General features: G+C 59.5%; 94 protein-coding genes (1 of these 94 only partly in view). 44 read left to right on the plus strand and 50 right to left on the minus strand.

Annotated elements, in window-relative coordinates:
• From BM174_RS14430 to hmgA, 6 genes are all read right to left on the minus strand, one after another.
• Positions 1–1,411: the 5' portion of an ABC transporter substrate-binding protein gene (locus tag BM174_RS14430; protein WP_093924555.1), read on the minus strand. It extends 263 nt beyond the left edge of the window; only the first 1,411 of its 1,674 coding nucleotides appear in the window; the start codon lies at positions 1,409–1,411; its stop codon lies off the left edge, out of view.
• A 372-nt stretch (positions 1,412–1,783) separates the two neighbouring features.
• Entirely contained in the window at positions 1,784–1,978 is a 195-nt protein-coding gene (locus BM174_RS14435) for a DUF2783 domain-containing protein (protein WP_093924556.1), read from the minus strand.
• Positions 1,979–1,981: 3 nt separating this feature from the next.
• Entirely contained in the window at positions 1,982–3,580 is a 1,599-nt protein-coding gene (locus tag BM174_RS14440) for an FAD-dependent oxidoreductase (protein WP_093924557.1), read from the minus strand.
• Positions 3,581–3,673: 93 nt separating this feature from the next.
• Positions 3,674–4,624, minus strand: coding sequence for an MBL fold metallo-hydrolase (locus tag BM174_RS14445; protein ID WP_093924558.1), 951 nt, complete (start codon positions 4,622–4,624; stop codon positions 3,674–3,676).
• Positions 4,625–4,692: 68 nt separating this feature from the next.
• Positions 4,693–5,946, minus strand: a complete 1,254-nt coding sequence (gene fahA / locus BM174_RS14450; protein ID WP_093924559.1) for a fumarylacetoacetase — start codon at positions 5,944–5,946, stop codon at positions 4,693–4,695.
• Between the two features lie 62 nt (positions 5,947–6,008).
• Positions 6,009–7,370, minus strand: a complete 1,362-nt coding sequence (gene hmgA / locus BM174_RS14455; protein WP_093924647.1) for a homogentisate 1,2-dioxygenase — start codon at positions 7,368–7,370, stop codon at positions 6,009–6,011.
• A gap of 69 nt (positions 7,371–7,439) precedes the next feature.
• Between hmgA and BM174_RS14460 the strand changes: the two genes are divergently transcribed.
• Both BM174_RS14460 and BM174_RS14465 read left to right on the plus strand, forming a co-directional pair.
• On the plus strand, positions 7,440–7,889 hold the full coding sequence (locus BM174_RS14460) for a MarR family winged helix-turn-helix transcriptional regulator (protein ID WP_093924560.1): 450 nt from the start codon (positions 7,440–7,442) through the stop codon (positions 7,887–7,889).
• Positions 7,890–7,916: 27 nt separating this feature from the next.
• A complete protein-coding gene (locus BM174_RS14465) occupies positions 7,917–8,795 on the plus strand; it encodes a DMT family transporter (RefSeq protein WP_093924561.1) in 879 nt (292 codons plus the stop codon).
• Here the strand turns inward: BM174_RS14465 and BM174_RS14470 are convergent.
• The 14 genes from BM174_RS14470 to BM174_RS14530 form a co-directional block, all read right to left on the minus strand.
• Entirely contained in the window at positions 8,792–9,601 is an 810-nt protein-coding gene (locus BM174_RS14470; protein ID WP_093924562.1) for a division plane positioning ATPase MipZ, read from the minus strand. The genes BM174_RS14465 and BM174_RS14470 overlap by 4 nt on opposite strands.
• A gap of 262 nt (positions 9,602–9,863) precedes the next feature.
• A complete protein-coding gene (gene rpmE, locus BM174_RS14475) occupies positions 9,864–10,085 on the minus strand; it encodes a 50S ribosomal protein L31 (RefSeq protein WP_093924563.1) in 222 nt (73 codons plus the stop codon).
• Positions 10,086–10,090: 5 nt separating this feature from the next.
• Complete coding sequence (gene rplS / locus BM174_RS14480; RefSeq protein WP_093924564.1) at positions 10,091–10,483, minus strand: 50S ribosomal protein L19; 393 nt, start codon at positions 10,481–10,483, stop codon at positions 10,091–10,093.
• 296 nt (positions 10,484–10,779) lie between these two features.
• Positions 10,780–10,941: a DUF1328 family protein gene (locus tag BM174_RS14485; protein ID WP_093924565.1), complete on the minus strand. Its 162-nt coding sequence runs from the start codon at positions 10,939–10,941 to the stop codon at positions 10,780–10,782.
• 123 nt (positions 10,942–11,064) lie between these two features.
• On the minus strand, positions 11,065–11,853 hold the full coding sequence (gene trmD, locus BM174_RS14490) for a tRNA (guanosine(37)-N1)-methyltransferase TrmD (protein WP_093924566.1): 789 nt from the start codon (positions 11,851–11,853) through the stop codon (positions 11,065–11,067).
• Positions 11,850–12,638, minus strand: a complete 789-nt coding sequence (locus tag BM174_RS14495; protein ID WP_093924567.1) for a hypothetical protein — start codon at positions 12,636–12,638, stop codon at positions 11,850–11,852. The genes trmD and BM174_RS14495 overlap by 4 nt, the downstream gene beginning before the upstream one ends.
• Positions 12,638–13,186, minus strand: coding sequence for a ribosome maturation factor RimM (gene rimM, locus BM174_RS14500; protein WP_093924568.1), 549 nt, complete (start codon positions 13,184–13,186; stop codon positions 12,638–12,640). Before rimM ends, BM174_RS14495 begins: the two co-directional genes overlap by 1 nt.
• Positions 13,183–13,332 carry a hypothetical protein gene (locus tag BM174_RS21110; RefSeq protein ID WP_177209494.1) on the minus strand — a complete coding sequence of 50 codons (150 nt, stop codon included), beginning with the start codon at positions 13,330–13,332 and terminating at the stop codon, positions 13,183–13,185. Before BM174_RS21110 ends, rimM begins: the two co-directional genes overlap by 4 nt.
• Positions 13,332–13,961, minus strand: coding sequence for a 5,6-dimethylbenzimidazole synthase (gene bluB, locus BM174_RS14505; RefSeq protein ID WP_093924569.1), 630 nt, complete (start codon positions 13,959–13,961; stop codon positions 13,332–13,334). Before bluB ends, BM174_RS21110 begins: the two co-directional genes overlap by 1 nt.
• Before the next feature lie 18 nt (positions 13,962–13,979).
• The gene (gene rpsP / locus BM174_RS14510; RefSeq protein ID WP_093924570.1) at positions 13,980–14,384 is read right to left on the minus strand and encodes a 30S ribosomal protein S16; all 405 of its coding nucleotides are present in this window, start codon (positions 14,382–14,384) and stop codon (positions 13,980–13,982) included.
• A gap of 43 nt (positions 14,385–14,427) precedes the next feature.
• Positions 14,428–14,724, minus strand: a complete 297-nt coding sequence (locus tag BM174_RS14515) for a chorismate mutase (RefSeq protein ID WP_093924571.1) — start codon at positions 14,722–14,724, stop codon at positions 14,428–14,430.
• 37 nt (positions 14,725–14,761) lie between these two features.
• Positions 14,762–16,246 (minus strand): signal recognition particle protein, encoded by a 1,485-nt coding sequence (ffh, locus tag BM174_RS14520; protein WP_093924572.1) that lies wholly within the window; start codon positions 16,244–16,246, stop codon positions 14,762–14,764.
• A gap of 258 nt (positions 16,247–16,504) precedes the next feature.
• Positions 16,505–18,289, minus strand: coding sequence for an SLC13 family permease (locus BM174_RS14525; protein WP_093924573.1), 1,785 nt, complete (start codon positions 18,287–18,289; stop codon positions 16,505–16,507).
• A 113-nt stretch (positions 18,290–18,402) separates the two neighbouring features.
• Positions 18,403–18,981 carry an FMN-dependent NADH-azoreductase gene (locus BM174_RS14530; protein ID WP_093924574.1) on the minus strand — a complete coding sequence of 193 codons (579 nt, stop codon included), beginning with the start codon at positions 18,979–18,981 and terminating at the stop codon, positions 18,403–18,405.
• Between the two features lie 121 nt (positions 18,982–19,102).
• On the opposite strand from BM174_RS14530, the gene BM174_RS14535 reads away from it, so the two are divergent.
• Positions 19,103–19,981 (plus strand): LysR family transcriptional regulator, encoded by an 879-nt coding sequence (locus tag BM174_RS14535; protein WP_093924575.1) that lies wholly within the window; start codon positions 19,103–19,105, stop codon positions 19,979–19,981.
• Entirely contained in the window at positions 19,978–20,874 is an 897-nt protein-coding gene (locus tag BM174_RS14540) for a DMT family transporter (protein WP_093924576.1), read from the plus strand. Before BM174_RS14535 ends, BM174_RS14540 begins: the two co-directional genes overlap by 4 nt.
• A 319-nt stretch (positions 20,875–21,193) precedes the next feature.
• Here the strand turns inward: BM174_RS14540 and BM174_RS14545 are convergent, their stop codons facing one another.
• Positions 21,194–21,538 (minus strand): ArsR/SmtB family transcription factor, encoded by a 345-nt coding sequence (locus BM174_RS14545; protein ID WP_093924577.1) that lies wholly within the window; start codon positions 21,536–21,538, stop codon positions 21,194–21,196.
• 220 nt (positions 21,539–21,758) lie between these two features.
• Here BM174_RS14545 and BM174_RS14550 point away from each other — a divergent pair, with 220 nt between their 5' ends.
• From BM174_RS14550 to BM174_RS14570, 5 genes are all read left to right on the plus strand, one after another.
• The gene (locus tag BM174_RS14550) at positions 21,759–22,109 is read left to right on the plus strand and encodes an AtpZ/AtpI family protein (RefSeq protein ID WP_093924578.1); all 351 of its coding nucleotides are present in this window, start codon (positions 21,759–21,761) and stop codon (positions 22,107–22,109) included.
• Position 22,110: 1 nt separating this feature from the next.
• On the plus strand, positions 22,111–22,869 hold the full coding sequence (locus tag BM174_RS14555) for a F0F1 ATP synthase subunit A (RefSeq protein WP_093924579.1): 759 nt from the start codon (positions 22,111–22,113) through the stop codon (positions 22,867–22,869).
• Positions 22,870–22,928: 59 nt separating this feature from the next.
• A complete protein-coding gene (locus BM174_RS14560; RefSeq protein WP_007816449.1) occupies positions 22,929–23,153 on the plus strand; it encodes a F0F1 ATP synthase subunit C in 225 nt (74 codons plus the stop codon).
• 85 nt (positions 23,154–23,238) lie between these two features.
• On the plus strand, positions 23,239–23,796 hold the full coding sequence (locus BM174_RS14565) for a F0F1 ATP synthase subunit B' (protein WP_093924580.1): 558 nt from the start codon (positions 23,239–23,241) through the stop codon (positions 23,794–23,796).
• Between the two features lie 3 nt (positions 23,797–23,799).
• Positions 23,800–24,360, plus strand: a complete 561-nt coding sequence (locus tag BM174_RS14570) for a F0F1 ATP synthase subunit B (protein WP_093924581.1) — start codon at positions 23,800–23,802, stop codon at positions 24,358–24,360.
• Between the two features lie 140 nt (positions 24,361–24,500).
• Here the strand turns inward: BM174_RS14570 and BM174_RS14575 are convergent, their stop codons facing one another.
• Both BM174_RS14575 and BM174_RS14580 read right to left on the minus strand, forming a co-directional pair.
• Positions 24,501–25,055, minus strand: coding sequence for a hypothetical protein (locus BM174_RS14575; RefSeq protein ID WP_093924648.1), 555 nt, complete (start codon positions 25,053–25,055; stop codon positions 24,501–24,503).
• Positions 25,056–25,210: 155 nt separating this feature from the next.
• Positions 25,211–25,978 carry a FadR/GntR family transcriptional regulator gene (locus BM174_RS14580; protein ID WP_093924582.1) on the minus strand — a complete coding sequence of 256 codons (768 nt, stop codon included), beginning with the start codon at positions 25,976–25,978 and terminating at the stop codon, positions 25,211–25,213.
• Between the two features lie 121 nt (positions 25,979–26,099).
• Between BM174_RS14580 and BM174_RS14585 the strand changes: the two genes are divergently transcribed.
• Positions 26,100–26,393 carry a hypothetical protein gene (locus BM174_RS14585; RefSeq protein ID WP_093924583.1) on the plus strand — a complete coding sequence of 98 codons (294 nt, stop codon included), beginning with the start codon at positions 26,100–26,102 and terminating at the stop codon, positions 26,391–26,393.
• A 195-nt stretch (positions 26,394–26,588) separates the two neighbouring features.
• Positions 26,589–30,044, plus strand: a complete 3,456-nt coding sequence (gene smc / locus BM174_RS14590; protein ID WP_093924584.1) for a chromosome segregation protein SMC — start codon at positions 26,589–26,591, stop codon at positions 30,042–30,044.
• 134 nt (positions 30,045–30,178) lie between these two features.
• Here smc and BM174_RS14595 read toward each other — a convergent pair whose 3' ends face one another.
• The 4 genes from BM174_RS14595 to cobD are packed head-to-tail and all read right to left on the minus strand — an operon-like array spanning position 30,179 to position 33,644.
• A complete protein-coding gene (locus tag BM174_RS14595) occupies positions 30,179–30,589 on the minus strand; it encodes a rhodanese-like domain-containing protein (RefSeq protein WP_093924585.1) in 411 nt (136 codons plus the stop codon).
• 14 nt (positions 30,590–30,603) lie between these two features.
• On the minus strand, positions 30,604–31,776 hold the full coding sequence (locus tag BM174_RS14600; RefSeq protein ID WP_093924586.1) for a lytic murein transglycosylase: 1,173 nt from the start codon (positions 31,774–31,776) through the stop codon (positions 30,604–30,606).
• A 15-nt stretch (positions 31,777–31,791) separates the two neighbouring features.
• On the minus strand, positions 31,792–32,703 hold the full coding sequence (gene cbiB, locus BM174_RS14605; protein ID WP_093924587.1) for an adenosylcobinamide-phosphate synthase CbiB: 912 nt from the start codon (positions 32,701–32,703) through the stop codon (positions 31,792–31,794).
• On the minus strand, positions 32,700–33,644 hold the full coding sequence (gene cobD / locus BM174_RS14610; protein WP_093924588.1) for a threonine-phosphate decarboxylase CobD: 945 nt from the start codon (positions 33,642–33,644) through the stop codon (positions 32,700–32,702). Before cobD ends, cbiB begins: the two co-directional genes overlap by 4 nt.
• Positions 33,645–33,861: 217 nt before the next feature.
• On the opposite strand from cobD, the gene BM174_RS14615 reads away from it, so the two are divergent.
• Positions 33,862–34,224, plus strand: coding sequence for a response regulator (locus BM174_RS14615; RefSeq protein ID WP_093924589.1), 363 nt, complete (start codon positions 33,862–33,864; stop codon positions 34,222–34,224).
• Between the two features lie 15 nt (positions 34,225–34,239).
• Here the strand turns inward: BM174_RS14615 and BM174_RS14620 are convergent, their stop codons facing one another.
• Positions 34,240–35,214, minus strand: coding sequence for a glutathione S-transferase family protein (locus BM174_RS14620; protein WP_093924590.1), 975 nt, complete (start codon positions 35,212–35,214; stop codon positions 34,240–34,242).
• A gap of 174 nt (positions 35,215–35,388) precedes the next feature.
• Between BM174_RS14620 and BM174_RS14625 the strand changes: the two genes are divergently transcribed.
• A complete protein-coding gene (locus tag BM174_RS14625) occupies positions 35,389–35,754 on the plus strand; it encodes a hypothetical protein (RefSeq protein ID WP_093924591.1) in 366 nt (121 codons plus the stop codon).
• Between the two features lie 121 nt (positions 35,755–35,875).
• Here BM174_RS14625 and BM174_RS14630 read toward each other — a convergent pair whose 3' ends face one another.
• Positions 35,876–37,045 (minus strand): MalY/PatB family protein, encoded by a 1,170-nt coding sequence (locus BM174_RS14630; protein WP_093924592.1) that lies wholly within the window; start codon positions 37,043–37,045, stop codon positions 35,876–35,878.
• Between the two features lie 96 nt (positions 37,046–37,141).
• On the opposite strand from BM174_RS14630, the gene def (BM174_RS14635) reads away from it, so the two are divergent.
• Genes def (BM174_RS14635) through BM174_RS14655 form a run of 5 tightly spaced genes read left to right on the plus strand, consistent with a single transcriptional unit; the run spans position 37,142 to position 39,840 of the window.
• Positions 37,142–37,660, plus strand: coding sequence for a peptide deformylase (gene def / locus BM174_RS14635; protein WP_093924593.1), 519 nt, complete (start codon positions 37,142–37,144; stop codon positions 37,658–37,660).
• Positions 37,657–38,154, plus strand: coding sequence for a peptide deformylase (def, locus tag BM174_RS14640; protein WP_093924594.1), 498 nt, complete (start codon positions 37,657–37,659; stop codon positions 38,152–38,154). Before def (BM174_RS14635) ends, def (BM174_RS14640) begins: the two co-directional genes overlap by 4 nt.
• Complete coding sequence (gene def / locus BM174_RS14645; protein WP_093924595.1) at positions 38,151–38,642, plus strand: peptide deformylase; 492 nt, start codon at positions 38,151–38,153, stop codon at positions 38,640–38,642. The genes def (BM174_RS14640) and def (BM174_RS14645) overlap by 4 nt, the downstream gene beginning before the upstream one ends.
• Positions 38,643–38,684: 42 nt before the next feature.
• Positions 38,685–39,599, plus strand: a complete 915-nt coding sequence (gene fmt, locus BM174_RS14650) for a methionyl-tRNA formyltransferase (RefSeq protein WP_093924596.1) — start codon at positions 38,685–38,687, stop codon at positions 39,597–39,599.
• Between the two features lie 4 nt (positions 39,600–39,603).
• On the plus strand, positions 39,604–39,840 hold the full coding sequence (locus BM174_RS14655; protein WP_093924597.1) for a hypothetical protein: 237 nt from the start codon (positions 39,604–39,606) through the stop codon (positions 39,838–39,840).
• Between the two features lie 65 nt (positions 39,841–39,905).
• On the opposite strand, the gene BM174_RS14660 is transcribed toward BM174_RS14655, so the two are convergent.
• From BM174_RS14660 to BM174_RS14690, 7 genes are all read right to left on the minus strand, one after another.
• On the minus strand, positions 39,906–40,526 hold the full coding sequence (locus BM174_RS14660; RefSeq protein WP_093924598.1) for a trimeric intracellular cation channel family protein: 621 nt from the start codon (positions 40,524–40,526) through the stop codon (positions 39,906–39,908).
• Positions 40,523–40,975, minus strand: a complete 453-nt coding sequence (rnhA, locus tag BM174_RS14665) for a ribonuclease HI (RefSeq protein WP_093924599.1) — start codon at positions 40,973–40,975, stop codon at positions 40,523–40,525. Before rnhA ends, BM174_RS14660 begins: the two co-directional genes overlap by 4 nt.
• Positions 40,968–41,561: a class I SAM-dependent DNA methyltransferase gene (locus tag BM174_RS14670; protein ID WP_093924600.1), complete on the minus strand. Its 594-nt coding sequence runs from the start codon at positions 41,559–41,561 to the stop codon at positions 40,968–40,970. Before BM174_RS14670 ends, rnhA begins: the two co-directional genes overlap by 8 nt.
• Entirely contained in the window at positions 41,558–42,001 is a 444-nt protein-coding gene (locus tag BM174_RS14675) for a DUF3429 domain-containing protein (protein ID WP_342742068.1), read from the minus strand. The genes BM174_RS14670 and BM174_RS14675 overlap by 4 nt, the downstream gene beginning before the upstream one ends.
• 151 nt (positions 42,002–42,152) lie before the next feature.
• Positions 42,153–43,103 carry a 4-hydroxy-3-methylbut-2-enyl diphosphate reductase gene (gene ispH, locus BM174_RS14680; protein WP_093924601.1) on the minus strand — a complete coding sequence of 317 codons (951 nt, stop codon included), beginning with the start codon at positions 43,101–43,103 and terminating at the stop codon, positions 42,153–42,155.
• An 80-nt stretch (positions 43,104–43,183) separates the two neighbouring features.
• Complete coding sequence (locus BM174_RS14685) at positions 43,184–43,930, minus strand: helix-turn-helix transcriptional regulator (RefSeq protein ID WP_093924602.1); 747 nt, start codon at positions 43,928–43,930, stop codon at positions 43,184–43,186.
• Between the two features lie 163 nt (positions 43,931–44,093).
• Positions 44,094–44,651, minus strand: a complete 558-nt coding sequence (locus BM174_RS14690; protein WP_093924603.1) for a LabA-like NYN domain-containing protein — start codon at positions 44,649–44,651, stop codon at positions 44,094–44,096.
• A gap of 128 nt (positions 44,652–44,779) precedes the next feature.
• Here BM174_RS14690 and folK point away from each other — a divergent pair, with 128 nt between their 5' ends.
• The 11 genes from folK to recO all read left to right on the plus strand — a co-directional run bounded on the left by folK (position 44,780) and on the right by recO (position 53,686).
• Positions 44,780–45,394, plus strand: coding sequence for a 2-amino-4-hydroxy-6-hydroxymethyldihydropteridine diphosphokinase (folK, locus tag BM174_RS14695; protein WP_093924604.1), 615 nt, complete (start codon positions 44,780–44,782; stop codon positions 45,392–45,394).
• Between the two features lie 201 nt (positions 45,395–45,595).
• The gene (rpoZ, locus tag BM174_RS14700; RefSeq protein WP_093924605.1) at positions 45,596–45,949 is read left to right on the plus strand and encodes a DNA-directed RNA polymerase subunit omega; all 354 of its coding nucleotides are present in this window, start codon (positions 45,596–45,598) and stop codon (positions 45,947–45,949) included.
• Positions 45,950–45,989: 40 nt separating this feature from the next.
• Complete coding sequence (locus BM174_RS14705; protein ID WP_093924606.1) at positions 45,990–48,128, plus strand: RelA/SpoT family protein; 2,139 nt, start codon at positions 45,990–45,992, stop codon at positions 48,126–48,128.
• A 60-nt stretch (positions 48,129–48,188) separates the two neighbouring features.
• The gene (locus tag BM174_RS14710) at positions 48,189–48,845 is read left to right on the plus strand and encodes a DUF2062 domain-containing protein (RefSeq protein WP_093924607.1); all 657 of its coding nucleotides are present in this window, start codon (positions 48,189–48,191) and stop codon (positions 48,843–48,845) included.
• A gap of 36 nt (positions 48,846–48,881) precedes the next feature.
• Positions 48,882–49,631, plus strand: coding sequence for a pyridoxine 5'-phosphate synthase (locus BM174_RS14715; protein WP_093924650.1), 750 nt, complete (start codon positions 48,882–48,884; stop codon positions 49,629–49,631).
• Entirely contained in the window at positions 49,628–50,038 is a 411-nt protein-coding gene (gene acpS, locus BM174_RS14720) for a holo-ACP synthase (RefSeq protein ID WP_093924608.1), read from the plus strand. Before BM174_RS14715 ends, acpS begins: the two co-directional genes overlap by 4 nt.
• A 123-nt stretch (positions 50,039–50,161) precedes the next feature.
• The gene (lepB, locus tag BM174_RS14725; protein ID WP_093924609.1) at positions 50,162–50,998 is read left to right on the plus strand and encodes a signal peptidase I; all 837 of its coding nucleotides are present in this window, start codon (positions 50,162–50,164) and stop codon (positions 50,996–50,998) included.
• Positions 50,995–51,681: a ribonuclease III gene (gene rnc, locus BM174_RS14730; RefSeq protein WP_093924610.1), complete on the plus strand. Its 687-nt coding sequence runs from the start codon at positions 50,995–50,997 to the stop codon at positions 51,679–51,681. Before lepB ends, rnc begins: the two co-directional genes overlap by 4 nt.
• Complete coding sequence (gene era, locus BM174_RS14735) at positions 51,678–52,586, plus strand: GTPase Era (RefSeq protein WP_093924611.1); 909 nt, start codon at positions 51,678–51,680, stop codon at positions 52,584–52,586. The genes rnc and era overlap by 4 nt, the downstream gene beginning before the upstream one ends.
• Before the next feature lie 45 nt (positions 52,587–52,631).
• A complete protein-coding gene (locus BM174_RS14740; RefSeq protein ID WP_093924612.1) occupies positions 52,632–52,961 on the plus strand; it encodes a DUF1491 family protein in 330 nt (109 codons plus the stop codon).
• Positions 52,958–53,686 carry a DNA repair protein RecO gene (gene recO / locus BM174_RS14745; RefSeq protein ID WP_093924613.1) on the plus strand — a complete coding sequence of 243 codons (729 nt, stop codon included), beginning with the start codon at positions 52,958–52,960 and terminating at the stop codon, positions 53,684–53,686. Before BM174_RS14740 ends, recO begins: the two co-directional genes overlap by 4 nt.
• Here the strand turns inward: recO and BM174_RS14750 are convergent.
• Both BM174_RS14750 and BM174_RS14755 read right to left on the minus strand, forming a co-directional pair.
• Positions 53,670–54,065, minus strand: a complete 396-nt coding sequence (locus BM174_RS14750) for an META domain-containing protein (protein ID WP_093924614.1) — start codon at positions 54,063–54,065, stop codon at positions 53,670–53,672. The genes recO and BM174_RS14750 overlap by 17 nt on opposite strands.
• A gap of 16 nt (positions 54,066–54,081) precedes the next feature.
• A complete protein-coding gene (locus BM174_RS14755) occupies positions 54,082–54,654 on the minus strand; it encodes a TetR/AcrR family transcriptional regulator (RefSeq protein WP_245766383.1) in 573 nt (190 codons plus the stop codon).
• Between the two features lie 71 nt (positions 54,655–54,725).
• On the opposite strand from BM174_RS14755, the gene BM174_RS14760 reads away from it, so the two are divergent.
• Positions 54,726–55,949: an MFS transporter gene (locus BM174_RS14760; protein ID WP_093924615.1), complete on the plus strand. Its 1,224-nt coding sequence runs from the start codon at positions 54,726–54,728 to the stop codon at positions 55,947–55,949.
• Here BM174_RS14760 and BM174_RS14765 read toward each other — a convergent pair.
• Positions 55,924–57,609 (minus strand): acyl-CoA dehydrogenase family protein, encoded by a 1,686-nt coding sequence (locus tag BM174_RS14765; RefSeq protein ID WP_093924652.1) that lies wholly within the window; start codon positions 57,607–57,609, stop codon positions 55,924–55,926. The genes BM174_RS14760 and BM174_RS14765 overlap by 26 nt on opposite strands.
• A 142-nt stretch (positions 57,610–57,751) precedes the next feature.
• On the opposite strand from BM174_RS14765, the gene BM174_RS14770 reads away from it, so the two are divergent.
• A complete protein-coding gene (locus tag BM174_RS14770; protein WP_093924616.1) occupies positions 57,752–58,516 on the plus strand; it encodes a sulfite exporter TauE/SafE family protein in 765 nt (254 codons plus the stop codon).
• A gap of 42 nt (positions 58,517–58,558) precedes the next feature.
• Here BM174_RS14770 and BM174_RS14775 read toward each other — a convergent pair whose 3' ends face one another.
• A complete protein-coding gene (locus tag BM174_RS14775) occupies positions 58,559–58,918 on the minus strand; it encodes a helix-turn-helix domain-containing protein (protein WP_093924617.1) in 360 nt (119 codons plus the stop codon).
• A gap of 153 nt (positions 58,919–59,071) precedes the next feature.
• Here BM174_RS14775 and BM174_RS14780 point away from each other — a divergent pair, with 153 nt between their 5' ends.
• Together BM174_RS14780 and BM174_RS14785 are read left to right on the plus strand one after the other, a co-directional pair.
• A complete protein-coding gene (locus BM174_RS14780) occupies positions 59,072–60,022 on the plus strand; it encodes a helix-turn-helix domain-containing protein (protein WP_245766384.1) in 951 nt (316 codons plus the stop codon).
• 38 nt (positions 60,023–60,060) lie between these two features.
• Positions 60,061–60,777 carry a hypothetical protein gene (locus tag BM174_RS14785; RefSeq protein ID WP_093924618.1) on the plus strand — a complete coding sequence of 239 codons (717 nt, stop codon included), beginning with the start codon at positions 60,061–60,063 and terminating at the stop codon, positions 60,775–60,777.
• A gap of 78 nt (positions 60,778–60,855) precedes the next feature.
• On the opposite strand, the gene BM174_RS14790 is transcribed toward BM174_RS14785, so the two are convergent.
• Entirely contained in the window at positions 60,856–62,454 is a 1,599-nt protein-coding gene (locus BM174_RS14790) for a phosphoenolpyruvate carboxykinase (protein ID WP_093924619.1), read from the minus strand.
• Positions 62,455–62,830: 376 nt separating this feature from the next.
• Between BM174_RS14790 and BM174_RS14795 the strand changes: the two genes are divergently transcribed.
• Genes BM174_RS14795 through BM174_RS14825 form a run of 7 tightly spaced genes read left to right on the plus strand, consistent with a single transcriptional unit; the run spans position 62,831 to position 68,246 of the window.
• A complete protein-coding gene (locus BM174_RS14795; RefSeq protein ID WP_093924620.1) occupies positions 62,831–63,532 on the plus strand; it encodes a response regulator transcription factor in 702 nt (233 codons plus the stop codon).
• A 9-nt stretch (positions 63,533–63,541) separates the two neighbouring features.
• On the plus strand, positions 63,542–65,272 hold the full coding sequence (locus BM174_RS14800) for a sensor histidine kinase (protein WP_177209495.1): 1,731 nt from the start codon (positions 63,542–63,544) through the stop codon (positions 65,270–65,272).
• Between the two features lie 3 nt (positions 65,273–65,275).
• A complete protein-coding gene (locus tag BM174_RS14805) occupies positions 65,276–65,731 on the plus strand; it encodes an HPr kinase/phosphorylase (protein WP_093924621.1) in 456 nt (151 codons plus the stop codon).
• Entirely contained in the window at positions 65,728–66,645 is a 918-nt protein-coding gene (gene rapZ / locus BM174_RS14810; protein WP_093924622.1) for an RNase adapter RapZ, read from the plus strand. The genes BM174_RS14805 and rapZ overlap by 4 nt, the downstream gene beginning before the upstream one ends.
• A complete protein-coding gene (locus tag BM174_RS14815; protein ID WP_093924623.1) occupies positions 66,642–67,034 on the plus strand; it encodes a PTS sugar transporter subunit IIA in 393 nt (130 codons plus the stop codon). The genes rapZ and BM174_RS14815 overlap by 4 nt, the downstream gene beginning before the upstream one ends.
• Before the next feature lie 13 nt (positions 67,035–67,047).
• Positions 67,048–67,317: an HPr family phosphocarrier protein gene (locus BM174_RS14820; protein WP_093924624.1), complete on the plus strand. Its 270-nt coding sequence runs from the start codon at positions 67,048–67,050 to the stop codon at positions 67,315–67,317.
• Positions 67,318–67,355: 38 nt separating this feature from the next.
• The gene (locus BM174_RS14825) at positions 67,356–68,246 is read left to right on the plus strand and encodes a lysophospholipid acyltransferase family protein (protein WP_425442372.1); all 891 of its coding nucleotides are present in this window, start codon (positions 67,356–67,358) and stop codon (positions 68,244–68,246) included.
• Between the two features lie 342 nt (positions 68,247–68,588).
• Here BM174_RS14825 and BM174_RS14830 read toward each other — a convergent pair whose 3' ends face one another.
• Together BM174_RS14830 and BM174_RS14835 are read right to left on the minus strand one after the other, a co-directional pair.
• Entirely contained in the window at positions 68,589–69,584 is a 996-nt protein-coding gene (locus BM174_RS14830) for a DUF2793 domain-containing protein (RefSeq protein ID WP_093924625.1), read from the minus strand.
• Positions 69,585–70,004: 420 nt separating this feature from the next.
• A complete protein-coding gene (locus BM174_RS14835; RefSeq protein ID WP_093924626.1) occupies positions 70,005–70,880 on the minus strand; it encodes a 3-hydroxybutyryl-CoA dehydrogenase in 876 nt (291 codons plus the stop codon).
• 160 nt (positions 70,881–71,040) lie between these two features.
• Here BM174_RS14835 and BM174_RS14840 point away from each other — a divergent pair, with 160 nt between their 5' ends.
• Positions 71,041–71,874, plus strand: coding sequence for a DUF6473 family protein (locus tag BM174_RS14840; RefSeq protein WP_093924627.1), 834 nt, complete (start codon positions 71,041–71,043; stop codon positions 71,872–71,874).
• Positions 71,875–72,030: 156 nt separating this feature from the next.
• On the opposite strand, the gene BM174_RS14845 is transcribed toward BM174_RS14840, so the two are convergent.
• From BM174_RS14845 to BM174_RS14870, 6 genes are all read right to left on the minus strand, one after another.
• On the minus strand, positions 72,031–72,957 hold the full coding sequence (locus BM174_RS14845) for an electron transfer flavoprotein subunit alpha/FixB family protein (protein ID WP_093924628.1): 927 nt from the start codon (positions 72,955–72,957) through the stop codon (positions 72,031–72,033).
• Positions 72,957–73,715: an electron transfer flavoprotein subunit beta/FixA family protein gene (locus tag BM174_RS14850; protein WP_093924629.1), complete on the minus strand. Its 759-nt coding sequence runs from the start codon at positions 73,713–73,715 to the stop codon at positions 72,957–72,959. The genes BM174_RS14845 and BM174_RS14850 overlap by 1 nt, the downstream gene beginning before the upstream one ends.
• A gap of 171 nt (positions 73,716–73,886) precedes the next feature.
• Positions 73,887–74,459 carry a cob(I)yrinic acid a,c-diamide adenosyltransferase gene (locus tag BM174_RS14855; RefSeq protein ID WP_093924630.1) on the minus strand — a complete coding sequence of 191 codons (573 nt, stop codon included), beginning with the start codon at positions 74,457–74,459 and terminating at the stop codon, positions 73,887–73,889.
• Positions 74,459–74,665 (minus strand): twin transmembrane helix small protein, encoded by a 207-nt coding sequence (locus BM174_RS14860; protein WP_093924631.1) that lies wholly within the window; start codon positions 74,663–74,665, stop codon positions 74,459–74,461. The genes BM174_RS14855 and BM174_RS14860 overlap by 1 nt, the downstream gene beginning before the upstream one ends.
• Positions 74,666–74,722: 57 nt before the next feature.
• Positions 74,723–75,550, minus strand: coding sequence for an SDR family NAD(P)-dependent oxidoreductase (locus BM174_RS14865; RefSeq protein WP_093924632.1), 828 nt, complete (start codon positions 75,548–75,550; stop codon positions 74,723–74,725).
• Between the two features lie 140 nt (positions 75,551–75,690).
• Positions 75,691–76,311 (minus strand): SH3 domain-containing protein, encoded by a 621-nt coding sequence (locus BM174_RS14870; protein WP_093924633.1) that lies wholly within the window; start codon positions 76,309–76,311, stop codon positions 75,691–75,693.
• Positions 76,312–76,526: 215 nt separating this feature from the next.
• On the opposite strand from BM174_RS14870, the gene parC reads away from it, so the two are divergent.
• Complete coding sequence (gene parC / locus BM174_RS14875; RefSeq protein WP_093924634.1) at positions 76,527–78,830, plus strand: DNA topoisomerase IV subunit A; 2,304 nt, start codon at positions 76,527–76,529, stop codon at positions 78,828–78,830.
• On the opposite strand, the gene BM174_RS14880 is transcribed toward parC, so the two are convergent.
• Complete coding sequence (locus tag BM174_RS14880; RefSeq protein WP_093924635.1) at positions 78,823–80,211, minus strand: cytochrome P450; 1,389 nt, start codon at positions 80,209–80,211, stop codon at positions 78,823–78,825. The two genes, parC and BM174_RS14880, sit on opposite strands and share 8 nt — an antisense overlap.
• A gap of 123 nt (positions 80,212–80,334) precedes the next feature.
• On the opposite strand from BM174_RS14880, the gene BM174_RS14885 reads away from it, so the two are divergent.
• Positions 80,335–80,925 carry a hypothetical protein gene (locus tag BM174_RS14885; protein ID WP_245766385.1) on the plus strand — a complete coding sequence of 197 codons (591 nt, stop codon included), beginning with the start codon at positions 80,335–80,337 and terminating at the stop codon, positions 80,923–80,925.
• A gap of 120 nt (positions 80,926–81,045) precedes the next feature.
• Positions 81,046–81,570: GTP-binding protein (locus BM174_RS14890; RefSeq protein WP_143092462.1), on the plus strand; the 525-nt coding region annotated here is incomplete at its 3' end.

Genomic DNA, 81,570 nt, shown 5'->3' on the forward strand with positions numbered 1-81,570 from the left:
CCAGCGCCCAAATTTGGACGCCCAAGGGGCGGTGGTTCCAGTTGGTCGAGGAGAACGGGTATTTCGTCCAGTCGTTCCAGAAGGTCGAACCCGGCAGGATCGTCCGCTTCACCTTGATGCCCGCATCGCGCAACTGGGCCGCAACTGCATCGGTGGTGTTTTTGCGGTAGTCATCGTCGATCGAGATCAGCTCATGCTCGAAATCAGCCATGCCGGCTTCGTCCATCAGCGCCTTGGCGCCTGCGGGGTCGAATTTGGCAGCAGAGGTTTCGACATACTCAGGGTGCATCGGGCCAAGATGGTCGTTATTGGCGACGATACCGTTGCTGTTATAGCCCAGCTCCAACACGATAGCATTGTCCACGGCCATTGAAAGGGCCTGACGGACGCGCTTGTCTTCATAAGGCTTCTTGCCGTCGACTTCGGCCAACTGGTTGGGGCGGATGATCACGGTGGCACCGGTCGCGATGGTGTTTTCGTTCCAGCCGTCCAGGGTGTTGAAGATGTCGATATATTCGCCGACGATGTCATAGGTCATGTCGATTTCATCAGCTTCGGCAGCCGCGACAAAGGCCGACGGGTCGGTGCCGTAGTCGACATATTCCAGACGGTCGATATAGGGCCCGCCATACACCTCTGTGCCCCACCATGTGTGATCGGCGTTCTTAACCAGCACGGCCTTTACGCCAACTTCATGGGATTCGGTCAGGTAGGGGCCGGTGCCGACAGCGTTCTGAATATCATCGACATTGAAGCTGCTGTGGGTGATCGCCGCCGGATAATCGGCAAGGCCAGGGATCAGCGAGATATCGGGGTGCGGCAGCTTGAGCAGGACGGTGTGATCGTCCGTCGCCGTGATAGCACCTTCGATGGCTTTCTCGGTGGTCTCGTCGATCAGCACGGCAAAGCGGCCAGCCATGGAATTGCCTTCGACCTTCTTGTCACACCAGCCTTCGATGTTGCGTACAACGTCGGCAGCGGTGAAGTCGTCGCCATTGTTCCACTTGACGCCCTTGCGGACATTCAGCGTGTATTCGGTGGCGTCGTCGTTAATCTCCCAGCTTTCCAGAAGTGCGGGCGTGAATGTCCCGTCATTTTCATAGATCGCGAGATATTCCAGATAGCCACGGGTAAAGTTCGCGATTTGCGACCAGTCATAGGTGCGGGGGTCTTTCAGCGCACGGACTTCCATCAAGCAGCGCACGGTGCCGCCTTCTTTCATGCTGGCGTGGGAGGCTGCCTGTGCCGGTGCTGCCATGCCGATCATCGAATAGGCCGTCGCGGCGGTGGCGCCAAAAGCACTGGCCAGCGCAAGGAACTCGCGGCGGTTGACCGGATCTTGCTTGGCGGCCTCGGCCGAGTCCAGGATGGACTGTGGCAGGGGCTTACCGGTACGTGTCAGAAAATCCATGTTCTTCCTCTCTGTTGACGCGGACAGCGTGGGCCGCCGCGCGGGGACGCCATTATTTGGGCGTCAGGTGATACAGTTAGCCTGTTTTTGTTGCAGCTTCCCTCACGGGGCGCATGCAAGAGTGTCAGTCACGGGGGCGGGGGGCGTCAAGCCCATGGTGCAAAGTTGTCCACATGGCCTAAACGCATCGCTGAACTGGACTGATACCAGCGGAAACAGGGGATTTGCGGTTCTTATACAATAAGTTGCACGTGAAACATCGGCGCTATTTTCTGATAGTCCGCGCCGTCGCGACCGGTTTGAGCGGTGCGCGGCGGGGTGGGGCAGCCAGAAGCGACGAATCTTTAGTTTCGGTGCGGAGCGGCGTGCGGCCTAGCCGGTAGCGTCTTTTCGGGCCGCTTTTAGCAGGATTGCAAGCCGCGCCAGATCGCCGATCTCATTGGCCATGATCAGCACCAGACGGGCATTGAGCGCGTGGCTCTGGCTCTCGCTCAGCCCGTCGTGGGTGGCAATGAGTGCGGCATAGAAATCATCACCCGTCGCGCCGAGGTTGTCTTTCAGGTCCATGTCTCAGTTTCCCTTAGCCGTCTGCAAAGCTGCGCTGATCGCGGCGCGGTCAGGCGCGGTGAAGGCGGCGCAAATATGGCCGTCTGGTCGCAGCAGATAGATGTGGTCACTGCCATAGCGGGCCTTGGCGTGGCCGTCGCGGTCGATAAAGCAGGTGTAGGCGCGGTCATGGCTGTCGATGCCGACGCACCGCACCCCGTCGATGTCCGGCAACTCGGTGCCGCCGAACCCTATCAAAGTGAAATCGCCTTGTGCTTGGCCAATCAGCCAAGTGTCACCCTGCGGACCTGTCAAAGGCGCATCTTGCGCAGCACTTCCTGGGCGCAGCGGGGCGTCGCCAGCGGTTTGGAGAGACGTCTCTGCGAGGGAGCAGGGTTGCGACAAACGGCCAGAGTTGATGAGGCGGCGAGCAAAGCCGTGATCGCGGGCCAGATGCAGCACCTCGTTGCGAAACAGCGCCTCGATCGCGGTTTTCGGCGTCATGAAATTGGTGGCACGGGAGGAATTGAGGATGTTTTCGCGCGACCCGTGCTGGCGCTCTTCGTCGTAGGTTTCGATCAGGCGGGCGGGGGCGTCGCCTTTCAGCACAGCGGCAAGCTTCCAGCCGAGGTTGTCGACATCCTGAATGCCGCCGTTGCCGCCGCGCGCGCCAAACGGGCTGACCACATGGCCGCTGTCGCCAACAAAGAGGACGCGGTTGTGCACAAAGCTTTCCAGCTTAGCACAGCGGAACTTATAGACGCTCATCCAGTCAATCCGGAACGGCGCGTCGCCAACGATGGCACGCAGGCGCGGCAGCACCTTCTCTTCGGTCGCCTCCGATTTGGGATCGGTCTCCGGTCCTAGTTGCAGGTCGATCCGGTAGATATTGTCGGGTTGTTTGTGCAACAGCGCCGACTGGCCGGAGTGGAAGGGCGGCGCGAACCAGAACCAGCGTTCGGGGGTGTCGGTGCCGAAGGGCGAGGTCTCCATCTCGACGTCAACGATCAGGAAATGCTCCTCGAAGGTTTGGCCTTCGAAGGGCAGGGCCATGCGCTTGCGCGTCGGACTCGCGGCACCGTCACAGGCGATGTACCAGTCTGCTTGGAGGGTATAGTTACCGTCGGGCGTTTCCACGGTCAGGCTGACATGGTCGCCGTGATCGGCATGCCCCGTCACCTTGTTGAGAAAGCGCAGGTCGATCAGATCAGGGAGGTCTAGGGCCCGCTCAACAAGATACTGCTCGACGTAGTATTGCTGTAGATTGATGAAGGCGGGGTATTTGTGACCGGGTTCGGGCAACAGATCGAAGTTATACACTTCGTCCTTGCCAAAGAAATTGCGCCCGACTTTCCAAGTAACGCCCTTTTCCAGCATCCGCTCACCGATACCGAGACGGTCGAAAATCTCTAGCGTGCGTTTGGCCCAGCAGATCGCGCGTGAGCCGACCGAGACGACGTTGTTGTCGTCTAGCACCACCGAACGCACACCTTGCAGTGCCAGATCAACCGCCATTGCCAGACCGATCGGGCCCGCGCCGACGATCACCACCGGATGCCGCGGCTCGGGCGCTGTCAGGCCAGCGGGGGCGGTATAGGGGAAGGGGGTGTAATCATAGGCCATGGGCTGCTCCGGCGGGGGTCAGATCGGCAGAATGGTGGATAGGTAGGGGGTTACGGTGCGGCGTATTAGATCAGCCGCACCGTCGGTTTTGCTTTACGACTGCAGCGCTTCCCACATTGCGATGTCGCGCTCGGCGGTCCAGATGCGCGGGGTGTCGATGCCGCGGGCTTCGTCATAGGCGCGGGCGACGTTGAAGGGCAGGCAGTGCTCGTAGATTGCGTAGTCGGCGAACTTGGGGTCGCAGGCAGCACGCACGGCGTCCCATGCTTCTTTCAGCGATCCGCCACGGGCCGCGACGCGCGCCGCGGGCGCATAGGTGCTATCGACGAAATCACGGGTGCTTTCGATGGCGCGGGCCACGGCATCCTTGCCGATCAGCGCACCACCACGGCCGGGTGCGATGGCATCGACATCAAAGAAGGCGATATTGTCGAGCGTATCGCCCCAATCGTTGAAATGCCCGTCACCGCAATAGCAGGCGGAGTGGTCTTCGACGATGTCGCCGGTGAACATGACGTTTTCATCCGGCACATGAATCACGATATCCCCTGCGGTATGGGCGCGGCCCAGTTGCATCAGATCAACGCGGCGGTTGCCGAGGTAAACGGTCATGCTGTCGCTGAAGGTGGTGGTGGGCCAAGTCAGGCCGGGGATGCTTTCATGTCCTTCGAACAGGCGCGGGAATCGCTGGAATTCACTATCCCAGTCTTCTTGTCCGCGCTCCACAACCATGGCGCGGGCGGTGTCGGACATGATGATCTGGTCGGCACCGTAGGCCGAGGCACCCAGCACGCGCACGGCGTGATAATGGGTCAGCACGACATGGCTGATCGGTTTGTCGGTAACGGAGCGGACGCGTTCGATGACCTTATTGGCCAAGCGCGGGGTAGCCTGTGCCTCGATGATCATCACGCTTTCGTCGCCGATGATGATGCCGGAGTTCGGATCGCCCTCGGCGGTGAAAGCGTAGAGGTCACGACCGACCTCGTCGAAGGTGATCTTTTTCTCGGTCATGTCGCCTTGTGATGCGAATTTCTTGGCCATGCAGTTTCCTTAGAAGTGGTGGCGCCTTTGGGGGGGCGCCGGATTTGAGTTTATTTGCCAAATGAAGATCAGGGGAAGCGCTTGGCGGGCAAGATGCGGCCTTCGCAGGCACCAAAGCCAATGCGGAAACCTTCGCCTTGCGCGTGGCCCGTGAGGATCATGTTGTCGCCGTCCTCGATGAAGCTGCGGGTGCTGCCGTCTGCGAGGGTGATCGGCTCTTTGCCGCCCCAGCTGAGTTCGAGCAGACTGCCGCGTTCGGATTTTCCGGGGCCGGAGATAGTGCCGGAGCCGAGCAGATCGCCTGCGTTCATTGCGCAGCCGGAGGAGGCGTGGTGGGTGAGTTGTTGGGCGGCGGAGTAATACATCTGGTTGTAATTGGTGCGGGCGAGAACTTCTTGTTTGCCGCCTTCGGGTTCGATGATTACCGACAGGTCGATGTTGTAGAGCATCGGGCCCGGCTCCTGTAGGTAAGGCAGCAGTTCCTTTTCACGCTCAGGCGTGGAGGTGCGGAACGGCTCAAGTGCGGCGCGGGTCACGATCCACGGGCTGATCGACGTGGCGAAAGCCTTGGCTTGGAACGGGCCGAGGGGCTGGTATTCCCACGCCTGAATGTCGCGGGCCGACCAGTCGTTGAGAAGTACATAGCCAAAGATCATCTCGTCGGCTTCTGCCACGGAGACGGTTTGGCCCATATCGGTCGAGGTGCCGACGATCGCGCCCATCTCAAGCTCGATATCGAGCCGCTTGCAGGGGCCAAAGCTGGGCGTGTCAGCATCGGGGGCTTTGAGCTGGCCATTGGGACGGTGGATGTCGGTGCCCGAGACCACAACCGTGGAGGCGCGGCCGTTATAGCCGATGGGGATGTGCAGCCAGTTTGGTGGCAGCGCGTTTTCAGCGCCACGGAACATGGTGCCAACGTTGGTGGCGTGATGCTTACCTGCGTAAAAGTCGGTGTATTCGGAGACAACCATCGGCATGTGCAGCAGCACATCAGCCATTGGCACCAGATGTGGCGCGACGCTGGCCTGTTCTGGGGCATCGGCGCTGAGCAATTCGATCAGCCGGGCGCGCAGGGCTTCCCAAGCGTCGACGCCAAGCTCCATCACGTCGTTCCAATAGGGCACGTCAAACACAGGCTCTTCGGAAAGTTCGATCAGCCCTGCTTCTTCTAGAGCCGCCATATCGAGGATCTGGTCGCCAATCGCCACGCCGCAGCGCGGCTCCAGCGCGTTGGTGGAGAACACGCCGTAAGGCAGGTTGTTAAGCGGGAAATCGGTGTCGGCGGAATTGGCGCTTTCCACCCAAGAGGTCATCAAAGTCATCAGCTATCCTTTTTTGCCGCAAGATATCTCACCGGACGTAGGCCCGATGCTGGCGGCGTCATTCATTTTTTGCCGGGGGTGCCGTCGAACTTCTTTTCGAGGCTCTGCCAGCAATCGATGTAATCGTCCTGCAGCGGCGCTTCCTTGGCGGCGAATTCGGTCAGGTGCTGCGGGAAACGCGTCTCAAACATGAAGGACATGGTGTTGTCCAGTTTTTGCGCGGTGAGCTCGGCGTTGGAGGCCCCCTCAAACGCGTTCTTATCTGGCCCGTGCGGCAGCATCATATTGTGCAGGGACATGCCACCGGGGATAAAGCCCTTTGGCTTGGCGTCATACTGGCCGTAGATATTGCCCATCAGCTCGGACATGACGTTCTTGTGGTACCACGGCGGGCGAAAGGTGTTTTCGGCCACCATCCAGCGTTCGCGGAACAGCACAAAATCGATGTTCGCGGTGCCCTCAACGCCCGAAGGCGCGGTCAGCACAGTGAAGATCGACGGGTCGGGATGATCGAAAAGCACCGCGCCGACAGGGCAATAGGTAGTCAGGTCGTATTTCACCGGACAGTAGTTGCCGTGCCACGCCACCACATCCAGCGGCGAGTGGCCGATGCGGGTCTCATGAAACTGACCGCACCATTTGATCGTGACGGTGGAGGGGGTTTCGCGGTCTTCAAAGGCGGCGACGGGGGTTTTGAAGTCCCGGCGGTTGGCCATGCAATTTGCACCGATGGGACCGCGCGCGGGGAGTTCGAATTTCTGCCCGTAGTTTTCGCAGACAAAGCCCCGCGCCGGCCCCTCAAGCACTTCGACACGGTAGACCAGACCACGCGGGATGATGGCGATTTCCTGCGGGGCGAGGTTTATCACGCCCAGTTCGGTACAAAACCGCAGCCGGCCTTCTTGCGGCACGATCAGCATTTCGCTGTCGGCGGAGTAGAAATAGCTGTCCACCATGCTGTCGGTGACAAGGTAGATATGGCTCGCCATGCCGATTTGGGTGTTCACATCGCCTGCTGTGGTCATGGTGCGCATGCCGGTGAGCCATGTCATCTTCTGCTCGGAATGCGGTATCGGATCCCAGCGGTACTGGCCGAGGCTGGTCACATCCTGCGGGATATGCGGCGCGGTTTTCCAATAGGGCAGGGTGATCTTTTCATAGCGGTGCGAATGTTTCACCGACGGGCGAATGCGGTAGCACCATGTCCGCTCGTTCTGGTGGCTGGGTGCGGTAAAGGCGGTGCCGGATAGCTGTTCACCGTAAAGGCCGTAGTTGCACTTTTGCGGAGAGTTCATGCCCTGCGGCAGCGCACCGTCCAGTGCTTCGGTTTCAAAGTCATTGCCGAAACCGGGCATATAGCCGTGGTGTGTGCCCATCGGCGTCGCTGCCGTGGTCATGTCGTTTGGCGTGGTCTGGCGGTTCATGACAGTGCCCCCTTGATAAATCTGTTGCATCTGTAATAGTTGATTTTGTAACTAACAAGCGGTCCGGTGATGAAAGACGATAAATTCGAGCTTGCTCTGTTTCTGCCGTATCTGCTGGCGCAGGCCGCCGAAAACAGCAGTCTCGCGTTTCAGCAGGTCTATAAAGACCGCTATGGTATGCTGCGCACCGATTGGCGTGTGCTGTTCCATCTGGGGCTGTACGGGCGGCTGACTGCGAGCGAGATCGGAGTGCGGGCCAAGACCCACAAGACCAAAATCAGCCGCGCGGTGCAGCGCCTGACCGAGCGGCGTTTCGTGGAGCGGGCCCGCGATGAACAAGATCGCCGGGTCGAGCATTTGACGCTGACGCCGCAGGGGCTGGCCGCCTACGCCGATCTGCGCGAGGTGGCGCGGCGCTATGAAGCGGCGCTGACCGACGGGCTGACAGAGCAAGAAGCCGCAGGGCTGCGCTCGGCTCTGACAAAGCTCGCCAAGGCAGAACCGCAGCGCTTTACTTAGCGTCAAAAGCACGTCACCGATGGCGACATGACCGATCAAGCCAAGGGCCTTCTCATCACATTTTTCGGGGTGCTGTTCGTGGTGCCCGATGCGCTTTTCGTCCGGTTGATCGACGCGGCACCGCTGACGATCGCTTTCTGGCGGATCACATTGGTCGGCGCGGTCATCGGGCTGGGCGTTCTGGCGACGGGCGGCGTGGCACCGTTTCGCGCCGTGGCGCAGGCGGGGCGTTACGGCGTTGTTTATGTGCTGGGGGTCGGAGCCAGCGGCGTGCTGTTTGTGATTGCGGTTAGCCTGACCTCGGTTGCCAATGTAGTGTTCATCATCGCCTCGCTGCCGGTATTCGCCAGCATCTACAGCCGAATTTTTCTGTCGGAGCCGTTTTCTGCGCGGACATTGCTCACCATGGCGGCGGTTTTGCCGGGGCTCGCGGTGATCGCTTATGGGTCTGGCGAAACCCAAGGCGCGACATTGGCGGGGGACTTGCTGGCGTTGGGGGTGTCAGCGGCCTTTGCTGCCGCACTCACGGCAGCGCGGCGGGTGCGCGGCATCTCAATGGTACCGGGGGTGGCGGTTGGCTATTTGCTGGCGGGGCTCGTGATCTTACCATGGGCGGCACCCTTGAGCATGCCGCTGTCGCAAATGCCGCTGGTGGCGCTGCACGTCGGGTTTATCGTTGGCAGTTCGGTGCTGTTGGCCTTGGGGCCGCGCTATATCACCTCGGCAGAGGTCGGGCTGCTGGTGTTGCTGGAATCAGCCCTCGCGCCGCTGTTGGCGTGGATGGTGGTCGGCGAAGACCCCGGCCCCTATGCCCTCTTCGGCGGCGCGATTGTGATCGGATCGCTATTGGTATCGAACCTTTGGGTATTGGTCCGGCGGTCGCGCCGCCGAACCGCCGCGCCTTAAAAGTTCGCCGTCACGCCCGGCAAGTTCAACGATTTAATCAGGTCGCGCAGTTCCTGACGGGCCGCGACATTCGAGATATTGAGTTGCTTGACGCCGATGTCTTTGAGATCAAGCAGCGTCAGCCCGCGCGGGAAGAGTTCGCGGAAAATGACCCGCTCGTTAAAACCCGGTGCGATGCGAAAACCAATACGCTTGCTGAGGTTATGGATCGCGCGTTCCATCTTTTCTTTGTTGACCATGCGCTGGGCACCCATGCGGTTGCGCACCACCACCCAGTCAATCGGCGACAGACCCGCTTGCGCACGCAATTGCCGCGCGTTCCAGACCATCTCGGAATAGACCGACGGGCCGGTGATTTTGTCACCGCTTGCGTCGGTATGGGCGAGCAGGTCGAAATCAATAAAGCTGTCATTCAGCGGTGTGATCAGCGTATCGGCCAGCGAATGCGCAACTTGGCTCAGGCGGGTATGCGAACCCGGGCAGTCGATCAGGATGAAATCGCTGTCAGGCTCGAGCGAAGCCACAGCGGCGCTGAGCCGGTGGTCATATATATTCTCGCCTGCGCGCAGCGTGCCGGCTTCGACCTCGGGCAATTCGCAAAGCTCGGGGCTGGCAAGCTCCAGCCCTGCCTTGGCCAGAAACGATCTGCGGTTTTCGACATAGCGGCCAAACGTCCGTTGGCGCAGATCAAGGTCAAGCCCGCTGACCTTGTGGCCCATGCGTGCCAATGCGGTCGCCACGTGCATCGACACAGTCGATTTGCCCGCGCCGCCTTTCTCGTTTCCCACAACGATGATGTGCGCCATGAATGCTGTCCCTTCGTTCCCTGCCGTTGTGCAGGATATTGTTGCAGACACTATATTTGGGGTTGCCGCGTTTGGGAAGCCACTGTGGATGACGCGCGGGGCGATGCGGGAATTTTGTCGCGGTCGCAGGGGGCGGTGCGGGTGCGCGGGGCATTCAATCCTGCGATGTGGCTGCGTCACGGCAACCAAGCCAAGCTATTTGCGGGACAAAAAAGGCGCCGCCCGAGGGCAGCGCCTTTGATCGTTTCCACGGGTAAGGGCTTTAGAAGCCGAGACCTGCGTACTTGTTCTTGAACTTCGACACGCGGCCGCCGGTGTCCATCAAACGGCTGGTGCCGCCGGTCCACGCGGGGTGTACGGAAGGGTCGATGTCGAGCGACAGCTGGTCGCCCTCTTTGCCCCATGTCGATTTCATTTCCAGGATCGTGCCGTCGGTCATTTTGACGTTGATCATGTGGTATTCTGGATGTGTATCGGTTTTCATCGATCTTATCCTTCTGCGTTCGCGCCCGACTTGGGCTTTTTGTAATGGGCGTTTTCGACGATACGTGCGGATTTACCACGGCGCGCGCGCAGATAGTAAAGCTTGGCGCGACGGACGCGGCCACGACGGATAACTTCAATGGTGTCGATGTTGGTCGAGTGCAGTGGGAAAACCCGCTCGACGCCTTCGCCGAAGCTGATCTTACGCACGGTGAACGAACCGGCAATGCCGTGGCCGTTGTTGCGTGCGATGCAAACGCCTTCGTAGTTCTGGACGCGGGTGCGGGTACCTTCGGTGACTTTAAAGCCTACGCGGATGGTATCGCCAGCGCGAAAGTCGGGAATGGTTTTTCCCAGTTCGGCGATTTGTTCCGCCTCAATCTCTGCGATCAGGTTCATCTGACCTATCTCCTTTGATGCTCGTGGTGTTCCACGAAGTTATTGCGCGATCCAAGAGCTTCGGGGTCTATCGGGTCAGCCGCAGCGGCCCGCCGGAGGTAGCATCGTCATTGCTTTGTAGTGTGTCATGCAAAAGCATAACGGCTTGAGACCGCGCAAGGCGATTCCAAGTTGCTGCCGTATAGGCGCGAAGCGCGTGGGGAGCAAGAGGTTTGAAGTGGCCGTGCATTTGAAGACCCCGCGCCGCCTGCAATATAAGGGCGGCGCGGGGGGCATAGGTGGTTAGGTTCGCGCCATCAGGTAATGGCAATGATGCCGAGCACGACCAGCAAGAACAGCACCAGCACGACGCCGACAAGAACTTTGGCCCCCGTGAGGGCAACACCAGAGATAGCGCCAAACCCCAAAAGCGAGGCGACAGCGGCAACAATAAGCAGGATCAGAATGAGTTTGAGCATGGAGGTTCTCCTGAGACCATTTCTTTCAAACGCAAGGATCAGGCTTTCGGTTCCGATTGGCGGCGTTTGCGGGGGGTTCCGCCCCCTGACCCTCGAGAGTTTAATCTGCCACGTGAATGGAGATCAGTCTTCGGCGCGGTGTTTGGACCACAGATCAGGGCGGCGTGTCCGGGTGAGATCTTCGGATTGCGCGCGGCGCCATTTGGCGATTTCGGCGTGGTTGCCTGACATAAGGACCGGCGGGATTTCGCGGTCCTCCCAGTTGGCTGGACGGGTGTACTGCGGATGCTCGAGCAGGCCGTTGGCGTGGCTCTCCTCCACGGCGCTCTCGGCATTGCCAAGCACGCCGGGCAACAGGCGCACAGTGGCGTCGAGCATGGCGAGGGCCGCGATTTCACCACCGGTCATGACAAAATCGCCAAGGCTGACTTCGGTGATGCCGAAATGTTCGATTACCCGCTCGTCGACGCCCTCAAAACGACCACAGAGCAGGGTGACACCGGCTGAATGGGACAGGTCTTGCGCCATGGCATGATCAAAGCGGCGGCCACGCGGCGACATATACAGGATCGGCCAGCGTCCGTGGGCATGTGTTTGGGCGGCAGCCAAGGCAGGACCGACCACATCGGCACGCAGCACCATGCCTGCGCCGCCGCCCGCAGGGGTGTCATCGACGTTGCGGTGTTTGCCGATGCCATATTCACGCAGGTCGTGAGTGTGGAGTTGCCAACGGCCTTCCTGCAGCGCCTTGCCCGTCAGGCTGGCGCCCAAGGCACCGGGAAAGAGGTCGGGAAACAGGGTGACGACCCGTGCTTGCCAGATGTCGGCGTAGTCAGGCGTGTTCTGCATCAACTCGCGGGGTTTGAGCGTTTCGCGGATTGACTGGCGGCCATGGGAGCGGGGCGGCTTCATAGCGCCCGCGCCCGTTCGAGTATCGCTTTTTTTGCGGCGTTTCGGGCCTCGGCCCCGTCGTGGGTTCGGTTCACGTGCAACATCTCTTGTAATACATCAACGCCCAGCCGCGGGTTGGCGGCAAGCACGGAGGTCAGACCACTGCGCAGAGACAGGGGTAAATCGCACAGGTCCAGCAGCGGGTCGGCGGGGCCAAGCGGCAGATCGCGGCAGTCTTCGAGTGCGGCGGATTGCACGCGGCAGGGCACGCGGCTGGCGATATCGCTTACCATATCCTCTAGCGCGGCGGCCTTGTGATAGCGGGCGCGGAAATCATCAAAGCCCAACGTCATGCCGGAGGCTTTGACATGCTCCCAATAGGCCGAAGCCAGCCATGCATCCGCGCTGCGGGTCGAGAGGTAGATCACAATCTCGGCGGCGGGGAAGCGGCTGCTCATAATCTCCCACATCGCATAGAGCAGAACGGGTGCGGCGCTGTAATCATCAAGATCACCGCGCCCGGGAAGATGGCCCGCGAGCTCTTCGGCAGAGATGACCAGCGTGCGGCGCGGCATGCCCGGCAGGTCCTCCATTAGGGTCTCGAACCGGTCCTGTACCTTGATCAGGGTCAGCGGGTCGCGCCAAGTGGAATAGCCCCGCGTGGCATGGATCAGCTCGGGCATATGCCAACGCAGACGCAGTGCGACATGCTGCTTTAGCGCAACACGGTTTTCGCGCAGGGTCTGCTGCACCGACGTCGTGCCGGTTTTATGAAAGCCTGCGTGCAGGACAATCCGGCGCGGCATTAGTCCCCGTCCGCTTCACCGGTGACTGGCACGGGGTCCTTGTCGGGGAGGATCCCGGCGGGCGGGTCGGCGATGATACGGCCCGAGGCCAGATCGACCGTGGGCACGGCGGCCTTGGTAAAGGGCAGGAATGTGGTGTTGGTCACGCCTGCCAGTTGCATCTCCAACAGATCATCAGCGCCGTGGTTCTGCACAGTTTTGACGCGGCCCAGCAGCACGCCGCCGGTGTCATAGACCTCAAGCCCGATCAGATCGGCATGATAGAATTCATCGTCCGGCAGGGAGGGCAACTGGTCCCGCTCGGCATAAAGCTGGGTGCCGCGCAGGGCGTCGGCATCTTCTTTGGTGGCAATCTCGGCAATGCGCGCGGCAAACCCGTGTTTTACCTGATGCAGCAGCGCCAGCGAATACTGGGTACTACGGTCCTCGGACCAAAGCGGGGTATAGGTTTCGATGTCTTCAGGCACCGCGCAAAAGCTTTTTACGCGCACTTCGCCGCGTACGCCGTAAGAGCCCGCGATGGCCCCGACACAGATGAGATCGGTCATTGTAGCAACTCCGAGTTTACGCAGATCGTGCCGGTCCACTGGCCTTCGCCAGACTTACATTCGGCACGCATTTGTTTGCGATCATATGTGATGCCGAAGCTGAACCCGATAGCGAAAATGAACAAAAGGAAAATCAGGCGAAACATCAGCGGCTCTCTATTTTGAGGCTCGGGGCGCGGACCTCCCAGCCTTTGGTTTCGAGTTCGGGCGTGGTTGTATTTTCAGAGGGCCAGCCGAGGCAGAGATAGGCTACCAGCGTCCAACCATGAGGTGCCTCAAGATCACGCGCCAGACGGTCGGGGTCAAGCACCGAGACCCAGCCGATGCCCAGACCATGTGCACGGGCGGTGAGCCAAAGGCAGGTGATGGCGCTCACCACCGAATAGCGGCGCATCTCGGGCATAGTCGCCGCACCAAGTCCGTGGCCTTTGGCGGTTGTCTCGTCGCAGAATATCGCCAGTTGTTCGGGCGCGTCCTGCATGCCGGACAGTTTCAGCGCGGCGTAAAGCTTTGCCTTATCGCCGTCATAACCTGCCAGCGCCGTCTCGTTTGCTGCGCGGAAATTCTCTAACGCGGCCTGACGGGCGGCATCAGAACGCACGCGCAGAATGCGCCACGGCTCAGACAGTCCTACGGAAGGGGCAAGATTGAAGGTGTCGAGGCACTGCGCCAGCAGCGCCTCCGGCACCGGATCGCTGCGAAAGTGGCGCACATCGCGCCGCCAGCGCAGCAAATCGTGAAGCCCGGCACGGAAGTCTTCTGAAAAGCTGTCCATGCCGGGCCCCGCGTTGAATTACTCTGCGGCAGCTTCGTCAGCAGCAGGAGCTTCTTCGGCTGGCGCGTTCGCAGCTTCTTCGGCGGCAGTTGCCTTGTCGGCTTTCTGCTGGGCGCGCTCTTGGGCTTTTTTGCCCGGTGTGCCGCGCTTGGGGTTGCTGCGCTCGGTCTTGGGCAGGGCGCCAGCGGCTTCGAGCATACGGGCAACACGGTCTGTTGGCTGTGCGCCTTTGGCGATCCATGCTTGGATTTTCTCGATGTCCATAATCACGCGGTCTTCGCTGTCCTTGGCGAGCAGCGGGTTGTATGTGCCCAGCTTCTCGATGAAGCGGCCATCGCGTGGCATGCGGCTGTCAGCAGCCACGATACGGTAGAAGGGGCGCTTTTTGGAACCGCCGCGGGCGAGACGAATTTTCATGGCCATGATGTAGTTTCCTTTGAGTTAGTACGAGAGCGGCTTGGCCGTCTCAGGATTGTTGCAGTTTATGGTGCTGAATGACTTCAGCGATGATGAAGTTCAGGAACTTCTTGGCGAATTCGGGATCGAGGTCAGCCTCTTTCGCCAAATCTTCGAGCCGCTCGATCTGGGCCGCTTCGCGGTTCGGATCGGAGGGGGGAAGGTCGTGTTCAGCCTTGAGTTTCCCCACGGCCTGAGTGTGTTTGAAGCGCTCGCCCAGCGTATAGACAAGGATCGCATCGAGACGGTCGATACTGGCGCGGTGTTCTTTCAGAACCTCGGCGGCGCGGGTCACGGGATCGGTCATGATGCCTCCTTGGGGTAGCAATTAGCACTAAGCGTCATCATTTTTTCTTGCCGAATCCCGACAGGCTGGAGGGCAGGCCCATGCCGCCACCCAAACCGGGCAGTTTGCCACCCATCTGCTTTGCGGCGGCTTCCAGCGCTTGCGGGTCCATCTGGCTGGGGTCCATGCCGCCCTTGCCCATCATCCCCTTCATGGCTTGCTTGAGCATGCCACCTTTGCCCATCTTGCCCATTTTCTTCATCATGTCGGACATCTGGCGGTGCATTTTCATAAGTTTGTTGAGGTCGGAGACCTCCATGCCGGCGCCGCGTGCGATGCGCTTTTTGCGGCTGGCTTGCAGCAGCGCAGGATTGGCGCGTTCTTTCTTGGTCATCGACTGGATCAGCGCGATCTGCTGCTTGAGGATGTTATCGTCAAAACCGGCGTCTTCGACCTGTTTGGCCATCTTGCCCATGCCGGGCATCATGCCCATCATGCCTTGCATGCCGCCCATCTTGATCATCTGTTCAAGCTGCATCTTGAGGTCGTTCATATTGAACTGACCCTTCGCCATGCGCTTCATCATCCGCTCGGCTTGCTCAGCCTCGATGGTTTCCTGCGCGCGTTCGACCAGTGCGACGATGTCGCCCATGCCGAGGATACGGCCCGCGATCCGCTCCGGCTCGAAAGTTTCCAGCGCGTCCATTTTTTCGCCGAGGCCGACGAACTTGATCGGCTTGCCGGTGACCGCACGCATCGACAGCGCCGCACCGCCGCGCCCGTCGCCATCCATCCGCGTCAGCACGACGCCGGTGATGCCGATACGGGCGTCGAAATTCTCGGCCGTGTGCACCGCATCCTGACCTGTCAGGCCATCGACGACCAACAGCGTCTCGCGCGGGTTGGCGACATCGCGCACCGCTTTGACTTGGCTCATCAACTCTTCGTCGATGGACAGGCGGCCCGCTGTATCAAGCATATAGACATCATAGCCGCCAAGGCCCGCTTGGGTCTTGGCGCGTTTGGCGATCTGTACCGGCGTCTCGCCTTTGACGATCGGCAGGGTATCAACGCCGATCTGCACGCCGAGTATCGCAAGCTGTTCCATCGCAGCGGGGCGGTTGACGTCAAGCGAGGCCATCAGCACGCGCTTGCCTTCACGCTCTTTCAAACGCTTCGCCAGCTTAGCGGTGGTGGTGGTTTTACCGCCACCCTGCAAACCGACCATCAGGATCGGGGCAGGCGGGTTGTCGATCTTCAGCGCTCCGGGTTCGCCCTCGCCGCGCAGCGTATCAATCAGCGCATCATGGACGATCTTGACGACCTGCTGGCCGGGAGTAACCGATTTGGTAACCGACTGGCCGGTGGCCTTGTCCTGCACCGCTTTGACGAAATCGCGGGCGACGGGCAGCGAGACGTCAGCCTCAAGCAGGGCCACGCGAACCTCGCGCAGCGCGGTTTTCACATCCTCGTCCGACAGGGAACCCTGTTTGGTGAGGCGGTCGAAGACGCCGGAAAGGCGTTCGCTGAGGTTCTCGAACATGGGCGGATGCCCCTTCTGATCGGTTGCGGACAGACCCTATTTAGGGGCGCCCGCCGGAATGCACAAATGCCCATGGTCCAGCCATGCGCGCAGGGTCAAAACCAAACGGTTTTGCCCCCACGGGCGTAACACGCTGGTGGAGGGCGATCCCCGCACAAGGCAGGGACCGGAAGGCTTTGCTCCCGGGGTTTGGCCAGCGTTTAGGCCGCTTGGCCGTGCGAGTCAAGCGGGGCGGCAGGAACCGCCCCGCGTGTAGCGCTAGAGCGGGAAGAAGATCGTGATGGCAAAAACCGCCGCTGCGCCGACGATCAGGTTCATCGGTACACCAACTTTCAGGAAGTCGCTAAAGCGGTAGTTGCCCGCACCGTAGACCAGCGTGTTGGTCTGATAGCCGATTGGGGTGGCAAAACTGGCCGAAGCGCCCATCATCACCGCCACCACCAACGCCCGAGGATCAATGCCCAGTTGCGACGCCATCGAGATCACAATCGGGGTCAGCACCACCGCCACGGCATTGTTGGTGACCAGTTCGGTGAGCACCGAGGCGGTGACATAGACCGCCGCCAGCAGCACAATAGGCGGCAGGCCGTCAAGCAGCGGGGTCAGCACATCAACGATCAGTTGCACAGCGCCGGTATTTTCCAGCCCCGCGCCGATCACCAGCATCGCAAAGATGAGCATCAGGATAGAGGCATCAATCGAGCCCCAAGCCTCGTCACTATCAATACAGCGCAACACAAGGATCGCCGCGACCGCGAGGATCGCCAGTGAGGTAATACCTGCCACCCCCGCCGCCGCCAGCCCGACAACTGCGAGCAGGGAGGCAATCGCAATCGGTGCTTGTTTGCGGCGATAGGCCCGACCCGAGGGCCGCGAGACCGAGACGACCGTGCCGCGATCGGCCAGCGCATCCAGCCCTTTGGCCGTGCCTTGCAATAATAGCCGATCCGCAGGGCGCAGGCGCACCGACCAAAGATCAGGCCCTGCAATATGTTTGTGACGGTCCGCGCCCAGAATACGCAGGCCATAATCAGCACCCAAGCCGCTTTCGCCCAAAGTGCCGCGTCCTGCGGCCAAACCGGGCGGCACAATGGCCTCGGCGACAATCAACTCTTCTTCCTCGCGGGGCCGTCCGGCATGGCGCAGGCCAACTTGCAGACCCGCGATGTCATTCAGCGTCAGCAGCTCAGAGGTAGGCAGCGTCATGATCAAGGTGTCCCCCTTGGCCAAAACCTGCTCGGCCAGACCCGACCGCTGGATCACCCCGCCACGGCGGATGCCCTTTACGCTGATCTCGGCGCGGGTGAACTGGGCCGTATCTTCGAGTTTTTGACCGATCATCGGGGCGGTGCTGCGCAGACTGACTTCGGTCAGAAAGCGGGTTTCGGTGAGCATCGACTGCGCGCCCGCGCTTTCACGGTTGGGCAGCAAAAACCGCCCCGTCAGAGCCAGAAACGCCAGTCCGGTGAGGGCTGCGATAATCCCCACGGGTGCGATTTCGAAAATGCCGAACGGCTCCATGCCGCTTTTGCGTGCCACCCCGTCCACCAGAAGGTTGGTTGAGGTGCCGATCATCGTGCAGGTGCCGCCAAGGATCGAGACATAGGAGAGCGGGATCAATAGTCTGGTCGAAACAATCCCGACAGCGTGGCTGAGCTTGAGCACCAGCGGGATCAGGATCAGCACTACGGGCGTGTTATTCACAAACGCCGAAGCCACAAGCGTCGCCATAAAGAAGGTGACCAAAGCCAGTGCGGGACGGGTGCGGGCGCGTTCGACAATGAACCCTGCCATCGCATCCAGAACGCCGGTGCGCACCAGCGCCCCCGATACCACAAACATCGCGGCAATGGTGATCGGCGCGGAGTTTGAAAACACCGCCATCACATCATCGGTGCTGACCAGCCCCAACAGCATAAAGATCGCGGCACCGCCAATCGCGGTGGTGTCGGGTGGGTATTTCTCGATGATGAAAAGAACAAAAACGCCAACCAGTAAGGCCAGCGCGATCAGGTCTTCGGACCCTGCAATCCAGTCGTGCATTTCTGCCCCTCTTTTTGGCGTCATTGCACCACAGATTTAACACCGGTCAAGGGGGTCCGGTTCCCCGCCCGTCATGCGACAGGCGGGAAATCTTTTTTGCAGCGCCAGTCCGCTTATGCGGCCAGTGCGTCCACGGCTGCATTGGCGTTTGCGATGGTTTTATCAGCGTCCATCGCCAGCGCATCCGCCGCGATGACAGTCACGTCGGTGATACCGATAAAGCCCAAGACATGGCGCAGGTAGGTGCTGGCGAAATCCATCTCGGAGCCAACAGGCGTGCCGCCCGATGCAAAAGCAACAATAACACGTTTGCCTTTGATCAGACCCTCGGGGCCATCAGCCGTATAGCGGAATGTTTCACCAGCGCGGGCGATCAAATCGATCCAAGCTTTCAGCGACGCCGGGACGCTGAAGTTATAGACAGGCGCGCCGATCACGATTGTATCTGCGGCGCGCAGCTCGGCGATCAGGGTATCTGAGAGCTCCAGAGCGGCTTTCTGCTCGGCGTTGCGATCTTCGCCGGGCACAGCACGGGCCACGGCCCATGTATGGGTGATCTGTGGCAGCGGCGTTTCGGCGAGGTCACGCACAGTGATATTGGTGTCGTCCAGCGTCGCGATGATACGATCAGTCAGCGTACGGGTAACGGAGGTTTCAGTGTTGGCAGACGAGTCGATGCGTAGAATAGACATGAGCGATGCTCCTTGAAGAGGGTGAAAACGATTGTCTCCTGCCGCTTTATTTGTATCTTGCATCTTCGAACGCAACGCGGAAAATGGCGCAGGTAATGTTCGCTGACGCACAGAGGGCACAATGGACAACTGGGACGAGATCAAAACGGCCTATCAGGTGGCGCGCCTAGGCACGGTGAGCGGCGCTGCCGAAGTGCTCGGCGTGCACCATGCGACGGTGATCCGCCATATCGACGCTTTGGAGGCACGGTTGGGGGTGCGGTTATTCCAGCGCCATGCCCGTGGCTATACCGCAACCGAGGCGGGCGAGGACCTGCTGCGCGTGGCCAAAGCGACCGACGATCAATTCTCGCAACTGGCGGGGCGCATCAAGGGCCGTGGCGCCGAGGTCTCGGGCGAACTGGTGGTCACCTCTCTCGAAGCCTTGTCGCCCCAAATCGCGCCAATGCTGGTTGCCTTCCAGCACGCACATAGCGATGTGATCGTGCGGTATGTCACCGGTGATCGCTTGTTCCGGCTGGAGTATGGCGAGGCCCATGTCGCAATCCGCGCGGGTGCGCCGCCCGATCAGCCTGACAACGTTGTCCAACCGCTGCGCGACCAGCAAGTCGCAGCCTATGCCAGCCGCGATTACGTGGCCGCGCATGGCATTCCCAAAGACGGCGACAGCCTGCACAAACACCGCTTTATCGGCCCCGACGACCGCAATAGCCGCGCACCCTTCTACATCTGGCTGGCGGCGAACGTCCCCGACAGCAGCGTCACCTTCCGCTGCTCGGATTCCCGCTCGGTCGAGGCCGCGCTCACCGCAGGCGCGGGCATCGGCTTTCTCTCTGCCGTGCGCGCCCGCAGTTTCCCCGACCTCGTGGAAATCTACCCGCCGCGCCCTGAATGGGTGGCGCCCCTGTGGCTGGTCACCCATGTTGATCTGCACCGAACCGCCAAAGTGCAGGCGCTGCTGGGCTTTCTCAAATCCAAGGTAACCGAGGCCGGTATATGACCCCTGGCACGCAGGGCCATCTGGCCATGTTCGCATTTTCAGCCCTTGTTGCGGGGTCTTTCTCGCTCGGGGCGCTGGTCGCCAATGACATTGATCCCGCCGCCTTTAACGCGCTGCGTTTTTGCATCGGCGCGGTGATCGTCGGCGCATTGGCATGGCAGCGCGGCGTGATGACCCGCAAAAGCTTTGAAGCGCCGTGGCGCTACATTGTGCTTGGCGGGCTGTTTGCGATCTATTTCGTACTGATGTTCGAGGGGCTGAAAACCGCCCGCCCGATCAGCGCCTCGGCGGTCTTTACCCTCGTGCCGGTGATGGCCGCCGGTTTTGCATGGCTGGTGCTGCGCCAAAAGCTGACGTCGCGGATGGCGCTGGCGCTCAGCATCGGCGGTTTGGGCGCACTTTGGGTAATCTTTCGCGGCGACCTCATCGCGCTAATGCGCTTTGATATCGGGCGCGGGGAGGCGATCTTTTTCGTCGGATGCATCAGCCACGCACTCTATACTCCGATGGTCCGCCGCCTGAACCGTGGCGAATCCGCCGTCACCTTCACCTTCGGCACAATGCTCGCAGGTGCGGTGTTGCTGCTGGTCTACGCCCGCGCCGAACTGGCGGTGATCGACTGGGGCAGCCTGCGCCCGCTGGTCTGGGTCACGCTGATCTATGTCGCGGTCTTTGCCTCGGCCATCACCATCATCTTGCTGCAATTTGCCACCCTGCGGCTGCCCTCGGCCAAGGTGATGGCCTATACCTATCTGACGCCCACATGGGTGATCGCGTGGGAGATCGGGTTGGGCAATGGCGTGCCCGGTCCGATGGTTCTGGGGGGCGTCATGATGACCATCCTCGCGCTCTACCTGCTGCTGCGCGACGACGATCTGCCGCAAAAATCGTAATCTGTGGGAACCCTGCGGGATGTTTCTGCGTTTGGACGTAACGCAAAGCAGAATAGGGACAGATCAATGCGCTCCGTTATTTACCTCGTCGGTCTCGTAGTGATTGTCCTTGTTCTGCTTAAGTTCGTTTTCGGCGCGATCTGACCCCTCACAGGGGCTCGTCCCTTCCCTCAAAACTGCTAAAGGAAATATCATGCGGAACATCATTTACATCATCGGTCTCGTCGTCGTGGTTGTTGCTATCATCAGCTTCGTCTTCTGATACCGCCACAGAACTGATCGAATTCAAGCGCGCGTCCCGTAAGGGAGCGCGCTTTTTTCATGGCTCATCGGCATTTCTGGCGCTGCCAAGCTCGCCCGCCAGAAACCGTTCAAACGCGTCAAGGTTCACCGGCTCGAACTGCCCGAACCCCTGCATCCAGACCGAAGTCGCCTGCAACGCGTCCGGTTCCAGCTTGCACCAAGTTACCCGCCCGCGCTTTTCTTGCGAAATCAGCCCGCAACGCTCCAACACCCGCAGGTGTTTTGAGATCGCGGCCAAGGACATCTCGAACGGCTCGGCCACATCGGTGACGGCCATGTCATCCTCCAGCAGCATCGCGAGGATGGCGCGGCGCGTGGGATCCGCAAGAGCGGCAAAGGTGATGTCGAGCGCGTTGGTCATTTCCCAGCATGTGCGCGTCCCGCGCCCCATCGTCAACCAAATGGTTGAATATGCGCAAACTTGCAAAATCCGCGGTTACCGCGCCATTTCGCGCCTGCTGCCAACTTCATTTGGCAAAATAAACTCAGGAAAACAGCGATTTATACGCCGTCACAGCAGTGTTGACTCTGTCCCCGTCCAACAGTAGCACCACCCCAAGACTTTTAGTGGGGATAGTGGCGTGACCGACCCGGACCAACAGCAGCAACTCTCGCAGCTTGAGGCCAAGATCGACGCCGCTAAAAAGCGCAGTGCGCCCAAACCCCGTCTGGAAGAACATCATTCTCAGGCTCAACTGGCCTGGCGCATGGTGATTGAGTTAGTGGCCGGTCTCGGGATCGGTTTCGGCATCGGATACGGATTGGACCTGCTCTTTGGGACCCTGCCGATCTTTATGGTGCTGTTTGTGATGCTGGGCCTCGCGGCCGGAGTGAAGACAATGCTCCGCTCCGCGCAGGAAATCCAGTCGAGGAAAGTGGCCGAAGAGGCCGGATCAGACGCTACCCGCAAGGGTGAAGACAGGGGAGCCTGAAATGGCGACAGAAGCACAAGGCGAAGAAGCAGGCGGTCTGGTATTTCACCCGATGGACCAGTTCATCGTGGAGCCGTTCTTTGGTGAGGGTGCCGTTGCATGGTACACGATCACCAACGCGACATTCTGGATGGCGCTCGCTGTGCTGACCACCTTCGCATTGCTGGTTTTGGGCACCTCGCGCCGTTCAATCATCCCAACACGGATGCAGTCGGTTGCTGAGCTGGCTTACGGCTTTGTCTATAAAATGGTCGAAGACATCTGCGGCAAAGAAGGGGTCAAGTATTTCCCCTATATCATGACATTGTTCATGTTCATCGTGACCGCAAACTTCCTCGGCCTGATCCCGACAGCCTTTTCACCCACCTCGCATTTCGCGGTAACGGTCGTGCTGGCTCTGGCCGTGTTCCTGACTGTGACGGTCCTTGGTTTTGTGAAGAACGGCACGGCATTTCTGGGTTTGTTCTGGGTCGCTTCGGCACCTCTGGCCCTGCGTCCGGTTCTGGCGATCATCGAACTGATCAGCTATTTCGTGCGCCCCGTAAGCCACTCCATTCGTTTGGCGGGCAATATCATGGCGGGCCATGCGGTGATCAAGGTCTTTGCGGGCTTTGCTGCCATCGCTGTTATTTCTCCGGCTTCCATCGTCGCGATCACCGCGATGTACGGGCTCGAAGTTCTCGTGGCCTTCATCCAGGCCTACGTTTTTACCATCCTGGCATGCGTGTATCTTAAAGACGCTCTGCATCCCGGTCACTGATCATGGGGCATCGCGCGCCCCGTACTAAAACTCAACTTCCAACCCATAGGAGAATACTCATGGAAGGCGAACTCGCACACATCGGCGCAGGCTTGGCAGCAATCGGTTCGGGGGCTGCGGCCATCGGCGTCGGCAACGTGGCAGGCAACTTCCTGTCCGGCGCCCTGCGCAACCCATCGGCAGCAGCCGGCCAGACAGCCACACTGTTCATCGGCATCGCGTTTGCCGAAGCTCTGGGGATCTTCTCGTTCCTCGTCGCTTTGCTGCTGATGTTCGCCGTCTAATCTAACGGACCTGACATCGGCCGCCGCGCAGAGGTCCATGACCTCGGCGCGGCGGTAACGGCAGATTTTCCGGAGAGATACCAAGATGGCTACAGAAACAAATAGCGCCGGTTTGACCGACGCCGCCGCTGGGGTAGATCACGCCGCTTCGGCACCCGGCATGCCGCAGTTGGATTTTTCCACCTGGGGCAACCAGATCTTCTGGCTGGTGCTTGCCTTGCTGGCAACCTACTTCATCCTGTCGCGTGTGGCCCTGCCACGCATCGGCGCGGTGTTGGCAGAACGCCAAGGCACCATCACCAACGATATCGCGGCTGCCGAAGACCTTAAGGCCCGCGCAATCGAGGCCGAAGCCGCCTATGACAAGGCCCTGATCGACGCCCGCGCGGAAGCGCAGTTGATCGTGACCAAAGCGCGTGCCGACATCCAGGGCGACCTGGATGCAGCAATCGCTATGGCCGACGCCGAAATCGCTGCTAAATCGGCGGAATCGGAAAAAGCCATCGCCGACATTCGCGCCTCCGCTATGGAGAACGTGAAGGAAGTGGCAAAAGACACCGCTCAGGAAATCGTCGCTGTCCTTGGTGGCACTGCCGATGCCGGAACGGTCGAAACTGCCGTCACAGCACGGATGAAAGGATAAACCATGCGTTTCACCCTTGCGACCCTGCTGACGGCTGTTGCTGCCTCCCCCGCGTTCGCCGCGACTGGCCCGTTCTTCTCACTGGGTAACACCGACTTTGTGGTGTTGCTGGCGTTTATCCTGTTCATCGCCGTATTGTTCTATTTCAAGGTGCCGTCCACGTTGGGCAGCATGTTGGACAAGCGCGCCGACGGTATCAAAACCGAACTCGAAGAAGCCCGCGCCCTGCGTGAAGAAGCACAGACCTTGCTTGCCAGCTATGAGCGTAAGCAGAAAGAAGTGCAGGATCAGGCCGACCGTATTGTGACCGCCGCCCGTGAAGAAGCCGAATCCGCAGCCGTGCAGGCCCGCGCGGAGTTGGCCCGCTCGCTGGAGCGTCGCATCGCAGCTGCAGAAGAACAGATCGGTTCGGCGCAAGCTGCTGCCGTGAAGGACGTCCGTGACCGTGCTGTGACAATTGCGATCGCCGCAGCACGTGACGTGATTGCCAAACAGATGACCGCCGCCGACGGCAACAAGCTGATCGACGATGCCATCGCACAGGTAGATGCAAAGCTGCATTAATCTGCAGTTTAGCTAAAGTATAAGAAGGCCCCGGTTTACGCCGGGGCTTTTTGCGTTTGTCAGGGCTGGAAATTAAAGCCGGTTACGGCGAGGCAGAACCGCTCCTGTCGCATGATCCCAAGACGCGCGCCGCTCTCGCGTCAGTTTACCGACCTGAGCTTAGGCTTTGCTTTGATACGGTCGATCTCCTGCTGGGCTGTTTTCTGGCACTTCGGGCAGATCGAATAACTCTTGGCAAAGTTTCCGGGCTCTGGCCTCACCTCTAGGTCAATCCACTTTCCGCCAATCTGAAACGCACAGCAAATCGAACAGCGCGTCGTATCATGATGATCGGGGAAGGCGGCAATGCGCCTGATGCCCGCGCTCTGGCGCTTCTCGATCAAGGCATGGTCCACGGTCAGCATGCCCGATGCATGAGGCTTCACGATGAGCCGGAACAAGCGATACAGATCTGGCGTATCGCAGCGATACAGGGCGCTGAATTCTTCATATTCAATCCGGCAAACATGGAAAATACCGAACAGATAATCGCGGGTCTGGTGGCCTTCGATAAAGTCCCAGATTTCGCGTCCCAGAACCTTATCTGCCACAGACTCCGGCGCGTCCTCCTCCATGGCGTACTGATCCCAATGCGGGCCGACCGAGACGATGCGATCCTCCTCATTCAAGGTGTAACTGTTCGTGATATCTTCCAAGCCAGCTTCCATCAATTAACTTAACAAATCTGCGATTATGTTAAGCCAAATCTGCCAAGCAATCTACAGTTGTGGAACAAACCAATTTTTCACGCTTCTGTTGCTGGCGGGCGAGCGCCGTTTGAGCTTTCAGCGGAGGTACTTAACTCTGCAGGTCAGCTCTTGGTTTCGTGCTCCAACCGCAGTTGGGCGATGTCCTCGTGGTGGGTGGTCTTTTGCTGGTCGAGCAGGGCGGCTTGGACGTAATCCAGATGTGCCTCCACTGCGGCCCTTGCGGCAATCGCATCACGGCTTTGCAGGGCGTCGTTAATGGCGCGGTGCTGGTCCAGCAGGGCGCTGCGCGAAGTGCGTTGGTTGAACATCACCTGACGGTTATAAAACACCCCGCCGCGCAGCAGGTCATACATCGAGCGCATCATATGTAACATGACGACGTTATGGCTCGCCTCGACAATCGCCATGTGGAACTGCGCGTCGAGTGCGGCTTCTTCGCTGGCGATACGCTTTTCATGCGCCGCTTCCATCCGGCCAAATACCGTCCCGATCACGGCCAGATCGGTGTCCGAGCCGTAGCGCGCCGCACGGGTGGCGGCCAGCCCCTCCATGTCGCGCCGGAACGACAGATAATCCAGCACCGCTTCGTCATGCCGCGCGAACAGATCGACCAGCGCAGGCGAAAATGCCCCTGCCAACACGTCCGACACGAATATCCCCGCACTGGCGCGGGTGTCCAGCAGCCCCAATTTCTGCATCGTGGCTACCGCTTCACGCAGCGAGGGGCGCGATACGCCCAGCCGCTCTGCGAGGTCGCGTTCGGCAGGCAGCTTTTCACCGGGGCGCAAGATGCCACGCAGGATCAAAAGCTCGATCTGCCGCACAACGGCTTGGGACAGCTTTTCAGGGGTGACGGGGCGGAAGGGCATGCGAAATCCTTTGATTAAATCCAGCATATGACTGCGCAATGTGAACTGCAACTCAGGCCGTGATGCGCCGATTGGTCCCTCAGCAAGGTTTTGTTAACCAATCTGCGGCCAAGTTGGGGGTATGAAACCTCTGTCCTTGTTCGTTACGCTCTCCCTGCTCGGCGGCTGTAACACCGCTGGCCCCGCTTTTCGCGGCCTCCCCGCTACGCGCGTAGAAGTCGAAGGATCGGTGTTTGACGTGCGCGTGCAGGGCGAGACAGCAGAGGCGATCCGCGTGAACATGCAATATGCGCCGCGTTTCGGCCCGATCAAAAAGCGCGCCGCCATTGCGATGGCCCGTGTCAGCGGCTGCGAGGTAAAGCGGGTTCTCGGCGATCAAGCGCAGGCAACAGGTGTTTTGGATTGTGGCGACTGAAGCGGGAGGGTATTGCGTCAAAACTCGGAACGGGCGGGTGCTGCGACAAGCTGCAAATGCTTTACGTTCCGCTTCGTGACCTACTACATTTAGGGGGTCGCACCCGCGCATATCCTTTTTATAGGGTGTGAGAGTTGACACAAGGGCCCTTAGCCCGCCATTTTCGGTAGAGCCGAGGAATCATCGGAGCAGGCGTTGCGCTTTTCCAAACTAAGACTGACAGGCTTCAAAAGCTTTGTGGACCCGACCGATCTGATCATCGCGGACGGGTTGACTGGCGTTGTCGGGCCGAACGGCTGCGGCAAGTCCAATCTGCTTGAGGCGTTGCGCTGGGTGATGGGCGAAAACCGCCCCACAGCAATGCGCGGCGGCGGCATGGAAGACGTGATCTTTGCCGGTGCGGCCACCCGTCCGGCGCGTAACTTCGCCGAAGTCTCCCTGCATATCGACAACAGCGAACGGCTGGCCCCTGCGGGCTTTAACGACAGCGACGGGCTTGAGATTGTGCGCCGCATCACCCGCGATGTCGGCTCCGCTTATAAGGCAGCGGGCAAGGATGTGCGGGCGCGCGATGTGCAGATGCTGTTCGCCGATGCCTCCACCGGTGCCCATTCACCCGCCTTGGTGCGCCAAGGCCAGATCGCCGAGCTGATCAACGCCAAGCCGAAAAACCGCCGCCGCATTCTGGAAGAGGCGGCAGGAATTTCCGGCCTTTACCAACGGCGGCATGAGGCCGAGCTGAAGCTGAACGGCGCCGAGTCCAATCTGACCCGTGTCGATGATGTGATCGAACAACTTGCCGCACAATTGGCGCAGCTGGCCCGCCAGGCCCGCCAAGCCGCTCGCTACCGCCAGATCGGCGAAGAGCTGCGCCGCAGCGAGGGCATGTTACTCTATCGTCGCTGGCGCGAAGCCGACGAAGCCCGCGCCCGTGCTGATGATGAATTGCGCGGCCGCGTGACGGCAGCGGCGCAGTCCGAGCAGGTTGTGCAACAGACGCTAAAGGCGCGTGGGGCGGCGGAGGAGGCCTTGCCGCCACTGCGCGAAGAAGCTGCAATCGCAGCCGCAGTCGTGCAGCGGCTCACCCTGCAACGCGACACTTTGTCAGAGCAGGAAACCCGCGCTCAAGCCACCATCTCGACGCTATCCAGCCGCATCGCCCAGCTGAGCCGCGACATTGAGCGTGAAGGCGGGTTAAACAGGGACGCCGAAGACACCATCGCCCTGCTTGACCGAGAGGCCCGCGATTTGGCGGATGCGAGCGAGGGCCATGAAGACGCGCTGGAAGCTGCCTCCGATGCCGCCCGCGAGGCCGCTACGGTTTTGCACGAGCGCGAGGGTGATCTGACCCAACACACCGAAGACGTCGCCCGGCTTGCTGCACGCCACGGCTCGGTCGAGCGGCTGTTGGTGGACAACCGCAAAATTGCCGACAAGGCCGAGGACGACGCGCACAAAGCGCAGGATGCCGTGGTGCAAAGTCGCGCGGCCCTTGAAAAAGGCGGCGCAGATTTTGCCGCAGCGCAGGCGGCCGAAGCGACGGCTGTTGCTGCCGCAGCCGCAGCGGATGCCGCGCTGAATGCGGCCGAAGATGCCCACGCCGCAACCCATGTCCGCGAGGCCGACGCCCGTGGCGAACGCTCCGAAGCGGAAGGCGAGATGAATGCCCTGCGCGCCGAAGCTGCGGCGCTGGCCAAACTGGTTGAGCGCGACACAGCCGAAGGCGGGCAAATTCTTGACCGTTTGCAGGTTGAGCACGGGTTTGAGAAAGCCTTGGGCGCGGCCTTGGCCGATGATCTGCGTAGCCCGCAAGTGGACGCCGACGGTCCCTCCGGCTGGACGGTAATGCCCGCCTATGCGTCGCCGCAGGGGCTGCCTGCCGGGGTTACGCCGCTCTCGCAGCACGTCTCGGTGCCCGAAGTGCTGACGCGGCGGATGAGCCAGATCGGTGTGGTCGATGCGGATGATGGCGCACGCCTGCAATCTGCTTTGATGCCCGGCCAAAGACTGGTCTCGACCGAGGGCGATTTGTGGCGCTGGGACGGATTTCGCGCCTGGGCCGAGGATGCGCCTTCGGCGGCGGCCTTGCGGTTGCAACAGCTGAACCGCCTTGAGGTCCTGAAGCAGGCGCTGGAGCAGGCAAGCCAGCGGGCCGAGGGCGCGCGCGCCGCGCATGAGGCGCTGACACGCACGCTGGCCGCGCAGGCCGAGGCGGACAAACGCGCCCGCGAGGCGCGGCGCGATGCCGACCGGATGGTGGCGGACGCGGGTCGTGCGCTCAGCCGCGCCGAGGCTGATCGCAACCTAGCCGAGGGGCGGCTGGAAAGTCTGGGCCTTGCTGTGAAACGCCACGAAGAAGAGGCGATGGCGGCACGCGGGCGGGTGATCGAGGGCGAGCGGGCGCTGGCAGAACTTGGCGATCTTGGGGCAGCACGCGCCCGTGTGGATGACATCCGCATGGCCGTGGAGGCATCGAGGATCACCATGATGTCGCGCCGCTCCGCCTATGACGAATTGCGCCGTGAAGGCGAGGCCCGCAGCAAGCGCGCACAAGATGTAACCAAGGAGCTGGCTGGTTGGCGGCATCGGCTTGAGACAGCCGAAAAACGCACCACCGAACTTGCCGAACGCAAATCCACGTCGGAGGCAGAGCTCGCCGAGGCCAGTGCCGCCCCGGTCGAGATTGCCGCCAAGCGCGATGCGTTAAATGACGATATTACCAAGGCCGAGGCGCGGCGCGTACAAGCGGACGATGCTTTGGCGCAGGGCGAGACCACGTTGCGCGAAGCCACGGTGGCCGAGCGCGACGCCGAACGTCTCGCCTCGGAAGCGCGTGAAGCGCGGGCGCGGTCCGAAGCACGCTCTGAGGCCGCGCGCGAGACTGTTGCTGCCGCCGCCGAGCGAATCGCCGAAGAGAGCCAGCAGACGCCAAACCAGTTGCTGACCTCGCTGGAGGTAAACCCCTCTGACATGCCCGACGCCCATGCGCTGGAAGGCGATGTGAGCCGGTTGAAACGCCAGCGCGATGCGCTCGGCGCGGTTAATCTGCGCGCCGAGGAAGACGCCAAGGAAGTCCAAGTGGAGCACGACGAGCTGGTCACGGAAAAGGCCGATCTCGAAGAGGCGATCAAGACTTTGCGTTCAGGCATTGCCAGCCTCAACCGCGAAGGGCGCGAACGGCTTTTGACCGCTTTTGAACAGGTAAACACCAACTTCTCGATGTTGTTCACGCATTTGTTTGGCGGGGGCGAAGCCAATCTCGTGATGGTCGAATCCGAAGACCCGCTGGAGGCTGGTTTGGAGATCCTGTGCCAACCGCCCGGCAAGAAGCTGAGCACGTTGAGCCTGCTTTCGGGGGGCGAACAGACGCTGACTGCGATGGCGCTGATTTTCGCGGTATTCCTTGCCAATCCCGCCCCGATCTGTGTGCTCGACGAGGTGGACGCACCGCTGGACGATGCCAACGTCACGCGGTTCTGCGACCTGCTCGACGAGATGTGCCGCCAGACCGATACGCGATTCCTGATCATCACCCACCACGCGGTGACGATGGCGCGGATGGACCGGTTGTTCGGGGTCACGATGGCCGAACAGGGTGTGAGCCAGTTGGTCTCGGTCGACCTGAAAAAGGCGGAGACACTGGTGGCGTGAGCCCGCAGGTGATGGGGTCATCCACGGGGAACACATTGTTATTTAATGGTTAATGTTAATAATAGGCTAAGCCTGCGGGCTTAACCTTTGGCGGGAATACCGCTGTGAAATCAAAACAGGACTTCGGGCGGACGTTAGGATTTGTCGGCTTTCGGCGCAGGCTTCTCCACCGGCCCGCCCGCTTTCTCCCACGCGCCGAAGCCTTCCTTCAGGTGCGCCGCGTCGAACCCCATGTCTTGCAACGTCGCGACCGAGATCGCCGAGCGCCAGCCGGAGGCGCAGTGAAACACAAACTTCTTGTCCTGCTGCGCGAAGACCTCCTTGAAGTAGGGGCTGTCGGGATCGACCCAGAATTCCAGCATGCCGCGCGGGCAGTGAAAGCTGCCGGGGATGAAGCCGCTGCGCTCGCGCTCGCGCGGGTCACGCAGATCGACGAATTGCACCGAAGGGTCCTCCAACATCGCGATGGCATCGGGGGTCTCTATCTCGGTGATCCGCGCACGGGCGTCGGCAACCATCTGGGCGGCAGTTTTCTTGAGCGTCATGTCGGTTTCCTTAGTCAGTATTGCGCTAAAAGTTCGGGGGTCGGCCAGCCATCGACGGCCATGCCAAGGCGGGCCTGTTCGGCGCGCACAGCGGCGCGGGTGCCCGAACCAAGAATGCCGTCGATCTTACCAACGTCAAAGCCGCGCGCCTGCAGTTTGGTTTGCAGCGCTTTCATCTGCTCGCCCGATAGCCCCTGCGCGGGGGCGCCTGCATCATAGACGGGCGCGCCCTCCAGTCGGGTGGCGAAATAGGCGGCGGTCATCACATAGACAAAGCTCTGGTTCCAGTCGAAGTAGACGCGGAAATTCGGGAAGGCGATAAAGGCAGGACCGCCGCGCCCTTGCGGCAGCAGGATCGACGCCTCAAGCGTCTCGTCCAAAGCGCCGCTGCGGGCGCTGACACCTAAGCCCTGCCAGTCGGTGACGGGTTTGGTGGTTTCCAATCCGGTCAGCGACCAGTCGAAATCGCGTGGCAGGGTGACTTCGGCCAGCCAAGGTTCGCCCGCGCGCCAGCCCAAGCTATGCAGCATCTTGCCGCCAGACATCAGCGCATCGGCCTCGGAAGCTTTGAGCGAGACACGCCCGTCACCGTCACCATCCACGCCGTTCTCGAGGATGTCGCGGGGCAGCATCTGGACCATGCCGATCTCGCCTGCCCAAGCGCCTGTCGTGGTCTTGGGGTCAAATTCGCCTTTGGCAAAAAGCTCCATCGCGGCGAGGAGTTGCGGACGGAAAAGTTCGGGCCTGCGGCAGTCGTGTGCGAGGGTGGCCAGCGCGTTGGCGGTGTTGAAGTCGCCTTGGAACGCGCCGTAATCCGTCTCGAACGCCCAGAAGGCGAGGAGCACGCCGCGGCTGACGCCGTATTCTGCTTCGATTCTATCAAACACCGCATCGAGCCGTTTGCCATTGGCTTGGCCGCGGTTCAGCCGGTCTGCGGAGATTAGGCGGCGGGAGAAATCGATGAAGGGCATCTGGAAGACGCCCTGCTGGCGGTCCGCGCTCAGCACTGCCGGGTCGGTGCGGATGCCTGCGAAAAAGCGGTCGGCCGTATCAGCGGAGATGCCAGCTGCGGCGGCTTCGGTTTTGACGCCTTCGACAAAGCTGGCAAAGTCACCGCCGCAGGGGGTTTCGGCCAGTGCCAAATGGGGGGCGGTCAGTAGGGCGGCGGCGAGAAGTAAGGGGCGCATAGCATTCCTTTAGGTTCAAACAAGCAGGCCAGTCGCAAGGGTTAGTCCCAACATCACCTCCCATGCCTGCCACAGACGGGTGATGGCCGTATCGATCTGCACAGGTCCAATGGTGCGCGCCCCCGCACCGTGGACCCAAGCAAACGGCTGCATCACCCCATCATAAGCACGCGGACCTGCGAGAGCCACACCAATGGCGCGGGCCATGGCGGATTCAGGCCAACCGGCATTGGGAGAGCGGTGCAGGGCCGCATCGCTACGGATCGCGGGCCAGTCGTTCAGCACCCCGCCGGGCAGCGCGACGAGCAGGGCGGTGATGCGGGCGGGCACATAGTTCAGGACATCATCCATCCGTGCCGAGGCCCAGCCAAATTCGGCATAGCGGGGGGTGCGGTAGCCGATCATGCTGTCGGCGGTATTGACGATTTTATAGACCAGCAGCCCCGGCAGGCCGCCAATGAGAAACCATAGGGCGGGGGCAATCACCCCGTCACCGAGGTTTTCAGCACCGCTTTCGATGGCCGAGCGGGCGACTGCGGATTGGTCCATTGCGCCGGTATCACGGCTGACGATCATCGCCACCGCGCGGCGGCCTTGCGGCAGGGACAGGCGCAGCCCATCGGCCACCGCACGGACGTGATCGGTGAGAGAGCGTTGCGCCAGCAAAATTGCGGCGACAACAATTTCGACCAGCGGCCCGAAAAGTTGTAGCACTGCACCGGTGAGGGCTGCCCCGCTCATCAGGATCAGCAGTGCAATGACGCCTTTGGCCTTGCGCCGCGTGCCCGTGTTTAGCCGGTGGTCCAGCATCTTGACGCAGCGGCCCATCAGCACCGCAGGATGGCTGATGCGGTTCCACAGCCATGCGGGCTCACCCAATGCGGCATCAAGCAGCATAGCCGCCGCGAGTAGCAAGGCGGTGTTCATGCCAGCGCCGCCGAAAGCCGCGCCCAGCCGTCCGCTGCGGGCAGACCGAGGCGGAGCCAGCGTGGATTATAAGGGAACACGCGGGTCCAGATGTGGTGTTCGGCCAAACGGGCTTGCCAGAGGACGGCGTCCTCGACCTCATAGAGCCTGAAAAGGCTGGTACCGCCGAGCAAGTCCGCGCCCTTCGCCAACATCATTTCATCCAGCCGAGCGGCATCGTCTGTCAGACGGGAGCGGGTGACATCCGCCCAAGCTGCATCGCCGAGGGCTGCGGCCCCGATCTGGAGCGCTGGTCCGGCGACGGCCCACGGCCCAAGCATAGTGGCAAGCTTGTCGAGCAAGGCAGGCTCGGCGATGACAAAGCCCAGCCTGACGCCCGCCAATCCCCAGAATTTTCCGAAGCTTTTCAGGACCACGGTACCTGGCTCTGCCGCCTGGGCGATCAGGGTGGCGTCGGGGGTGACTTCGCCAAAGCTTTCATCGATGACGCGCAGACGCCCGACCGTCGCATCTGCCTGCCATTGGCGGCCATCGGGATTATTGGGGTTCACCAGAACGGAGGCTTGAGCTTTCGCGGGGTCTTGGGTGATCTCCCAGCCTTGGGCGGCAAAACTGGCGGCGTGTTCATTGTAGGTCGGCGCTGGGATATAGACGCGGGCAGCGGGGGCCAGTCGCGGGATTTGGGCGATAGCGGAGGAGGCGCCAGGCACGGCGAGAATGCCCGCTCCGGCGGGGATGTTCCAGAACTTGCGGGCAGCGCTTTCAAGCGTGTCGCGGGCGGCCTGATCGGGCAGCGCTGTCCACGCGTCAGCGGTGATTGCGGGCAGAGGATATGCCACAGGATTGATACCAGTGGACAAATCCAGCCAGTCGGCGCGGGTCCCGCCATGGGCGGTGGCAGCGGCGTCGATTCCGCCACCATGGTCGCGCGGTGCTGTCATCTGTTGAGAACCTTATCCCTGCTGGAAGGGCACAACTCTGCCAATCCTGTCGGTTTTAAAAGCGGAAATGCGCCTCTAAATCAAGCGCAAGCTGATCTCTTGCCGGTTTCCCGGATTGGTCGTCGGATCGTTAGGGTTTCGTTAACCATTTCGAACCATGACTTCTGGCGATTGTAAGTATCGCAACTAAATGCCTGAGCTGTAGGAGACGGAATATATGCGCGTTCTGATTGTCGAAAGCAAAGCCGAGTTGGGGGTTTTGTGGCAGAAGCATCTGGAGCGGCAGGGCATGTCGGTGATCTGTGTGCAGTCGCAAATTGAGGCGACGGGCTATCTGGCACAGGAACATGTGGATGTCATTGTTCTCGACCTGATTCTCGCGCAGGGGTCGGCTTTGGCGGTGGCGGATTTTGCCGAGTATCGTCAACCGCTGGCGCGGGTTGTGTTTGTCACCAATACAAGCTTCTTCTCTGACGGGTCGATTTTTGCCCATGCCGCGAACGCACGGGCGTTCCTGTGCTCCACCACGCCACCGGAAGATCTGGCCGCGATGGTGGAGTATTACGGCCAGACCGGCTGACGGAGGTCGAGCCGTTCAGCCGCGCCCGTGTGGCGCGTCAAAATCGGGTGTCGGGTTGATCGGGATGATCCTGTAGGGATTAATCGTGTCATGGCTGTAGTGGTAATGCCGGACGATATGATCGACGTTCACCGTCTCTGCGACGCCGGGCCATTGATAAAGTTCGCGCGTGTAGGCCCAAAGATTGGGGTAATCGACGATTCGGCAGCGGTTACACTTGAAGTGCAAGTGATACACTTTGTCGAAGCGGATCAGGGTGGTGAAGAGCCGCCAGTCGGCTTCAGTGAGCCGGTCGCCAGCGAGGTAGCGATTTTCTGCGAGGATGCCTTCGATCCAGTCGAGGCTGTCGAAAAGCGGATGCACGGCGGCATCATACGCCTCTTGTGTGGTGGCAAAACCGGCTTTGTAAACGCCATTGTTGACGCTGTTGTATATCCGGTCATTGATCGGCTCGATCTGTTTGCGCAGCGAGCCGGGCCAGTAGTCATCGGTGTTGCCGGTCAGCCCGTCGAAGGCGGAGTTGAACATACGAATGATCTCGGCGCTCTCATTTGACACGATGGTGTCGTGCTCGCGGTCCCATAGGATGGGCACCGTGACGCGGCCTGAAAAATCGGGCACGGCGCGGGTATAAAGATCACGGGCGAAGGGCAGGCCGAACTGCTGGTCCCCAGTGGCCCCTTCAAAATCAGTGTCAAATGACCAGCCGTCACCGAGCATATGAGGGTGCACGACGGAGACGCCAATATGCGGCTCCAGCCCTTTCAGCGCGCGGAAGATCAGGGCGCGGTGGGCCCAAGGACAGGCATAGCTGACGTAGAGGTGATACCGCCCTGTTTCAGTTTTGAATCCCGCCTTGCCGGAGGGGCCGGCGCTGCCGTCAGCGGTAACCCAATTGCGGAACTTTGCGTCGGCACGTTGGAATTTTCCGTCGGATTCCTTGGTGTCGTACCAAGTGTCCTGCCATTTTCCGTCAACCAAAAGTCCCATGTCTGTCTCCCTCTTTTCGCATGAGGGAACACCTAGCCTATGACGGCGTTATGGCTATAGCCGCAGGGGCGCAGCAGCCCTGCGCAGATGCACAGCCGGAGATTTGTCATCAAATATTAACTTGATTTATCCATGCTTTAGGTCAGCCTGTTGTGGAATTGGGGGATAGATTCGATGGAAGCGGTGTTTTCGAAAGAGGTGCAGGCGGGGCTTGAAGCCGCGCGGCTGACCAGCCTGAGGCGCGCCTCGCGGTTGCGTATTGATGTGGGCGGGGTGATCTATCCAGTGCTGCGGATGTGGAAAACGGGATTTGCTGTCGAGGCTGAAAACGCCCCTAAGCTACGCGGTCTTGTCGACCTTTTCGACGGGAGCAAGCATCTGTTTCAGTGTCTGATCGTTGCCACGCAGGAAGAAGACGGCGAGATGGTCTATGAGTTCAAGCGTGCCACGGCGGTTGCCAGTGCGGCGGCGCTGGATTTCGAGCGTTCCGAGACGGCGCCTGCTGGGCTGATTGAGAACTACGGCAGTGAATTTGGCTGATCTGGGATTGCTCGATTTCGCGTGCGGTTAGCAAGTGCAGCGCATCGGGGGGCGGAAACCGCAGCCTAAGGGTGCGGTTTCCGAGCTTAAAGCGCTAGCGCCATGCCGCGTTAGCAGGGGTCTATTGCAGATCGCTGAATGCTGCAGTCAAGCGTTTGCAGGCCTCTTCTACGCGGGCGCGCGGGGTTGCAATATTGAACCTTAAAAAGGTATCGCCGCCACTGCCGAAGGTTGGGCCGTGATTTGCTGCAATGCCTGCGTCGGTTTGCACACGTTTGGTAAACTCGGCCGCCGACATACCTGTGCCTTTAAAGTCGACCCACGCCAGATAGGTTGATTCGAGCGGCATGGAGGCGAGACCGGGGATGGCGTTAACGGCGTCGTCGAACAAACGGCGGTTGCCATCGAGATAGGTGACCAGATCATCGACCCATGCGGCGCCTTCGGGAGAGTAGGCGGCAGTTGCCATGAACAGGCCGAAGGAATTTGGCGACACACCCATCGCGTTCATCCGTTTGGCAAAGCGGGCGCGCAGGGCCTCGTCGGGGATGATCACATTGCCGGAGTGGCATCCGGCGATGTTAAAGGTTTTGGTTGTCGCGGTCATCATCACCAAACGGTCGGTAACGCCGTCGATCAGCGACATCGCGGTGTGGGTGTGGCCGGGCATCACGAGGTCATGGTGGATTTCGTCAGAGACCAGCACCAGATCATGGCGCTTTGCGAAATCGGCGACGCCTTGCAGCTCGTCACGGGTCCAGACCCGACCGCCGGGGTTATGTGGCGAGCAAAGGATCAGCATTTTCTCGGTGCCGGTCATCTGCGCGTCCCAGGCGTCGAAATCCATCATGTAGCGGCCATCGGTCAGGGCCAGCTCGCATTCCACGACCTTGCGATCAGCTGCGGTGATCACGCGGGCAAAGGCATGATAGACGGGGGTCATCAGAACGACCCCATCGCCCGGGGAGGTGAAGGCGTCGACGCACATCGCGGTGCCGTTGACCAAGCCGTGGGTGGTAAAGATCCATTCAGGCTGTACGGTCCAGTTGTGACGGTTTTGCATCCACCACTGGATCGCGCCAAGGTAGTCACTTTCATCGCCGAAGTAGCCATAGACGCCGTGATCAAGATACCGCTGCAGGGCTTCTTGGATCACTGACGGCGGACGAAAATCCATATCGGCCACCCACATGGCGATGCCACTGTCGCGCGGCACGCCGTAGACCAGCTCCATCTTGTCCCACTTAGCACAGTGGGTGTCGCGGCGGTCGATGATTTCGTCAAAGCTCATAGTCTGTTCCTTTGGTTTGGCGGCCAAGCTAGCGGCAATTACCGGACCTGCAAGCCCCCGGTTGCAAGGCGCCTTGGGTTGGCCTAAATCACCACCATGAAACGCCCCATTTTATTGCACCCCGATCCCCGCTTGAAAAAAGCCTGCGCGCCTGTCGATGATCTGACAGACGAATTGCGGGCCTTGGCTGATGATATGCTCGCGACGATGTATGACGCGCCGGGCGTTGGCCTTGCCGCGCCCCAAGTCGGCGTGCTGAACCGCTTGATTGTGCTGGATTGCGTGAAGGAAGAGGGCGAGGCGCCGCGCCCGCTGATCATGTTCAATCCGCAGGTGGTCGCGGCCTCGGAGGAGGAGAGCACCTATGAAGAAGGGTGTTTGTCGATCCCTGAACATTTCGCCGATGTGACACGCCCTGCCGAGGTGGACGTGCGCTGGATCGACCGGAGTGGTGCCGAACAGAACGAGCGGTTTGCCGGGCTTTGGGCGACGTGTGTGCAGCATGAGATCGACCACTTGGAAGGCAAATTGTTTATCGACTATCTCAAGCCGCTGCGCCGCCAGATGATCACCCGCAAGATGGCCAAGCTTAAGCGGGAGTTGGCGCGAGGATGAGTGTGCTCGAGATCGTGAAATGGCCAGACCCGCGACTGGCAGAAACCTGTCCACAGGTCGAGGCGATCACGCCAGAGATCGAGCAATTGGCGGCAGATATGCTGGAGACCATGTACGCCGCACCGGGGCGGGGTCTGGCAGGGCCGCAAGTCGGCGCGATGCTGCGGATTTTCGTAATGGATGTCGGCTGGAAAGAGGGCAAACCCGATCCGCTGGTTTGTATTAATCCGATGTTGCAGGAAGTCGGCGAGGACCGCGCTACCAATATCGAGGGCTGCTTGAGCATCCCGGGTGTGAGTGCCGAGATCAGTCGCCCGACACAGGTGCAGATGGTTTGGACCGGCGTGAATGGTGGACGCTATGTGCAGAGCTTTGACGGGTTCGGTGCAGTCTGCGTGCAGCACGAGCTTGACCATCTCGACGGGGTTGTGACCTTTGACCATCTTGATGCCGAGACCCGCGCGCAGTTGATTGCGGAGTATCAGGCACAATGACAGTTCGGAAACTCATCCCTTGGCCAGACGCGCGGTTGCGCAAGGCGGCCGCGCCTGTCGAGCAGATTACCGACGAGGTGCGCGGTATCTGGGATGATATGATCGCAACCATGGATGCCATGCCCGGTGTCGGGCTGGCGGCACCGCAGATCGGGGTGATGTTGCAACTTGCCGTGGTGGATGCCTCACAAGGGCGCAACAAGCGGATACGTCTGGCAAACCCGAAGGTTTTGCAGGCCTCGGTCAAATTGAACGTGCATGATGAGGCCAGCCCGAACCTGCCCGGGGTATCGGCCAAGATCGCGCGGCCCCGCGCGGTGACGGTGCAGTATCTTGATGAGACGGGCGCCGAAGTGGAGCGCGATTTCGTCGGGTTGGAGGCGACCAGCGTCCAGCATCAGATCGACCATCTGGCGGGGAAGATGTATTTCGACAATCTCAGCAAGCTCAAGCGGGATATGTTGATCAAGCGGGCGCGCAAGATCTAGCGGCCTTTGCGGCTTTGACAGGCGAACGGAGGGAACCAGACCATGCGGATCATTTTCATGGGCACGCCCGATTTTTCCGTGCCGGTACTGGATGCTTTGGTAGAGGCGGGCCACGAGATTGCCGCTGTCTATTGCCAGCCGCCGCGCCCTGCGGGACGGGGCAAGAAGGACCGATCCAGCCCCGTGCAGCAACGAGCCGAGGCGCTGGGCCTTCTGGTGCGGCATCCGGTATCGTTGAAGACGGCTGAGGCGCAGGCGGAGTTTGCTGCGCTGGAGCCGGATATTGCGGTGGTGGTGGCCTATGGGTTGATCCTGCCGCAGGTCGTGCTGGATGCGCCGAAACGCGGGTGTTTGAACATTCACGCCAGCCTGTTGCCGCGTTGGCGCGGGGCGGCACCTATTCACCGCGCGATTATGGCGGGGGATGCGCAGACCGGCGTTTGCATCATGCAGATGGAAGCGGGGTTGGATACCGGCCCCGTGTTGGCCCGCGCGGTGGTGGATATCGGTGCAGAGGAAACCACGGGTGTCTTGCATGACCGGTTGAGCGCGCTCGGCGCCGCTGAGATTGTCACGGCTTTGGCGCAGTTGGACCAGCTGGTGGCGGAGGTGCAACCGGACGCGGGCGTGACCTATGCCGCCAAGATCGACAAGGCGGAGGCGCATATTGACTGGGCGCGGTCCGCTGTGGAGGTGGACCGATTGATCCGCGGGCTTTCGCCGTTTCCGGGGGCGTGGTTTGAGCGGCAGGGCCAGCGGGTCAAGGTTTTGGGGTCGGTATTGACCGAAGGTGCAGGGGCTGCGGGTGAGGTCTTGGACCGCGATTTACGCGTTGCTTGCGGCGAGGGCGCAGTGCGGCTGACGCGCTTGCAACGAGCAGGTAAGGCTGTGCAGGATGCACAAGTGTTTCAAAGCGGCGCGCAGATCGCGCCCGGCACGCGGCTTGGGGGGGAGTGAGCGGATGTTCATGGCGCTTTTTGGCACGGTCGTGATTGCAGGGATCGTCGGCTATGTCTCCGAAAAGACCGGCTGGACGCACAATGGTATTTTGCAGAGCATTATCATCTGCATTGGCGGCGCGTTCCTGTTCTACTTTGTGCGGGTGATGTTTGACGTCGGATTTCGCAGCGCGGGGATGAACGCGATTGTCTCGTCAATCGGGGCGTTGATCATTGTGCCGTTTCACTGGCGGCGGTGAAGTTGACTTTGCCGGAGACAAAGTAAGCCTCCGGCGGGAGTTTTCCGGCCAAATGAAAAGACGGCTCAGGTTTTTGGCGGTGTGCTCTTGTAGACGGGCAGATGCCAGCCGAAATAGAGCGATCCAGCGCGTAAAATCCATGTGACGGCCGCGCAGGCCAGTAGGCTGGTGGGGGTATCAAGCCAGTGGCGGGCGAGAACGGCGGTGGCCGCACCGACGAAAGCGGCGGTGACGTAAAGTTCGCCTTGTTTCAGGACCAGCGGCACCTCTCCCACGACCACATCGCGCATCAGCCCACCGAGGGTACCGGTGATCATGCCCATCAGGACAACGATGGTCGGCGATTGCTCTTGGGCGATGGCGACGCCTGCGCCAGCGGCAACCGCCACGGCAAGAGCAAGGCTGTCGAGCCAGATCAGGGTGCGCATCCGGCTTTCGAGTAGGTGGGCAGAGAAGAACACCACAAAAGCGGCGACTGATGCCACGGCGAGATAGGCGGGATTGTCGATCCAGAAGATCGGATTGCGGTCGAGCAGCAGGTCGCGAATGGTGCCGCCGCCAAGCGCGGTGAGGCAGGCAACGAAGGCGAAACCAACCAGATCAAGCTGGGCACGGCTGGCGACCAGCGCACCGGTGATGGCGAAAACCAGCACGGCGGCGTAATCGAGGAGCGAGACGAGGCTCATTTCTTGAAAGGCGCCATGCCCGCGCGGGCCAGTGCATCGGCGCGCTCGTTCTCGGGGTGGCCGGCGTGGCCCTTGACCCACTGCCACGTCACCTTGTGACGGGCATTGGCGAGGTCAAGCCGTTGCCAAAGCTCGGCGTTTTTGACCGGCTTTTTGGCGGCGTTTTTCCAGCCGTTCTTCTTCCAGCCGAAGATCCAGCCAGTGATGCCGTTTTTGACGTAGTTGCTGTCAGTGACGATGGTGATTTCGGTTGTGCGGCTGAGCGATTCGAGTGCGTGGATCGCGGCAAGCAGTTCCATGCGGTTGTTGGTGGTCAGGGCTTCGCCGCCTTTAAGCTCGCGTTCCTTGACCACAGTAGTGCCATCGCGGGCCTGCATGAGAGCCCCCCAGCCACCGGGGCCGGGATTGCCGGAACAGGCGCCGTCTGTATATGCGAATAAGTCAGCCATTTGCGCGCAGGGCTACCCAATCTGCAGGGGTGTCGTCCAGCCCCTTTCCGCATCCGGTGACGCGGTGGGTGACGATAAATCCGGCGGCGGTGAGCAGGGCGGTCAATTCGGCGTCGGTGTAGTAGGTATAAAGCCGTCCCAAGGTGTCACGTTTTTCACCGGTGCCGGTCTTGAGAGCGATGTGAAATACCCCGCCCGCGCGCAGCGCTTGGCGTAGGGCGGCGAGGTGGCGCGGCATGTCGGCGCGCGGGGCGTGTAGCAGCGAGAAGTTTGCCCAAATGCCATCGTAGAGGTCGGTGCCGTCGATCTCGTCGAAGGTTGCGAGGCGCGCGGTGACACCGGTGTGGGTGGTGGCCATAGCGACCATTTCGGGCACTGCGTCAGTGGCGGTGACCCGCAAACCTGCCTCGGCCATCACCTGCGCCGCCGCACCCGGACCGCATCCGAGGTCGAGCACGTCGGCGCCCGCGGGGAGGGCATTCATAAATTCGGCAAGCTGCGGGTCGTGGCCCGCGCGATTGCTGATCCTTTCGGCGTAGTCCTGCGCCTTGGTGGCATAGACGCGCAGGGTTTCAGCGTCGTTCACGCCCAAAGGCCAACGGCGAGGCAGATCAGGACGATCGCGGTGAGCTGGATCCGCAGGGTGAGCCACCAAGGCGGGGTCAGCTCCCAACGGTGAAAGGCGAAATCGAGGATCAATACACCCGCGAAGCCAATCATCAGGTTGATCAGGGCAGTATCCGCGTCCGATCCTGGGTTCAGGAAAACCCAGAGTGCCGGCACCGTCGAGAGCGCATAGCAGATCGCGGCCTGTCTGCCCTGCGCTTTGGTAGCAAAGCTCCAAAGTGCGCCGGACATGAAGCTGAGGATGATAACGCCGTAACGCACCAACAACAGACGGCCATGCACAGCCGCATCAAGGCTGGTGTTGACCCAATCCAGCGAGACCAAGGCCCCGAAGAGGAAGGGGACAAGTCCCGCGAGGCCAAGCAGCAGGGCGGCGGGGGGAATACGGTTCACTGCCATGTCGGCGCGCCCGATCGTGAAACGCTCTGGGGGGCGGGGATATTGGCAGGGGTCATATGCGCCTCACTAAATACATGCAAACGCACGTTAAGTCGGCGCGGTGCGGGCTGCAAGGGGCAGGTGCGCGGCGTCGGAGAGTAGGTTGGACGGGCTATGCAGGGATCCGTAGGACGCGGGGCACTTTGAACTCGACGTTTTCTTGCGCGGTCTCGACCATTTCGGAGGTCACATCGTAGCGCTGTTTAAAAGCTTCGATAACTTCATTGATCAGAACCTCGGGGGCGGAGGCGCCTGCGGTGATCCCGATGCTGGTGATGCCGTCGAGTGCACGCCAGTCGATGTCGGCGGCGCGTTGCACCAGTTGCGCATAAGCGCAGCCCGCGCGGGCACCAACTTCCACAAGACGGCGGGAGTTTGAGGAGTTGGGCGCCCCGACTACCAACATAGCATCACAGCGCGGCGCCATCGCTTTTACGGCTTCCTGGCGGTTGGTCGTGGCGTAGCAGATGTCTTCTTTGTGCGGCCCGATGATGGCGGGGAAGCGGGCCTTGAGGGCGGCGACAATCTCGGCGGTATCGTCGACGCTAAGGGTGGTTTGGGTCACATAGGCGAGACGCTCAGGGTCGCGCACCATTACCGAGGCAACGTCGGCAGGGGTCTCGACCAGCAGCACTTCGCCCTGCGGCAACTGGCCCATTGTGCCGATGGTTTCGGGATGGCCTGCGTGACCGATCATGATCATCTGGAGGCCCGCTTCGGCGTGGCGTTGGGCTTCGATATGGACCTTGGACACCAGCGGGCAGGTGGCATCGACATAGATCATGTTGCGGGCCTCGGCGGCGTTGGGCACGGATTTTGGCACGCCGTGCGCTGAAAAGATCACCGGACGATCAGAAGGCACGTCAGAGAGTTCTTCGACGAAAACCGCGCCCTTGTCGCGCAACCCGTCGACCACGAATTTGTTGTGCACGATCTCGTGGCGGACATAGACCGGCGCGCCCCATTTCTCCAACGCCAGTTCGACGATCTTGATCGCGCGGTCCACGCCAGCGCAAAACCCGCGAGGAGCGGCAAGATACAGCGTGAGAGGGGGCTTGGTCATGAAAGGCTCCGGTGGTTTGGCGCAGAGGTAAGCATTTGCGGCGCATTCGTCCAGAGCACGGCGCGCGGTGTAGGGTGCAGTCAGTCGGAGCGGTCGTGCAGCAGAGCCGCCGCCTGTGCGCGATTGTGCACGCCGAGCTTGCGATAGCCCATTTTGGCATAGTCCGAGACGGTATGGACAGAGATGCCGCAGATCTCGGCGGCCTGCTTGCGGCTGCACCCTTGGGCTAACAAAATCACGACCTCGCGTTCGCGGGGGGTTAGATGCTCGAACCGGTCGGGCAGCGTTTGCGGGGCGTCGGGGGATGGTTGGCTTAGGGCATACGGGGAGGGAGGCAACGCGGCCAATTCTTCGATGCGCCGGTGGATCAGCACGCAAAATAGCTGCACTTCCTCGGTGAGAGGGGTGATTCGCTTTGTAAAAGTAGCGCGGTCCAGTCCGGTCCCAAGGATAAACCCGCCAAAACGATCGGATCCTTTAAGCCGCGTCGGGACACCGAAGCCTGAAAGAAATCCGGAGGTGCCGGCGCGCTCGACAAATTCGCGTTCGGCGGTTGTGACGTGGGGGTGCTTTTGAATGAACTCAGTGCCGATCTGGACCACAGCGTAACTGTGGCACGCGTGATGGAGAAACGGATCATCTTGTGGTTGCAGCCGATCATAGAGGCCATCCATAGTGGTTCGCAGGAACGGCGTATCAAAATGATCGTTCACGGTGAGGTAAATCACATGATCAAAGCCAACAAGCTCTAGGGTTTGAACGACACCGTGCCAGAGTTCGTCGATGTCTGTGAGCTTCTCTAGCGTCTCGGCGTGCTGGACTAACATATGGCCCCCCCTATTTAGGGGATCGCGCAAAAAGTGTTTTTATGTCAACTTGTTTGTGGGGGTACGCAAATACGCGGATATTATTTTCCCTACTTATTTTAGCAGGACAGCACGCCAGCACCCGCAAGGGGTCTGGCGTGTTATTTTGTTGTAAAGGAGCAGGTTACGGGTTTTCGTCGTTGCCTGAGTGCTCACGTTGCGGGCGGCCAATCACGTCGCGCAGGTCTTCAAGCTCGATAAAATTATCTGCCTGACGGCGCAAATCGTCCGAGATCATCGGGGGCTGGCTGCGGATGGTAGACACGACCGAAACCCGAACGCCTTGGCGTTGAAGGCTTTCAACAAGCGGGCGGAAGTCGCCATCGCCGGAAAAAATCACGATATGATCAACACGCGGAGCTAGCTCCATGGCATCCACCGCAAGTTCGATATCCATGTTGCCCTTCACCTTACGGCGGCCCATGCTGTCGGTGTATTCCTTGGCCGGTTTGGTGACCATGGTGAAGCCGTTATAGTTTAGCCAGTCGACCAGCGGGCGGATCGGCGAATATTCGTCGTTCTCCAGCAGGGCTGTATAATAAAAGGCACGTAGCAACTTGCCACGCCGCATAAATTCTTGCCTGAGCAGCTTGTAGTCGATGTCAAACCCGAGCGATTTCGCAGCGGCGTAGAGGTTTGAACCATCAATGAACAACGCCAGACGCTCATCTTTGTAAAACATTTGCTATCCTTCCGCGGGGGGGCCGCTAAGACTTTAAAATTGATGTAGCGTGATACCGATCATATGGAACACGCGAAAACTCGAAGCCGCCCCGAATTATCAGAGCGCATACCTAAGGATTTTTTACTATGCCGCAAGACCCAGCATTTGGCGGCAAGCAGCGAAATACGTATCATGAGTTACTTATCGCGCTAGGCGGGAATTTAAATTCTCCCGTCGGCGCGCCCGCAGCTACATTGCGGTCAGCCCTCTCCCAGTTAACACAAAACGGCGCAGTGATTCGCTCCGTGAGTACATTCTACCACACGCCGGCTTTTCCCAAGGGATCGGGGCCAGATTATGTCAATGCGGTGGCAAAAATCAGTGCGTACTGGTCCCCCGCCGAGGCCTTGGACCGGTTACATCAAATCGAGGCGCAGATGGCGCGAGAACGCGATCAACGCTGGGGTCAGAGAACGCTCGACCTGGATATTCTCGCCTATGACGATGTGGTTTTGCCCGACCGCGAAATCTATGATGCGTGGCGCAACCTCCCGCCAGAAGTGCAGATTGGCCGCACACCCGACCAGCTTATCCTGCCGCATCCAAGGATGCAGGATCGGGCTTTTGTGCTTGTCCCATTAGCAGATGTGGCGCCGGACTGGGTGCATCCGGTTTTGCAGCGAAGCGTAATTCAAATGCTGAAAGCGCTGCCGGAGGCGGAGAAGGCAGAAATCATCGCGATCAACGAGGTCGCAAGCTGACACTTGCACTGGGGTCATCGGCCTAGGGCAGAACGGCGCGGCGTTTAGATCGGCCAGGCATGAGCGGAATTGCCGCAGGACGCATCGCGTAAGACACCAGAATGCCACCGCAGCGCCGCAGACCGATTCCCTGCTTGTAAATCCTGATCTTCCGGCCTAAATACCCACCTTCTGGCAGCATTTATGAGATTGGAGCTTTCCATGGCCCGCGTAACCGTCGAAGATTGTGTTGATAAGGTTCCCAACCGGTTTGAATTGGTCATGCTGGCAGCACACCGCGCCCGCGAGATCACTGCGGGCTCTCCTGTGACTGTGGATCGTGACAACGATAAAAACCCTGTCGTTTCGCTGCGCGAGATTGCGGATGAAACGCAGTCGGCTGACGATCTGCGCGAACGTCTGATCGAGAGCAACCAGAACCAGATCGAGATCGATGAGCCGGAAGAAGACGCGATGGCGCTTCTGATGGGTGCCGAGCAGGACAAACCCGAAGAAGACAGCATGTCCGAAGAGATGCTGTTGCGCCAGTTGATGGCAGCACAGGGGCAGGGGTAAAAACCCCGCGCTCCCCCGGGGGCGTGATGAGGCAGGTGGCATGACGTACGCCGAGACTACTGCTGACGACCTTGTCGCACTTGTTCGATCCTATAATCCTAAGACAAACGAACCGCTGATCCGGCGCGCTTATGACTATGGTGCCAAGATGCATGACGGTCAGTTTCGCCATTCGGGCGAGCCGTATTTTTCGCATCCCGTCGCTGTTGCGGTCTTGTTGACCGAACAGCGGCTGGATGATGCGACGATCATCACCGCGCTTCTGCACGACACCATCGAAGACACACGTGCCTCCTATAGCGAGGTCGAGACGCTGTTCAGCCACGAGGTGGCGGAACTGGTCGATGGCGTGACCAAGCTGACCAATCTGCAACTGAACTCGACCGAAACAAAGCAGGCCGAGAATTTCCGCAAGCTGTTCATGGCGATGTCGAAAGACCTGCGGGTCATTCTGGTCAAGCTCGCAGACCGTCTGCACAATATGCGTACGATCAAATCGATGCGCCCCGACAAGCAGACCCAAAAAGCCCGTGAGACAATGGACATCTATGCGCCTCTGGCGGGGCGGATGGGGATGCAATGGATGCGCGAAGAACTGGAAGATCTGGCGTTTCGGGTACTGAACCCCGAGGGCCGCGCCAGTATCATCCGGCGTTTCATTACCCTCCAGCGCGAATCAGGTGACGTGATCCAGCGGATCACCGGCGACATGCGCGGCGAGTTGGCAAAGGTCGGGATCGAAGCCGAGGTGATTGGCCGCGCGAAAAAGCCCTATTCAATCTGGCGCAAGATGGAAGAGAAGGCGCAGTCCTTCAGCCGCCTTAGTGATATCTACGGGTTTCGGGTGATCACCGAAAGCGACGAGGATACCTACCGTACGCTCGGAGCGATCCATCAGCGCTGGCGTGCTGTGCCAGGGCGGTTCAAGGATTACATCAGCCAACCCAAATCGAACGGCTATCGCAGTATCCACACCACGGTTTCGGGGCGCGACGGTAAACGCGTTGAGGTGCAAATTCGCACCCGTCAGATGCATGACGTAGCCGAAACCGGCGTGGCGGCTCATTGGTCCTATCGCGACGGTGTGCGCTCGAAGAACCCGTTTGCAGTTGATCCGGCGAAATGGATTGCACAGCTGACCGAACAATTTGACGCCGAGGATGATCACGAGGATTTCCTCGAAGCGGTCAAGCTCGAGATGTATGCCGACCAAGTGTTCTGCTTCACGCCCAAGGGCGATGTGGTAAAGCTGCCGCGCGGAGCGACTCCGATTGATTTCGCCTATGCGATCCACACCCGCATCGGCAATGCTTGTGTCGGGGCCAAGATTGACGGGATGCGGGTGCCCCTGTGGACCCGCGTAAAGAACGGCCAGTCGATCGAGATTATCACCGCCCAAGGCCAGACGCCGCAGGCGACGTGGCTGGATATTGCCACTACTGGCAAGGCGAAATCTGCGATCCGGCGCAGCCTGCGCGAGGTGGATCGGGAACGGTTTATCAAATTGGGCCGTGAATTAGCGCGCTCTGCCTTTGCCCATGTGGGTAAGAAGGCAACTGAAAAAGCGCTTTCGACGGCGGCCCGTAACATGCGGCTGGACGGTGTCGATGATGTTCTGGCGCGACTTGGCAGTTCCGAGGTGACGGGCCGTGCGGTGGTGCAATCGGTTTATCCCGATCTCGCGCCGCGCAAATCCGACCAGATCGATAGCGAACATGCTGTTGTCGGTCTGGAGCCGGGCCAATCGTTTGACCGCGCACCTTGTTGTAACCCGCTGCCCGGTGAGCGGATTGTCGGCATCGCGTTTCGCGGGCGCGGCGTGACCGTGCATGCGATTGATTGCGAACGTCTGTCTACCTATGAGGACCAGCCCGACCGCTGGCTTGATCTGCGCTGGCATGAGGGCAACCATCCGGCAGTCTATAGTGCAGTTTTCGACATCACGCTGGGCAACGGCGCGGGCGTGCTGGGTCGGATCTGTACCTTGATCGGCGAAGCCTCCGCCAATATCGCCGATCTGGAATTTCTTGAGCGCAGGCCTGACTTTTACCGGCTGTTGATCTATGTGGAGTTGCGGGACGTGGCGCATCTGCACTCCTTGATGTTGACGCTGGAGGCGGAAAGCGATGTCGCCGCGATCAGCAGGCACCGTGATCCGTCGGCGGGGAAGCCACATTGAACTAACGCGGTCCGGTTCGGTTTGGGGCGTGCGGCAAAAACTGTTATTGGAAGCTAGAAGTTGATATTCAAACGCCGCGATCCCAAGCCGACCTTGCGTGCGATGTCGGAATTTATGTGGCCGCGCGGCGGCTGGACTCGTGCGTTTCACTATATCAAACACCGGATGCGCCGCCTGCCTGACAGCCCCGAACGGATCGCACGGGGCATCTGGGCGGGCGTGTTCACGACGTTTACGCCGTTTTACGGAATGCACTTTATCGTCGCGGCGCTGATTTCGCGGGTGATGCAGGGCAATCTACTGGCCGCTTTGATGGCTACATTTTTTGGCAATCCGCTGACCTATGTGCCCATCGGGCTTTCGGCGCTTAAGACCGGGCACTGGATTTTGGGCACGCGCGTCGACGTGCAGGAACACCGCTCGTTCGGCGGTAAGTTTACCGATGCGGGGGCCGAGCTTTGGTTGAATTTCGTTGCGATCTTTACCCCTGCCAAGATGGATTGGTCGGGGCTGATCACCTTCTGGCATCAGGTTTTTTACCCCTATTTGATCGGGGGTATTCTGCCAGGCATCCTGTGCGCCTCGGTCGCCTATTACCTCTCGGTACCGGTGTTACGGGCCTATCAGAAGCGCCGCAAAGGCATGATCAAGGCAAAATTTGAAGCTTTGAAACAAAAAGCTGCAGCCAAGGCTGACGCCAAGCGCAAAGGGGATTAGGTTGGCCGCGACTCATGGGACGTGGGAGCCGGATTTATGACACAGACAGAGAAGCTTAGGCTGGGCGTGAACATCGACCACGTGGCCACGGTGCGCAATGCGCGGGGCGGGGCATATCCCGATCCGCTGCGGGCGGCCAAGATCGCCGAGAAAGCAGGGGCCGATGGCATCACTGCGCATCTGCGCGAAGACCGTCGCCATATCTCGGACGCGGATATCGAAGGCTTGATGGAAGTCCTCAGCGTGCCGCTGAACTTCGAGATGGCCGCGACCCCCGAGATGCAAAAGATCGCCTTGCGTCATAAGCCCCACGCGGTTTGCATCGTGCCGGAAAAGCGCGAGGAGCGGACCACCGAGGGCGGATTGGAAGTGGCGCGCGAGGAAAACCGGCTGGCACATTTCATCGCGCCGCTGCGCGAGGCAGGCAGTCGGGTGTCGATCTTTATTGCTGCCGACCGCCGTCAGATCGAAGCAGCGAACCGGATCGGTGCCGAAGTGATCGAGCTGCATACTGGCGCCTATTGCGATGCCTTTGCAGAAGGTCGGTGGGCCGAAGCGCAAGGCGAGTTGAAAAAGCTGGAAGATATGGCTGCATTTGCCGATGATCTGGGGCTTGAGGTCCATGCAGGCCACGGGCTGACCTATGATACCGTGTCGCCTGTCGCGGCTTTCCCACAGGTGCGCGAATTGAACATCGGGCATTTCCTGATCGGCGAGGCAATCTTTCTGGGGCTTGAGCCTGCCATTGCCGAAATGCGCCGCCTGATGGACGAGGCGCGTGAGTGATCCTTGGTATCGGCACTGATCTGGCAAATATCGAGCGTATTCAAAAGGTGCTGGACCGCCACGGCGACCGGTTCCGCAACCGTGTTTTCACCGAGGTCGAGCAGGCCAAGGCCGAGCGCCGCCTTGATGTAGCGGGCACCTATGCCAAACGCTGGGCCGCGAAAGAGGCGTGCTCCAAAGCGCTAGGGACAGGATTGCGGATGGGTATTGCGTGGCGAGATATGGCGGTCAGCAATCTGCGCACCGGCCAACCGGTGATGGCGGTGACTGGTTGGGCGGCGGAGCGCCTTGCCACCATGACCCCACCGGACCATGAGGCGATTATCCACGTGACGTTGACCGATGATCACCCTTGGGCGCAGGCCTTTGTGGTCATCGAAGCGCGGCCCGTTTCGGTGCCGGAATAGGGCAGTCATTCGCGGCGGTGCAGCCGTTCTGCGCAAGCAGGGCGGGCTGCGACACGGGCATCGCTTGACTTGCCCCCGCCGCCCCCTCATGTAACGCGAAACCTGATGAGATGGGAGCGCCGCATGGCCGCCAAGGAAAAAACCGGCAATGCCTTTGTCGAAACGATCAAGACAGTTGTCTACGCGCTGCTGATTGCGGGCATCTTTCGCACCCTGTTCTTCCAGCCCTTCTGGATCCCGTCAGGCTCGATGAAAGAGACGCTGCTGATCGGTGATTTCCTCTTTGTGAATAAAATGGCCTATGGCTATTCCTATGCGTCCTGTCCCAGTGTGATGGTGCCGCAGATCGGGATCGAAATTGATGCCAAGGATATTTGCGGCGTGTTTGACGGCGACAACAACCGCTTGTTCGGCGGTGATCCTGAGCGCGGTGATGTGGTGGTGTTCCGCCATCCAGTGTCGGGGCGTGACTATATCAAGCGTTTGATCGGTCTGCCTGGGGACAAGATTCAGGTCAAGGACGGCGTGCTGAACATCAACGGTGAGCCCGTCGGTCTGCAAGATGCCGGTCTTTTTGAGGAAGCAATGGCGCCGCAAGGCCCGCAAGCGCTACGGCCGCGTTGTGAAAACGGCCCCGTCGGCGTTGGGGGCAATTGTGTGAAAAGCCGCCAGATCGAAACTTTGCCAAACGGCGTCGAGCATGTCATCCTGAATATCGGCGACCAGCAGTCGGACCATACCGGCGTGTATTCGGTTCCTGAGGGGAATTATTTCTTTATGGGCGACAACCGCGACAACTCTGCCGATAGCCGTCTGGCGCAACAGGCCGGGGGTGTCGGGTTCGTGCCATATGAAAACCTGATCGGCCGCGCCGACCGGATCGTCTTTAGCTCGGCAGGCAGTTCGATGCTGTATTTCTGGACATGGCGCAGCAACCGTTTCTTTAAAGCGGTCAGATGAAGCTAAGCGGCGATCTCAAGGAATTCGAAACGCGCATCGGGTATCACTTTGCGGCTCCCGATCTTCTGAACCGGTCTGTGACCCATGCGTCGATGTCTTCGGCCAATCGTGATGACAACCAGCGGTTGGAGTTTCTGGGTGACAGGGTGTTGGGGTTGGTAATGGCCGAGGCGCTGCTCGCGCTTGACCCGTCTGCCACCGAAGGCCAGTTGGCACCGCGTTTCAATGCTTTGGTGCGCAAGGAAACCTGCGCCGATGTTGCGCGCGAGATTGATCTGGGCAAGGTGCTGAAACTGGGTCGGTCGGAGATGATTTCGGGCGGGCGGCGTAAGCAGGCTCTGCTCGGTGACGCGATCGAAGCTGTGATTGCGGCAGTCTATCTTGATGGCGGCTTTGATGCGGCCAAATCGCTGGTATTGCGCTTGTGGGGCAAGCGCGTGACGCGGGTCAAAGAAGACGCGCGCGATGCCAAGACAGCCTTGCAGGAATGGGCACAGGCCCGTGGCTATCCGCCTCCGAAATACGTACAGATTAACCGAAGCGGGCCCGATCACGCGCCCGTCTTCACCATCGCCGCGCAGCTTGAAAATGGCGCAGAGGCACAGGCCACTGCCCCTTCGAAACGCGCCGCCGAACAGGCTGCAGCCACCAAATTGCTGGCTAGAATGGAGCAACCCGAATGACCACCCGCGCCGGATTTGTCGCCCTGATCGGAGAGCCCAATGCGGGCAAATCCACCCTGCTGAACCGGATGGTCGGCGCCAAGGTCAGCATTGTCACCCATAAGGTTCAGACCACGCGTGCGCGCATTCGGGGCGTGGCGATGGAGGGCGAGAGCCAGATCGTTTTTGTCGACACGCCTGGTCTGTTCCAGCCGCGCCGCCGTCTGGACCGTGCGATGGTCGCCGCCGCGTGGAGCGGGGCCGCTGACGCCGATGTTGTCGTGCTGTTGGTAGAAGCCCATCGCGGTGTGTCGGAGGGCGTAGAGCGTATCTTGGAAGGGCTCGTGAATATTGGCAAAGGCCGCAAGGTTGCGCTGGCGATCAACAAGATCGACCGCGTCGAGGCGCCGGTTCTGTTGGGGCTCACCAAGGCGCTCAACGAACGCTTTGATTTTTTCGAGACCTTTATGATTTCAGCCGAGCGCGGTCATGGCGTAGATGCCCTGCGCCAATGGCTCGCGACCGAAGTACCCGAGGGGCCGTGGCTTTACCCCGAAGACCAGATTGCCGATCTGCCTATGCGGATGATTGCCGCCGAGATGACCCGCGAAAAGCTGACGCTGCGGCTGCATCAGGAATTGCCCTACCAGTTGACGGTCGAGACTGAAAACTGGGAAGAGCGCGATGACGGTTCGGCGCGGATCGACCAATTGATCTATGTGGTCCGCGACGGCCACAAGGGCATCGTTTTGGGCAACAAGGGCGAAACCATCAAGGGCGTCAGCAAGGCCGCGCGCGAAGAGTTGGAAGAGTTTCTCGGTCGCAAGGTACATCTGTTTTTGCAGGTCAAAGTGCGGCCAAACTGGTTAGAAGAATCCGAGCGCTATTCCGAAATGGGGCTGGATTTCAAAGATGGCAACACCTGATCCCATCACAGGTTCGCGCGCAATCGACCGCTCAGGGGCGGGCCTATGGCCCGTCTGACCGCCCGATTTTGGGTCGATGCTTACCTGACGCGACTGCGGTTGCAGGACATTCCCGCTTTTGTTGTGGCGCACGGTGATGACACCGGCGGCGCGGTATTGGTGAAACTGGCAACGCTGGACGGGCAGGCGGTGGTGTTCCAACGGTCCTTTGACATGCTGACCGGTGACCGCAAATGGGTCGAGCTTGCAAAGGGGGCCGAGCGCGAAGTGGACGAGACCATTTCGCGTCAGCGCGGGTTTGATCCCGATCTTTGGGTCATTGAGGTGGAGGATCGCGCCGGACGGCACCTTTTGGAGGAGCCGGGGCTGGCATGAAAGAGTGGCGCGATCAGGGCATTTTGCTAAGCACGCGCCGCCACGGCGAAACCTCTGCGATCATCGAGGTGTTTACGCCGTCGCTGGGCCGTCACATGGGCGTGGTGCGCGGCGGCACCAGTCGCAAGATTGCGCCCATCCTTCAACCCGGTGCGCAGCTTGATCTGACGTGGCGCGCAAGGCTTGAGGATCATATCGGCGCCTTCACAGTTGAACCGGTGCGCAGCCGCGCGGCGATTGCGATGAGCGACCGGATGACCTTGGCGGGGCTGAACGCGGTGACCGCTTTGCTGTCATTTTGCTTGCCGGAGCGTGAGGCCCATGAGGGTTTGTACCGCCGCACCGAAGCCCTGCTGGATTTGCTCGGCCAATACGAGATCTGGCCACTGGCCTATCTGCAATGGGAGGTCCGCCTGCTGGAAGAGATGGGCTATGCGCTTGATCTGAAAACCTGCGCAGTGACGGGCGCGACCGAGGGGTTGGTTTATGTCTCGCCCAAATCGGGGCGTGCTGTGTCGCGCGAAGGCGCGGGGGAGTGGGTGGACCGGATGTTGCCGCTACCAGATATCCTGCGCGGGGTGGGCGAGGGCCCGGATGCAGAGATCGCATTGGCGTTTCAGACCACCGGCTATTTTCTATCTGCGCATCTGGCGCATGATTTGGGCGGCAAACCTCTGCCGGAGGCCCGCGCGCGCTTTGTCGAGGCGTTCAGTCGGCCGCGGTGAAGACCAGCATCAGCCCCGTGTCGGTAGAGAGGATCATCATATCGCCCGCCACTTCGGACAGGCTCGCTGTTTGCAACGCCTGCAGAAATGCGGTTTCTGCGGCTTGGTCAGGGCAAGTGCGTCGGGTGGAGATCAGGTTCTCCGCGCCGAACCAAGGGTAAGGCACGGTCAGGCTGGCGCTAAAACCGTTGCAGGGGCCTTGGCCCACAATCTCGCCTGTTTCGGGAAAAGTCAGGGTCGCGGCAGCGGTGTACTCCTCACCGTTCAATTCGATCAACTGCCATGTCCGGTCCGCGCCACCATAGGCGCGTAAGGTCTCGTCCGGGGTGCAGGCTTTGATGCCGAGAAAGGCGACGCTAATCAGGGCCAGTGTTTTCATCTCGAATCCTCTGCGGTCACGACAGTGCCAGCACTGTATCGATCAGGGTGTCAAAGCTTGCCTGCTGTTGTGCGGTATCGGTAGGGGCAAGCTGCGGCAAGCCGATCAGCGCAGCCTGGAGTGCGTGGGCAAAGCTCTGGTTGCCGAAGCCGAGGTCAGCCAGCAGATGGCGAAGATGGTCAAGGCGGGCGGTGTCTACGGTTGCCAGCACGGTAGCGACGCCGGGATCGTTTTGCGCCCAGCTGCGCAGGCGTGGTTCAACTGGATCGGCCAACAGGTCGCGGCCAAATTGGCGCAAAGCTTGATCAGGCGGCAGGGCGCTTTGCGTGGTTTTGGCCAGTGACGCGACCGCGAGGGTGCGCCAGTGGGCAAGAACGGCGGCATGAAAGGCCGGGACATCTTTGAAATGCCAGTAGAACGAACCTTTGGTGGTCTTGAGCGCCCGCGCCAAAGGTTCGGCGCCGAGTGCTGCTGGGCCATCGTGCTGCAGGGCGGCAAGACCTGCGGTGAGCCATAAATCTGGGGACAATCGCGCTGTGGCCATATCTGTTGCATAGGCTTCGCTGTGCGGCGAAGCAAGATCGCTCATGAGCCATTTTCGACACGTGATCTGTCGCAAGAGGCCAAGACCCCGCGGGCGGTACGTGGTCCCACTCGGACATGATTGCCCCCAGAGCCCCCCTGCCGCTGACGCACCTGCCGATACCCAAGGTGCGCGATTTCGCCATTCTTTCGGGATTGGAGGCGGGGATTCGTGGCACGTTGATGTCGGTGATGCCCTTGGTGATTTATCGCGCCTTTGGCGATGCGGCGACGGTGAGCCAGATTTATCTGGCGGTCGGGGCGGTGTCGCTGGTGTTTGGCCTGTTGGTACCGTGGCTGGCCGCCAAGCTGTCGCGGCGTTGGATGTATACCTTTGGTACCGTGCTTTACATGTCGGGCATTGCGCTGGCGATACTGGATCAACCGCAGGTGATGCCCTTTGCGCTGGGGTGTCTGAGCCTCGCTACGGTGACCATTGCTGTGTGTCTGAATGCCTATGTGTTGGACTATGTTTCGCGGACCAATCTGGGCAAGTCTGAATCGCTGCGGCTGGTGTTTAGTGGGCCAAGCTGGGCGGCGGGGCCGCTGGTCGGCGTGTGGCTGTTGAATTGGTGGACGCCTGCGCCGTTTATGCTGGCAGGCTGTTTTGCGGTGGCGCAGATGGCGATGTTCTGGCGGTTGCGGCTGGGCAACGGCAAACAAATCTCGCGCGCCCGTGCGCCGTCGCCTTCGCCCGTCGCGTTTCTGGGGCGATTTTTCGCGCAGCCAAGGCTGTTGGCGGGGTGGATGTTTGCGGTGATCCGCTCCTGTGGGTGGTGGGTCTATGTGGTCTATCTGCCGATCTATTGCGTCGAAAACGGCCTGCCGGATACGGTCGGCGCGGCGGCGCTGTCGGCGGCAAACCTGTCGCTGTTTGTGGCGCCCGCGATGTTGGTGCTGGTGCGGCGCTTGGGCGTGCGGCTGTCGGTTTCGGGCGCGTTCTTTATCGGCGGGGTTTTGTTTGTGGCGGGCTGGGGCCTGTCGGACCAGCCTTGGCTGGTGGTTCTGGCGCTTTACGGCGGCTCGGTCACCTTGATCATGCTCGACGTCTGTGGCGGGTTGCCGTTTTTGATGGCGGTGAAGCCATCGGAGCGTACCGAGATGTCAGCGGTCTATGCCAGTTACCGCGATGTCTCGGGGATCTTGACCCCTGCTGGGGCGGCACTGGTGTTGCTGGTCATGCCGCTGGCGGGGATTTTCGCAGTTTGCGGTGCCGCGATGTTGGGGATGGGCGTCTTGGCGCGGGGATTGCACCCGCGCCTTGGTGTACCGCGTGTCAGCCCAGCAGACGCCGTGCGATGACCTGCGCCTGAATTTCAGCCGCGCCTTCAAAGATATTCAGGATGCGTGCATCGCAGAGCACGCGGCTGATCTTGTACTCCAATGCAAAGCCGTTGCCGCCGTGGATTTGCAGCCCGTTGTCAGCCGCCGCCCAAGCGACCCGCGCGCCGAGCAGTTTGGCCATCCCTGCCTCAAGATCACAGCGGCGGCCATGGTCTTTCTCCCAGGCACTAAAATAGGTAAGCTGTCGGGCGATCATCAACTCGACCGCCATCATCGCCAGCTTGCTGGAAACGCGCGGGAAGTTGATCAGCGCCTTGCCAAATTGCTTACGATCCTGCGCATATTGCATCGAGATATCGAGCGCCGACTGCCCGACACCAACGGCGCGAGCGGCGGTCTGGATGCGGGCAGACTCGAAGGTCTCCATCAATTGTTTGAAGCCTTTGCCCTCCTCGCCGCCGAGCAGGTTTTCAGATTTCACCTCAAACCCGTCAAAGGCCAGCTCGTATTCCTTCATGCCGCGATAGCCGAGGACTTCGATCTCGCCGCCGGTCATGCCGGGGGTGGGGAAGGGGGTTGCATCGTCGCCGGGGGTCTTTTCCGCGAGAAACATTGATAGGCCGCGGTGATCCGTGGTGTCAGGATTGGTGCGTGCCAGCAGGGTCATAACATGCGTGCGGGCGGCATGGGTGATCCATGTTTTGTTGCCGGTGACCCTATAGGTATCGCCGTCCTTGACCGCGCGGGTGCGCAGTGCGCCAAGGTCGGAGCCGGTATTCGGCTCGGTAAAGACGGCCGTGGGCAGGATTTCACCGCTGGCAATGCGCGGCAACCACTGGGCTTTTTGTTCATCAGTGCCGCCGCAAAGGATCAGCTCCGCCGCGATTTCCGAACGGGTGCCGAGCGAGCCGACACCGATATAGCCGCGAGAAAGCTCCTCAGAGACCACGACCATTGACGCTTTGCTCAGGCCAAAACCGCCGAATTCTTCGGGGATGGTGAGACCGAAAACGCCCATTTCGGCGAGATCGTTGATCACTTCCATCGGGATCAGCTCGTCCTTGAGGTGCCAATCATGTGCGTAGGGTTCGACCTTTTCGGTAGCATAGCGACGGAACTGGTCGCGAATCATCTCCAGCTCTTCATCAAGCCCGGTGGTGCCGACTGTGGCATTGGCGGATTGTTCTTGCATCAGCTCAACCAAACGGGTGCGGGCGGCTTGGGTGTTGCCGGACTGGATCAGCTTGCTGACGGCAGGGGTGACAAAACCGCTGGCATCCTCGGCAGAGAGCCCGAGATCATGCAGGCGGATCATTTCGCCTTGGTTCATCTGGATGCCACCGTGGATTTGCGCAAGGTATTCGCCAAACCCGATCTGGTGCAGCAGTTGCTCGATCTCGCCGAACTGGCCGTTTTCCTTGAGGCGATCGGCCCATGCCTGCATCTGGCGCAGCGCCTGCGCATAGGTGGCAAGCCACGCGAGGCCGTGGGCGGCGGTCTGGTTTGCTTCGATCAAAGCGGCAGAAACACGGTCGCCTTCGGTGACCAGCGCGCGGACCGAGGCCAGCGCCTTGTCCAAAACCGCTTCAACCGGCGTCAGCGCGTCTTTCGTCACTGCCAGCAGATCGTCCAGAAGTACGGGGTGTGCCATTGCTATATCCTGACCGTCATGTGCCATCTGATCATCCTTTTTGCTGCGCTCCGGCATAAACCCTTCGCAGGTGCAGCACAACAAAGATACGTTTTTCCGTTGCGTTTTGTACGAAAATTTCGCCGCCGTTTTACCGTGCAGCCGCCAAGCGGATTGCATAAGAGGAGGCATGAACGAAATTTTCCCGCTATTAGACCCCGCTTCCATCCTGCTGGCTTTGGCTATTGCGACCTGTGCCGGCTTTGTAAAAGGCGTGGTGGGGTTTGCGATGCCACTGGTGCTGATTTCGGGCCTCACGACCTTTATCGCGCCCGAACTTGCACTGGCGGGGCTGATCCTGCCAACGCTGGTGACAAACGGGATTCAGGCGCTGCGGCAAGGGCCGCGCGCGGCGTGGCAATCGATCCGCCAATTCTGGGTGTATCTCTGTGCGGGGGGCGTAACGTTGATCATGTCGGCGCAGATGGTGCGTGTGATGCCACCGCATGTGCTGCAACTGCTGATCGGTGTTCCGGTCGTGTTTTTCGCGGTGCTGCAACTGTCGGGCCACCGGTTCAATATCGCACGCCGTCATGCGGGCATCGAGGCCGCAGTGGGTGGCTTCGCCGGTGCAATGGGTGGGGTTTCCGGCGTCTGGGGCCCCCCGACTGTGGCCTACCTGACCGCGCTGGATACGCCAAAGCATGACCAGATGCGGATACAGGGTGTAATCTACGGTTTGGGCGCTGTGGCGCTATTGGGCGCGCATGTCGGATCAGGCGTGCTTCGGGCGGAAACCGTACCGTTCTCTGCGGCACTTATCCTTCCCGCGGTGCTGGGAATGTGGCTCGGCGGCCGGGTGATGGTCCGGATCGACCAGATTATGTTCCGCCGTGCGACCTTGATTGTCTTGCTTATCGCCGGGGCCAATCTGATCCGGCGGGCGCTTACCTGACGCCAGGTTCAGCAGCTTCTCGCAGCTTGCCAGAGGATGGGATCAGGCGCGCCGCGCAACCGTTACGCCTGCAACGTCTTCAATAAATGTGACAATACGTTCCTTGATCGCGTCGTCTTTGATCGCGGCGAGGGCGTTCACGATTTGCATATTCTTGTCTTGAACCGGAGCGGCGTTGTCATTGTCGTGCAGCCCGTCAAAGAAATAAGACGGCGGTACTTCGAGGATTTGCGACAGTTCAAACAAGCGGCTCGCGGCAACGCGGTTTGAGCCGATCTCGTACTTCTGGATCTGTTGAAACGACAGGTTTAGCTGACGCGCCACATCCGTTTGGGATAACCGACGCAGGGTCCGGATCTGTTTGATTTTACGGCCGACGTGGATATCTACTGGATGGGACATACAAAACACCTCTGGTTGAACATTGCATTATTGATCGGAAAAAATCGCCAACCGATCAATTGGATAGATTTTTTTTGTTTCGAAACAAATTCTGACAATGCATGGGTGATTTTTGTTGCGTTGATGGGTGATTAGTGTACCACTCTTTCTGCAATGAAACTTGATACCAGCGATCTCGACCAGGCCGAACCCGTCGCCGTCGCCAAATCTGCGGCCGCGCCCGCTTTGCTGTTCGAGATGATCCGCTCGTTTGTGACCTTGGCGCGAACTTTGAATCTGAGCCATGCCGTCAAGGAGCTGAACAGCACCCGCCAGACGTTGCGACGCCATATCGCGGCCCTCGAGGCAGAGATGGGGCTGGAGTTGTTCAAGGTTGAGGATCGCCGTTACAGTCTGACCGAGGCGGCTGAGCAAGCGCTGCCCGAGGCGATTGACCTGATTGCCAAGTCAAACCTCTGGTTGTCGGGCACCACACGGCACCACGAAAGCTTGCAGTACGTATCGTTCGGCCTGCCGAATGGCTGGACCTTTCACCAGCAGCAACATCCGCTGAGCACCATTTGGTCGGGGCAATCGGTGCTGATGCGTGAAACGCTGCGGGCTTGGGCGATGAGCGGAGGCGATATCGAGGCGCCGGAGCTGGCGCATGTCCGCCCCTATCTGATCGTATATCGGGCAACAGATTCCGGCTGGATCAGTGTGGAGTTTGGCGAGGAGTGTTTCTACGTCAAATGGTTCGGCTGGGCGAAAGCGCGCAGCAGCATCGGTCGCCCGCTGAGTAAAATGCCGGGCGGCGACGATTTTGCGCGTCTGCTGGAAGAGCCGTTTTCAGAGGTGACCAACACCCAATCGGCACGGGTTGACCACGTCGCGACCCAAGTGCCGCGCGGTGAGGAAGACGATCTCGTGCATATTCGGTACGCGCGTCTGATGTTGGGCGGCTGTTTTCCGGATGGCAGTCAGGCCCTGTTTTCATTGGTCGAACCGATGAGCGAAGTGACGATAGACGGGCTGGAAATGGACAAGTTACCCCCGATTCCGAAGGACGTCGTTTTAGATTTTGTCGAAAGTGAGGCAAAATACGAGAAAATTAATCCAAATTAGTATACGCATAGGCTACCGACTCCTCTGAGGAAGCTGAAATGAGTATTCAATACGTTAACGATGGCGCACAGTTTTTTGCGGCAAGTCACGACATATTAAATAGTGCGAATATAAGAATAGAAACGGGCAGCGATTTCGAAACCTACGGAAAAATCATCGCCGCAGGACGCCCTGTTCAAGCTTTGGGCGCACCCTTTGATCCAAAACTCCATGATCTTGACGAGACGAACGCCTATTGGCTCGCCGCGTTCAATCCCGAAGGCAGGTTGATCCATACGCAGGCCGCCAAGATGCTCTCGATGGAGGATCAGACTCTGAGCGAGTATATGATCAAGCGATTTCAGGAGTTTCCGCCAGCTTTGCCTGATATCGATTTTGCGCGGTCGCGCTATCGTGCGGGCCCGGGCGCACACCGTATCAAAGGAAATGTCGTCTATCATGGCGATATCTGGATCACGCCGGAGGGCGGCTCCTATCGCGGCAATGGCATGTCGACCGTTCTGGCGCGATATGGGTTGATGCTGGCGGTAGAGCGCTGGAATCCAGACTTTATTTTTGGATTCATGGCGCGCAGCGTGGCTTTCAAGGGGTTTGCCGAGCGTATGGGCTATATGCACAACGAGCCGGGCAGCTTGCGTTGGTATCGCCACGGGAACGACACGCCAATGGAAGGTTTTTTAAGCTATCTCAGCAATGAAGACGTGCGTTTTCTATTCGAGATGCCGCTATACGAGCTTGTCGAACAAGCTGCCTGATTTTTACACAAACTGCATTTAATGAAAAAGGCCGGACAATTGTCCGGCCTTTTCTAATTTTTCCGATGGCGCGGCGGTTCAGCCAATCGCTGCGGCTTTTACATCATCGTCGATGAAGGGCAGGTATTGCGCGAAATTCGCGGCAAACATGTTCACCAGTTTCGCGGCCTGACGGTCATAGGATTCAGGATCGTCCCAAGTGCGGCGCGGGTCGAGCAGGATGTCTGCGACACCGTCGACGGAGACCGGAACCTCAAAGCCGAAGTTTGGGTCTTTGCGGTATTGAACACCGCTCAAACCACCCTCAAGCGCGGCTGTCAGCAGGGCGCGGGTTGCTTTGATCGGCATCCGCGATCCGGTGCCATAGGCGCCGCCGGTCCAGCCGGTGTTCACCAGCCAGCAGGTCGCGCCGTGCTGGGCGATCTTTTCGCGCAGCAGGTTGCCATAGACTTCGGGGCGGCGGGGCATGAAAGGCGCGCCAAAACAGGTGGAGAATGTAGGCTCCGGCTCCGTCACGCCGCGCTCTGTGCCAGCCACTTTGGAGGTGAAGCCTGACAAGAAGTGATACATCGCCTGTGCCGGTGTTAGACGTGCAATGGGGGGCAGAACGCCAAAGGCATCGCAGGTCAGCATGATGATGTTCTTGGGGTGCCCGCCGACGGCCTTTTTCGACGCGTTAGAGATGTAGTGCAGCGGATAGGCGCAGCGCATGTTGGCGGTCAGGCTGTCATCGTCGAAATCCAGATCGCGGGTGTCTTCGTCGTAGACCATGTTTTCGATCACGGTGCCGAATTTCTCGGTGGTAGCATAAATCTCTGGCTCGGCCTCGCGGCTAAGGTTGATGGTCTTGGCATAGCAGCCGCCTTCGAAGTTGAAGGTGCCGCTGTCGGACCAGCCGTGCTCGTCGTCGCCGATCAACGTGCGCTCGGGGTCTGCGGAAAGGGTGGTTTTGCCGGTGCCGGACAGGCCAAAGAACACGGCCGTATCGACAGGGTTGCCGGTGGCGTGGTTGGCGGAGCAGTGCATCGGCATGATGCCTTTTTCGGGCAGCAGGTAGTTCAGCAGGGTAAAGACCGATTTCTTGTTCTCGCCCGCATATTCAGTGCCGCCGATCAGGATCATCTTACGATCAAAGTTCATCGCGATCACGGTCTCGGAACGACAGTCATGCTTGGCGGGATCGGCCTGAAAGCTGGGGCAGTTGATCACGGTGAAATCAGCGATAAAGTCGTCGAGCGCCTCACGCTCGGGCCGACGCAGCATGTGGCGGATGAAAAGGCCATGCCATGCCAGCTCGGTGACCATGCGCACGTTGATGGCATGTTTTGGGTCCGCGCCACCGATCAGGTCCTGCACGAAATAGTCACGACCTTTCATATGGGCGACCATATCGGTGTAGAGCGCGTCAAACCCTTCGGGCGACATTGCAGCGTTGTTTTCCCACCAGATCGTGTCAGCAACGCTTTCGGTTTTGACGACGTGTTTGTCCTTGGGCGAGCGGCCGGTGAACTTGCCGGTTGTGACAAGGAAGGTGCCGCCCTTGCCGAGGTGGCCTTCGCCGCGGGAGAGTGCGCTTTCGACCAGCGCCGGTTCCATCAGGTTGTAATAAACATTGCCCAACCCGTCGATCTGTTGATCCTCGAGGCGGAACTTCGGGTTAACCCGTCCTGATGTCATGTGGTGTCTCCTGCAGGTGCGCGGATGGTGTGCGCAAGAATTTGACTGATCGGACCGTGATGCCCGTGACCATGGTGGCCATGATGCGCCTCTTAACACGAGGATTTATAGCATGAACAGGCGGCTTTACCGAGTTAGCGCCACCATGTGGAAACTATCCGCCCAGACAACGGAGCGCAGTAGTGCAGAACCCGAGGCTGGGCAGGGGGGCGCGATTAAAGTGCGGCAATTTAGCCATTCCTAACCAAATTGTGGCGGAATTGGGTCACCGGTGGGCTGTGATTCGCAGTTAGAGATTGATTCGGCGGCAAAATATGGTGAATAATAGTGGAAAATCAAAAGAAACGACGTTTGGGCAGAACAAGGATTACAGGCAATGTCTAGAATTGCATTGGTGGATGACGACAGGAATATCCTGACGTCTGTATCCATGACTCTCGAAGCCGAGGGTTTCGAAGTCGAAACCTATAACGACGGGCAGGCGGCGCTTGACGCGTTTAACAAGAAATTGCCGGATATGGCTGTGTTGGACATTAAGATGCCCCGCATGGACGGCATGGATTTGTTGCAGCGGTTGCGCCAGAAAACGGCGATGCCGGTTATCTTCTTGACCTCCAAGGACGACGAGATTGACGAAGTTCTGGGCCTGCGTATGGGGGCCGACGACTACGTTAAAAAGCCATTTAGCCAGCGGCTTCTGGTAGAGCGTATTCGCGCTTTGCTGCGACGGCAGGATGCTGTGGACACAGGCGAAGTCGGCGATACCGAAGAAACCAAAGTGATGGAGCGCGGCGATCTGCGGATGGATCCGCTGCGCCATGCCGTCAGTTGGAAGGGTAAGGATGTGTCACTGACAGTGACCGAGTTCTTGCTGCTTCAGGCCTTGGCGCAACGCCCAGGTTTTGTGAAATCGCGCGACCAGCTGATGGACGTGGCCTATGACGATCAGGTTTATGTCGACGACCGGACCATCGACAGCCACATCAAGCGTCTGCGCAAGAAGATGCGGACTGCGGATGATGAATTCTCGGCGATCGAAACGCTTTATGGTATCGGTTACCGATACAACGAAGAATAAGCTGACCTGATGGCACGGGCCGAAAGGATTTTTGTGCGGGACACGGGCACACATGCGACGCGCGAAGGCGATGTGGTTCTGGGCGACGATTGGGTCGCCCCGGACAATGCAGCGCCGGATGAACTGCGCGTCACGCGGGGGCGGCGCGGTCTGTTTTCGTTGCGTGCCTCACCGCTGACCCGCAAGATCATCACTTTCAACCTGATAGCGCTGAATGTGCTGGTCGCGGGCATCCTCTATCTCAGCTCGTCGCGCGACTCGCTGGTGGTGCAGCGCGCGGCTTCGCTGGTGTCCGAGGCCGAGTTGATCGCTGACGTTTTCGAGGCACAGCTACCGCTCGGCGCGCCGGTAAACCTTGCGACAGGCGATGGCATTGATGCCAGCGCTACGCTTGAGGCGTTGGACCTGCGCAGCGGCATTGAAGTGTTTGTCTTTGATCCCAGTGAAACTCTCATCGCCAATTCCGAAGGGCGCTTGGCGGTTCAGAATGCCAAAGGTATCCCGCACCCCGCCGACCGCACTTTGTTGACAGACGGTCTCAGCTGGGTCTGGGATAAGGTGTCTGCTCCCTTCAGCAGCAGCCTCCGCGCCAGTGAGGGCATGCCGATCGAGGACAAGCTTAAGTCAATGGTCGCAGGCAGCTTGACCGGCGGCACATTGATCGAAACCAAAACTGATACTTCGGGCGGTACCGTCTTTACTGTCATGACGCCGGTTATGCAGGGCGGCACGGCCATCGGCGCGGTCGCCATCACGTCTGCGGCGGGTGAGATTGACAAGCTTGTGCGCGGCGAACGCGAACGGGTTTTACAGATGTTTGTGGTCGCCGTGCTCGTCTCTATTGGTCTGAGCCTCGTGCTCGCCTCTACCATTGCCAACCCCCTCGCCGATCTTGCCGCCGCAGCACAGCTCGGGCGCGATAAAGATGCCCGCAAGATGAACCCGGGCCGGATCCGCATCCCTGATCTGACCGCCCGGCCGGATGAAATCGGACGGCTATCCGGCGCTCTACGCGGCATGGTCTCGGCGCTCTACAACCGGATTGACGGCAACGAACAATTTGCGGCTGATGTCGCGCATGAAATCAAGAACCCGCTCGCGTCTTTGCGGTCTGCCGTTGGCACCTTGCGAATGGTCAAACGCGACGACCAGCGCGACAAGCTGCTGGATGTGATCGATCATGACGTGCGCCGCCTTGACCGTTTGGTCAGCGATATTTCCAATGCGTCCCGTCTGGACAGCGAGTTGGTCAAAGAAGAAGAGGAGCCCTTCGATCTGCTCCATATGCTGGGCAATCTGGGCCAGTACCTCGGTGAGGATGCGAAATCAAAGGGCATCGATTTCATCACCGATCTGCCATCCAAACCGATCATCGTGCACGGGCTCGAAGCACGTCTCGCGCAGGTATTTGTTAACCTAATCACCAATGCTGTGTCTTTCTGCGAAGATGGCGACGCCATTCGGGTTTGGGCACGCAAGCGTGAAAATCGCGTTTTGATCGTGGTCGAAGACACCGGTCCTGGCATCCCCGATCAGGCGCTCTCAAAAATCTTCAAACGCTTTTACTCACAGCGGCCCGACGAGCATTTCGGCAATAACTCCGGCCTTGGCCTCGCGATCTCCAAGCAGATTGTCGAAGCGCATGGTGGTGTGATCTGGGCGGAAAACATCCGTCCTACCGAGGCTGACATCACCTCGGAGCCGTTGGGCGCGCGGTTTGTTGTGGGCCTGCCGACGTAACCGGTGTCCGCCCCGTCTGACGCAGACCCGGTCCCGGCCTCTGAGATACTGCATGCCTCTACTGTGGCTGTTGATGGCAAGGGCGTGCTGATTCTAGGTCCCTCAGGAATCGGTAAATCAACCCTCGCAATGCAGCTCATTGCCGCGGGTGCAACTCTTGTCGCAGATGACCGGACTGTCATTACCCGCGAGGGCGACAGGATAATCGCTAGTGTGCCGGAGGCGATTGCGGGACTGATTGAAGCGCGCGGGGTGGGGATACTGCGACTTCCGCATCAACCTCCCGCTCCGGTAGAATTAATCGTAGATTTGTCACAGCGAGAGCCCGACCGCTTGCCACTGCCGCATTATCGGGATTTGTTAGGGGTGACGCTGCCGTGTCTTCACGATCCGGCGACCCCCCATTTTCATACCGCGATCATCCTCTATATAAGAGGAAGCCGAAAAGAACCCCGATGAGCAAAGCCCCGTCCTCACCCACCGAACTGCCAACACCGCCACAGCGCCGTTTTGTGCTGGTCACCGGCCCGTCGGGGGCTGGGCGGTCTTCGGCACTTAATGTTCTGGAAGATGCGGGTTTTGAGGCGATCGACAACCTGCCGCTGCGGTTGTTGCCCGCCTTGATCGATAGCGCGGGCGGCGAACGCTCCGTCGCCTTGGGCATCGATGCGCGCAACCGTGACTTTTCCACAAACGCTGTGATTGATCTTTTGGCGCAACTGCGTGCGCGCCCCAATATGACGGTTGATCTGCTCTATCTCGATTGCGCCGCCGAGATTTTACAACGCCGCTTTTCAGAAACCCGCCGACGCCATCCACTGGCGCCCGAAGACCGACCGGCAGAAGGCATCCAGCGCGAACAGCAATTGCTGCGTCCGTTGCGAGGCCGCGCGGATGTGTTGATCGATACCACCTCTCTCAATATTCACGAATTGCGGGCGGAGGTGGAGCTTTGGTTCGCGCCGGAAGGCAGGCGTCATCTCTCGGTTTCGGTTCAGTCGTTTTCCTACAAACGCGGTCTGCCGCGCAGTGTTGATACTGTCTATGACTGCCGGTTTCTGCAAAACCCCTATTGGGAAGAAAATCTGCGTGCTCTGAACGGAACCGACTCGCGTGTCGCTGAATATGTCGCCAAAGATCCGCGCTATTCGGAATTTGCAGATAAGGTCCTCGATCTCAGCCTGCTTTTGCTTCCGGCCTACCGCGAAGAGGGTAAATCTCACTTTTCCATCGCCTTCGGGTGTACTGGCGGGCAACATCGCTCCGTCGCCGCCGCCGAGCAGCACGCATTGCGCCTTGCGGATCATGGCTGGCAGGTGTCAATAAGGCACCGCGAGCTGGGTCGCCAGCATCCTCAAGAGGCAAATACGTGATCGGGATTGTCATCGTTGCACATGGTGGGCTGGCGCAAGAATACCTTGCTGCCATCGAACATGTTGTGGGCAGCCAGCACGGCGTGCGCGCCATTGCCATTCAGGCCGACCATGACCGCACCGCCAAAGAGCGTGAAATCTGCAATGCCGCCGATGAGGTTGATCAGGGCACTGGCGTGGTAGTGGTGACAGATTTGTTCGGCGGATCGCCGTCCAACCTAAGCCTGCTGGCCTGCCGCCCTGAGAACCGCCGGATCATTTACGGCGCCAACCTGCCCATGCTGATCAAGCTGGCAAAATCACGTAATCTGGATGTACCGGCTGCCGTGCGCGCAGCACTTGAAGCCGGCAAGAAATACATCGACAGCCAGAACGTAAGCGCAAGCTAAAGGCATTTTCCCAATGACATCTATTTCTCTAAAAATCGTGAACGAAAAAGGTTTGCACGCGCGGGCCTCCGCGAAACTGGTCGAGGTCGTCGAAGCCTTTGACGCCCGTGCCGAAGTCAGTAAAGACGGCCTTTCCGCCAGCGGCGACAGCATCATGGGGCTTTTGATGTTGGCAGCTTCGCGCGGAAGCACTATTGACGTCCAGACGTCAGGCCCTGATGCAGATGCTTTGGCTGAGGCGCTGACCGCGCTGGTGGCTGACAAATTTGGCGAAGGCTATTGAGGCCGCTCTCCGCGCGCCTTGAAAAAGGGTAAACCCACTTGGTGGATGAAATTCATTCGACAGGCATAAGCCGCGACACCCCGGCATCCCCGGGCACCGTCCGACTGACCAAATATGACCGCCGCAGCCTGTCCTACGCCTCGACGTTTCAGGATCCGGTCAAAGCGCGGGTCATCAGCCTGATCGAATATATGACCGGCAAGCTTAAAGTCCTCAGAATGGTACGCGAATTTGAAAGTCGCGGTGCCCCTGCCGGGCAGGAGTTCTGGCGCGCCGCACTCGATACGATGGGGATCGACCTCACTACGCCGCAGGAGCAGCTTGACCGTATCCCCAAAGAAGGCCCGGTGGTCATTGTCGCGAACCACCCTCATGGGATGGTCGATGGAATGATCTTCGGCGACCTGATCGGGCGGGTGCGGACTGACTACCGCATTCTGACCCGCTCACTGCTCACATCTATTGATGAAGTTGCCAGCAGCTTTATGATCCCGGTGCCCTTCCCGCACGACCCCGATGCGCAACGCAAAGGTGTAGCGATGCGGGCAAATGCTATGGCGCATCTACAATCTGGGGGCGTCGTCGCGCTATTCCCTTCCGGCGTGGTCGCCGCATCGGAAACGTGGTTCGGTCCCGCTGTTGAGGCGGAATGGAATGTTTTTACAGCAAAGATGATCCGCCGCTCCGGGGCCACGGTCGTGCCTGTCAAATTTCCGGGCCAGAACAGCCGCGCTTACCATATCGCCAACAAGATCAGCCCGATGCTGCGGCAAGGATTGCTGCTTCACGAGATCGTCCACGCCTGCAACCACCCGCAAGGCCCGATTGTTGGCGAGCCTATCTCGCAGGAAGAGATTGAGAAACAGGCGAAAGACCCACGCGGATTTATGGCGTGGCTCCGCGAGCACACGCTGTCACTAGAGAACTAGCCCATTTGCATTGGTTTCGGGTCTACGTACCGAACGCTCGGACATTCAAAATTCTCTATGCAATTTCGTCAGGGTGCGTTCCACTGGACGCGCCCCTTACCGAAAGTCTAGTTTCTATGTGTTAGTCTTTTAGGTGGACCAACGAAAATTGGCCCACCTACTCCCAGAGAAGTTCAAACAGCAGGGACGCGGCGCGAAGTGAGAATACAGGCCTGAACGCACCGCTGGGAAGACGATACTATCTTTTGGCAAAGCACGTTTCATCTGCGTGGAAGGGTGCAGGGGAAACCGCAGGCCTGTTTAATTTGAACAGCTTGACCGTTCCGTTTTAACAAACTCAGATCACGAGATATTTCTAAAGCCGTTAATGTACGAGATGCTGAATTGCCTCGTTCCAGAAGACTGGTACCGATTTTCCACGTAAAGGCCGTCATTTGCCCTTGCAGAAACAGATACCTTGCCGGACGGTCCCGTCGCCCCTGTGAGCGTGGCCACACCCATATTAGTCATCGCCCCGCCAACCCATACAGTCAAAAGCTGTGCTGATGCTCCGACATCGTAAACGAAAATTCCACTAGCAGAACCTTGTGGATAGGTCTGGTCAACGATCGACAAGATCATCATCCCTCCAGCTGTCGGGGGATGGATGACTAGAAAGTCATCGTAATCCACCAGAAACTGTGCGCTGTCAAAGCCGGAAGGGACGCTCGTTATTCCTGTAGCGGCATCAGTGGCCAATGCTGTTTTAAACGAAGCACCATCTGCGCTAACTTTAACGGAGAAATCGTCGCTACCTGCCGTCCCCATTTCGGCGCGACCGGAGAATCCTGTCTGAAATAGGAGACTGGCGGTATCGCCCGCATCAGCCTTGTTTACTTTTAGCTGGTGGCCCGCCCCTGTGTGCGTCAGCAAAGTGGCATCTGCTGCGACGCTTAGCCTGTTTGTTGGGTCAGCTGTCGTGTTCACGCCAATCTCATCAATGTTTTGCAACGGCCCCTGTGCGGGTGAGATCCAAGTAACCCCGTCAAACCGCAAAGTAGTGCCAGTTGCAAGAACATCGGCCCGCCAACCCGCAATGGGTGTGAAGAACACCCATTGGCCGTCCGTATGTAATGCTACGTTGTTTTCCTTACCTGCCCAAGCTCCGGTCGGTGCCGGACCTACGATAAAGCGCACCCCCAAGGCGGGGCTAGCAGGTGGGGTTGAGAGAGGTACATCAGCGACGGCCAACTGCACGATGGCATCAAGTTGCCTCAATGCCTCATTGTGCGTGACGTGTTTTTGAGCTTGAGCGGGCTGTATGTAGGGCAATGACAGAATTTGCGATATTTGCGACATCAAGTATCCTTAAAAAAGGTTTCATCGATCTTTCTCTCAACCGATAGGGTCCAAGTCATGTCGGAAACATCGCAGGCTCACGTAAACTGCCGGTGAACCTAGCGAGCGCAACGCCACAGATCTGCGCAACAGTGAAACTCCTCAAAGGATTGGGGACATTGAGCCAAAAAGACTGAACTGCACGGTAGGCTGAGCGTGAGAAAAAGTTTCAAATTGCAGGCCACGCACATCTCACGCCGCAAACTTTGACCAGTTGCGGATGTGCCGAGCGACAGGACGCCAAAACTAAGTGGAATCGATCTGAGGATTTTCGAAAAAACGTACCCTTCAGGCGCGCCAATTGGCTTGGTTCGCATTCTGCATGAAATTCGAAAAATTCATGTGGTTCAGGCCTTCTCCCGCGGCTCCCGCTGCCTCAATTCAACGCGTCGGTACAGGCACGTCGCCGCGATAGTCATAAAACCCGCGCTGGGTTTTGCGCCCGAGCCAACCTGCCTCAACGTATTTCGTCAAAAGCGGGCAGGGCCGATATTTCGTATCCGCGAGCCCGTCGTGCAAGACGTTCATAATCGCCAGACAGGTATCGAGTCCGATGAAGTCGGCCAGTTCAAGCGGCCCCATTGGATGGTTCGCGCCGAGTTTCATCGAATCGTCGATAGATTTAACCGAACCGACGCCTTCATAGAGCGTATAAACTGCCTCGTTGATCATCGGCATCAGAATGCGATTAACGATAAATGCAGGGAAATCTTCGGCGCTCGCGGCGGTCTTATTTAGTCGTTCGACGACTTCTTTGCAAGCGTTATAGGTCGGCTCATCCGTCGCGATTCCACGGATCAACTCGACAAGCTGCATGATCGGCACGGGGTTCATGAAGTGGAAACCCATAAACTTTTCAGGTCGATCAGTGCGGCTTGCCAGTCGCGTGATCGAGATAGACGAGGTGTTGGATGTCAGAATTGTTTCGGGTTTCAGATGCGGCAGCAAATCTTCAAATATCGCCTGTTTTACGGTTTCCCGCTCGGTCGCCGATTCAATGATCAGATCACAGTCGCCAAGATCAGACAGCTTTTGCGTGGTAGTAATTTGGGCTAGTGCATTTTTATGCTCGTCTTCGGTAATTTTACCGCGGCTCACCTGACGCTCCAGATTGCCGGACATCACGATCATCGCTTTTTCCAGCGCATCGGCACTCACGTCGGTCAACAGGACATCGTACCCTGCCAATGCCATCACATGGGCAATTCCGTTGCCCATTTGACCGGCACCGACGATACCGACTTTCTGGATATTCATGGCTGCGTCCTTTGCTGATTTCCGCCCCACAATAGGGTGCCAAAGGGAACCGCCGCAAGGGCAGGGTTTGTCGAAATATTTCCACGAATTGCCCCCTTAACCGAATCGCAATCCCCGGCGTCGCAATTTGCCCTTGGGGGACAGAACAAAGGTGGGCGAAATGACCTATGACGTACTGGGGCCGGGGGGCCTTGACTATCTACCGTGTCGGTATGGCGCGTCGAAATTACTGTTCCGCGGGCCGCTTCGCGAACTGACGGAACCCTATATCGCTTTTATCGGGGGGACAGAAACCTACGGCAAATTTATAAGAACCCCGTTTCCCGCACTGATCGAGGACCAGCTGGGGCGGACCGCTGTCAACTTCGGAGTACCCAATGCAGGCATTGACGTTTTCACGCTGGAGCCGACGGTGCTGAATGCTACGGCTGATGCACAAGTCACGGTGGTGCAGGTGATGGGCGCGCAGAACAACTCCAACAGATACTACTCTGTCCATCCGCGTCGAAATGACCGCTTTACCTCGGCGTCTAACATTCTGAAGGCCATCTACCCGGAAGTTGATTTTGCTGACTTTCACTTTACTCGGCATTTGATCAATCGCTTGGCGAACGTCTCGCCGGGGCGCTTTGTCAAAGTAAGGGCCGAACTTCAAACAGCTTGGGTCGCGCGGATGAGCCAGCTTCTCAATTCTATCCGCGGGCCGACGATCCTGTTGTGGTTTGCAGATCATCCACCGTTGGTGGAAGCTGACGTGCTGCACAACGCCCTGCGCCATGACCCGCTGTTTGTCACGCGCGAGATGCTTGATCGCGTGGCTGTCCACGCGTCTGAGCTGGTCGAGGTCGTCTGTTCGGCAGAGGCTGCAAATGCAGGCACGGCTGGTATGGTTTTCAGCGATCTGGAGGAGCCGGCCGCGCAGCATATGAAAGGCCCGGCTGCCCATGCGGAAGTCCAGCGCGCATTGGTGGAGGCGATTGAAGGATTGGTTTAACGGGCGGATATACCGGTAGTCGGCGCATGTTCTGGCGGCGCACAGCAGCAGGAAGATCCGCGATTTCCCCCAGCTTTAATTCAAGGAAAAAGGGCCTGTCATATACTGACAGGCCCCTAATAAATTTCACATTACAGGCTCAATGCTGATGTGTGTTTACAGCTTTTCGATCAGCTCTGGCACTGCTTCGAACAGATCGGCAACCAAGCCAAAGTCTGCGACCTGAAAGATGGGGGCTTCCTCATCCTTGTTGATCGCCACAATGATCTTGGAGTCTTTCATGCCTGCAAGGTGCTGGATCGCGCCAGAAATGCCGACAGCGACGTAAAGCGCTGGTGCGACAACTTTGCCGGTCTGGCCAACCTGCCAGTCGTTCGGCGCATAGCCGGAATCGACTGCGGCCCGCGAGGCGCCGACAGCGGCGCCGAGCTTGTCCGCCAGCTTTTCGATCAACGCGAAGTCTGCTTCAGAGCCAACGCCACGCCCACCGGAAACAACTACACCAGCTGATGTAAGCTCGGGGCGGTCGCTTGCTGCGACCTTGTCTTCGACCCACTCCGACAAGCCTGGATTTTCAGCCGCGCTAATGGTTTCGATCGAGGCTGAACCGCCTTCGCCAGCGGCATCGAAGGTCGATGTCCGGAAAGTGATGACCTTCTTGGCGTCTTTCGAGCGCACAGTCTGAACCGCGTTACCCGCATAGATCGGACGTTCGAACGTATCCGCATCCACAACGCCGGAAGCGTCGGAGATGATCTGCACGTCCAGCAAAGCCGCAACACGGGGCATCACGTTTTTCGCATCGGTCGTGGCAGGTGCAACGATGTGGTCGTAATCGCCCGCAAGTGAAACGATCAACGCGGCAGTTGCCTCCGCCAGACGGTGGCCCAAGGAAGCATCCTCGGCGACCAGCACCTTGGACACGCCATCGATCTTGGCAGCCGCTTCGCCCGCCGCAGCGGCAGAACCGCCCGCAGCCAGCACAGTTACTTCACCCAATTGCTTGGCAGCAGTCACGGCCTTTGCGGTCGCATCCATTGCCAGTTCGCCATCGGTCACTTCTGCAAGGAGAAGAACAGCCATTACACAGCCCCCACTTCTTTAAGTTTCGCTACCAGCTCATCGACAGAGCCGACCTTGATACCAGCGGCGCGGGCTTCGGGCTCGACCGTTTTAACGATCTCAAGACGGTTGGATACGTCGACGCCGTAATCTTCGGGCGTCTTCTCATCCATCGGCTTTTTCTTGGCCTTCATGATGTTGGGTAGCGAGGCATAGCGCGGCTCGTTGAGGCGCAGATCGACTGTCACAACTGTCGGCATGGTGACCTTGATGGTCTGCAAGCCGCCGTCGACTTCGCGCGTCACGACAGCATGGTCGCCTTCGATGGTCACTTCGGAAGCAAAACTCGCTTGTGACCAACCGAGCAGCGCCGCCAGCATCTGGCCCGTGGCGTTCATGTCGTTGTCGATCGCCTGCTTGCCCGTCAGCACGAGGCCGGGCTTTTCTTCGTCGACAATCGCCTTGAGGATTTTGGCGACGGCCAGCGGCTCGATGTCATTGTGCACGTCATCGGTTGCTACGACCAGAATGGCGCGGTCTGCGCCCATCGCCAGTGCGGTCCGCAGGGTTTCCTGCGCCTGCTTGACGCCAATGGAAACCACGACGACTTCATCGGCCTGACCGGCTTCTTTCAGGCGGATCGCCTGTTCGACCGAAATCTCGTCAAACGGGTTCATCGACATTTTCACATTGGCGAGATCAACACCCGATCCGTCCGCTTTGACACGTACTTTCACGTTGTAATCGATCACGCGTTTGACAGGTACCAGCACCTTCATGAACGTTCCTCTCTTTGGTTACGACTCACCCTTGCGGGCGGATCACTTTCAATCTCCTGTGCGGGTGTAGCGAAAGCGTACACGCGGAAACAGGGCAAAATCGGCACAACATGGGATAACGACGCCGCGTTTCGCTATGTTAGCGCAGAACAATTTCCGATCGCTCACACCTCAGCGATTGGCCCCCGGCACCCAAAGGACATCGTCCTTGCCACCGTTGTTGGCCATCCGTGCCGCGACAAAAAACCAGTCGCTCAGACGGTTGAGGTAAAGGATCGCGGTTATGTTGACGGTTTCAGCCTCGGCGAGCCTGACGGTCAGGCGCTCGGCACGCCGTGCGACGGTGCGGCAGACATGCAGGCGCGCCGCCAGTTTCTTGCCGCCGGGCAAGATAAAACTGCGCAGCGGCTCCAACTGGCCGGTCATTATGTCGATCTCTTGCTCTAACCGGTCAATTTGCTGTTGGACCATGCGCAAGGGGGGGGATTCGGCATCCTGATCGGCGTCATTGTCAGGGCGGCACAGGTCCGCACCCAGATCAAACAGATCATTTTGGATGCGCGCTAGGGCCACATCGGTTTCTTTTCTAGATTTCAGCCGCGCCACACCGACAAAGGCATTCAGCTCGTCAACGGTACCGTAAGCCTCAACCCGGGCCGCGTCTTTCGCCACGCGGTCGCCATTGCCAAGCGCCGTCGTGCCATCATCGCCCGAGCGGGTGTAAATTTTGTTAAGAACAACCATCAGCCAGTTCCCTTGCGCAGCCAGACATAGGCGACGATCAGCACGACAGCGATAAACTGTGCGATGATGCGCCAGCGCATGAGCTTGTTCGAGTTACGTTTGTTAAAGGCACCACCGCCGGCAAAACCGCCAAGCCCGAAGAGCAGTACCACCACAACGGCAAGCACGGCGATGACAACTATGAAAAAGAGCGGATCATCAAACATCGGATTTCCTTTGTGTCGCTCAGAGATGTAGCGGGCGAGGCCACCAGCGCAACCATTTTAACGCCCCAGCACCCAGTCGAGCGCGCGGGTGGGCAGGATGCGGCGCAATATACCGGCGATCCGCGTCGGGGTTGTGACATAATATCGCGGGCGCGGGCGGGGCGATTCAACTGCGTGAATCAGCTTGGCCGTGACTGCCGAGGCGGGCAACTCGAACCGGTCGGGGCCGTCGGAGGTATATAGCCGTTTGAGCAGATCGGCCTCGTATTGCGCCCTCCGCGGGGCATTTTTCCAATCAATCCAGCGCTCGAAATGGGGGATCGAGTTCTGGCGGATCTTTGAGGTAACGGGGCCGGGTTCGATCAACACAAAATGGATATTGGTGTCGCGCATTTCGATCCGCAGCGTGTCGGTCAGCCCTTCGACCGCGAATTTGGTCGAAACGTAGGCCCCGCGCCACGGCATTGCCACCAGCCCGAGCACCGATGAGCATTGGATAATGCGGCCTTGCCCTTGCGCACGCATCACCGGCAAAACCGCGCGGGTCAGGCTGTGCCACCCAAAGAAATTACTCTCGAATATCTCGCGTAGGGCTTGGGTGGGAAGGTCTTCTACTGCGCCGGGGGTGGCATGGGCGCCGTTGTTAAACACCGCGTCCAACGTGCCGCCGGTGGCTGCGAGAACCGAGTCCAGCCCCGTTTGAATTGTTGCCTCATCGGCATAATCTATCAAAGGAGAAGTGAACCCTTCAGTCTCTAACCGTGCGCAATCCTCCGGTTTGCGGCAGGAGGCGAAAACGCGCCATCCGCGATTACGCAAATCATGCGCGGCGCGGTACCCGATGCCACTGGAGCAGCCTGTGATGAGTATGGATTTTGCAGTCAAAGTGGTTCTCCCCTATCCGGCCCTTTCATCGCGTGCAGCCCAAGCGATAGCAATGAGCATCGGCGCCCCGATGACAAAAAGGCGACCCGAAGGCCGCCTTGAATACTCTTTAATATCGCTACCCGGGGGAGATCGGGTGATTAGCCGTTGGAGAGCAGGAAGTCTGCCATCCAGCCATCTTGGCCGCCATTGAGGGGGCGCATGTGGACCCAGCCATTTGCCTCTTCGATAATCTCGACGGGCTCTCCGCGGGACAGTTGTGTCACGACGCCGTGGTCGGTGCCAGGACCGCCGCGAACATTAACCAGATCGCCGGCTACGGTGCGAATGTCACCTTGGCCTACATTCATGCTGGCCTTTTGCACGAAGGCGGCGGTGTTGTTCGACGCGATCAGGCTCGGAATGATCGTTGGCGTTGTCGGTGCGACCCACTGTGGCTCGCTGCTGGCTTTAGAGGCGGAAACTGGCTCCGACTGACGCAAAACCGCTTGCTGAACCATCGGTGTTGCATCGTTTTGAACAGTGTTGTTCGAGGCTACTTTATACGAAACCCGCTTCACGTTCACTTCGGAATTAACCGACTTGACCGAAGCTGCCTTTGCAGGTGCCGCTGCGGCAATTACGGCAGGCTGAGTCTGCGTCGATTTCGTCGCTTCGGCCTGTGCCAGACGGACACTCGCCGGCTGAAAATCGCCGCCGCCGCTCATCTCGTAGAACGCCCAACCCAGAAACCCAAATGAGAGCAGAATAAACTTTGCCATGATACCAGTCCTTTAACTTTCCCCGTTGGAATCATAACCCCCAACTGCCCTGTTGGTTCATTTCCAAATCACCTTTTGTTGCAAAAAGATTTTTTTCTGGTTGACGTAAGCGAAAAATATTGAGTGCGCAGTGGGCGCTCAAATGCTGTCTCCGGGGTGCGCTGCAAAACGCAATGATGCTTGCTGCGCAGACGCCGCTTGGCTACTAAGCCTGCATGTCAGACATTACCGATCCTCCCGTTATCGACCCGCGAAATCCGTCAGAGCCGCTGCGCATCGCGCTTGGTGAGCGGTATTTGACCTATGCGCTGAGCACCATCATGCACCGCGCATTGCCTGATGCCCGCGACGGGTTGAAGCCGGTCCATCGCCGCATTCTGTATGCGATGCGCGAGTTGCGATTGGCGTCGAATGGCGGTTTCCGCAAGTCCGCGAAAATCAGCGGCGATGTGATGGGTAACTACCACCCGCATGGTGATGCGGCGATCTATGACGCGATGGCGCGTTTGGCGCAGGACTTTAACGTCCGCTATCCGCTGGTCGATGGTCAGGGTAACTTTGGCAATATCGACGGCGATAACCCTGCTGCATCCCGCTATACCGAAGCCCGGATGACTGCTGTGGCCGAGGCCATGCTGGAAGGGTTGAACGAGAACGCAGTCGATTTTCGCGAGAATTATGACGGAACGCTGACCGAACCTGTGGTGCTGCCCGCGCAGTTTCCCAACTTGCTCGCCAATGGCTCAAGCGGAATCGCGGTCGGCATGGCGACAAATATTCCGCCGCATAACATCGCCGAGCTGTGCGACGCCTGTATCCATCTGATCAAAACGCCCGATGCCCGCGACGACACCTTGCTCAACTATGTGCCCGGTCCCGATTTCCCGACCGGCGGTATCATCGTCGAGCCGCCCGAGAATATTGCGGCGGCGTATCGTACCGGCAAGGGCGGCTTCCGGCTGCGCGCGCGCTGGCAGGTTGAGGATTTGGGCCGGGGTCTGTGGCAGATCGTGGTCACCGAAATTCCCTATCAGGTGCAGAAATCCAAGCTGATCGAAAAGATCGCCGAGCTGATCCAGACCAAAAAAATTCCGATTCTGGGCGATGTCCGTGACGAATCCGCCGAAGACGTGCGGCTGATCATTGAGCCGCGCTCCAAAAACGTCGATCCCGATGTGTTGATGGGTATGCTGTATCGTACCTCTGATCTTGAGGTGCGTTTCTCGCTCAACATGAATGTGTTGATCGACGGGCTGACGCCCAAGGTCTGCTCGATGAAGGAGGTGCTGCGCGCCTTCCTTGATCACCGCCGCGAAGTTCTGCAGCGTCGCTCTGCGCACCGTGTCGAAAAGATCGATCACCGGCTTGAAGTGCTCGAAGGCTTTATTATCGCCTTTTTGAACCTTGATCGGGTGATCGACATTATCCGCTATGACGAAGACCCCAAAGCCGCGTTGATGCGCGAGGACTGGGGCAAGGACCACGTCCGAGCGATGAACGAGAAAGACTACGTCTCGCCGCTGGCTGGCGAGGGCGAGCTTTCCGATGTGCAGGCCGATGCGATCCTCAACATGCGTCTGCGGTCGTTGCGCCGTCTCGAAGAGCTTGAGTTGCTGCGCGAACAATCGGCCTTGATGGAAGAGCGGGCAGGGCTTGAAGATCTGCTGGAGAACGATGACCGGCAGTGGGACAGCATCGCCGACCAGTTGCGCGCGACGAAAAAGCAGTTTGGCCGTGATTGGGCCGGCGGCGCACGGCGCACCACCTTTGCCGAGGCTGGCGTGGTCGAGGACGTGCCGCTGGAAGCAATGATCGACCGCGAGCCGATCACAGTTGTCTGTTCGCAGATGGGCTGGATCAGATCGATGACCGGCCATATCGATCTGACCCGCGAGTTGAAATTCAAGGACGGGGACGGCCCGCTGTTTACCTTCCACGCTGAAACCACGGACCGGTTGCTGGTTTTCGGCTCGAACGGGCGCTTCTATACCCTATCCGCCTCCAACCTGCCCGGTGGGCGGGGCATGGGCGAGCCATTGCGTTTGATGGTGGACCTGCCCAATGAGGCACAGATTGTATCACTGTTTATTCACAAACCCGGGCGCAAACTGCTGGTGGCCTCTACTGCGGGCGATGGTTTTGTCGTGCCCGAAGACGAAGTGTTGGCGCAGACCCGAAGCGGTAAGCAGGTGCTGAACGTGCGCGGCGATGTGCGTGCGCTAGTCTGTCATACTGTGACTGGTGATAGCGTGGCGACCGTGGGTGAAAACCGCAAAGTCCTGGTATTTGCCCTTGAAGAGCTGCCCGAAATGGGGCGCGGCAAGGGTGTGCGGCTGCAAAAATACAAAGACGGTGGGCTGTCGGATGCGATCACCTTTGAAAGTGTAACGGGCCTGACCTGGTTAGATCCGGCCGGGCGCACGCGCACCGAAACCACTCTGGACGAGTGGGTTGGCAAGCGCGCCTCTGCCGGACGCATGGCACCGCGCGGCTTCCCAAGGGACAACAAGTTTAACTGACGGGATTGGTGTCTGGTGCGAGGGGGGCGAGAGGCTCTGCCTTAAGCCAGACACCGCCTTCGGGCCGCAGAGTCAGGATCATCACCGGCTTCGGCTGTTTGCCTTCCACAGGGGTGAGTTTGAACTGCCCAAGCAGAGTGGCGAGGATAATCACCGCCTCCTGAATCGCGAATGACGCCCCTATGCAGATGCGTGGGCCATCGCCAAAGGGCAGGTAGGCGTAGCGGTCAATTGCCTTACGATCCGCAAAACGGTCGGGCCGGAAGGCGTCAGGGTCCTCCCACAGCAGCTTGTTGCGGCCAAGGGCATAGATCGGGATCATCACCGTGTCGCCGGGGCGCACTTCGCGTCCGCACAGGGTGTCGGGTTTTTGCGCGGTCCGGGATATGATGCCCGCAGGCGGGTATAGCCGCAGCGCTTCGTCAATGATCATCCGGATAAATGGCAGGTTCTCTACATCTGCGCCCGTGGCGGTGCGGCCCTGTAGAACGTCCTGCACCTCGGCGCGGGCGCGGTCCTGCACGGCAGGGTCAAACGCCACAAGGTACAGCGACCATGCCAGTGTCAGCGCCGTTGTCTCATGCCCCGCGACGATGAAGGTCAGCAGATTATCACGCAACTCGGCCGTGGACATCTTGCGCTTGGTCTTAGGGTCCTCACCCTCCAGTAACAGGTCAAGCAAATCAGGCACGCCGTCATGCCCTCGTGCGCCCCGCGCGGTGATCGCGCTATCGGCCAGCGCCTTCATATCCTTGAGTGCTGGCCCAGACATGATCCGGCCGGGGCGGGGGACCCAATCGGGAAAACCGAGAATATCAAACAGGCTGATCTTGCCCGCTTCGGCCATGTAGTCGTCAATCGCGCTGTGCACCTTGTCGCGGTCAAAGGTGTCGCCGCCGGAGAAGGTAACCCCCGCAATCACGTCGAAAGTAGTGGTGACCATTTCCTCCAGCAAATCGACCGCCCGCGGGCCTGCAGCGGCGATACGGTCCACGGCGCGATCTGCGGCACCCGACATGATCGGAGCGAGGTTGCTGACATTGCGATGGGAGAAAACCGGTGCTGCGGCGCGACGCTGCCAGCGCCAGTGCGCACCTTCGGCGATAAAAAGCGAATCTCCGATTGCCGGCTTTAACAAGCTCTTTGTCGCGCGGGATTTCGGGTAGCTGTCGACCTCCTCCAGCAAGATTCGACGGATCGCGGTGGGGTCCATCACCATATGCCAGCGCAGGCCGGTCTTGCCGGACACCATCGGCTGCGTGGTCGCAATTTCGGGGATGATGCTGAGCACGTTACGGCGCGCCATTCGCAGACTTTTGAAGATCCCCCAAGGCTCGGTCACCAGCGGCACGCGGGCGGGATAGAGGACGGCATCGGTCATCGGGGCGCTCCTTTGCCATCAATCTAGGGGCGTGGGGGCGTGATGCCAATGTGGCATTTGATTGCACCTCAAAGGTCCTTAGGCTATCGCCAAGGCGATGTAATTGCCGTTGGGAGCCGGTCGATGATCCGAGTTATTGCTGTTTTGATGTCTGTTGCGATGCTGGCCGCCTGCAATGGGGCTGCAGATCTGAACAAGGCCGCTGTCCCGCTGGGCGACTTTAACTTGGTTCACAACATTGCAGTTGCTCCCAAAGCGCAGATGGGCCCGCTGAGCCGCAAGGCCAGCGCCGAGATGCTGACCAAAGCACTCACTGATGCCACTGAGGAGCGCTTTGGCCGCTATGACGGCACGCGCAGCTATCACTTCGGGATGAGCATCGAAGGTTATGTACTGGCCCAGCCCGGTATCCCGCTGGTGTTCGCGCCCAAATCGATCCTGATCGTGAACCTCACGGTTTGGGATGATGCGCTGAACAAAAAGCTCAACGACAAGCCACACCAGATCACCGTGCTGGAATCGTTCGATCAAGGGCCTGTGGTCGGTTCGGGCTACACCAAGTCCGCCGAAGAGCAGTTGAAAAATCTCAGCCAGAATGCCGCCAAATCGATCGAGCGGTATCTGGTGAAGATGAACAAAGAAGAAGGCTGGTTCAACGGGGCGGTGTCTACGGCGAAAAGGGCACCTGATCGCGCAGATGTCGCAGCGGAATGAGACCATAAGATCAGATACGGGACAAGTGCCGCTTGATTTTACCAGCCAGACCCAATACATCGCCCGCCAGATAGGGTACGGGTCCTGTTTCCGGGGCCCCTCAATACAAAGGGCGCCACCATGGCAAAGGCAAAGTTTGAACGTAACAAACCACACGTCAACATCGGCACAATCGGCCACGTTGACCACGGTAAGACGACGCTGACGGCGGCGATCACCAAGTATTTTGGTGACTTCAAAGCGTATGACCAGATTGATGGCGCGCCCGAAGAAAAAGCCCGCGGCATCACAATCTCGACCGCGCACGTGGAATATGAGACCGAAGCGCGCCACTATGCGCACGTCGATTGCCCCGGCCACGCTGACTATGTGAAGAACATGATCACCGGTGCGGCGCAGATGGACGGCGCGATCCTGGTTGTGAACGCTGCTGACGGCCCGATGCCACAGACCCGCGAGCACATCTTGCTGGGCCGCCAGGTGGGTATCCCCACAATGGTTGTCTACATGAACAAAGTGGACCAGGTTGACGACGAAGAGCTGCTGGAACTGGTGGAAATGGAAATCCGCGAGTTGCTGAGCAAGTACGAGTATCCTGGCGACGATATGCCAGTGGTTCCCGGCTCGGCCCTGCACGCGATGAAC

Origin of the sequence: Sulfitobacter brevis, assembly GCF_900112755.1 — a bacterium.
Classification (GTDB): domain Bacteria; phylum Pseudomonadota; class Alphaproteobacteria; order Rhodobacterales; family Rhodobacteraceae; genus Sulfitobacter; species Sulfitobacter brevis.

Excerpts from the sequence above, each read along its gene's own strand:
- BM174_RS14465 (WP_093924561.1), top strand. The coding sequence starts at position 7,917 with ATGACCGATCAAGCCAAGGGCCTTCTCATCACATTTTTCGGGGTGCTG.
- BM174_RS14765 (WP_093924652.1), bottom strand. The coding sequence starts at position 57,609 with ATGGCACATGACGGTCAGGATATAGCAATGGCACACCCCGTACTTCTG.
- BM174_RS14440 (WP_093924557.1), bottom strand. The coding sequence starts at position 3,580 with ATGGCCTATGATTACACCCCCTTCCCCTATACCGCCCCCGCTGGCCTG.
- BM174_RS14845 (WP_093924628.1), bottom strand. The coding sequence starts at position 72,957 with ATGGCTGTTCTTCTCCTTGCAGAAGTGACCGATGGCGAACTGGCAATG.
- BM174_RS14775 (WP_093924617.1), bottom strand. The coding sequence starts at position 58,918 with ATGTCCCATCCAGTAGATATCCACGTCGGCCGTAAAATCAAACAGATC.
- BM174_RS14515 (WP_093924571.1), bottom strand. The coding sequence starts at position 14,724 with ATGACCGATCCCGTGACCCGCGCCGCCGAGGTTCTGAAAGAACACCGC.
- ffh (WP_093924572.1), bottom strand. The coding sequence starts at position 16,246 with ATGTTCGAGAACCTCAGCGAACGCCTTTCCGGCGTCTTCGACCGCCTC.
- BM174_RS14755 (WP_245766383.1), bottom strand. The coding sequence starts at position 54,654 with ATGAGCGATCTTGCTTCGCCGCACAGCGAAGCCTATGCAACAGATATG.
- BM174_RS14585 (WP_093924583.1), top strand. The coding sequence starts at position 26,100 with ATGAAACCTCTGTCCTTGTTCGTTACGCTCTCCCTGCTCGGCGGCTGT.
- BM174_RS14820 (WP_093924624.1), top strand. The coding sequence starts at position 67,048 with ATGACATCTATTTCTCTAAAAATCGTGAACGAAAAAGGTTTGCACGCG.
- recO (WP_093924613.1), top strand. The coding sequence starts at position 52,958 with ATGAAAGAGTGGCGCGATCAGGGCATTTTGCTAAGCACGCGCCGCCAC.
- BM174_RS14830 (WP_093924625.1), bottom strand. The coding sequence starts at position 69,584 with ATGTCGCAAATATCGCAAATTCTGTCATTGCCCTACATACAGCCCGCT.
- BM174_RS14540 (WP_093924576.1), top strand. The coding sequence starts at position 19,978 with ATGACCCCTGGCACGCAGGGCCATCTGGCCATGTTCGCATTTTCAGCC.
- era (WP_093924611.1), top strand. The coding sequence starts at position 51,678 with ATGACCACCCGCGCCGGATTTGTCGCCCTGATCGGAGAGCCCAATGCG.
- BM174_RS14580 (WP_093924582.1), bottom strand. The coding sequence starts at position 25,978 with ATGCCCTTCCGCCCCGTCACCCCTGAAAAGCTGTCCCAAGCCGTTGTG.
- BM174_RS14625 (WP_093924591.1), top strand. The coding sequence starts at position 35,389 with ATGGAAGCGGTGTTTTCGAAAGAGGTGCAGGCGGGGCTTGAAGCCGCG.
- BM174_RS14560 (WP_007816449.1), top strand. The coding sequence starts at position 22,929 with ATGGAAGGCGAACTCGCACACATCGGCGCAGGCTTGGCAGCAATCGGT.
- rplS (WP_093924564.1), bottom strand. The coding sequence starts at position 10,483 with ATGAACCTGATCGCAGAGATTGAGGCGGAACAAATCGCCGAACTGGGA.
- BM174_RS14685 (WP_093924602.1), bottom strand. The coding sequence starts at position 43,930 with ATGTTAGTCCAGCACGCCGAGACGCTAGAGAAGCTCACAGACATCGAC.
- parC (WP_093924634.1), top strand. The coding sequence starts at position 76,527 with ATGTCAGACATTACCGATCCTCCCGTTATCGACCCGCGAAATCCGTCA.
- BM174_RS14470 (WP_093924562.1), bottom strand. The coding sequence starts at position 9,601 with ATGGCGCACATCATCGTTGTGGGAAACGAGAAAGGCGGCGCGGGCAAA.
- BM174_RS14785 (WP_093924618.1), top strand. The coding sequence starts at position 60,061 with ATGAGTATTCAATACGTTAACGATGGCGCACAGTTTTTTGCGGCAAGT.
- BM174_RS14555 (WP_093924579.1), top strand. The coding sequence starts at position 22,111 with ATGGCGACAGAAGCACAAGGCGAAGAAGCAGGCGGTCTGGTATTTCAC.
- cbiB (WP_093924587.1), bottom strand. The coding sequence starts at position 32,703 with ATGAACACCGCCTTGCTACTCGCGGCGGCTATGCTGCTTGATGCCGCA.
- BM174_RS14835 (WP_093924626.1), bottom strand. The coding sequence starts at position 70,880 with ATGAATATCCAGAAAGTCGGTATCGTCGGTGCCGGTCAAATGGGCAAC.
- BM174_RS14855 (WP_093924630.1), bottom strand. The coding sequence starts at position 74,459 with ATGGTTGTTCTTAACAAAATTTACACCCGCTCGGGCGATGATGGCACG.
- BM174_RS14885 (WP_245766385.1), top strand. The coding sequence starts at position 80,335 with ATGATCCGAGTTATTGCTGTTTTGATGTCTGTTGCGATGCTGGCCGCC.
- def (WP_093924593.1), top strand. The coding sequence starts at position 37,142 with ATGAAACGCCCCATTTTATTGCACCCCGATCCCCGCTTGAAAAAAGCC.
- BM174_RS14620 (WP_093924590.1), bottom strand. The coding sequence starts at position 35,214 with ATGGGACTTTTGGTTGACGGAAAATGGCAGGACACTTGGTACGACACC.
- BM174_RS14535 (WP_093924575.1), top strand. The coding sequence starts at position 19,103 with ATGGACAACTGGGACGAGATCAAAACGGCCTATCAGGTGGCGCGCCTA.
- BM174_RS14840 (WP_093924627.1), top strand. The coding sequence starts at position 71,041 with ATGACCTATGACGTACTGGGGCCGGGGGGCCTTGACTATCTACCGTGT.
- BM174_RS14740 (WP_093924612.1), top strand. The coding sequence starts at position 52,632 with ATGGCCCGTCTGACCGCCCGATTTTGGGTCGATGCTTACCTGACGCGA.
- cobD (WP_093924588.1), bottom strand. The coding sequence starts at position 33,644 with ATGACAGCACCGCGCGACCATGGTGGCGGAATCGACGCCGCTGCCACC.
- def (WP_093924594.1), top strand. The coding sequence starts at position 37,657 with ATGAGTGTGCTCGAGATCGTGAAATGGCCAGACCCGCGACTGGCAGAA.
- BM174_RS14850 (WP_093924629.1), bottom strand. The coding sequence starts at position 73,715 with ATGAAGGTGCTGGTACCTGTCAAACGCGTGATCGATTACAACGTGAAA.
- BM174_RS14530 (WP_093924574.1), bottom strand. The coding sequence starts at position 18,981 with ATGTCTATTCTACGCATCGACTCGTCTGCCAACACTGAAACCTCCGTT.
- BM174_RS14570 (WP_093924581.1), top strand. The coding sequence starts at position 23,800 with ATGCGTTTCACCCTTGCGACCCTGCTGACGGCTGTTGCTGCCTCCCCC.
- rimM (WP_093924568.1), bottom strand. The coding sequence starts at position 13,186 with ATGACCGATCTCATCTGTGTCGGGGCCATCGCGGGCTCTTACGGCGTA.
- BM174_RS14460 (WP_093924560.1), top strand. The coding sequence starts at position 7,440 with ATGAAAGACGATAAATTCGAGCTTGCTCTGTTTCTGCCGTATCTGCTG.
- hmgA (WP_093924647.1), bottom strand. The coding sequence starts at position 7,370 with ATGAACCGCCAGACCACGCCAAACGACATGACCACGGCAGCGACGCCG.
- BM174_RS14780 (WP_245766384.1), top strand. The coding sequence starts at position 59,072 with ATGAAACTTGATACCAGCGATCTCGACCAGGCCGAACCCGTCGCCGTC.
- BM174_RS14705 (WP_093924606.1), top strand. The coding sequence starts at position 45,990 with ATGACGTACGCCGAGACTACTGCTGACGACCTTGTCGCACTTGTTCGA.
- fmt (WP_093924596.1), top strand. The coding sequence starts at position 38,685 with ATGCGGATCATTTTCATGGGCACGCCCGATTTTTCCGTGCCGGTACTG.
- rnhA (WP_093924599.1), bottom strand. The coding sequence starts at position 40,975 with ATGGCTGACTTATTCGCATATACAGACGGCGCCTGTTCCGGCAATCCC.
- BM174_RS14760 (WP_093924615.1), top strand. The coding sequence starts at position 54,726 with ATGATTGCCCCCAGAGCCCCCCTGCCGCTGACGCACCTGCCGATACCC.
- BM174_RS14600 (WP_093924586.1), bottom strand. The coding sequence starts at position 31,776 with ATGCGCCCCTTACTTCTCGCCGCCGCCCTACTGACCGCCCCCCATTTG.
- fahA (WP_093924559.1), bottom strand. The coding sequence starts at position 5,946 with ATGACTTTGATGACCTCTTGGGTGGAAAGCGCCAATTCCGCCGACACC.
- BM174_RS14870 (WP_093924633.1), bottom strand. The coding sequence starts at position 76,311 with ATGGCAAAGTTTATTCTGCTCTCATTTGGGTTTCTGGGTTGGGCGTTC.
- BM174_RS14790 (WP_093924619.1), bottom strand. The coding sequence starts at position 62,454 with ATGACATCAGGACGGGTTAACCCGAAGTTCCGCCTCGAGGATCAACAG.
- BM174_RS14485 (WP_093924565.1), bottom strand. The coding sequence starts at position 10,941 with ATGCTCAAACTCATTCTGATCCTGCTTATTGTTGCCGCTGTCGCCTCG.
- BM174_RS14445 (WP_093924558.1), bottom strand. The coding sequence starts at position 4,624 with ATGGCCAAGAAATTCGCATCACAAGGCGACATGACCGAGAAAAAGATC.
- BM174_RS14545 (WP_093924577.1), bottom strand. The coding sequence starts at position 21,538 with ATGACCAACGCGCTCGACATCACCTTTGCCGCTCTTGCGGATCCCACG.
- rapZ (WP_093924622.1), top strand. The coding sequence starts at position 65,728 with ATGAGCAAAGCCCCGTCCTCACCCACCGAACTGCCAACACCGCCACAG.
- bluB (WP_093924569.1), bottom strand. The coding sequence starts at position 13,961 with ATGGACAGCTTTTCAGAAGACTTCCGTGCCGGGCTTCACGATTTGCTG.
- BM174_RS14860 (WP_093924631.1), bottom strand. The coding sequence starts at position 74,665 with ATGTTTGATGATCCGCTCTTTTTCATAGTTGTCATCGCCGTGCTTGCC.
- def (WP_093924595.1), top strand. The coding sequence starts at position 38,151 with ATGACAGTTCGGAAACTCATCCCTTGGCCAGACGCGCGGTTGCGCAAG.
- BM174_RS14565 (WP_093924580.1), top strand. The coding sequence starts at position 23,239 with ATGGCTACAGAAACAAATAGCGCCGGTTTGACCGACGCCGCCGCTGGG.
- BM174_RS14630 (WP_093924592.1), bottom strand. The coding sequence starts at position 37,045 with ATGAGCTTTGACGAAATCATCGACCGCCGCGACACCCACTGTGCTAAG.
- BM174_RS14595 (WP_093924585.1), bottom strand. The coding sequence starts at position 30,589 with ATGACGCTCAAGAAAACTGCCGCCCAGATGGTTGCCGACGCCCGTGCG.
- BM174_RS14750 (WP_093924614.1), bottom strand. The coding sequence starts at position 54,065 with ATGAAAACACTGGCCCTGATTAGCGTCGCCTTTCTCGGCATCAAAGCC.
- BM174_RS21110 (WP_177209494.1), bottom strand. The coding sequence starts at position 13,332 with ATGTTTCGCCTGATTTTCCTTTTGTTCATTTTCGCTATCGGGTTCAGC.
- BM174_RS14880 (WP_093924635.1), bottom strand. The coding sequence starts at position 80,211 with ATGACCGATGCCGTCCTCTATCCCGCCCGCGTGCCGCTGGTGACCGAG.
- folK (WP_093924604.1), top strand. The coding sequence starts at position 44,780 with ATGCCGCAAGACCCAGCATTTGGCGGCAAGCAGCGAAATACGTATCAT.
- lepB (WP_093924609.1), top strand. The coding sequence starts at position 50,162 with ATGGCCGCCAAGGAAAAAACCGGCAATGCCTTTGTCGAAACGATCAAG.
- BM174_RS14655 (WP_093924597.1), top strand. The coding sequence starts at position 39,604 with ATGTTCATGGCGCTTTTTGGCACGGTCGTGATTGCAGGGATCGTCGGC.
- rpsP (WP_093924570.1), bottom strand. The coding sequence starts at position 14,384 with ATGGCCATGAAAATTCGTCTCGCCCGCGGCGGTTCCAAAAAGCGCCCC.
- ispH (WP_093924601.1), bottom strand. The coding sequence starts at position 43,103 with ATGACCAAGCCCCCTCTCACGCTGTATCTTGCCGCTCCTCGCGGGTTT.
- BM174_RS14660 (WP_093924598.1), bottom strand. The coding sequence starts at position 40,526 with ATGAGCCTCGTCTCGCTCCTCGATTACGCCGCCGTGCTGGTTTTCGCC.
- BM174_RS14435 (WP_093924556.1), bottom strand. The coding sequence starts at position 1,978 with ATGGACCTGAAAGACAACCTCGGCGCGACGGGTGATGATTTCTATGCC.
- BM174_RS14800 (WP_177209495.1), top strand. The coding sequence starts at position 63,542 with ATGGCACGGGCCGAAAGGATTTTTGTGCGGGACACGGGCACACATGCG.
- BM174_RS14690 (WP_093924603.1), bottom strand. The coding sequence starts at position 44,651 with ATGTTTTACAAAGATGAGCGTCTGGCGTTGTTCATTGATGGTTCAAAC.
- rpmE (WP_093924563.1), bottom strand. The coding sequence starts at position 10,085 with ATGAAAACCGATACACATCCAGAATACCACATGATCAACGTCAAAATG.
- BM174_RS14525 (WP_093924573.1), bottom strand. The coding sequence starts at position 18,289 with ATGCACGACTGGATTGCAGGGTCCGAAGACCTGATCGCGCTGGCCTTA.
- rnc (WP_093924610.1), top strand. The coding sequence starts at position 50,995 with ATGAAGCTAAGCGGCGATCTCAAGGAATTCGAAACGCGCATCGGGTAT.
- rpoZ (WP_093924605.1), top strand. The coding sequence starts at position 45,596 with ATGGCCCGCGTAACCGTCGAAGATTGTGTTGATAAGGTTCCCAACCGG.
- BM174_RS14795 (WP_093924620.1), top strand. The coding sequence starts at position 62,831 with ATGTCTAGAATTGCATTGGTGGATGACGACAGGAATATCCTGACGTCT.
- trmD (WP_093924566.1), bottom strand. The coding sequence starts at position 11,853 with ATGAAGCCGCCCCGCTCCCATGGCCGCCAGTCAATCCGCGAAACGCTC.
- BM174_RS14675 (WP_342742068.1), bottom strand. The coding sequence starts at position 42,001 with ATGGCAGTGAACCGTATTCCCCCCGCCGCCCTGCTGCTTGGCCTCGCG.
- BM174_RS14770 (WP_093924616.1), top strand. The coding sequence starts at position 57,752 with ATGAACGAAATTTTCCCGCTATTAGACCCCGCTTCCATCCTGCTGGCT.
- BM174_RS14715 (WP_093924650.1), top strand. The coding sequence starts at position 48,882 with ATGACACAGACAGAGAAGCTTAGGCTGGGCGTGAACATCGACCACGTG.
- BM174_RS14495 (WP_093924567.1), bottom strand. The coding sequence starts at position 12,638 with ATGCCGCGCCGGATTGTCCTGCACGCAGGCTTTCATAAAACCGGCACG.
- BM174_RS14615 (WP_093924589.1), top strand. The coding sequence starts at position 33,862 with ATGCGCGTTCTGATTGTCGAAAGCAAAGCCGAGTTGGGGGTTTTGTGG.